Source organism: Caulobacter radicis, assembly GCF_003094615.1.
Taxonomy (GTDB): domain Bacteria; phylum Pseudomonadota; class Alphaproteobacteria; order Caulobacterales; family Caulobacteraceae; genus Caulobacter; species Caulobacter radicis.
The window spans coordinates 114169-202075 of sequence record NZ_QDKO01000023.1; the positions used below are offsets into that span (position 1 = coordinate 114169).

The following is an 87907-nucleotide window of genomic DNA, read 5'->3' on the forward strand; positions in this document are numbered from 1 at the left end:
AGGAACCAGACCATGCCGGGATTGACCATGGAGCGGGTCAGCGCGTCGTGCTGCGCCGACACCACCACCATGTCCGCCGGTGCGGCGCCGCCGGGCGTGCCGGCCGCCGCGCGCTGGGCGCGCTGGATGTCCCGGATGTTCTGGACCATCCTGACGAAGTTGTTCAGCTCGGCGGCTCCGGCGATATGCGGGGCGCCGTCGGCCACCCAGCCCGACTGCATGTGGTGGGTCATGTTCCAGGCCTGGAACCGGGCGGGATGGCCGATCTCGGCCAGCGCCCGCTCCAGGGCCGAGCGGCCGGCGCGGGTGCCGTCGAGGCTGCGCCGCAGGTCGTCCGTCCGCACGTCGGGCACGACCATCAGCCTGTTGCCGCCCGGAAGGTCGATCACGTAGTTGGTCGAGGCGGTGTCCACCACCCCGTCCGGAACGCGCTCGGTGGGGTTCGAGGCGGCGGCGGTCTGCTGCCGTTGCAGGTGTCTCCCCGTTCCGGGATCGACGAAGGACGTGTCCGACACCGCGCCAGGGCCGCCTTCGCGGCGCAGGCCCTGGACCACCGGATTGGCGTCGGCCGGACCCAGGGCCGGCAGGGCGCCGAGCGGGGCGCTGTGGGCCACCAGGCGTCCGCCGTCCGGCACCAGCAGGTCCACCTGGGTGGGGTTGGCGGCCAGGTTGCGCAGCAGCGTGGCGATCGAGGCGCTGCGGGCGGTCTGGAACGCGGCCTCCCGCGCGGCGACGTCGGCGATCCGGCTGCCCTCAGTGCTCTCCCAGGCCGAGCGCTGGGCGTCGAAGGCGGCGCCGGCGCGGCGGGTGACGCCGTCGGTCTGGGCCGTGGCGATCTGCGCCAGCAGCTGGCGGAAGCGCGGATCGGCGAACTGCAGGGCGTTGACCCGCAGCCGGCCGATCGGAAAGCGCCGGGCCAGCTCGGGCAGCAGGCTGGTGTGGTCGGCATGGAGGTGGGTGATCATCACCTCGGCGATCGGGCGACCGTTCAGGATCCCGCTGACCCGGTCGGCGATGGCGGCGCTGATGTCCGAACCGCCGTCGGTGCCCACCCCGGCGTCGATCAGGCGCACGCCCTGGGCCGTCTCCAGGATCGTGGTCGCCCCGGCTCCGACGGCCAGGTGGTGATAGTTGCTGACGATGACGAAGGTGTCGGTGACCCGCACGACCTCCAGCGCCACCCCGTCGATGGCGACTGGCATCGAGAACGGCGCGGCGTACGGCAGGCTGTGCGGTGAGGTGGATGGGCCGGAGGTCGCCCCGCTCGCCCCGGCGTCGTCGCGGTCGCGCGGCCTGCAGACCGGCGCCCCGCCCGATCCTCCGGCCCCGTCGGTCAGGGCCAGCGGGATGGCGTAGTAGGTGATCGCCGTGCTGGATAGGATCGGCTCCTCCAGCTGGATCGTCACGGGCGCGGCGCTGACGCCGGGCATCGGCGCGCTGCTGACCTCCACCTGGGAGGGCAGGGTGGATGGCGCGGTAGGGGCGGGCTCGGGACCGATGAAGCTGTAGCCGCCGGCGTCGGGCGCCTGGCAGACGCCGTCCGGAACCTGGCGGCGCAGGGGCGCGCCGGGCGCCGCGTCGGCTTGCGCCAGGTGCGCGGCCTCGTGCGCCATCAGGCGCAGGTCGCGCGGGCTCTCGCCCGGTCCCAGCCAGATCTGGTCGTTCCGGGCGAAGGCGCGGGCGCCCAGGGCCGCGGCGGCGCTCCGGGCGGGGGCGTCGTCCAGCACCTTCACATGGCTCATGTCGCGGCCCAGGGCCTGTTCGATCGGCGCGCGGACCTCCGGCTTCAGACCCCCCGCGCCGTCGGCCGGGGCGTCCGGCGGCGGCGTGGGCGCATCGAGGCGTCGCGCGCGCATCGCCGCGTCGGCGACCTGGTCCGCCGCGGCTTCCTGCGGATCGGCGACGCCGCCGACCTGGATCGCCTCGGGCGGTCCCAGCCGACGATCCAGATAGCCGGCGCGCTGGACGGCGGCCTCGGTGGTCGGCGCGGCGCCTGGACCGGGCTTCAGCCGCAGGGGCGATCCGGACACCGCCTTTCGGCCGGCCGCGCACTGGCCGCAGGGTTCGGCGGGCGCGCAGGCCCGGCACGGCTCCAGGCCCGATCCCGGCGTCTCCCGGGGCGTCTGCCGGAACGGGGAGGGCGGGCGCGTCTTCGCCGCGTGGCCGTCTTCCCGCGCCTTCGGACGCGACTCCCGGGCCGAGGTCGCCATGGCCTAACGCTTCTGTAAGCGTTCGGGCCAGCGCTCTGGCGCCCGGACAGGCTGGGTCGGGGTCCTCGGCTGTTCCAAGCTCGCGCGGCTCCCCTGCGGTCTTGTCCCTGGGGTCTTGTCGAAAGCAATCAGACTGAAGCGGCTCTCGGCTCCGGAGCTCCCATGGGGAGGCGGCCGACGTCGCGCGTCGAAGGCCCAGGCGGGGCGCTCTTCGCGACGGCCGTCAGCTTAGCATCGAACGGCGTTCGTTCAATTCTTGAGGGTGAAATTGGATAGTGCGCTTCTTGAGGGTATCCGCCCAGACGGCGGACAGAGGGATCAGGCGGGCCAGGTTTGAGGTCGACAACCGGCGGTTGGCGCACGTTGGCGTAGGTAATGGCCGGGCAGGGAGCCCAGCCAGGCCTCGACCGCGTTGACCGTTTCGGCGATCAACCGCCCGCGTCCATGGCGGTCCCTGGCCGCAGTCATCCGGCGGAATCCGCTGTACGACTTTTCAGGGAGGGGGCGGGCAAGCTGTAGCAAAAGGTGTGGATAAGGCGAAGCCAAGCACAGCCGTTGGTTGCCATCAATTACAGTTGTGCAACGATGCTTCCGACTTGGTGGGGTTGAGTATGTGGGGCGTTCGTCAGATTCGGTTCTCTTACATGGAGAGCCGTCGTGCCGCTTGATGGCGATACGGCGTTCGACGTTTTGAGCGCGCCTGCGACCCCGTTGCTCACCGCCTTCGTGGCGGTGGCGGCCTTTCTGAACATCAGCCTGGACCCCGAGCAGCTTTCCCACAGCCTGGGCGTGCCGGCCGCAGATCTTTCGCCGGGCGATCTGCTGCGACTGGCCAAGCGGCTGGAAATCCGCGCCAAGCTGGCCTCGTCCCGTGTCGATCGGATCGACCGGCTGCCGTTGCCGGCCCTGGCCCTGCGCAAGGACGGAACGTGCATGGTCCTGCTGCAGGCCCAGGGCGGCCGGCTGCTGGTCTACGACGTTGACGCCGGCCGGCCGATGGCTCTGGACGCGGTCGAGGCCGGCGCGATCCTGAGCGGCCAGTTCCTGCTGATGACCACGCGCGAGCATGTCGCGGGCGGGGCGCGCCGGTTCGACGTCAGCTGGTTCATCCCGGCCCTGGTCAAGTACCGCAATCTGCTGCGCGACGTGCTGCTGGCCTCGCTGTTCCTGCAGGTCCTGGGCCTCATCACCCCGATGTTCTTCCAGGTGGTGATCGACAAGGTCCTGGTCCACAAGAGCCTGACCACGCTGGAAGTGCTGGCCGTCGGCCTGCTGGTGGTGTCGGTCTTCGATGTCGCCATGGGCGGCTTGCGCACCTACCTGTTCTCGCACACGACCAGCCGCGTGGACGCCGAGCTCGGTTCCAAGCTCTTCTCGCACCTGACCCACCTGCCGATGGCCTATTTCCAGAGCCGGCGGGTCGGCGACTCCGTGGCGCGCGTGCGCGAACTGGAGAACATCCGCGAATTCCTGACCTCGTCGGCCCTTACGGCCGTGCTCGATCTGCTGTTCGCCTCGATCTTCCTGGCCGTGATGTGGCTCTACAGCCCCTGGCTGCTGCTGATCGTGCTGATCACCCTGCCGCTCTACGCGGCGGTGGTGCTGCTGGTCGGGCCGCCCCTGCGCCGCAAGCTCGACGAGAAGTTCGCCCGCGGGGCCGAGAACCAGTCGTTCCTGGTCGAGGCGGTGACCGGCGTCGAGACGCTGAAGGCCCTGGCGGTCGAGCCGCAGATGCAGGCCCGCTGGGAGCGGCAGCTGGCCGGCTACATCAAGTCGAGCTTCGATGCGCGGATGCTGGCCAACTGGGGCTCGCAGGCGATCCAGCTGATCAACAAGCTGGCCGGCGTGGCCTTGCTGTTCTTCGGCGCCCGGCTGGTGGTGGGCGACAACCTCACCGTCGGCGAACTGGTGGCCTTCAACATGCTGGCCGGCCAGGTCTCGGGTCCGGTGCTGCGCCTGGCGCAGCTGGCCCAGGACTTCCAGCAGGCGCGGCTGTCGGTCGAGCGGCTGGGCGACATCCTCAATTCCCCGACCGAACCGGTCGCCTCGACGTCGCGCTCGCGTCTGCCGGCCATCGAGGGCCGCATCGCGCTGGAAAAGGTGTCGTTCCGCTACAAGGCCGACGGCCCGCAGGTGCTGACCGACCTCGACCTGGAGATCGCGCCGGGCGAAGTGATAGGCGTGGTTGGGCCGTCGGGCTCGGGCAAGTCGACCCTGACCAAGCTGATCCAGCGCCTGCACACGCCCGAGCGCGGCCGTGTGCTGGTCGACGGCGTCGACCTGGCCGTGGTCGATCCGGCCTGGCTGCGCCGCCAGGTGGGCGTGGTGCTGCAGGAAAACATCCTCTTCAACCGCACGGTGCGCGAGAACATCGCCCTGGCCGATCCGGCCATGCCGATGGAGACGGTGGTGGCCGCCGCCAAGATGGCCGGCGCCCACGAGTTCGTGCTCGAACTGCCCGACGCCTACGACACGGTAATCCACGAGCGCGGGGCCAACCTGTCGGGCGGCCAGCGCCAGCGCCTGGCGATCGCCAGGGCCCTGGCCGCGCGGCCCAAGATCCTGATCTTCGACGAGGCGACTTCGGCCCTCGACGCAGAGAGCGAGGAGATCGTCCAGGCCAACCTCAAGGGCATGGCTCATGGCCGTACAGTGATCATCATCGCCCACCGCCTGTCGGCCGTGCGTCAGGCCGACCGCATCGTCACCGTCGAGCGCGGCCGCATCACCGAGATCGGCGATCACCATGAACTGCTGCGCCAGGGCGGCCGCTACGCCCAGCTCTATCGCAAGCAGATGGGCGTGACCGAGGGAGGCGCGGCGTGATCGCGACCCTGACCCGTCACTGGGACGTGCTGCAGGACAGCCTGCGCGACGCCCGCAAGGCCGAGCGGGAGAAAACCCCGCGCGACGAGACGGCCTTCCTGCCGGCCGCGCTCGAGGTGCTGGAGACCCCGCCCAATCCGATGGGCCGGGCGATCCTGTGGTTCATCATGGTCTTTCTGGCGCTGGCCCTGGCCTGGTCGATCCTGGGCAAGGTCGACGTCGTCGCCGCGGCCCAGGGCAAGACCGTGCCGCGCGGCCAGGTCAAGGTCATCCAGCCGGCCGACTACGGCGTGGTGCGGGCTCTGCACGTGGTCGAAGGGCAGAGCGTGCGCGCCGGCCAGCCGCTGATCGAGCTCGACCCCACCACCACCAGCGCCGACGTCGCCCAGGCCCGCCAGAGCCTGCTCAGCGCCGAGATCGACGCCGAACGCGCCAAGGCCCTGGTGCGCTACGCCGGCGGCGGCGGGACCGGCTTCGTCGCGCCCGGCGGGGCCGACGGCGAGACGGTCGCCACCCAGCGCGCCTTCGTCGCCGCCAAGAAGGCCGAGCAGTCGGCCATCGTCTCGGGCCTGCAGGCCGACCTTGGCCAACGCGAGGGCGAGTTGCGGATGATCGACAACGAGATCGAGAAGCTGCGCGCCCAGATCCCGCTGCTGACCGATCGCCTCGACGGCTTCAAGTCGCTGGCCCGCCAGGGCTACGCCCCGCGCATGCGTGTCTCGGAGATGGAGCAGCAGCTGGTCGGCATGCGCCAGGACCTGGCGATCCGCCACGCCGAGCGCTACAAGGCGGCCGCCGCGTTGGCCTCGGCCCGCGAGCAGCTGGCCAAGGCCCGCGGCGGCTTCTCGCGCGAGGTGCTCGACGCCCTCACCGAGGCCGAGGCCAACCGCCGCCTGCGCGGCGAAGAGCTGTCCAAGGCCAGCGAGAAGGCCCGGCTGACCGTGCTCAAGGCCCCGCAGGACGGGGTGATCCAGCAATTGCAGGTCCACACCCTGGGCGGGGTGGTCAAGCCGGCCGATCCGCTGATGGTGCTGGTGCCGCGCGGCGGCGAACTGATCGTCGAGGTCCAGCTGCTCAACCGCGACGCCGGCTTCGTCCGCGAGGGCCAGCCCGTCGAGGTCAAGCTCGAGGCCTTCCCCTTCACCCGCTACGGCGTGATCCACGGCGTGGTCGAGCACGTCAGCCGCGACGCCATCGAAGACGAGAAGCAGGGTCTCGTCTACGCGGCCATTGTCCGCCTCAGGGACCCCTGGATCTCCGTCGATGGCCGCCGCATCGCCGTCACCCCCGGCATGGCCGCGACCGCCGAAATCAAGACCGGCCGCCGGCGGATCATCAGTTACCTGCTGTCGCCACTGGCGCGAAGGGTCAAAGAGGGGGGGCGTGAACGATGACTATAAAAGCCAAACTGCGGCGCAGGTTTATCTATCTCGCCGTCTCCCTGTTCGTTGTGGGTCTGGTTTTGCTCGCCCTAGGCGCCGTCGATGGGACGTTCCGCATCAGGATGGGCGGGGGTAAGTTTAAAACCATCGCTGAAAGCAATCTTTCCGTACGGCTTGCGCCCGCGTCTTCAGTCTCATGGATGAGCGAAGGCGAGGTCGCTTTTGTGGGCGAAGATCGTAATGGAGGCGCTGGGATATATATTTGGAAAATTGACAATTCGCCGAAGATTTATCGACGCTTTGTCGATGCGGCGCATGGAAAGTACCTTTGCGCGGAAAATGGCCGCATCAGCTATTCGGAAAGCGTTGATGGAGATGGTCCGGTCATAGTGCGCTCGGGCGCGCCCGGGCGTGAAGTCGAGCAGGTATTGAGGCCATGGATCGCAGACCGAGACTTTGATTACGGCCAGCAGATCAATCAAATTGCCGTTGGAAGCACCTCGATTACGGGTAGACGGTGCAAGATATACGTAGACCCTGCGAAGCGGGGTCGTTCTTGGCTCGCAAATTACACACAGGACGCATACTTGGATCTCGGCGTTCGGTGGGCGCATGGCGCTGTGAGTTTTGAGGATATCAAAAGCGGAGATAAGAGGCCGCTGCCTATCTCCATAAGTGAAGAATCCATACTCAGTGTTGAAACTCCCTCTTGGGATGGATCCTTCTTTCTTTGGCCAAGAGGAAATTTTTCCAATCCTCAATCAGAATTTCTTGGATACCGGATTTACCGGACAGGTGCGTTCGAGAGAGTATCGGTCAAAGGTAGTTCAGCATTCTTGGATGGGAAATTTTTCCCTTACCGGGACGGATACCTTTTGGTGACCTCCGGCGGCGGAGCGCGGGGGCAGGGTGGATTGTACACCGTAGAGTCCGGAGATCTTCGAAGGAAAATAGGCGGAAACCTTGTCGCCATTTCTCTTTCGCCATCTGGTTGTCGACTTGCAGTTGCGGAATTCGCTTCGACGATACCAGAGACGTGGAACCTAAAAATCATTCAGCTTTGCGATGGTGTTCATAATGACTAATCTCAATGTGTCGTTCGCTGATCACCAAGAGATATACAAATATGTTGGCGGCGGGCCAAACGTCGTTCTTAATAATTACACGGTCGCAAGCTATTTCACAAACAAAACAAATTCAGTAGAAATATATATTCTGCGCCGAAATTCGGACGGCGCTATTGTTTTTACCGCAAAGCCGACGGTTCCGAGCGATCCGATGTCGGTTGCGAACAATCTTCAGCTGGGCTCCTACGATCTGTATGGGGAGGCGGCGGGACTTGCGGCGCAAGAGCTGGTCAGGCTCTCGGGCAACGGAGCTCGTCCGGTCTATGGTGTTGCTTGGAGTCAAGGGGGGGCAATCCTAGACAACCTCGCTCTGATGGTTAGGGAGGCCAACCCCGCGACCTTCAATGTGTTGCAGATGGAGGTGCTGAACCCTGCGCCAACGGTGCTATTTGGCGGCCGAGGCTTCACCATCGAGATGCTGGACAATCACGTCCAGAACTATCGAGGGGTCTTCGGGGATGCGCCAATTGACGGCGCGACCGGCCTCAGGCCGGGCGACCTTGTGAGCTTGTTGGGTCGACGTGCCGGCGCCATGAATGAAGTGATCATGCGCCCCATTGGGTCTGTGGTTGCTTCCCACGATCCGGGCGCGTCATTCCCGTCCAGTGAAGCCGATTGGAATGTTCGCTCGGTTCAGCAGAGCAGCACCGTCGGTGACTCGGCTCCCTTGCTCCAGGCGGTGCAGGCCGCGATGGAAGAGGTCTTCAACCCGGCCTACCCCGATAAGGCGGATGCGATCGGCCGTCTCATGCATGGCGTGGGTGAGATGGCTATGTTTTCCGCTACCGATGCGGATGCAATGAAGGCGCTACCTCGCGTGAAGCTTCTCCTGGAATCTTTGTCCAGGTTGTCCAGTGTAGATCCCGCTCTCGTCAAATACAAAGATGACATAAATAACATAGTTGCTGGGTTTAACGCTTGGGAAGCTGGAGGGTATCAGACAACTTTTTCCGGACGGCTTCAGCTTGCGGCGATGGGTTTGTCGCTCAAGGTGCTTGGCGCGAGCGAACGTGCTGTTGCTAATAATTACTCAAGAACGCGAAATCACTACAACGCATTGTTTAATGCTGCATCAAACGCTGTTGCGTCGGCGTTGGCTCTTAAAGACAAGCTGGCCGGTATAGTGGGTGACGGCATCGATTATGCCGACAAGTATGCCGACCGCTGGAGGCTGAACGCGCTGGGATATGGGAATTCGCGCGATGCTGCAGCTACCGTCCTGCTGGGATCGCTCGACGGTGTCACTGTAAACTCCAAGTCTGTGGCTCTCGGGCTTAGCTATAAAGCGGCATGGTCGCAGGGGGTTGGTCCAAACGAAGATAAAATTCTTCTGCAAATCTATGATGCGACCGGAAAAGTCGTCAATGCGGCGCTGTTCCCCTTGGAGACGCCAACGCTGCCTCTAAGCTTTCTGGGTTTCAGCGTCGAGGGGCCTGATGGCGCCTCTTTGACTGTTGGCTCGAATGGCTCTCTCTCGGGATCGTTCTACGGCAGAACTGTTTCGGCGGGGTTCAACCAGTTTTATGACTTCACGACAGATGGTGTAACGGTTGCGAGTCTGTTGGGCGATACCAGCACGACTTATTCGAACGGCATCGGCGGCGTGAATTCTACCGTCAGCAAGTTTTATGGCTTGGAGGCGAATCTATACTCGCTGGACAAGCAGTTGCGCTTGATATCGAAGGCGAAACTTAATGCAAATATAAGTATTGCTGGAGCGATTGGCGACGAAAATTGGACGTCATCGTCTGCCTATATGGGGAATAATGGATTTAGCTATACCGGTACAAATGCCGCCGGGAAAGCGGTCGTTGTTGGCTCGTTCGATATGGCGGAGGGCTACGACCCGTCGGGGTTTCAATTCTCCCGCCAATATTATGCTGAATCTGATGAATTTGTAAGAAAATATTCTAAATTGAATCTCTCCTTCATGAAGGAGGAAGATGCGACTGTTGTTAAAGTTAAAGAAAAGAGCGGATCAGAGGTATTTGAATCGTACATATCTTTCGCGCAGCTCGGGTCCATACTTGGGTCGAATATCGCGAATTTGATCGATACGGGCGATCCTTGGGGGAACCTCGCTGTCGGCACCCTGCTGTCCACCCTGGGCACCGAGATCGGTTCCGCGCTGAGCGAGCGAGAGACGCTTAAGACCGTTTCGGAACGGTTTCCGTCGGATTTGCTTGATGCGGGCGTCGGCGCGATCAGCTCATATCTATTCGCGGAGCTTGTGAATGGCCTTGGCGACAGTCTAGCGACCAAGGTAGCGACTACTGCAGCCGGCGCGGCTGTTGGTCAGATCGCCACGAACCTTCTGCATTTGGGTGAGTGGGTTGACAGCAGCGGACAGTTTCTTGCCGCGGCGAGCGCTCCTAAACCCGTCGGGGCGGTGGCGCGCGCTTGGAACACAAATGTTAAACCCACAGCTTTCAACGCTGTAGGCTCGTTCGTCGGCAGCTGGCTTGCCTCCAAAATTGTTAGTTTCGACACGGTCGGCGGGCAATTGGGGGCGGGCGTCGGTTCGGCGATTGGGTCCCTCATCGCCGTTTCCCAACTGGTTGTGGGCACCGGGGCGAGCGCCACTCTGCTTGGGGCTGAGATCGGGGTTTGGGCTGGACCGGTCGGTGCGGCCATCGGCGCCTTCGCCGGCTTCATTCTCGGCGGCCTGATCGGTTCGCTGTTTGGCGGAAAGCCCAAGTCGTGGGCCGGCCAGGGGTGGAATGCGATCTCCGGTCGGTTTGAGACGACTTGGTCCTACGCCAAAAGTGGCGGGTCTGCTGCTGGAGCGCGATCGCTCACCGACTCCGTCACGGCGGCTTTGAATGGCGTCCTTGACGCCACGGGTTCGAAGCTCACCAATCCATCATCCATCGTCCTGGCTGACTTGGGCATGCGGGGATCTTCCTTCCGCATGGGCCGCAACGGGCGCGTGGAAACCTACACACAGCTGGATGCATTGGTGGGTGACGCTGCATATTACGGCTTGCAGCAAATCGTGGGGCAACTACAGGGCGGCAATGTCTATGTGAAGCGGGCGGTCGCCGAGACGTTGTCGGGCGCAGCACCGAGCTTTGGCGAAGATTCCCGCACCGGTCTGGACGCCTCGAAGCTGGCGGGCAATCTCGAAGTCGCGACGTCCTATTCGGCTTACTTGTCGAACAGGGAAAACATTCGGGCTTTAATGCTGTCCGATCCGGATTCGCAATTCTCGGCCACGTGGACGGCCACCCTGGCGGCCGCGATCGCCCTGAACCTCGACAAGAGGAGTTACACCGATTGGGTCGGCGGCTGGAACGCCTACCTCGACGAAATTACCGACAATGCAATGGATGGCGCTGCTGTGTCGCCATCCCTCGTATACTTGACCCTTACTGGCGAAACCAAAGAGCGGACATTCGTTCTTTTCGACGAAAACATCTCTGTGCAGGCGGTGTATGGGGATACGATTGACCAGTTTGGTAAAACCCTGATCGAGGGGACCGACTCTCACGACACTATTACAATTTCAAATGACGTCCTCGCGTCGAGCGGGCTTCTCGTAGACGGGGCGGCTTCTGCCGCATCCAGTTATGTCGTTTCGATCGCCGCGAGGATCGAAGCCGGGGCCGGCGACGATATTGTTCGCGCTGGTGATCTTGGCAACGACGTGCTCGGCGGAGCCGGCAACGACAAGATTGTCGGCGGCAAGCTTGACGATTGGTTGTTTGGGGAGGACGGCGATGACGTGCTGTTCGCTGGTGACGTCCTAGCGCCAGTGACCATTGACGGCGTGGTGATGCCGGGCGCGGTGACGGCGACAGGCGAGGCGGCTAATTCGCTCACCCAGTCGGACGGCGATTTCCGGGTGGATGCTGCGATCGCTACCGCAGTCGATGGGGGAAATGGCAATCTACTCGACGGCGGGGCTGGGAACGACCGGCTCTACGGCGGCAAGGGGTCGGACTGGCTGAAGGGCGGCGATGGCGTCGACCAACTCTATGGCGGGGCCGGCGGCGACATCCTCGAGGGCGGGGCAGGGGACGACCAGGGCCCCAATGGCGTGGCCGCCATTCTCGGCGGCGCGGGCTCTGACCAGTACGTGTTCGGCTTCGGCGACGGCAAGGACGTCGTCTTCGACGAGTCCGATCCGGCCGGCGTGGCCGGCGCGACGACGGACTCGCTCTACAACCGCATCAACCAGATCAATGCTGGCGCGCTGACCCGGAACTGGGCCGGCGGCGGGTCCTATGAGGTCGACGGTTCGATCAAGGGCGGCGAGGACGCCATCGTGCTCGGCGTCGGCGTGGGTATGGAAAACCTGCGGATGCGCCGCTCGGGAACGTCCGGCGCGCCGGGCATGGACCTGATCCTCGAGCTGATGGTCAAGAACGAGGCGGGCCAGTTGACGCCTACCGGCGACGTCCTGACGATCAAGGACTGGTTCGAAAGCACCCGCAAGGTCGAGTGGTTGCGCTTCGCCAACGGCGACGAGGTGCGCATCGCCGACATCACCTCCTACATCATCGGCTCGGCAGGCCAGTCGGTGATCATCGGCACCAGCGGCGCCGACTGGATGGTCGGCACCGACGGGGCCGACAAGATGTTCGGCCTGAACGGCGACGATTTCGGGTTTGGCGGTCTGGGCAACGACCTGGTGTCGGGCGACGAAGACAACGACCTGTTGTCGGGCGGCGCGGGCGACGACATCGTCATCGGCGGCGCTGGCAACGACACCGTGCTGGGCGACGGCGGCGACGACCGCCTGTTCGGCGGCTGGGGCAGCGACCTGCTGTCCGGCGGCAAGGGCAAGGACGTGGTGATCGCCGGCCAGGGCGACGACGTGATCCGCTACGCGCGCGGCGACGGCCACGACATCCTGATGGACGGCCTGGTCGATAACTGGGAGGTGGTCTGGCAGAACGGCGCCTATCTGAACGGCTATGCGCTCGACGCCGACGCCAGGGTCGTCAAGAACGGCGAGATCTACTTCGACGGCGCCAAGTGGATCGACGGCTTCAACTACGACTACGACGACACGACCAAGACCCTGCGCAGGCACCTGGGCTCGCTGGACGGCGTGGCCAGCATCAACAGCGGCGTCGACTCCCTGGAGTTCGCCGTCGGTGTCGACATTCAGGATCTGCTGCTGCAGCGGATCGGCAACGACCTGAAGGTCGTGGTTTCGAGCGTGGACTCCAGCGTCGGCTTCAACGGCGCGGCCGACAGCATCCTCGTCAAGGACTGGTGGCTGAACAACGGAACCGAGCAGCGTCTGATCGAGAAGTTCAGCTTCGCGGCGACCGGCGTCAGCTACCTGAACGCCTACAGCATCGTGGGCGGGGCGACCGACCAGGCCGATACGCTGACCGGCGGCGACACCGGCGACTGGATCACCGGCGGCGGCGGTGACGACGTCATCGACGGCGGGGCCGGCAACGACCTGATCACCGGCGGCGACGGCAACGACTTCATCAAGGGCGGCAATGGCGTCGACGTCATTTACGGCGGCGCCGGCGACGATGTCCTCGAGGGAGGCGGCGACAGCGACTACCTGTTCGGGGGCACGGGCGAGGACCTGGCGTCCTACGCCTCGGCCATCAATGGCGTGCGGGCCTATCTCGACGCCAACTGGGCCAACACCAGCGGGGCGAAGGGCGACGTCTACTCTGAGATTGAGGGCATCGAAGGCACGGCCCACGCCGACCGCCTGGCGGGCTCGGACGACGACAACCGCATGATCGCGGGCAAGGGCACCGACCGGATCTGGGGCGGGGCCGGCGACGACATCTACGAGTTCAACCGCGACGACGGCGCGGACACGATCTACGAGGGCGTGCTGGTCGTCGAGGAAGTGCTCGACGTGAACGGCGTGCTGAACAGCGCCTTCGTGGCCGAGTGGACGTTCCTGCAGTACGGTCCGGCGACCGACGTGGCCGGCAGCTTCTACCAGTATCAACTGGTCGTCCGCCGGGTTTCCGACAGCGCCGTGGTCTATGAGAGCCGAGCGGGGGTGGATTTCCTTTATTCCGGTCCCCAGGGCGCTGCGCCCGCGGGGGCGGCGTGGCCCTACAACAACCAGCAATGGAAGGGGACGGCCTCGCGCACCGGCAACGGGTTGCAGGTCGCCAACGAATGGATCGACGCCGGCGACGGCGGTTCCGACACCCTGGCCATGGGCGACGGCATCAGCTTCTCGAGCCTGACGATCACCCGCGGCAGCGCGGGCCTGAAGGTGGCGCTGGACAGCAACAACCATGTCACCATCAACACCCAGGCCAGGGCCGGCGGCGAGATCGAGACCCTGCTGCTGGCCGACGGCCAGTCGGCCGATCTGACCAAGCTGCGGCTGGTGGGAGAGGCGGCGACCGAAGAGGGCGACTTGGTCTTCGGCACGGGCAACGCCGACACCCTTTTCGGCCAGGGCGGCAATGACGTCATCTCGGGCGGCGCCAACAACGACAAGCTCTACGGCGGCGCCGGCGACGATGTCCTTGAGGGCGGCCTCGGGGCCGACCTCCTCGACGGCGGGTCCGACAGCCAGACCGAGGGCCAGGCGGCGACGGCTGGCGCTGGCTGGGGCGACACCATCCGCTATGTCACCAGCGACGCGGCGGTGACGATCGACCTGGCGGCCGGCACGGTCGCCGGCGGTCACGCTCAGGGCGACACCATCGTCATGACGGGCGGGGTCAGCACCATCGAGCACGTGGTTGGCTCGAGCGGTTTCGGCGACGTGCTGTCGGGCGACGCTCGCGGCAACCGGCTGTTCGGCCTTGGCGGCAACGACACCCTGGATGGCCGTGACGGCGACGACGTTCTCGTGGGCGGCGACGGCGACGACACCCTGCTCGGCGGCGCCGGGGTGGACGCCTTGTCTGGCGATGCGGGCAACGACTACATGCTCGGCGGCGCGGGCAACGACATCGTGGCCGGGGGCGCGGGCAACGACATCATCGACGGCGGCGAGGGTGACGACCAACTCACCGGCGACGACGGTGACGACGAAATCTACGGCCACACTGGCAACGACAAGCTCTCCGGCGGGGCTGGCAATGACCAGTTGAATGGTGACGACGGCGACGACGAACTGGTCGGCGGCGATGGTGACGACGCGCTCGGCGGGGGCGCTGGCAACGACACGCTCATTGGCGGCGCAGGCGACGACTTTCTGGACGGCGGCACAGGCAAGGATACCTATGTATTCGACGCCAATTCCGGCGACGATGTTGTAGCCGGACATACTGGAACCAGCGCGCAGATCGTCCTTAAGGGCGTCTCGGCCGATCAGGTCTGGCTCAGCCTGTCCGGCTCCAACCTGATCATTACTGTCTTGGGCGGCGACACGCGAATTACGGTGAGCGGCGGCCCAAGCGGCTGGCTCAGTTCAAATGTGCAATCGATCGTGCTCGACGACCGCACGCTCTACATCAATGGCTACACGCCTTATCTGAACGCGATGCAGGCGGCCTCGGCCGTCGTGCCGACGACCATGCCTCAGTCGGTCAAGGATCTCATCCCGACCTATTGGCGCATAAACGGCGAGGGGCCGCCGGTGGTGGTGAGCGAGCAGAGCTACACCCTCGTGGAAGATACGCCCTTCTGGGGCAACGCGACGAAGTACGACCACTACGGAAACACCCCGAGCTATGCCGTCGTCGAGCAGGGGGAGAAGGGCGCCGCGACCATCAATGCGTACGGGAATTGGAGCTACAGTCCCGGTTTCAACGCCAATGGTTCGGATAGCTTCATCATCGAGAGCGTCGACGCCAGCGGGTTCAAATCTCGCCAGACGGTCCACGTCAACATCACCCCGGTGAACGACGCGCCCATCTGGATGAACCTGACGGAGCCTGGCGTCGCCGAGGGGCCGCTCGCGAACCGAACGTTCGCGCAGGTGCAGTCCAGCGACCCCGATGACCCGGTCGAAAGCCTTGTGTTCAGCCTGCTCGACGACGCCGGCGGTCGGTTCGAGATCTCGCCGACCGGCGCGCTCAGCGTCCGCGAAGGCGTCGTCCTCGACCGTGAGGCCCAGTCCCAACACCGGATCAAGGTGCGAGTTTCGGACCCGCACGGCGCGGTGATGGAGGTCTACTGGACCATCTACGTCTACGACGTGAACGAGGCGCCTTCGATCACTACGGCCTGGTCCGGCGTTGACGAGAACAAGGCGGCGGGAACCGCGGCGGCCTTGCTGACCGTCACCGATCCAGACGCTCTGGATACAGTCACGCTGACGCTCCTGGATGGTGCTGGCGGCCGCTTCACGCTGGTGGGCAACGAACTGCGCACCACGAGGGCCTTCAACTACGAGGCTGGCGAGACGGGCTATGACGTCACTGTAAAGGCGACCGACCGTCAGGGGCTGTCTCAGACCCTGACGCTGCGCATCGACGTGCGCAACGTCAACGAAGCCCCGGCGGGGCTGACTTCGGCGGCGCCGTTGCGCGTGGCCGAGAACGCCCTGGGCGCCACGGTCGGCCAGTTCTTGGCGGCAGACCCGGACGGCGACCCGCTCATCTACACGCTGGATGAGACCTCGCCGTACTTCGAGCTGACGTCGAACGGGGTGCTGAAGACCTCGACCTCGGCCGTTCTCGACTACGAGGCGGCGGCAACGCGCCAGGTTAAGGTCCGGGTCACCGACACAAACGGGCTGTCGATGGTGCAGACCTTCACTGTGACCATCGACAACGTCAACGAGGCGCCGAACCGCCCCGTCGTGGCGTCGGGCCCGGGCTTGCTCGCGGGCGAGGGCGCGCTGGCCGGTGGGGCGACGATCGCCACCTTCACGCTCAGCGACCCGGATGGGACGACGCCGAGCCTGGCGATCGTGGGTGGCGGCGCCGCCGCCAACTTCTTCGAGGTGAATGGCGCTTCGATCCGCCTCAAGGCCGGCATGAGCCTGGATTTCGAGGCCCTGGTCGCCGCCGGTTGGCAACTCACCGACAGCGATCAGGACGGTTTGCGTGAGGCGACGCTGAACTTGACGGTCGAGGCGCGTGATGGAGCGCTCAACTCGGCCACCACGACGGTCGCCGTGCGCGTGGAAGACGTCAACGAACGCCCGACCGACCTCAGTCTTGCGTTTGCGGGCCTGGGCATCGTCGAGGGCGATCGCATCGGGGCGGAAACGCCCGAAGCGGTCAAGGTCGGGGTGCTCAGCGGCGTGGATCCTGACCTCGAGTCCAGCGGCGCCTTGGCCAGCCTGTCATTCAGCACCTCCGACGCCCGTTTCGAAATCCGCAACGGCAACGAACTCTGGATGAAGGCCTCGGCCAGGGCCTCGCTCGATTTCGAAACCGCCGCCACGACGACGGTGGCGGTGACGGTCACCGACAAGGCGGGGGCCAGCGACGGCCTCAGCCTGAGCAAGAGCTTCACCATCAACGTGCTCGATCGCGACGACGTGCTGATCGGCACCGTCGCGGGAGAGACGCTGAACGGTCAGTCCGGCCGCGACATCATCTACGGCCTTGGCGGCGCCGACGTGCTGCAGGGGCTGGCGGGCAACGACGACCTGTACGGCGGCGACGGCGCCGACGACATCCGCGGCGGGGTGGGCGCCGACAAGCTCTACGGCGAACTCGGCGACGACAACCTGCGCGGCGAGGACGGCGACGACCTGCTGGACGGCGGAGTGGGCGCCGACAAGCTCTACGGCGGAGCCGGCCGCGACCAGCTCTGGGGCGGCGACGGCGACGACGTGATCGAGGCCGGCGACGGCGACGACCGCATCACCGACTGGACCGGCGACATCTGGAACAAGCCCGTCAACGGCTTCGTCCGGGCCGGGGAGGGCAACGACGTCATCATTGACGGGGCCGGTCAAGATGCATCCTGGGGCGAGGGCGGCGACGACATCTACGTCGTCCACCAGGATGGCGGCGCGACCATCGACACCTTCGATGGCGGCGCGGGCTCCAACACGGTTTCGTACTCGACCTTCACCGCAGGCTTCAGCCTCGATCTCAGCAACCGCCTGGCCTCCGACGCGAACGTCGTCGTCGGCTATGGCGACCATTTCCTGAACGTCCAGCACGTCATCGGCTCTGGCTTCGACGACAACATCGGCGGCGATGCCAACGCCAACGTGCTGACCGGCGGTAGCGGCAACGACACCGTCGCGGGGCGTGCCGGCAACGACGTGCTCGAAGGGGGCGCCGGCAACGATACGCTGTACGGCGGCACTGGCGACGATCGCCTCTATGGCGGCGACGGCGACGACTATCTGGCGGCGGAATCCGGCAACGACGTCCTCGACGGGGGCGCTGGCAACGACACCCTGATCGGCGGCGACGACAGCGACACCTACCTGCTGGATGTCAATTCCGGCGCCGACACGATCTACAACTACGACCCAAGCGGCGACGACATCGACGTGCTGGGCTACAAGGACATCAACCGCGAAAGCCTGTGGTTCCAGCGCAGCGGCAACGATCTGGTCGTGTCGGTGATCGGAACCACCGTCGTCACGACGATCAAGGACTGGTACTTGGTTGCTTCGGCGAACGATCGCGCCAACTACAAGATCGACTTCATCATCAGCGGCGAACACTACGCCAAGGAGATCAACGCCGAAGGCCTGGTCGACCTGATGAGCGGTCATGCCAAGCCGACGACCCAGGCGGCCTACGACGCCCTGCGCCAGGACGCGATCTTCAACGCGCGCTGGATCGGCTACTGGGACGGCAACAGCGCGCCGACGATCAGCACGATCGCCAACCAGAGCATCGCCGAGGACGGCTCGGTGGTGATCAGCATCGTCGTCACCGACGATCTGGCCCCGCCGCAGGGGGTGACGGTCACGGCCAAGGCGGTCGATCCCAACAACGCCAACACCGAAGACACGCGCATCATCGGCACGCCGACGATCAGCGCGCCGGACAATCAGGGCAACCGCACGATCACCATCGTCGCCAAGCCCAACGCTTCGGGCTTGGCGGCGGTGAAGCTGATCGCCGAGGATCCGGGCGGGGTGAAGAGCGAGCGGGTGTTCCAGGTGATGGTCAACGCCGTCGCCGACGCGCCCTCGATCGGGCAGGCGCGCCCGCTCGGCAATACCCTCGACGCCGGCTCGCTGGCGCTCGACATTCAGGCGGGCCTGACCGACCTCGACGGTTCCGAGACGCTGGAGATCCGCATCTCCAACATTCCGGCCAGCCTGGGTCTCAACAAGGGAACCAACCTGGGCGGCGGCGTCTGGTCGCTGAGCCCCGCGCAGCTGTCGGGTCTGGCCCTGGTCGGTCCGGCGAACTGGGCGGCCGACCTGGTCGGCGCCGCGGCGCTGACCGTGACGGCGATCTCAAAGGAGACATCCAACGGCTCGACCGCCAGCGTCACGCGTACGCTGGAAGTGCCCATCAACGCCCGGCCCACGGGCGTTTCGGTGAGCAGCGGCGCGCTCACCATCGCCGAGCACACGGCCGAAGCGCCGCTGGCGGCCAATCAGTCGGTGGCGACGCTTCTCGGCGTCGACCCGGACGGCGATACGCTGACCTATCGACTGATCGATCGTGGCGACGGCTGGGGCGTGGGGGGCAATGGCCGCTTTGTCATCGGCACGAGCGACGGCGTGCTGCGGGTCAACGATCGCGCCGGCGTCGACTACGAGTCCAACCCCACCGTAAAGATCTGGGTCGAGGTCTCCGACGCCTCGGGCCTGACTTACGTCAAGGACTTCACGGTCAACGTCACCAACGTCAACGAGCGTCCGACAAACCCGGACGTCAGCCAGGTCGCGAACATCCGCAATGAGGGCGTCACCAGCGACACGCTGATCGCGACGTTCTCGGCCACAGACCCGGACGGCACGACGCCGGGCTATGTCGATGTCTTCGATCGGTTCGACTGGTTCTACATCTCCGGCAACCAGCTGCGCCTGAGGGCGGGCGTCAACGTCGACTTTGAAGCTTTGAAGGGTCTGGCCGACAGCCAGCTGATCATCAGCGACAGCGACAGCGACGGCCGTTACGAGGCGGCGCTGGCGATCACCGTGCGCTCGACGGACGGGACGCTGCAGTCCGATGCGGCCGCTCAGATCTGGTATCGTTTCGAGGACGCCAACGACGCGCCGACCGACATCACCGTCGGCGGCAGCCTCTCGGTGGCCGAGAACACCGGCGCCGGCACGGTTGTGGGCGTCTTCTCCCGCACCGATCCCGACACGACGGACGGCGCGACCTACAGCATCGTCAGCGGCGCCAGCCCGTTCGTCTTCAATGGCGCGACCTTGGTGGTCAACGGCGGTCTGGATTATGAGGCGGTGGATTCCTACGATCTGACCATCCGCGTTACCGACAGTCACGGCGCCTATTACGACAAGGTGTTCACGGTCGGGCTTACCAACGTCAACGAGGCGCCGACGGATATCTGGTCCGATCGTCCGCTGACTTTCAGCGAAGGCATCGGCCCTGAAACCGGTATCGCCTGGTTCGGCGGAGCCGACCCCGAAAACGCCATAGCCCGCTATGAGCTGCTCGACAGCGCCGGGGGGCGTTTCTCCCTCGACGCCATCGGGCTGCTGCGGGTTGCAGGCGGCGCGCTCGACTACGAGGCGTGGTCTACGGGCAACATCTTGGTGCGAGCCGTGGACGCGGGCGGTCTGACCTACGACAAGTGGTTCAAGGTCAACGTCACCAACGTCAACGAAGCTCCGACGAACATCTGGAGCGACCGTCCGCTCGTCTTCAATGAGGGGATCGGCGCGGAGACGGGGATCGCCTGGTTTGGCGGGGCCGATCCCGAAAACGCCATTGCCCGATACGAGTTGCTCGACAGCGCCGGTGGGCGTTTCACCCTCGACGCCAGCGGGTTGCTGCGGGTCGGCGCCAGCGCGCTCAACTACGAGTCCTGGTCGACGGCCAACATTCTGGTGCGGGCTGTCGACGCTGGCGGCCTGACTTACGACAAGTGGTTCACGGTCAATGTCGCCGACGTCAACGAGGCGCCTACCGACATCTGGGCAGACCGCCCGCTGGTCTTCAGCGAAGGCATCGGCGTGGAGACGGGCATTGCCTGGTTCGGCGCGGCCGATCCTGAGAACGCCATCGCCCGGTATGAGCTGCTCGACAGCGCCGGGGGGCGTTTCTCCCTCGACGCCAACGGGTTCCTGCGGGTCGCGGGCAGCGCGCTCAACTACGAATCCTGGACGTCAGCCAACATTCTGGTGCGGGCGGTGGACGCCGGCGGCGCGGTCTTGGACAAGTGGTTCACGGTCAACGTCGCCGACGTCAACGAAGCGCCGACCATCTCGGGCGGAACCTTCTCGATCGCCGAGAACGCGAGCCCAGGCTCTTTCGGCGTGCTTTCGATCAGTGATCCCGACAAGGCCGACACGGACAACGCCAAGCTGCGCTTCACCCTGTCGGGGGCGGGGGCCGAGAAGTTCGCGATCGATGCGAACGGCGTCATCAGCTTCCACACCGGATCGATCGACTACGAGCACGAGCCGCACACCTACAATCTGCAGGTGGTCGCCACCGACCAGAGCGGCGCGGGCCTGTCCTCGCAGCCTGTCGACGTGACGATCAACGTCACGAACGTCAACGAGGCGCCGATCATCACGATCGGCGAGCGGCACCTGGAGCTTGGCAAGGTCTACAGCGTCTATGCCGTGCTCGACGGCAAGTCCCGGTCCGGCGGCGAAAACCTCAACTGGACGGTCACGTCGTTGTTCGGGAATGTCTGGGATCGCTCCAAACCCGCTGTTGGCGTCAAGATCGCCAACAAGGACGTCTTCGAGGTCCTGGCCGCGCAGTACGTCAATAACTGGCCCGAACCGGTGGAGTACCATGCCGAATACGGCTTCACGCTCCGCGCCGAGGACCAGTATGGCGACTACGGGGATTACCGGCTCCAGTTCAGCTACGGCTGGCTGACCTTCGCCGCGCCGATCGTTCTCGATCTCGACGGCGACGGCGTTAATCTGCCCAGCGCCAGGCAGAGCTTCGTGATGATGGACCAGACCGGCCAGGGCGACGTCCGGGCGATGGGCTGGGTGTCGTCGGGCGACGGCCTGCTGGCGCTCGACCGCAACGGCGACGGCCGGATCGGCGACGTTACCGAGATCTCGTTCACCTCCGACGCCCCCGAGGCGGTTTCCGACCTGGAGGGACTGCGCGCTTACGACAGCAACGGCAACGGCCTCCTCGACGCCGGGGACGAGCGTTTCGGCGAATTCAAGGTCTGGCGTGACCTCAACAGCGACGGGGTCAGCGACGAGGGCGAGCTGATGAGCCTGGCCGAGGCCGGGGTGACCGCCATCAACCTGACCCTCGAGACCGTCTCGCCGCAGGCCGATCCGCGGGACAGCTACCTCTACGGCACGACGGGCTACCTGCGCGCCGACGGCACGTGGGGTGCGGTGGGCGACGCCGCGTTGGCCGTGCTTGAGCCTCCCAAGCTGACGTTGACGCAGATCGAGCCGGAAGAGGTTGCGGCCTCGACCGGTGAAGGCGGCGAGCAGGACGCCGGGCTGCTGCCGCCCATCGTCATCGATCTTGACGGCGACGGCGTCGAGCTTGTCTCGCGCTCGGCCTCGACAGTGCGCTTCGACGTGCAGGGCGACGGTCGGACGGTCCGGACCGGCTGGGTCGGCAAGGATGATGCGTTCCTCGCCCTCGACCGCAACGGCGACGGCGTCATCGGATCCGGGGCGGAGATCTCGTTCGTCCAGGATCTGGCCGGCGCGACCAGCGACCTGGAGGGCCTGGCGGCTTACGACACCGACGGCAGCGGTCAGTTGGACGTGGGCGATGCGCGTTTCGGCGACTTCCTGGTCTGGCAGGACGCCAATCAGGACGGCGTCAGCCAGGCCGGCGAGCTTCGGCGGTTGAGCGAGGTCGGCATCGTCGCGCTCGACCTGACCGGAACCAAGACGGGCGCCGGCGTGGCGGGGGCTCAGGACAACGTCGTCCTGGCGCATTCGAACGTCCAGCTCGAGGACGGCTCGTACCTGGCCGTGGGCGACGTCATGCTCTCCTACGACTTGAACCAGGAGCCCTCGGCCCGACCGCTGAGCGACGAGGCTGTGCTCGAGACCTCCGAACCGGATGCTCTTCTGACGTCCCGGCGTCCGTCGAGCGCGCTCTTCGGCGATGGCCAGGCGTTGGCTCATGCCTGGCGCGAGCCGCTGGCCGAGGAGGAGGCCCTGCTGAGCCGGCGCGACGCCTCCGTCTCCGCCGAGCTGGTGTCCGAAGCCGCCGCCGACACGTCCGTCGCGTCGAAGACGGCCGAGGAGCAGAAAGGGGCGCAGGAAGAAAAGCCGCTCGATCAGATCGATCGCTCGTCGTCTTCCCCGACCAAGTCCCAGCAGGCGCGCCAGGCTTCGGGCGAGGACTTCACCCCGCCGCACGCCGACGAGCCGTGGGCCCAGGGCGCGGGCGCCGATCCTGCTCTGCTCGCCGCCCTGGCGCCGAACCGTCCGGGCAGCGCGGATCTGTCCGCGCTGCTGCAGGCGGGCGATCTGTCGGGGGCGGGCCTGTCGACCGCCGACTACGACTCGCTGATCGGGACGCAGGCTCTGTCGGCGCTGGACGGCGGCCTGTCGCTGGCCCAGAAGAACCGTCTGAAGATGGTGCAGGCCATGGCCGGCTTCACCGTCGACGAGGGCGCATTCGGTCCGGACGCATTGCGCGCCGGCCACGCCCAATCCCTGGCGCTGCTTACGGCGCTGCCTGATGTTCGAGCGTCCTGATGACCATTGCAGCTTCCATTTCTTCCGATCAGAGCCACGGTGCGCCCCGCACCGTGGCCGAGGCCCTCGGTCAGATCGTCTGGCTGCTCAGCCAGTCGCCCCTGCACCGTGAACTGAAGATCAAGGCGCTGGAGTGGTCGTTCATACCGGCCGTCGTCAGCGAGCAGTTCCGCATCTTCCGTTTCGGGCCCACCCCGGGGCTGAGCGATGCGGATCCTGCGGAGTTCGCTAAGTTCGGCGTGACCCGCGAGGGCCTGGAGAGCCTGCCCCTGGGCGTGGCGATCTGGGCCAACCTGTCGGCGGCGGCCGAGGCCAAGCTGGAGGCCGGCGAGCCTCTGGAGGCCGCCGACTGGACCTCCGGCGATCGGCTCTGGCTGGTCGAGATGATCTCGCCGTTCGCGACGGCGGAGAACAAGCTCACCGAGATCATGCTGCTGGACCTGATCAACGGCCCGTTCGCCAACCGGGTCGTCAGCCTGCACCGCACCGATTCCCAGACCGGCGAGCGCAAACGCGTCACCCTCGGCGGCGCTGCGGCCTCCTGAGTGGAGTTACGGGCGGTTCGACCGGTGGCAGCCGCCCGCCACCTTTAGAGCGACGGTTCGCTATCCACGCCCATCCAAACCCCGCGCCGTCGCGGCCTGTCCGTCAGGAGCTCAGCCCCGGGGACGTTTCGCGAGGTTTTCGTCAAGCTTCCGGCGCGCACCAAGCCGCACGCGCCAGAGCGCAAGGCGAGCCTCGACTTTGATGTCGCCCGGGGGGGCGGTGTGCATCATGCCGAGAGGGCGGCGGCCGTGGCCCATCGCCGCGCGTCCTCGCGCTTAGCGAACGTCTCGATTATATAGCGGCCCTTCCGGCGGATCTGGGCTCTCCAGGACCCGGAAGCCAGCTTGGTCAGCGTAGCCATTTTCGTGTGCGCTATATGCGCAGCCAGCGGTCGTAGAGTGGCGAAAAGGGGCGTATCGGCGTGTGCAATCGGCGGAAAAACGGATGATCCAACACGTTGAAAGTGCTGAAAAAGCGCAGAAATTTCAACCTCATAGATTCTCCGTGGCCCCCATGATGGACTGGAGCGACCGCCATTGCCGGTCGCTGCACCGGGTGCTGTCGTCGCGCGCCTTGCTGTATTCGGAGATGGTCACCACCGGCGCGGTGCTGCACGGCGATCGCGAGCGGCTGCTGGGCTATGACCGGGACCAGCATCCCGTGGCGCTGCAACTGGGCGGGTCCGAGCCGGCCGACCTGGCCGCCGCCGCCCGCATCGGCGAGGACTACGGCTACGACGAGATCAACCTCAATGTCGGCTGCCCGTCCGACCGGGTGCAGAGCGGCCGGTTCGGCGCGTGCCTGATGCGCGAGCCGGAGCTGGTGGCCGAATGCATGGCCGCCATGGCCGCCGCCGTGAAGGTTCCCGTGACGGTCAAGTGCCGCATCGGCGTCGACGACCAGGACCCGGAAGAGGCGCTGTTCACCCTGGTGGACAAGTGCGTCGCCGCCGGCGTCACCACCTTCATCGTCCATGCCCGCAAGGCCTGGCTGCAGGGCCTGTCGCCGAAGGAAAACCGCGACGTCCCGCCGCTGGACTATCCGCTGGTCTACCGGCTGAAGCGCGAGCGCCCGGACCTGACCATCTCGATCAACGGCGGCGTGCCCGGCGTCGACGCGGCGCTGGAGCATCTGCAGCACGTCGACGGCGTCATGCTGGGGCGGGCGGCCTATCACGAGGCGGGCCTGCTGGGCGCGGTCGACCGCCGGGTGTTCGGCCTGGACGTCCCCGACGTCACGCCCTTCGAGGCCGTCGAGCGCTACCGTCCCTATATCGAGGCCAGCCTGGCCGAGGGCTGGCGCCTGGCGGGGATCAGCCGCCACATGCTGGGCCTGTTCCACGGCCTGCCCGGCGCGCGCGCCTGGCGTCGGATCCTCACCGTCGAGGGCGTGGGCGAGGGGGCCGGGATCGAAGTCGTCGACAAGGCCCTGGAAGCCGTCCGCCGCGCCGTCGAGGAGCGCGAGGCCCGTGACGTCCAGAACACGGTCGAGCCCGCCGCCGGCTGAGCCTTGGGAACTGCCGGGCGGTCTTGCGGGCTCGCCGCCCGAACGGGACTGCAAGGGACTTTCTGAAACCGAGGTCCGCGACCACGCCAAGGACTCGGTCGCCCAGGTCGGCATGACGTACCGGTTCTAGGCCACCAGCGCCGCGCGGATCGCCCCCGACGCCGCCATGGCGTCGGCTGGAGCCAGGAAAACCTGCAATCCGCGTTGGCCGCCGTTGATGTAGACGCGCTCCAGCACGAAGGCCTCGTCCTCGATGGCGGTCGGGACCTTCTTGCGCTGGCCGAACGGGCTGACCCCGCCCACCTTGAAGCCGGTCAGGCGCTCGGCGTCGGCCGGCTTCATCATCGCCGCCGACTTGCCGCCGAAGGCCGCCGCCAGCTTCTTCATGCTGACCTCGCGGTCGGACGGCACGATCACGCAGACCGGCTTGCCGTCGACCTGGGCCATCAGGGTCTTGAGCACCTGGCCAGGATCCACGCCCAGCGCCTCGGCGGCCTGAAGCCCCACGCGCTCGGCGCCCGGATCATAGTCGTAGGTCGCCACCTCGAAGGCGACGCCGGCCTTGGAAAGCGCCAGGGTGGCGGGCGTGCTCTTGGACATCGGACTTCCCCTCGACTGCGCGCCGGCCCTCGACTGCGCGCCGGTTGATGGCGCAAAGCCCAGAACAGGTCTAGCAGTCGGGCCAAGTTTTCCGACGGACCGCTCCAAGATGACCCGCGCCGAGATCGAACCCTTCCACGCCATCGGCATCAGCCGCCTGGCGCACCAGCTGAAGGGGGAGGGGGCGCAGGTCATCCACATGGAGTTCGGCCAGCCCTCGACCGGCGCGCCCGCGCCCGCCATCGCCCGCGCCCACCAGGTGCTCGACAGCGACGGCATGGGCTATTGGGAGAGCCCGGCGCTGAAGGCCCGCATCGCCCGCCACTACCAGGAGACCTACGGCGTCGCCCTCGAGGCCGAGCAGGTCATCCTGACCTGCGGCGCCTCTCCGGCCCTGGTGCTGGCCCTGTCCAGCGCTTTCACGCCCGGCGACCGCATCGCCCTGGCCCGCCCGGGCTATGTCGCCTATCGCAACAGCCTCAAGGCCCTGCACCTGGCGCCGGTCGAGATCGCCTGCGGTCCCGAGAGCCGCTACCAGCTGACCGCCGACGCCTTGGCCGCCCTCGACCCGGCCCCGGCCGGCGTGATCATCGCCAGTCCGGCCAATCCCACCGGCACGATCATTCCGCCCGACGAACTGGCGGCGATCGCCAGGGTCTGCCGCGAGCGGAACATCCGCATCGTCTCCGACGAGATCTATCACGGCCTGTCCTATGTCGGCCCCACGCACTCGATGCTGGAGTTCGAGCCGACGGCCCTGATCGTCAACAGCTTCTCCAAATACTTCAGCATGGTCGGCTGGCGGCTGGGCTGGCTGGTCGCGCCGAGCGATCTCGTGACCCGCGCTCGCGCCTTCGTCGGCAACCTGTTCCTGACCGCGCCCTCGCTCAGCCAGCACGCCGGCCTTGCCGCCATGGACGCCCGCGAGGAACTGGAGGGCCATGTCGCCGTCTATCGCGCCAACCGCCAGCTGCTGCTCGACGCCCTGCCGTCGCTGGGCCTGACCGCCATCGCCCCGCCCGACGGCGCCTTCTACATCTGGGCCGATATCGGCCACCTGACGGACGACAGCCTGGCCTTCTGCGAGAAGCTGCTGCGCGAGACCGGCGTGGCCACCGCGCCCGGCCTGGATTTCGATCCGGTCGAAGGCCGCCACTTCATCCGCTTCAGTTTCGCGGTCTCGACACAAGAGGTGCGCGAAGCGCTCCAGCGCATTCAACCGTGGTTTGCAGCTCAGGCGCAAAATTCCAGATAATGCGTTGACTATCCATTATGTGAGAATAAAGCTGCGCCCGTTCCGGTGATGAAAGGGTGGCGACGGCTGCTCGCGCGGCGTCTCGACCGCCCCGGTACGGGAGGGCGCACCGCCATGGATCCTTTCAACCGCCGCGATTTCCTGCGCACCGCCGCCCTGGCCGGCGCGGTCGCCCCGATCGCCGTTCAAGCCGCCCAGGCCGCGCCCAAGTCGCCCGCCAACCTCGACGCCGAAGGCGTGCGCTGGCTGGACGGCGCGCCGCCCGCCGCCCACGAGGGCCAGACCTTCGGCCTGCCCTGGCCGCGCGGCGCCCAGAAGGCCAAGGCGACCTTCGCCATCACCGGCGCCAACGGCGAGGCCGTTCCGGTCCAGACCTGGCCGCTGGCCTACTGGCCCGACGGCTCGCTGAAGTGGACCGGCCACGCCATTCCCGCCGACGCCGGCCGCGCCGAGACCCTCAAGATCGTCGCCGGCAAGCCCGCCGCGCCCGCCGCCGCCGTCTCGGTGCGCGAGACCGCCGACGCGGTCGAGATCATCAGTGGCGAGCAGTCCTGGACCATCCCGCGCAAGGGCGCCGACATCATTGCCCGCGCCACGGTGGCCGGCCGCGAGACCGTCCGCAACGTGCGCCTCGTCGCCCTGACCCAGGACAAGCCCGACTTCGAGAGCGGCCCGGTCGCCGAGACCCGCTTCGAGGGCGAGATCGAAAGCCTCGTCGTCGAGCAGAAGGGCCCCGTGCGCGCGGTCGTGAAGCTGGAAGGCAAGCACCGCGGCGCGGGCCGTGCCTGGCTGCCCTTCACCCTGCGCCTCTACGTCTATGCCGGCGGCCGCTCGCTGCGGATCATGCACAGCTTCGTCTTCGACGGCGACGAGAACCGCGACTTCATCCGCGGCCTGGGCCTCGTCGGCCAGGCGCCGATGACCGACCCGCTGTACGACCGCCACGTCCGCTTCGCCGGCGAGAACGACGGCGTCTGGGGCGAGGGGATCCGTCCGCTCACCGGCCTGCGCCGCGACCCGGGCAAGGCCTGGCGCGACGCCCAGGTGGCCGGCCAGAAAACGCCGGGGCTGGAAGGCATGGCTCCCACCGTCTCCAAGCGCCTCGACCTGATCCCGGCCTGGGGCGACTTCACCCTCAGCCAGCCCAATTCCGACGGCTTCTCGATCAAGAAGCGCACCAAGCCGGGCCACGGCTGGATCGACGCCATCACCAGCGGCCGGGCGACGGGCCTGGGCTATATCGGCGGGGCCAGCGGCGGCGTGGCCTTCGCCATGACCGACTTCTGGAAGCGTTGCCCGACGCGCCTGGATATCCGGAACGCCCACACCGAGGCGGCCGAGTTCACGATCTGGCTGTGGTCGCCGGACGCCGCGGCCATGGACCTGCGCTTCTATCACGACGGCCTGGGCATGAACGATCACCCGGCCGAGCGCGAAGGCCTGGAGATCACCTACGAGGACTACGAAAAGAACTGGGGCCGGCCGCTGGGCATCGCCCGCACCAACGAGATCACCCTCTGGGCGCTGCCCTCGACGCCGTCGCGGACGGACTTCGCGGCCATGGCCGCGCGCCTGCGCGAGACCCCGCGTCTGGTGGCCACGCCCGCCCGGCTGAAGGCGGCCCAGGTGTTCGGCGACTGGAGCCTGGTCGATCGCTCCACCCCGACCCGCCGGGCGCTGGAAGACCAGAACGACGGCCTGCTGGCCTTCTACATGCTCGATGTCGAGCAGCACCGCTGGTACGGCTTCTGGAACCACGGCGACGTCATGCACACCTATGACAGCGACCGTCACGTCTGGCGCTACGACATCGGCGGCTTCGCCTGGGCCAATTCCGAGCTGTCGCCGGACCTGTGGCTGTGGCTGTCGTTCGTGCGCTCGGGCCGGGCCGACGTCTTCCGACTGGCCGAGGCCATGACCCGGCATACCGGCGAAGTGGATGTGTGCCACATCGGCCCGTACCGAGGCCTGGGCACGCGCCACGGCGTGCAGCACTGGGCCGACAGCTCCAAGCAGCCGCGGGTCTCCAACGCCGCCTACCGCCGCTACTACTACTACCTGACCGCCGACGAGCGGGTGGGCGACCTGATGCACGCCCTGATCGACTCCGACGAGAGCCTGACCCGCGTCGACATCGGCCGCAAGCTGCCGGGCGCCCAGCCCTCGCGTCCGCCGGGCGTGGTCGACATGGGCTTCGGCACCAGCTGGAGCGCGTTTGCCGCCGCCTGGCTCACCGAGTGGGAGCGCACCGGCGACAAGCACTGGCGCGACCGCATCGTGGCCGGCATGGACACCATCGCGGCCATGAAGCAGCAGTGGTTCGCCGGCGGCACGGACTTCGACCTCAAGACCGGCAGGTTCCTGGGCAAGGGCGAGACCGTCAGCGTCTCGCACCTCAACGCCGTGTTCGGCGCGGTCGAGGTCCATTCCGAGCTGTTCCAGCTGATCGACAACCCGCGCTACCGCGAGGCCTGGCTCGACTACTGCCAGTTCTACAACGCCTCTGACGCCGAGTTCCGGGCCAAGACCGGCGCGCCGGCCAAGGGTCGCAACCTCAAGGAAGGCCATTCGCGCCTGACCGCCTACGCCGCGTTCCACCGCAAGGATCCGGCCCTGGCCCAGCGGGCCTGGCGCGAATATTTCAGCGGCGACGCAGGGCTCGGCGTCGGCACGATCGCCAGCAAGCGCCGCGTCGAAGGCCCGGCCGTCATCGAGCCGATGGAGGAGATCCCGCGCATCTCCACCAACGCGTCCTCGCAATGGGGCCTCGCCACCATCCAGAACCTCGCCCTGATCGGCGACGTCCTGGAAGAAGCCCGCGCCAACCTTCCCGTCGCCGGCAAGCGCGGCCAGGACCTGGGCAAGGACACGTTCTAGGGGGAGCTCAAGATCCTCCCCCTCTGGGGGAGGTGGCCCAAAGGGCCGGAGGGGGGGCGTTTTCAGCTTCCGGTGCGCCGGCCATCCCCCACCAATACATCTGCCTCCCGCGCCCTCGTGGCGAGACGCTCAAGAGGAACCTCCCCCCGTGGGGGAGGCGATCGCGCAGCGATCGGTGGGGGGAGTGACTGCGAAACCGGTCACCGCCCCGAAAGCTGAAACCGTCCCCCCACCGGCCTTCGGCCGCCTCCCCCAGAGGGGGAGGTTCCTCGCCAAAGATCCTCCCCCTGAAGGGGGAGGTGGCCCGAAGGGCCGGAGGGGGAAGGTCCTGATGACTTCGACGCACCCGCCGCCTTCGCGATCAAGTACCCCTTCAGGGGGAGCGTCTTATTCAGCCGCTTCCAGCATGGCCGGCGGCTCCTGCGCGCCGCCGCGCTGCACGGCCAGCGGCAGGCGGACCTGGGCCATCAGGCCCTCGCCGGTGTTGGACAGCCTGATCTCGCCGCCGTGAGCGCGGACGGTGGTGCGCGAGGTGGCCAGGCCCAGGCCCACGCCCTGCTTGGTCGAGGTGCGGGCCGCCACGCTGCGGTAGAACGGCGTGAACACCCGGCCCAGTTCGTCCTCGCTCATGCCGGGGCCCCGGTCGCGGATCTCGGTCACGGCCTCGTCGCCGTCGACATAGAGGCGCACCCGGGCGCTGTCGCCGTACTTGACCGCGTTGTCGACCAGGTTGGTGAACACCCGCTGCAGGCCCAGCACGTCGATCTCGACCTGCGGCGCGGTTCCAGGCTCCAGCATCACGTCGCCGCCGGTGATCTCGGCGTCGTCGACCACGCACTCGATCAGCGAGCGCAGGTCGACGTGCTGGCGGGCGCCGGCCTCGGCGCTCTCGCGCATGAAGGCCAGCACCGAATTGATCATCGCCTCCATCTGGTCGATGTCCTGGCCGATCTCGCGGCGCAGGGCGGGCGAGGCCCGCTCCAGGCGGAAGCGCATGCGGGTGAGCGGCGTGCGCAGGTCGTGCGAGATGGCCCCGATCATCGCCGTGCGGTCGTTGATGAACCGGGTCAGGCGAGCCTGCATCTGGTTGAAGGCGCGGGCGGCGCGGCCGATCTCGGCCGGACCGTGGGCGGCCAGCACCGGCGAGGACGGGTCGCGGCCCAGGGCTTCGGCCGCGTCGGCGAAGCCGGCCAGCGGGGCCACCAGCCGGCGGGCGAAGAGGTAGCCGACCGGTCCGACGATGGCGAACGAGACCAGGAACCACAGCAGCACCCGGCGCTGCCAGCTGTTGGGAAAGCCCTCGGGCTTGGGTTGCAGGGTCACCCAGCGGCCGTCGGCGACGCGCACGGCCGCCACGAAGTCGCCCTCGATATAGGGCGCGGGGGCCAGGCCGAAGAGGCCGCGGGCGACGGGGGCGGGCAGGGCGCGGCCCTGCGGCTGGGGCTTGGCCTGCGCGACGACGGGCTTGGGCGCGGCGGCGGGGGCGACCAGGCGCGGGGCGGCGGCGACGGCCTCGACGACCGGCTTGGCGCGCGGCGTCAGCGGCGGCGGCGTGACGATCGCGTGGGTGACCATCGGCTCTGGCGGAGGCGGAGGCGGCGGCAGCGGCGCGGCTACCGGCTCGCGCGGCTCGGACACGGCCACGAAGGTCGAGGTGCGGAACGGGGCGGTGAACAGCGGATCCGACGACAGGCGCTGCGGCAGGCGCGGGATCATGCGCGGCGGTCCGGCCATGGCGCCGCCGCCGCCGTCGGGACGAGCGCCCTGGAAGGCCTGGCCCGGTCGCGAGGGACGCGCGTCGCCGATCATGCCGCCTGGAGGACGAAAGTCGGAACGGGTCGCGCCCGGCGGCCCTCGCCCCGGACGCCAGGTCCCGCCGGACATCGGTATGCTGGGCGTGGCGGTGATGGGAATACCCACCGAGCCGGGACCGACCGAGGGGCGCATGCCCGGCATCGGCGGACGCTGGAACCCGCCGGGGCCGGTCATCGGCTGGGCCTGAGCGTACGAGGTGAACAGGAAGGTCAGGGGCGAAGGAGCGGCGTCGGCGCGCTGGCGCGGAGCGCCGCCGCCGGCGCCGGCGAACGGCGGCGGGGCGTAGAACAGCAGCCGCACGTCGTCGGGATCGGCGTTCAGCAGCCGGGCGAGGTCGGCGCTGGACCGCTCCGAGGCGACCCAGCCGGGGCTGTTCAGGCTGGGCGGCTCGTCCTCGACCGTGCGCACCAGGGGGCGGCTGGAGCCGGTGTCTATGGCGGCGCCCTTCAGGCCGGCGGCGATGTCGGCCAGGCTGTGCTGTTCGGGCGGCTTGGGCGGCAGCAGCAGGGTCAGGGCCAGGGTGGCCAGCTGGGCGACCACCAGGCTGCCGACCAGCAGGCAGACGATGCGCAGGGCGATCGGCGCGTCCGGGCGGCGCAGCTGGGCGATCAGGCGCTTCATTCGATCACGACCTTGGCGTCCAGCACGTAGCCGACGCCGCGATAGGTCTTGATCAGTTCCTGGTCGCTCTGGGCCTCGATCTTGCGGCGCAGGCGGCTGATGTGCAGGTCGACGCCCCTGCCCACCGTTTCGGCGGCCTCGCCGCGGATGACGGTCAGCAGGTCTTCTCGCGAGACCACCGAACGGGCGTTGTCGAGCAGCAGCGAAAGGATGGCCAGCTCGCCGCGCGTCAGCAGCAGCAGCATGCCGCCCGGCGCCGTCAGCTGCCGGGCCGACAGGTCCAGGCGGAAGCCGGCGAAGGCGTAGGTGTTGCGCTTGGGATTGCGGCCCTGCGGGCCGGCGGCGGCTCGGCGGCGCATCAGGGCCTTGACCCGGGCCAGCAGCTCGCGCGGCGGGATCGGCTTGACCACGTAGTCGTCGGCGCCCAGCTCGAGGCCCAGGATCCGGTCGACGGCCTCGCCCATGGCGCTGAGCATCAGGATCGCGGGGCCGTCGGGGCGGGCCAGCTGGCGACACAGCGACAGGCCGTCCTCGCCGGGCAGGTTGACGTCCAGCACCACGACGTCGACGGCGTGGGCTTCCAGGATCTCGCGGGCGGCCTCGACGGCGCCGGCCTGGCGCACGGCATAGCCCTGGGCGCCGAGATAGGCGGCCATCTCGCGGCGCAGGACGTCGTCGTCCTCCACGAGCAGGACGGTCGCGGTCTCGGTGATCGAGGCGTCGGGGGTCATCGGCTCCCGGTTATGGCATGGCGAGGGCGTCCGCGTCCCGAGCGCGGGCTGGGCTAGCGGGCGGCGGCGCGCGTCATGACGTCGCGGCGGCGCCTGGGGGGCGCCTGGTGGGGCGACTGGCGCGGGAGGCGGGCTCAAGGTTCCGCTCCATGGTTGCGGCGCGGACATGCCTCTTCGATTCGAACACCCGGCGTTGATCGCCGAAAAGTACGGAATCGTTGCGGATCCTGGCCCATGGACCAGCTTTGCCGGTGTAACGCGTCTGCAATTTGTCGCTATGTATCCGCCTTGTATCGTTCGGCGCGGCGGCCGATACGCAGTACCAGACTTGCGGGGAACTTGGGCTGGCCGCTACCACAGGACGTCGCGCGGACTGCCGGGCGCGGAGGGCCGAGCGGAGCGCATGAGCGACATCACCATCGTCGATATCGCCAAGCAGGCGGGCGTCTCGATCAAGACGGTGTCGCGCGTCATCAACCGCGAGGAGGGCGTGGGTCCGGCTACCCGCGCGCGGGTCGAGGACCTGATCGAGAAGCTCGGCTACCGGCCCAACGTCTCGGCCCGCTCGCTGTCCAGCCGCCGCAGCTACCTGATCGGCGTCGTGTTCATGCGGGTCGGCGCCTATCACTATGTCGGCGAGGTCCAGGTGGGGGCCATGCGCGCCTGCCGCCGGGCCGGCTATCACATGGTCATCGAGCAGGTCGACGATCCGGGGCAGGCGAGGGGGCCGGGCCTGGAGCAGGCCCTGAAGGCCGGTCGCTTCGACGGCCTCGTCCTGACCCCGCCGGTCTGCGACGACCCGGAGATCCTGGCCATCATCGAGGCCCAGGGCCTGTCCTACGTGCGCGTCGCCCCCGACCGCGACTTCGGCCGCTCGCCCTACGTCTTCATGGACGACCAGCAGGCGGCCCACGACATGACGGCCCGCCTCTGGGATCTGGGTCATCGCCGCATCGGCTTCATCGACGGGCCCGCCGACCATGGTTCGGCCCGCCGTCGTCGCGAGGGCTACATGACCGCCATGGCCGAGCGCGGCCAGCGGGTGAAGCCCGAATGGATCTCGCCCGGCGACTTCATGCCGCTGTCGGGCCTTGAGGCGGGGGACCGGCTGCTTGGCCTGCCGGAGCCCCCGACCGCGATCTTCGCGGCCAACGACTCCATGGCCATGGGCGTGCTGTCGGCGGCCTCGAAGCGAGGGCTCTCCGTGCCGACCGACCTGTCGGTGGTCGGCTTCGACGATGGTCCGCTGGCGGAGTCGTCCTGGCCGGGCCTGACCACGGTCCACCAGCCGATCGCCGAGATGGCCGAGGCGGCGACCGAAATGCTGATCGAAGGATTCGGCGACCCCCGCTTCCGCAGCCGCACGGCCGCTCGGCAGCTCGACTACCACATCGTCGAGCGGGGATCCTCGACCTCGCGCTAGCGGTAACTCGCGGGCGGGTTGAGGTTGATTATGCGCGAAATGTCGCGCCTTTCGATAATCATGATCTCCTATAGTCTGCATTTTTCGGCATAAAAATCTAGACAGCGGTGTCTTTTGAAAACGGCATAGACAACGTTGTCGTATCGTGGTGTCAATTTACGACAACGTTGTCGTCATCGGGACATTCCGAGACGAAACGGAGCTCAAACCCCGGGACAAGGGGTGGAGGAAACATCGCCCGACGTCCGCCGCGGCGCCGGGATCCTGGCTGGAACGACGCGTCAGCGCCGCCCTCCGGTCCGCGCAGGAAAGGGGAAACACATGCGCACCATGCTACTTTCGTCGGCCGCCCTGGCGGTCGTGTGCTTCAACGCGCCCGTCGCCTTCGCCCAGGACGCTCCGGTGGCGTTGGACGAGGTGGTCATCACCGCCCAGCGGCGCAGCGAGAACCTGCAGAAGACGCCGCTGACCGTCTCGGCCGTCACCGGCGACAAGCTGGAATCCCAAGGGGTCAAGACCGTCGTCGACCTGGCCAGCCAGGTTCCGGCCCTGCAGATCACCTCCAGCGGCTCGGGCGCGGCCCAGGTCTTCCTGCGCGGCATCGGCAGCACCAACACCACCGAGGTCGGCGACCCCGCCGTCGCCTATCACATCGACGGCATCTACCAGGCCCGTTCCACTTCGGTCGGCGCGCTGTTCTACGACATCGATCGGGTCGAAGTGCTGCGCGGCCCGCAAGGCACGCTGTACGGCCGCAACGCCACGGCCGGCGCGATCAACGTCATCACCAAGAAGCCGGTGCTGGGCGAGTACGAGGGCGCGGGCTCGATCGAGGTCGGCAACTACAGCGCCGTCACCACCTCTGGCCTGATCAACGTGCCGATCGGCGACACCCTGGCCGTGCGCGCCTCGTTCCAGCAGAGCCGCCACGACGGCTACGTCAACGCCATCAACCAGGGCCCCGGCACGGGCGGCAACGACCGCTACGACCAGGACGACAAGTCGGCCCGCGTGCGGGTGCTGTGGAAGCCCAGCGACAACTTCTCGCTGGTCCTCAACGCCGACTACCTGCACCAGGGCGGCGCGGGCGGCGGCGACGGCACCTACGGCACTACTCGCGTCACCGGCGATCCGTGGTCCTGCTACTGCTCGACCAACCTCTATCGCAACAACCGCTTCTTCAGCACCGGCGCCGAGGCCAACTGGGACCTGGGCTTCGCCAACCTGACCTATCTGGTCGGCTACAACTTCTCCAAGCTCGACCGCACCGGCGAGAACGCCAGCACCGGCGCGCCGAACTACTTCCTGGGCAAGGACTACACCTGGTCGCACGAACTGCGCCTGGGCGGCGACGCCGGCAAGCTGAAATGGGTGGTCGGCCTCTATCGCTTCACCGAGGACAACAACGTCGACTTCCGCGTCTTCCTGGCGAACAACTCGTACCTGTCTTTCATCCAGCCGGAGATCACGGCCGAGAGCATCGCCGTCTTCGGCCAGACCACCTACGAGGTCACCGACCGGTTCCGGGTCACCGGCGGCCTGCGCTACACCGAGGACAAGAAGGGACGGGTGGGCGGCACCTACCTGACCAACTCCGCCGGTGCGATCGTCTCGACGGTGGTGGCCAACGTCGCCGACGCCAAGTGGGACGCCACCAACTGGAAGATCGGCGCCGACTTCGACCTGACCTCGACCTCGATGCTCTATGCCAACGTCGCCACGGGCTACAAGGCGGGCGGTTACTACGACGGCATCGCCGACAACGTCTACGCGCCGGAGAAGATCACCTCCTACGAGGCCGGGGTGAAGAACCGCTTCCTCGACAACCGCCTGCAGGTGAACGCCACGGCGTTCCTCTACGACTACCGCGACTTCCAGGTCAGCGCCCTGGGCACCATCGGCGGCCAGGACGCCACGGTCACCCTCAACGCCGACAAGGCCAAGATCTACGGCCTGGAGTTCGAGACCAACCTGGCGCTGACCGAGCATGATCGGATCGACGCCACCCTGGGCTGGCTGCACGCCGAATACACCGACTTCGTGCTGCCGCGCGGGGACTCGTTCTCGAACAACAACGCCAACGCCGCGGTGGCGGCCTGCTACACGGCCAACTACGCGGCGGCGGCTCCGCGCTCGACGGACTTCTCGGGCTGCCGCATGGCCCGCACCCCCGAGTGGACCTTCAATCTCGGCTACCAGCACATCTGGGAGCCCAGCTTCGGCGGCGCCCTGACCGGCCGGATCCAGACCCACTACGAGACCAGCAAGAACCTCGAGTACCACGGCTTCGCCGAGAACAAGGAAGGCGCCTTCACCAAGACGGACGTCAGCCTGACCTACGCCAGCCCCGACGATCGCTGGACCCTGCAAGGCTATGTCCGCAACCTCGAGGACGACGACGTGCGCACCGCCTCGGCGCCGAACTCGACCACGGGCCTGGCCACCAACGGCGCCGGCGAATTCTACGCCCCGCCGCGCACCTACGGCCTGCGCCTCGGCGTGACCTTCTAACCACCTCACTCCCCCTCGCGCCCGACGGATCCTGCCCGTCGGGCGCATCTTTGTTTTTCGTGTAGCCAAGCGAGTTTAGCCGATGATCCTCACACGACGCCTTCTGCTCCTGGCTGCCTCCGCGACAGTGCTCGGCGGCGGCGCCCACGCCGCGCCCAAGCAGCCCGAGCTGGGCGTGCGCGAGGGCAAGACCATTACCGTCGACGGGCTGAAGTTCCGCGACCTCGACCGCGACGGAAAGCTGTCGCCATACGAGGACTGGCGGCTTTCACCCGAAGTCCGCGCCGCCGACCTGACCGCGCGCATGACGCTGGACGAGAAGGCCGGCCAGATGATGCATGGCACCCTGCCGGCGACCGGCCCGATGGGCGTGGCCGGGATCGGCTCGGGCTACGACATGGCCAAGGCCGCGCCCTTGGTCGTGGACCGTCACGTCACCACCTTCATCACCCGCCTGGCCGGGGCTCCCAGCTTCCTGGCGCAGCAGAACAACGCCATCCAGGCGATCGCCGAGAAGGGCCGCCTGGGCGTGCCGGCGACGATCAGCACCGACCCGCGTCACCACTTCCAGTTCACGGCCGGCGCCAGCGTCGCGCCCGGCGGCTTCTCGCAGTGGCCCGAGGCCCCGGGCCTGGCCGCGATCGGCGACGCCGCCCTGACCAGGCGCTTCGGCGACATCGCCCGCCAGGAGTACCGCGCCGTCGGCATCCATCAGGCCCTGTCGCCGATGGCCGACCTGTCGACCGAACCGCGCTGGTCGCGCACGAACGGCACCTTCGGCGAGGACGCCGATCTGGTCGGCAAGATGACCAAGGCCTATGTCCAGGGCTTCCAGGGCGGCGACAAAGGCCTCGCGACCGGCGGCGTGTCGGCCGTGGTCAAGCACTGGGTCGGCTACGGCGCCTCGGCCAAGGGCTTCGACGGCCACAACAGCTACGGCCGCTATGCCGTTTTCCCCAAAGGACAATTCGACCTGCACGTGAAGCCGTTCGACGAGGCCTTCGCGGCCGGCGTCGTCGGCGTCATGCCGACCTACGCCATCCTTCAGGACGTGGCGCTTGAGGGGCAGCCGCTGGAGCCGGTGGCCGCCGGCTTCTCCAAGCAGCTGCTGACCGACCTGCTGCGGGGCAAGCACGGCTTCAAGGGGATCGTGCTGTCGGACTGGGCCATCACCAACGACTGCGGCGAGACCTGCCGCGACGGCTTCCCGGCCGGCGTGACGCCCAGCTTCGAGGGGTTCTCCACCGCCTGGGGCGTCGAGGACCTGGCCAAGGTCGACCGCTACGCCAAGGGCGTGAACGCGGGCCTCGACCAGTTCGGCGGCGTCGAGGACACGGCCGAGTTGGTCGCCGCCGTGAAGGCCGGCAAGATCACGGAAGGCCGCATCGACGAGTCCGTGAAGCGCATCCTGCTGGTCAAGTTCGAGCAGGGCCTGTTCGAGAACCCCTATGTCGACCCCAAGGCCGCCGACGCCATCGCCGGCGCCAAGGCCTTCGTCGCCGAGGGCAGGGCGGCCCAGAGCGCGGCCCTGACGCTGCTGGAGAACAAGAACGGCCTGCTGCCGCTGAAGGCCGCCGGCCGCAAGGTCTGGCTCAAGGGCGTCTCGCCCGACGTCGCCAAGGCCTACGGCCTGACGCCGGTGACGGATCTGGCCCAGGCGGATCTCGCCATCATCCGCGTCGAGACGCCGTTCGAGACCCTGCACCCCAACTACACCTTCGGGGTGCGCCAGCACGAGGGCGACCTGTCGTTCAAGGACGGCGCGGCCGACTACGAGGCCATCAAGGCCGCCTCGGCCAAGGTCCCGACCATCGTCAGCGTCTATCTCGACCGTCCCGCCATCCTGACCAATGTCCGCGACAAGGCCGCCGCCCTGGTCGGCGACTTCGGCTCCAGCGACGAAGCGCTGCTCGATGCGTTGACCGGAAAGGCCAAGGCGCGCGGCAGGCTGCCGTTCGAGCTGCCCTCGTCGATGGCCGCCGTCGAAGCCCAGGCCGAAGACGCGCCGCACGACAGCGAAAAGCCGCTCTACCCGATCCACTACGGCCTGACCTACTAGGGGGACCGCCACCATGATCCGCATGACGACCGCCGCCAGCATCGCGGCCCTGAGCTTGGCCGCCGGCGCGGCCCACGCCCAAACGGCCCAGCCGTGGATGAACACCAAGCTCTCGCCCGACGAGCGCGCGGCGTTGCTGGAAAAGGAGATGACCCTCGACGAGCGCATCGGCCTGGTCCACGGCCCGATGTCGATGCCGATCTTCGGCATCAAGAAGCCCGAGGGCGCCATCGGCTCGGCCGGCTACATCCCCGGCATTCCGCGCCTGGGCGTGCCGGCCCTGGAAGAGAGCGACGCCAGTCTCGGCGTCACCAACCCACTGGGCGTGCGACCGGGCGACGGGGCCACGGCCCTGGCTTCCGGCCTGTCGCTGGCGGCGACCTTCAACACCAAGCTGGCCTATGACGGCGGCGCGGTGGTCGGCCGCGAAGCTCGTGCGAAAGGCTTCAACGTCCAGCTGGCCGGCGGCGTCAACCTGGCCCGAGACCCGCGCAACGGCCGCAATTTCGAGTATCTGGGCGAGGATCCCTGGCTGGCCGGCAACCTCGTCGCCGCCCAGATCAACGGCATCCAGGCCCAGGGCATCGTCTCGACGATCAAGCACTTCTCGCTGAACGGCCAGGAGACGAGCCGCCACTTCGCCAACTCGGTGATCGACGAGTCCGCGCACCGGGAAAGCGACCTGCTGGCCTTCCAGATCGCCATCGAAAAGAGCCAGCCGGGCTCTGTGATGTGCGCCTACAACCTCGTCAACGGCGACTACAGCTGCGGCAACCCGCACCTGCTGAACGACGTGCTGAAGGGCGACTGGGGCTACAAGGGCTGGGTGATGTCGGACTGGGGCGCGGTCCATGCCACCGACTACATCGTCAAGGGGCTGGACCAGCAGTCGGGCGAGCAGCTGGACGCCAAGATCTGGTTCGGCGAGCCGCTGAAGGCCGCCGTCGAGAAGGGCGAGATCCCGGCCGCGCGCCTGTCGGACGCCACGCGCCGCATCCTGCGCTCGATGTTCGCCGCCGGCCTGTTCGACAAGCCGGTGACCCCGGGCGGCGCCATCGACTATGACGCCAACGCCGAGATCTCGCGCGCGGCGTCGGCCGAAGGCATCGTGCTGCTGAAGAACCGCGAAGGCCTGCTGCCGCTGGCCAAGGCCGCCAAGACTATCGCCGTGATCGGCGGCCACGCCGACGCCGGCGTGCTGTCGGGCGGCGGCTCTTCGCAGGTCGTGCCTCCCGGGGGCGCCAAGCGCGTCGTGCCGCTGGGCGGCGAGGGCATGATGGGCGCCTTCCGCAGCCAGTACTTCAACGGCTCCTCGCCGCTGGCCGCCATCCGCAAGGCCGCGCCGGACGCCAAGGTCACCTTCGACGACGGCCGCTACGTCGCCTCGGCCGTCGCTGCGGCTAAAGCCGCCGACGTGGTGGTGGTGATGGGCAACCAGTGGATGGGCGAGGGCGAGGACGCCTTCGATCTCTCCCTGCCCAACGGCCAGGACGAGCTGATCGCCGCCGTGGTCGCCGCCAACCCCAACGCCATCGTCGTGCTGCAAACGGGCGGCCCGGTCTCGATGCCCTGGCTGAATGAGGCCGGCGCCGTGGTCGAGGCCTGGTACGGCGGCGCCAAGGGCGGCGAGGCCATCGCCGACGTGCTGTTCGGCGCGGTCAATCCGTCGGGCCGCCTGCCGGTGACCTTCCCGGCCTCGCTCGGCCAATACCCGCGCGAGGCCCTGCCGGGTCGCGGCGTGCCCGAGAAGACCCGGTTCGACGTCAACTACACCGAGGGCGCCGACGTCGGTTACCGCCGCTTCGCCGCCACCGGCGACAAGCCGCTGTTCCCGTTCGGCTATGGCCTGTCCTACACCTCGTTCGCCTATTCGAACCTGAAGGTCGAGGGCGGCCAGTCGGTCACCGTCAGCTTCGACGTCGCCAACACCGGCAAGGTCGAGGGCAAGGACGCCCCGCAGGTCTATCTGACCGGCGCGGCCGGCAAGCCGTTGCAGCGCCTGATCGGCTTCGACAAGGTGTCGCTGAAGCCGGGCGAGACCCGCCGCGTGACCCTGACCGCTGACCCGCGCCTGCTGGCCAGCTTCGACGCCAAGGGCCGTCGCTGGGTCGTCACGGGCGGCGACTATCAGGTGGCCGTCGGCGCTTCGGCCACGGACCTGGCCCTCAAGGGCGGGGCCAAGGTCAAGGCCCGGACGCTGAAGCCGTAAGGGAAGGGCATGGTGATGAGATCTCTGGTTTCGGGCCTGGCCCTGTCGCTGGCCATCGGCCTGCCGGCCCTGGCCGCCGGTCCGGTGGTCAAGACCACCGCCGGACCCGTCGAGGGCGTCGAGAGCGGGACGGTGGCGGCGTTCAAGGGCGTGCCCTTCGCCGCGCCGCCCGTCGGTCCGCTGCGCTGGCGCGCGCCCCAGGCCCCCGCGGCCTGGACCGCCGTCCGTTCGGCCGCCGAATACGGTCCCGACTGCGCGCAGAACCCGTTCCCGGGCGACGCAGCCCCCCTGGGCGTCCAGCCGGCCGAGGACTGCCTCTATGTGAACGTCTGGACGCCGAAGGACGCGATCAAGGCCAAGGCCAGGAAGCCGGTCATGGTCTGGATCTATGGCGGCGGCTTCGTCAACGGCGGCTCTTCGCCGTCGGTCTATGCCGGCGACCGCTTCGCCCGCGACGGCGTGGTGCTGGTCAGCTTCAACTATCGGGTCGGGCGCTTCGGCTTCTTCGCCCACCCGGCGTTGTCGGCCGAGAACGCCGATGGCGGCCTGCTGGGCAACTACGCCTTCATGGACCAGATCGCGGCCCTCAAATGGGTGCAGGCCAATATCGAGGCCTTCGGCGGCGATCCGGGTAACGTGACCATCTTCGGGGAGTCGGCCGGCGGCATGTCGGTCAACGCCCTGCTGACCACTCCCCTGGCGCAGGGCCTGTTTCATAAGGCGATCATTCAGTCGGGCGGCGGCCGGCCGCGCCTTCTGCCTTCGCTGCCGATCAAGGCCGCGCCGGGCGAGCGTTCGGCCGAGAGCGTCGGCGTCGCCTTCGCCGCCAAGGCCGGCGTGACGGGGGAGGGGCCCGAGGCCCTGGCCGCTCTGCGCGCCCTGCCGGCCGACGCGGTGGTCGACGGCCTGAACATGGCCACGTCCGGCGTGCCCACCTGGAACGGCGGGCCGATGGTCGACGGCAGGATCGTCACCAAGCCGGTGCTCGACGCCTTCGCCGCCGGCGAATGGACCAAGATGCCGGTGATGGTCGGGGCCACCGGCGCCGACGGCTTCTTCTTCGGCGGCACGCGCGACCAGGTCTTCGCCCCGTTCGGCGAGCGGCGGGCCGAGGCCGAGACGCTCTACGACCCGACCGGCGACGGCGACATCAAGGTCTATGGCTGGAAAGCCGCCGGCGACCGGATGTTCATCGAACCGGCTCGCGAGGTGGCCCGCACCCTGTCGGCGCAGGGCGCGCCGGTGTGGTCGTTCCGCTTCTCCTACGTGGCCGAAAGCCAGCGTCACGAATGGTGGAGCGCCCCGCACGCCACCGAGATCCCGTTCGTGTTCGACACCGTCGACGCCCGCTACGGCGCGGCCCTGACACCGGCCGATGCAGCCGCCGCCAAGGCCGCCCACGCCTACTGGATCGCCTTCGCCGTCAAGGGCGCGCCGGAGCCTGCGGGCTTGCCGGCTTGGCCCAGGTACGACGCGGCCGGCGATGCGATCATCGACTTCACCAACGACGGGGTGACGGCGGGCGCCGATCCGCTGAAAGCGCGGTTGGATCTCGTTAGAGCCACCACCCCCAAGCCGGCGGGCCAGTGACATGGCCGCCCGTCTCGCCGATGCGGTGATCGACCGCGACACCTTCCAGGCGCTGCGTCGCGCCCTGCCAGCGGCCACCAAGGCCTGCCTGCAGGAGACCTTCGGCATCAGCGAGACCACCTGGGTCAAGCTGCGCGACGGCCGTCCGGTCAAGCAGGCGACCCTGGAGCGGCTGCTGGAGCGCTATCGGCGGATGTGCGGGGAGATGGGAAGGCGGGCGGCGTGAGTGCTTGGCCCCCGTCCTTCGGCAAGCTCAGGATGAGGGCCATTGATGCGGCGGGTCACTAGAAAACCTCACCCTGAGCTTGTCGAAGGGCGAGGTTTTCGCTCGGCGTGTCAGCCGCTGATCTTCGGCAGCCCGTCCATGATCGCCGTCAGCGCCAGCACGGTCTGGCCCTCCATGGCGCTGTGGCCGGCGTCGGTCTTCACGTAGCTGGCCGGCGGCGCGCTGATCTCGTCCAGGGCCGCGACCAGGCGCGAGGCCTGTGACAGCGGGCAGACCTGGTCGAAGCGGCCGTGGACGATGTGGATGTCCAGGCCTTTCAGCTTGTCCACGTTCTTCACGATGTAGTCCGGCTCGAGGAACAGGCCGTTGGCGAAGAAGTGGGCCTCGATCTGAGCGAAGCAGAGGGCGAAGTCGGCCTCGCCGAACTTACCCGCGTCGGCGTTGTCGGGGATCATGTTCGAGATCGTGCCTTCCCAGACCGACCAGGCCACGGCCGCCTCGAGCTGGCGCTGACGCTCGGCCTCGCTGGTCGGGACCATGTCGAAGATCTGCTTGTAGGCGCCCATGATGTTGCCGCGCTCTTCGACCGCGATCACTTCGACGAAGGCCTTCCACTCGTCGGGGTAGGCGATGTAGGCGCCCGGCTCGGTGAGGGCGTAGGGCGTGTTGGTGAAGGCCGCCGCATTGCCTTGGTACATGTAGAGCAGGTCTTCGGTCGCGCCGAGGAAGATGCCGCGCAGGATCAGCGAGGCGACCTTGTCGGCGTGGCGGATGGCGTAGGTCAGCGCCAGGGTGCTGCCCCAGCTGCCGCCGAACACGTGCATGCGGCCGGTGATCCCCAGCGCGTCGCGCAGCCTGTTGATGTCGTCGACCAGGTGGTCGGTGGTGTTGTTGGTCAGCGCCACCTGCGGGCCGGCCGAGGCGACCGTGGGCTCGCTCTTTCCGCAGCCGCGCTGGTCGAACAGGATCACGCGATAGCGCTTGGGATCGAAGAACCGGGCCATCGGCGGGGCGCAGGCGCCGCCGGGGCCGCCGTGCAGGAACATCACCGGTTCGCCGTCCGGATTGCCGTATTCTTCCCAATAGAGCTTGTGGTCGGGCGCGGTGTCGACCTGCAACAGGCCGCTCTTGTTGGCGATGGGCTGATCGTACTTCCACTCACCAGTCACCTTGCTGGTGGTCCGCAACCGCGAGAAATTCATAACTCGACCTTTCGTGAGGCTGTTCGCCCGTGCCGTTTAGATGCGCTCGTCACCGGCGACCGCAAGTCAAAATCGGCGGCCCTCGACAGGATCGGAGCGTGCGCGTACCCCACCGGTTCGCCCCAACCCCAGAGGAGGGACCATGCCCAATCCCTTCTCGCTGCTGCTTCCGGCGCTGGTCCCGTCGTGGAACTTCTTCGACGTCATCTCCGCCTCGCCGCGCGTCGAGTACGCCCTGGCCGAGACGCGCGACGCCGCCCTGGACGCCTGGACCGAATTCCGCCCGCGCCCGCAACGCCTGTCGCCGGTCGCCATGCTGGGCCGCCTGTTCTGGAACCCGCGCTGGAACGAGAGTCTCTATCTGGTCAGCTGCGCCGAGCGCCTGGTCGAGGAGCCGACGGCCCACGGCGAGGACGAGATTTTCCGCCGGGTCGCCGCTGATCTCGCCGCGCGGTCGGACGCGCCGCCGTGGCTGTCGTTCCGGCTGCTGTTCATCGACCCGACGGGCGAGCGCGAGGTGCTCTACCAGGCCGCGCCGCGCCTGCGGGCGGACATCGACGTGCGATGAGTTTCGACCACGCCCTTCGCCTGACAGAGGTGCTGCTGGCCCTGGCGCTGGCCCAGCAGAGCCTGGAGCACCTGCGGGCCTTCCGCCGCGAGCGTATCCTGTTTGGCGCGCGCATCGTCCTGTGCGGGCTGGTCGTCGCGGGCGTCGCCTCGCCCTGGTCGCTGGTTGCCTTGGCGGGCCTGTCGCTGCTGATCCTCCAGCGCTTCCGGGGACCCTATAACGGCGGCAGCGATCGGCTGGGGCTGCTGGCCCTCTGGTGCGTGATGCTGGCGCGCGTTCTGCCCGTCGATCAGTGGCGCGAGTTGGCCTTCGGCTATCTCGGCGTGCAGCTGATGCTGTCCTATTTCATCTCGGGCTGGGTGAAGATCGTGAACCCCGACTGGCGCAAGGGCGTGGCCTTGCGCCAGGTGTTCGCCTTCTCGGCCTATCCCGTCGCCGAGAACCTGCGCGGCTGGTCAGGTCGGCCGGGCCTGCTTCTGGCCATGTCATGGGCGGTGATGCTGTTCGAGCTGGTCTTTCCGCTGACCATGATCTCACAGGCGTCTTTGATGGTGGGCCTCGCTATCGCTGCGACCTTCCATCTGGCCAATGCCTGCCTGTTCGGCCTCAACCGCTTTTTCTGGACCTGGCTGGCGGCCTATCCGGCCATCCTCTGGCTTCAGCAGCGGCTGTTCTAGCCCCAGGCGGGGAAGGCGAGGCAGGTCGGACGATCGACGGCGACCGACTGGTCGGTGGCGGCAAGACGTCCCGATGACGGATCACGCGCCAGGACCGTCACCGTGTTGGAGCCCTGATTAGCCGCCAGCAGCCAGCGGCCGGACGGATCTATGGCGAAGCTCCATGGCGTTTTGCCGCCCGATGGGATGCGCTCGCCCTGCAGCAGGGCGCCGGTCGTCTCGTTGACCGCATAGGCGCCGATGACGTCCTCGACCCGGATCGAGACGTAGACGAAGCGACCGTCGGTGCTGACGGCGACCTCCGCGCCGTTGACGGGCGGCATGCCGCCGGCTGGCAAGGCCTGGACGAGCACGAGCCGGCCAGCCTCCCAGCGATAGGTTCGGATCTCCGGCTCGATCTCGCTGAGCAGATAGACGAAGCGGCCGTTGGGATGGATGGCCAGGTGACGCGGCCCGGTCATGGGCGGCACGTCGGTCGAGGCGTCGCCTGCCGGTCCCAGGCGCCGGGTGGCGGCGTCATAGGGGTGAACGAAGATCCGGTCGGCCCCGAGGTCGGCGACCAAAGCAAGACGCCTCGAGGGATCGACCAGCACCGCGTGGGCGTGGGGCCCCTGCTGCTGGGGACCCGGACCCGAGCCCGTATTGGCCTGCACCGATGCCGGCGCCTCCAGCCCGCCGTCGGCGCGCACGGGCAGGGCGGCGACGTGGCCGTCACCGTAGTGCGCGACCAGAAGGCCGCCGGCCTCGCCGTCCAGCGACATGTGCGCGGGCCCGCCGCCGCCCGAGGCGACCGTCGAAAACACGGTCAGGGCGCCGGTCGCCGGATCGGCCTTCAGCGCATGGACCTTGCCCTGTTCCCCGGGGCCGTAACCCGTTTCGCTCAGGGCGTAGACCACCGGCAGGGCCGGATGGGCGACCAGCCAGGTCGGGCGCTGAAGGGGCGCGACGACGCCGATCGGAGTCAGCTTGCCGGTGGCGGTGTCGAGTCGTGCGGCGAAGACGCCCTGGCCGTCCTGGTCTGCTTGGGTCCCGACATAGACCAGCCGTTCGTTCCGCGAGGCCGCTCGCGCCGCCTGGGCGGCCATCAGGCCCAGCGCGCCGGCGGCGACCGCGCGGCGGGTGGGCAAGCCGTGTCTGGAATCGGTCATCGGCGTCTCCTCCACCCACGCTTGTCAGGCTTTGCAGGAGGCGTCGATAAGACCACTCGGGTTTCTTCCTCGAAGAAAATCGCGCCGGGTTTGACGGAAGTTTCGCGCCCGTGCATCGCTCCCTCCAGAACAACTCGACCAGAGTGGGTGGGACGGAAACGGTGTCGGAGGGGCGTGCGCGCGTCGTGGCTTGGATCGGGCGGGAAATCCTGCCCCATGAGGCTGACCTGCGCGCCTGGCTGCGGCGGGCCTTCGCCACGGCCGGCGACGTCGACGACATCGTGCAGGAGACCTACTGCCGCCTGGCCGGGCTCTCCCACGTCGATCACATCGGCGAGCCGAGGGCCTACCTGTTCCAGGCCGCCCGCAGCGTCGCGCTGGAGCAACTGCGGCGGGCGCGGGTGGTGCACATCGACACGGTGACGGAAATCGACGCGCTGAACATCGAACTGGACGAGCCTTCGCCCGAGCGCATCGCCGGCGGGCGGCGCGAGTTGGAGCGGGTGCGGCGGCTGATCGCCGCCTTGCCCGACCGCTGCCGCCGGATCTTCGAGATGCGCAAGATCGAGGGGCTGCCGCAACGCGAGATCGCCCGCCGCATGGGCGTGACAGAGAACGTGGTCGAGAACGAATCCGTGAGGGGGCTGCGCGCCATCCTCGCCGCCCTCGCCGAGGGTGAAACCGAAGAAACCGCGGCCGCGAGGAGGCCGAGTACGCATGACCGAACGCGAAAGCGCCGCTGACATCGAGGCGGCCGCCGCCCGATGGGTGGTGCGCGCCGATCGCGGGGATCTGGACCCGGCCGAGCTGGAGGCCTGGCTGGCGGGCGACACGCGCCGCCAGGGCGCCTTCGTGCGCGCCCAGGCGGCCTGGGGCTTGCTGGATCGCGGTCGCGCGCTCGGCGGAAACGAGGCGTCGTCGAAGGCGCGTCAGCGCATCGATCGCCGTGGGCTGCTGGCTGGCCTGGGCGTCGCGGCGGCCGCCTGCGTCGCCGTGGTCGTAGCGCCGCGCCTGCTGGCCGCCCGCTATGGCACCGCCGTTGGCGAGATCCGCCGCGTGCCGCTGGCCGACGGCTCGCTGGCCGCGATCAACACCGACACCACGCTTGAGGTGGCCATGAAGCCGCGCAGGCGCGAGGTGCGGCTCGACCGAGGCGAGGCCTGGTTCCAGGTCGCCAAGGACGCCGAGCGGCCGTTCGTGGTCGAGAGCGGTCCGGTGCGGGTGAGGGCGGTCGGCACCGCCTTCTCCGTCCGTCGCCGCGACGGCGGCTGCGAGGTGCTGGTCACCGAGGGCGTGGTCGAGGTCTGGTCGGAAGGGGCCGGCGAGGCCCCGCGCCGCGTGACCGCCGGCGAGCGGGTTTTCGCTTCGGACGCCGCCGGCGCGGCCCGGCCCGTGCCGGCGTCGCTGGAGATCACCCGCGAGCTGGCCTGGCGCGAGGGCCAGATCGTGCTGGACGGCGAAGCCTTCGGCGCGGCCGCCGAGGAGTTCAACCGCTACAACGCCCGCAAGATCGTCATCGCCGATCCGGCCCTGGCCGAGCAGAAGCTGGTCGGCTGGTTCCGCACCAACGAGCCTGAAAGCTTCGCCCGCGCCGCCGCTTCCAGCTTTGGCGCGCGGGTGACGGTGCGCGGCGACGCCATCCTCGTGCAGTCGCTCGCGCCCCTGGCCGAATAGGGATTTGGCCGTCCACGGAGGATGGCGTTCGAACAATTTTCGCGGCGCTCTGACGGAAACCGGTTTCCCGCCCATCGCTCAAGACAGGCGCTCCCAGAAGCGCCGTGCGAAACAAACAATAGGGAGGGCGCGGAATGGGTTATCCGCGAGACGTCTACGGAAAATCGGCCCTGATGCTGGCGGCGGGCGCCGCCGCGGTGCTGGCAAGCAGCCAGGCCCAGGCCCAGACGCGCAAGTTCGACGTGCCGGCCCAGGCCGCGGCCACCGGCATTCCCCAGTTCGGCAAGCAGGCCGACCTGCAGATCCTGGCCCCGCAGGCGGCCGTCCAGGGCAAGCGGGTCAACGCCGTGCGCGGGACCTATACCGTCTCCGAAGGCCTTTCGCGCCTGCTGGACGGCGCCAACCTGACCATCGTCTCGAACGACGGCCGCACCGCGGTGCTGGGCCAGAAGGGTTCGGTGCAACTGGCCTCGACCGCGCCGGTCGCCATCCCGCAGCAGTCCGAGCCCGTCGGCGACACCATCGAGGAGCCGGCGGCCGTCGAGGAGGTGGTCGTCACCGGCTTCCGCGCCAGCCTGGGCAGCGCCCTGAACATCAAGAAGCGCACCAGCGGCGTGGTCGACGTGATCAAGGCCGAGGACATCGCCGACTTCCCGGACGCCAACCTCGCCGAGTCCATCCAGCGCGTGCCGGGCGTGTCGATCGCCCGCGACGCCGGCGAAGGCCGCCAGATCACGGTCCGAGGCCTGGGCCCGCAGTTCACCCGCGTGCGCATCAACGGCGTCGAGGGGCAGAGCACGGCCAGCGGAACCGACAGCTCGGGCGGCGCCAATCGCAACCGCTCGTTCGACTTCAACGTCTTCGCCTCGGAGCTCTTCAACAGCATCACCGTGCGCAAGACCGCCTCGGCCTCGACCGAGGAAGGCTCGCTGGGCGCCACCGTCGACCTGCAGACCGGCCGGCCGTTCGACTATAAGGGGGCGACGCTCGTGGTCTCGGCCCAGCAGGGCTACAACGACCTGTCGGAAAGCTGGGACCCGCGCTTTGCGCTGCTGGCCTCCAACACCTGGGCCGACGGCAAGCTCGGCGCCCTCGTGTCGGTGGCCTACACCGAGCGCAACCTGCTGGAAGAGGGCCACGGCTCCGGCGGCTGGCTGAACGGCACGGAGGTCGGCGGCTTCAGCCCGGCCTCGACCTTCACCCAGGCCAGCTCGGCCAGCGTGTTCACCCCGCGCTTCCCGCGCTACGGCCGCCTGACCCACGATCAGAAGCGCCTGGGGATCACCAGCTCGCTGCAATTCCGGCCTGACGAGAAGACCCTGGTCACGGCCGATTTCCTCTATTCGGACTTCAAGGCCACCCGCACCGAGAACTGGCTGGAAGCCCTGTCCTTCGCCCGCAACGCCGCCCAGGGCGGCCGGCCCGAGATCATCGTCCGCGACGGCGTCGTCAACGCCAAGGGCGACATGGTCTACGGCCTGTTCGACGACGTCGACGTCGAGAGCGAGACCCGCTTCGACAAGCTCGACACCAGGTACACCCAGGGCACCTTCACGGTCGAACACCGCTTCTCGGACCGCTTCAAGGTGACGGGCCTAGTCGGCTTCTCGAAGTCGGACTTCGACAATCCGATCCAGACGACGGTGATCCTCAACCGCGAGAACGCCGACGGCTTCTCGTACGACGATCGAAACAACGCCAAGCTGCCGGCGATGAATTTCGGCTTCGATGTCACCGACCCGCTGGCCTACAATTTCGGCGCGGCGCGCTCGGAGATCCGGCTGCGGCCACAGGGCGTGACCAACACCATCCAGACCGCCCAGATCGACGGCGACTACGAGCTCAACGACACCTTCCGCCTGAAGGCGGGCGTGAACCTCAAGAAGTACGAGTTCGACTCCTGGGCTTTGGCTCGGGTCAACGAGTCCGTCGTGCCGACCCTGCCGGCCGGCGTCACCCTGGCCGGCCTGACCAACCTGGTCAGCGGTTTCGGCAAGAACCTCGGCGGCTCGGGCTATCCCACCAGCTGGGCCGCGCCGGACCTGAACGCCTTCGCCAAGCTGTTCGACATCTACAGCGGCACGGGCCTGTTCGAGCTGTCGGGCGCCAGCAACGCCAACGCCCGCGGCAACATCCGCAGCGTCGAGGAGAAGGACACCGCCGCCTATGTGCAGCTGGACTTCAACTCAGATCGCTTCGCCTGGCCGATCCGCGGCGACGTCGGCGTGCGCTACGTCAAGACCGAGCAGAGCTCGACCGGCTACCAGCTGGTGTCCGGCGCGGCCCAGCAGGCCACGGTCGATCGCGAGTACGAGGACGTGCTGCCGGCCCTGAACCTCACCGCCGAGGTCACGCCCGACCTTCTGCTGCGCTTCGGCGCGGCCAAGGTCATGACCCGTCCGAACCTGGGCAGCCTGACGCCGGGCGGCAGCCTGAGCGTCGTGGGCGTGTTCAGCGTCAGCTCGGGCAACCCGTATCTGGATCCGATCCGGGCCACGACCTACGACCTGTCGGCCGAATGGTACTTCGCCAAGGACGCCCTGCTGTCGGTCGGCCTGTTCTACAAGGACATCGACAGCTACATCCAGACGCAGCGGATCTCGCAGACCTTCGCCGCCTCCGGCCTGCCGACCAGCCTGCTCGACGGCCTAGCCGGCGTGTCGGCCAACGACACCTTCCTGTTCAGCAAACCGGTCAACACCGAGGGCGGCCCGCTGAAGGGGATCGAGATCAGCTACCAGCAGCCGTTCAGCTTCCTGCCGGGCCCGCTGCGCCACACGGGTGTGATCTTCAATGTCACGATCGTCGACTCCAAGATCGACTACATCTCGTCGCGCTCGGCCACCGGCTTCGTGCAGAACGACCTGGTGGGGCTGTCGAAGAACGCCTTCAACGCCACCCTCTACTACGAGGACAGCAGGTTCAGCGCCCGCGTCTCCGGCGCCTATCGCGACAAGTACCTGACCGCCGTGCCCAGCGGCACCTCGACCAACGACATTGACGGCGTGCGCGACACCTTCACCGTCGACGCCTCGGCCTCGTACCAGATCAACAAGCGCCTGAAGGTCACCTTCGAGGGGTTGAACCTGACCGACGCCTTCAACGAGCAGTATACCGACAGCGTGCGTGACAGCATCTACGTCTATTCGCACACCGGACGGCAGTACAACTTCGGCCTGAGGTACTCCTTCTAGGCCGGAGCGAACCTTCCTCCTCCCGGGGGAATGTTGGGCGTCGGCCGTCCCTCCCGGCCGGCGCCCGCTCTTTTTCTTTCGAGGCTTCGATGACGATGGTTTCGCGACGGGCCGTGGCGGCCGGGATTCTGCTGCTTCCTGGCGCCGCCTCGGCCGCGCCGCGCTATGACGCCGTGCTCAAGCGCCCCGACGATCCGCGCCGGTTTCCGGCCCCGACCTACGAGAAGCTGTCGGCCGCCGTGGCCGCCGCGCCGGCCAGTGGAACGCGACCCTTCCGCATCCTGGTGACCAGGGGCGCTTTCGACGAGCAGGTCGTGATCGAAAAGCCGTTCATTCACCTGGTCGGCGAAAGCCGCACGAGCTCGATCATCACCCACCTGGCCGCCTCCGGCCTGACCGCGCCCGATGGCAAGCGCTGGGGCACGTTCCGCACGCCGACCCTGTTCGTCCGTGCGCCGGACTTCGCCGCTCGCAATCTGACCATCCGCAACGCCTTCGACGGCCTGGGCGAGATGACCAGGCCTGACGGCCTGCACTCGCACGACGGCGGCGGCCCGCAGGCCGTGGCCCTGATGCTGGACAAGGGCAGCGACCGGGCGCGGCTGACGCAAGTCGACATCCTCAGCTATCAGGACACCCTGTTCCCGGACGCGGGCCGCAGCCTGTTCGAGCGCTGCCTGATCGCCGGCAGCTACGACTTCATCTTCGGGGCGGGCAGGGCGTTCTTCAGGGACTGCGAGATCCGCTCGCTGCCGCGGCCGGTCGATCCGGTCGACGGCTATGTCGTTGCGCCCAGCACGCCGATCGACCAGCCTTTCGGCTTCGTGTTCAAGGACTGTCGCCTGACCAAGGCGCCGGGTACGGCAAGCCGCTCGGTCTATCTGGGACGGCCCTGGCGGCCTTCCAGTCAGTTCCCCGACGGGCGCTACGGCGATCCGAAATTCGTCGGAGCCAGCGCCTTCATCGATTGCTGGATGGACGACCACGTGGCCCCGGAGGGCTGGACGCAGATGTGGTACACCGGCAAGGACGGCAATCCGCGCACAATGCTGCAGCCTGAGGACGTTCGCTTCTCGCAGTACGGCTCGAAAGGGCCCGGCGCGGCCGCGTTCCAGCGCGGTCGAGCCTTGAGCGCCGCCGAGGCCAGGGCGATGAGCGTCGACGCCGTGCTGGCCGGCTGGCGCGTCTGAGGTCTCAGCGCGCGAACGGGAAGGGCGTCACCGACTTGCTGGCCTCTTCCACCAGCAGGGTGCGGTTGATCGGAGCCGCGGCGCGCTGCGGACAGGCCGGCCGCTCGCAGATCCGGCACGACGGCCCGATCTCCACCGCCAGCGGCGAGGCGATGTCGAGCCCGCGCGAGGCGGCCAGCTTGCTCGCGAACTTCAGCTCGCAGCCCAGGCCGATGACCAGCTCGTCCTCCAGCCCGGCCTGCAGGCCCGAGGTCCGCCGCACGGTGCGCGACAGGGTGAAGTAGCGCTCGCTGTCGGGCGTCTCGATCACCTGGGTGACGATGCGGCCGGGGGTCTTGAAGCTGTCGTGGACGTTCCAGCGCGGGCAGGCGCCGCCGAAGCGCGAGAACGGGAAGGGGCCGGCGGCGAAACGCTTGGAGATGTTCCCCGCCGCGTCCAGTCGCATCATGAAGAACGGGATCCCCCGCGCGCCGGGACGGCTCAGGGTCGTCAGGCGCTGGGCGGCCTGCTCGTAGCTGACGCCGAAGCGCGGTCGCACCCGCTCGATGTCGTAGCCGCTGGCCTCCATGGCAGCGTGGAACGGCTCGTACGGCATCATGATCGCCGCGGCGAGGTAGTTGTCGAGGAACACCTTCAGCAGTTGGCGCGTGGCGCGGTCGGGCGCGGCGAAGCGGTCGGCCAGGCGCGTCAGCGCCTCGGGCGCCTCCATCAGGCCCAGCTGATAGCACATGGCGAAGATGCGGCTGGCCGGGGCCAGGGTCTCAGACACCATCAGGCGCTTGCGGTGGTGGTCGTAGCGGCGCAGCGAGCCGGCCATGACCTCGGCCGGCATCACTCGCGTCTGGATGCCGTGGCGGGCGACCAGGCGCTCACGCACGGCCGGCCCCAGGTCCTGCAGGTCGGCGTCCAGCGCCGCGACGATGGCCTCGGCCGCCGTCTCCAGCTCGGCGAAGTGGTTGCGCTGCGAGCCGACGAGGTCGCGCACCCAGTCGGTCGGCGACGACGAGGCCGCCGGCGTGCCGTCGGGACGCTCGAAGGCGCCCAGGTCGATCATCCGGCCGCGATCGAGATAGGCGCGGTAGAGGCGGGCCATGGCCTCGGCCAGGCCCGGCGACAGTTCGGCGACTTCCGCCACCTCGTGCCGGCCCAGGCCCAGGTCGGCGAACATCTTGTCGGCCAGAACCTCTTCCAGCCCCGCGCCGCCGCCCGGATCGTCGGCCGACAGGGTGCGCAGATCCAGGTCGTAGGCTTCGGCCAGCCGTAGCAGCATCTGGGCCGTCACCGGCCGCTGGTTGCGCTCCAGCAGGTTCAGGTAGCTGGGCGAGACGCCCAGCTCGTCGGCCATGCGGCTCTGGGTGACGCCCAGGTCGCGGCGGAGGCGCTTGAGGCGCCCGCCCAGGAACAGCTTTTTGTCGGTCGTGACCATGTCTGTCACGTTGTCACGAATTTACAAAATACACAAAGTCGATTTGTGACAAATCGTCTTCAATAGGTTCGACCGCCTTGCCGCATCGGCGTTAGCTCCCTGTCACAGCTTACAGCCCGCCTCCCAACAAGCGGGCCCCGATGGGGAAGAAGAGACGACCATGCGCAAGACCTACGCCGAGCACCGCCAGGACCTTATCGCCCGCTATCCGCAAGGCGTGACGCCCGGCGGCGTCGCCATCGACGACATCATCCAGCTGAAGCTGCAGAACACCTTCAACACCCACCTGGACATCGCTCGCGAGATGGCCGTCGTCATGCGCGCCGACATGGCCGCCTATGACGCCGATAGCAGCAAGTTCACCCAGTCGCTGGGCTGCTGGTCGGGCTTCCACGCCCAGCAGATGATCAAGTCGGTCAAGCGCCTGCGCGGCACGACCAAGGGCGCCTACGTCTACCTGTCGGGCTGGATGGTCGCAGGCCTGCGTAACCGCTTCGGCCACCTGCCGGACCAGTCGATGCACGAGAAGACGTCCGTCGTTGATCTCATCGAAGAGATCTACGTCTCGCTGCGCCAGGCCGACGAAGTGGCGATCAACGACCTCTTCAAGGCTCTGAGCACGGCCCGCAAGGCCGGAGACCAGGTCGCCGAGCAGGCCGCGATCAAGGCCATCGACGGGTTCGAGACCCACGTCGTTCCGATCATCGCCGACATCGACGCCGGCTTCGGCAACGAGCACGCCACCTATCTGCTGGCCAAGGAGATGATCAAGGCCGGCGCCTGCTGCCTGCAGATCGAGAACCAGGTCAGCGACGCCAAGCAGTGCGGCCACCAGGACGGCAAGGTCACCGTGCCGCGCGAGGACTTCATCGAGAAGCTGCGCGCCTGCCGCCTGGCCTTCGAGGAGCTGGGCGTCGACGAGGGCGTCATCGTCGCCCGCACCGACAGCCTGGGCGCGGGTCTGACCCAGAAGGTCCCGGTCAGCCAGGGCGAGGGCGATCTGGCCGCCGAATACATCAAGTGGCTGAAGACCGAGGCCATCACGCCCGAGAACCCGCTGCGCGACGGCGAGATCGCGATCATGAAGGACGGCGCCTTCGTCAAGCCGGTGCGCATGGCCAACGGCCTGTTCGCCTTCCAGGACGGCACGGGCCGCGCCCGGGTCATCGAGGACTGCATCGCCAACCTGACGCAAGGCGGCGCCGACCTTCTGTGGATCGAGACCGATACGCCCAATGTCGACGAGATCGCCTCGATGGTGGCCGAGGTCCGCAAGGCCGTGCCGAACGCCAAGCTGACCTACAACAACTCGCCGTCGTTCAACTGGACCCTGAACCTGCGCAAGCAGGTCCGCGCCCAGTGGATCGCCGAGGGCAAGATCCACGAGGACTCCTATCCCGACGGCAACGTCCTGATGTCGGCCGAGTACGACGCGACGGATCTGGGCCGCGAGGCCGACGATCGCCTGGCCCGCTTCCAGGTCGACATCTCGGCCCGCGCCGGGGTGTTCCACAACCTGATCACCCTGCCGACCTTCCACCTGACCGCCAAGAGCGTCGACGAGCTGTCGCGCGGCTACTTCGGCGACCAGCGGATGCAGGCCTACGTCAATTCGGTGCAGCGCGAGGAGATCCGTCGCGGGGTCTCGGCCGTGAAGCACCAGCACGAGGTCGGCTCCGACCTCGGCGACACCTTCAAGGAAATGGTCGGCGGCGAGCGGGCCCTGAAGGCCGGCGGCCACGCCAACACCATGAACCAGTTCGCCGCCGAATAGCTCGGCGTCCGAAACCGATAACCCCCACTTCACCCCCACTGGCGAAAACCTACAGGAGAGAACGCCATGACCAACGTCACGCAATTCGCTCCGGCCGCGATGCCGGATTCGACGGCCCAGGATCGCGCCGTGGACCGCCTCGCCGAGGCCTCGCACCGCCTCAACGAAGCCGTCCGCCGCGCCATCGAGGCCGGTTACTCGGTGGAACTGGTGCGCACCTCGCGCCACCATGACGGCTCGGGCAATTGGGGCGACCAGATCGTCCCGACCATCCGCGCCAACGAAGCCCCCAAGAGCGCGTAAGACGCTCGGGCGCCCGCGGGCGAGGGGAGGCGCCTGCTTCCTCCTCTCGCCCGCCACACTGCAATCGTCATCCCGGAGGGCGCGCAAGCCCCATCCGGGACCCAGGGATCGCCGCGCGGCGTCGAGGCTTCTTCGCGGTGGCCGGCTCCGCGCGGCGGTCCCTGGGCTCCGGCTTCGACTTGGGTGCGCAGACCGCATCCGATAGACCTCTTCCCAAGTCCGCGTCCAAACACCACGGAACACGCCATGCCTCTCGACATCGCCGCCAACGTCCAGATCCTCGGCCCGATCGAGGGTCGTGCGGTAGAGATCCTCACGCCTGAGGCCGTGGCCTTCGTGGCCGACCTGCACCGCCGCTTCGACGGCCGCCGGCGCGAGCTGCTGGCCGCTCGCCAGGCGCGTCAGGCCCGCTTCGACGCCGGCGAACTGCCCGATTTTCTGGCGCAGACCTCGCACGTCCGCGCCGCCGACTGGCGCGTCGCCCCGATCCCGGCCGACCTGCTCGATCGTCGCGTCGAGATCACCGGGCCGGTCGACCGCAAGATGATCATCAACGCCCTCAACTGCGGGGCGAAGGTGTTCATGGCCGACTTCGAGGACGCCACGGCCCCCACCTGGGCCAATGTCGTCGAAGGCCAGGTCAACCTGAAGGACCGCTGGAACGGCGTCTTGGACCACGTCGATCCGAAGTCCGGAAAGGCTTACGCGCTGGGAGCCAACCCGGCCGTCCTGAAGGTCCGGCCGCGCGGCTGGCACCTTCCCGAACGCCACCTCGAAGTCGACGGCGCGCCTGTCGCCGGCGCTCTGTTCGACTTCGGCCTCTATGTCTTCCACAACGTCCGCGCGGCGATCGAGCAAGGCTCGGGCCCGTACTTCTACCTGCCCAAGCTGGAGAGCCACCTGGAGGCGCGTCTCTGGAACGAGGTCTTCGTCCGCGCCCAGGAGGCGCTGGGCCTGCCCGTCGGCACGTTCAAGGCCACGGTCCTGATCGAGACGATCCCGGCCGCCTTCGAGATGGACGAGATCCTGTTCGAGCTGAAGGACCACATCGTCGGCCTCAACTGCGGCCGCTGGGACTACATCTTCTCGTTCATCAAGCGCCTGGGCCGCACACCCGCTTTCCTGACGCCGGACCGCTCGGCCATGGTCATGGGCAAGGCCTTCCTCGGCGCCTATTCGCTGAAGCTGATCCAGACCTGCCACCGCCGGGGCGCGTTCGCGATGGGCGGCATGGCGGCCCAGATCCCGATCAAGGGCGACGAGGCCGCCAACCTGGCCGCCTTCGCCAAGGTCCGCGCCGACAAGGAACGCGAGGCCGGCGCCGGCCACGACGGCACCTGGGTCGCCCACCCCGACCTCGTGCCGGTGGCCATGGAGGTCTTCAACCGCCTGATGCCGACGCCCAACCAGCTCGACAAGACCCTGGAGGGCCTGGAGATCACGCAAGCCCAGATGCTGGAGCTGCACGACGGCGCCCGCACCGAGACGGGCGCGCGCGAGGCGATCCGGGTGGGCGTGCGATACACCCAGGCCTGGCTGGAGGGCCGCGGCGCGGCGCCGCTCTACAACCTGATGGAGGACGCCGCGACCGCCGAAATCTGCCGCACGCAGCTTTGGCAGTGGGTGCGCCTGGCCGCCGAGCTCGACGATGGCCGGGTGCTGACCTCGGAGCTGTTCATCAGCCTGTTCACCCAGGAGATGGGCGACCTGCGCCGCGAGTTCGGCTCGCCGCGCCTGGAGGAGGCCGCTCACCTCTTCACCCGCATGGTGCTGTCCGACACGCTGGAGGAGTTCCTGACCCTTCCGGCCTATGAGTTGATCGGCTGACACCGGCGCGGCGGCGGCGCTCCATCCCCCGGAGCGCCGTCGCGTTGCGTCGCCCTACCGACACGTAAGACCCCGAAAAGCCGGAGCCATGCGAGCCCCGGCGCGTTTGACGCTCGACCAGTAACAAGGCGGGCGTCTCGTCATGACCATCTCCTCCCTGCGCCGGGATCTCCTCACCCGACCGATCTTCCAGTGGGCCCAAGGCGTGCTGCCGGCCCTGTCCCAGACCGAGCGCGACGCCATCGACGCCGGCGACGTCTGGTGGGACGCGGCGCTGTTCACCGGCGACCCCGACTGGAACGAGCTCCTGTCGTTCCCCAGGCCCCAGCTACGCCCCGACGAGCAGGCCTTCATCGACGGCCCGGTCGAGAAGCTCTGCGCCATGGTCGACGAATGGACCATGACCTGGGAGACCCGCGACCTGTCGCCGGAGGTCTGGACCTTCCTGAAGGAAAACAAGTTCTTCGGGATGATCATCCCCAAGCAGTACGGCGGCCTGGGTTTCTCGGCCTACGGCCACGCCGAGGTGGTGCGTCGCATCGCCACCCGTTCGGTCTCGGCGGCGGTGACGACGATGGTGCCCAACTCGCTGGGTCCGGGCGAACTGATCATGCGGTTCGGGACCAGGGCCCAGCAGGATCACTGGCTGCCGCGGCTGGCCGACGGGCGCGAGATCCCCGCCTTTGGCCTGACCAGCCCCGAAGCCGGCTCGGACGCCTCGGCCATGGTCGACGAGGGCGTGGTCTGCCGCGGAACCTGGGAGGGACTTGAAGTCCTGGGCATCCGCCTCAACTGGCACAAGCGCTACATCACCCTAGGCCCCGTCTGCACGGTGCTGGGCCTGGCCTTCAAGCTGCGCGACCCCGATCATCTGCTGGGCGATGACGAAGACATCGGCATCACCTGCGCCCTGGTGCCTACGACCACGCCCGGCGTCGAGATCGGCCGCCGCCACCTGCCGGCCTTCCAGACGTTCCAGAACGGTCCCAACTGGGGCAAGGACGTCTTCATTCCCATGGACCTCGTCATCGGCGGCGCCGAGCGGGTGGGGCAGGGGTGGAAGATGCTGATGACGGCCCTGGCGGCCGGGCGCGGCATTTCGCTGCCGGCGCTGTCGGGCGCCGCGGCGGCCTTCAGCGCCCTGACGACGGGCTCTTACGCCCGCGTGCGCCAGCAGTTCGGCGTCGCGATCGGCAAGTTCGAGGGCGTGCAGGAGCGCCTGGCCCGCATCGCCGGCAACGCCTATCTCGTCGACGGCGCCCGCCGCCTGACCTGCGCGGGCCTCGACCTGGGCAAGCATCCGTCGGTGATCTCGGCCCTCCTGAAGTCCGGCGCCACCGAGCGCATGCGGGTGGTGGTCAACGACGCCATGGACGTCCACGGCGGCAAGGCGATCATCGAAGGGCCGCGCAACTACATGGGCGCGCAGTACCGGGCGATCCCGGTCGGCATCACCGTCGAGGGCGCCAATATCCTGACCCGCAGCCTGATGGTCTTCGGCCAGGGTGCGATCCGCGCGCATCCCTACATGCTCCGCGAGATCCTGGCCCTGGGCGAGGCCGATCCCGAGAAGGGCCTGGAGGACTTCGACGAGGCGTTCTGGAGCCACGTGGCCCACGCCCTGCGCAACGGCATCCGCACCTTCGCCCGCAGCTGGACCAATGGCGCACTGTCGCCGGCCCCGGACGCCGGCCGCGCCAGGCGCTTCTACCGCCAGGCCGGCCGCTACAGCGCCGGCTTCGCACTGGCGTCTGACATCGCCCTTTTGACCCTGGGCGGCGACCTCAAGCGCAAGGAGATGCTGTCGGCCCGCCTGGGCGACATTCTCTCCGAGCTCTACTTCCTGTCGGGCGCGCTGAAGCGCTGGGAGGACGAGGGGCGCCACGACGCCGACTTCCCGCTACTGCAATGGTGCGCCGACACCGCCTTCGCCACCATCGAGCAGCGCTTCGACGAGGTGTTCGCCAACCTGCCCAACCGCCCGGCCGCCTGGCTGCTGCGGGCGGCGATCCTGCCGTTCGGCGTCCATCGTCGCGGGCCGTCGGACAAGGTCACCCAGGCCTGCGCCGAGCTGCTGCTGCATCCGTCCGACACCCGCGATCGCCTCGTGGAGAACGTCTATGTCGGCGGCAAGGACCAGGCGGTCGGCCAACTGATCGACGCCTTCGAGCGCGTGGTGGCGACCCAGCCGATCCACGATCGCCTCAAGGCCCAGAAGATCCGCGACTGGAAGATCGCCGCCGAGCGGGGGCTGGTCTCCCCCGCCGAGATCGCGGAGCTGCAAGCCGCCGACAAGGCCGTGGCCGAGGTGATCGCCGTCGACGACTTCGCCCATGACGGCCTGGCCACCTGGGCTCGGGCGGAGGCCCGGCCCGACGCGGTCAGCGACAGGCGCGCCCGCGTCCAGGGCGACGGCGAGGGTCCCGAGCGACCGGGTCAGGGCGAGGCGCGCAGTTTCGAAGTCCGCTTGTGAGCCGGTGGCGAGCTTGAGCGCTTCAACCCGGTGAACGGATGGTTCAAGCTGCCGGCATGACGCCGCGCTTCACCGACCCGGACGCGCTGGCCGATGCGATCATCGATCGTGTCGGCCGCCGCATCGTTCTTGGCCTGCCGCTGGGGCTGGGCAAGGCCAACCATGTGGTCAACGCCCTGGTGGCGCGCGCCTTGCGCGATCCTTCGGTCCACCTGCACGTCTTCACGGCCCTGACCCTGGAGCCGCCGCGCCCGAAGTCCGACCTGGAGAAGCGCTTCCTCGGGCCGATCATCGAGCGCACGCTGGGCGGCTATCCGCTGCTGGCCTATGCCGAACTACAGCGGCGCGACGCCCTGCCGTCCAACATCGAGGTCGACGAGTTCTTCTTCCAGGCCGGCACGCGCCTGAACGTCCCCAGCGCCCAGCGCAGCTACATCTCGGCCAACTACACCCATGCGGCCGGCTATCTGCGAGAGCGGGGCGTCAATGTCGTCGCCCAGCTGGTGGCCGGGCGCGGCGAGCGCTTCAGCCTGTCGTGCAACACCGACATCACGCTCGACCTGCTGGCGGCGCGCAAAGCGGGCAAGGCCGACTTCCTGCTGGTGGGCCAGGTCAATGACGAGCTGCCGTTCATGCCGGGCGACGGCGACCTGGCGGCCGAGATGTTCAGCCATCTGCTGGACGGGCCGGACGTGCAGTTTCCGCTGTTCGCGCCGCCCAAGGAGCCGATCCCCGACGCCTCCTATGCGATCGGCTTTCACGCCGCCTCGCTGGTGCGCGACGGCGGTACGATCCAGATGGGCATCGGTGCGATCAGCGACGCCGTCGCCCAGGGGCTGATCGTCCGACACCGTCAACCCCAGGCGTTCGCCGAGACGGTGACGCGCCTGTCGCCCATCGGCGCGGCGCCGCTCTGCGGCGGGCCCTTCGAGACCGGCCTCTACGCCGCCACCGAGATGTTCGTCGACTGTCTGCTCGACTTGAGAAGGGCCGGCGTGCTCAAGCGCGAGGTCGACGGCGCGGTGCTGCACGGCGGCTTCTTCCTGGGGCCGCGCGCCTTTTATCGGGCCCTGCGCGAGATGCCGCAGGACGAGCGGGCCAGGTTCCAGATGCAGGCCATCTCGGGCATCAACGAGATCTATGGCGACGAGGCGGCTTTCCGCGCGGCCCGGGTCGACGCCCGCTTCGTCAACACCGCCATGATGGCCACGCTGCTCGGGACGGTGATCTCGGACGGCCTGGACGAAGGCCGTGTCGTCAGCGGAGTGGGCGGGCAATACAACTTCGTGGCGCAGGCCTTCGCGCTGGAGGGCGCGCGCTCGATCATCACCCTGCCGGCCGTGCGCGGAAGCGGCCGCAAGGCGGCGTCGAACATCCTGTGGACCTACGCCCACGGCACGATCCCGCGCCATCTGAAGGACGTTGTGATCACCGAGTACGGCGTCGCGGACCTGCGGGGGAGGACCGACCGCGACACGGTCGTCCGTATGCTGAATGTCTCGGACTCCCGCTTTCAGCCGGCGTTGCTCGACGCCGCCAAGAGCGCCGGCAAGCTCGAGGCGGACTACGTGATCCCCGAGGCTTTCCGTCGGAACACGCCCGAGCGCATCGCCGAGGCGCTGAGGCCCGCCAAGGCGGCTGGGCTGGCGCCCTTGCTGCCTTTCGGTTCGGACTTCGACGAGGTGGAGGAGGGGCTGTTGCCGGTGCTCGGGCGCCTGAAGGCCGCCCAGGAAGATCCCCGCGCTCTGCTGGCCTATATCTTCAAGGGCATGAGCGCGCCCTCGCCAGGGCAGGGGCTGCGCCGCCTGGGTCTTGATCGGCCCAGGACGCTCAGCGAGCGGCTGCTCGCCTGGGCCGTGCGCGGCGCGGCGGCTGGCTAAGTCTTCAAGCGAAGATCTTGATCACGGTCGCCAGGATCTCTTCCTTCGAGCGCACGCCCATCTTGCCGTGGATGTGCTTGATGTGGGTGCGCACGGTCAGGACCGAGACGCCCTTCAGTTCCGCGATCCTATCCGCGCTGTGCCCAGCGATGATCTCGGCCAGGATCCTGGCCTCCATGATGCTCAGGCCGAACAGGGCGCCCAGGCGGGGTAGGTTGGCCGGGGCGTCGAAGTCCTTGAGCACGATCACCAGCGCCAGCTGGTCGCCGTCGTGCACGGCGCGCATGCGCAGCAGGAAGCGGCGATCCAGGTCTTCGCTGCCGATGAACTGGCAGACCTCGTGGCCGGCCAGGGCCTCGGCCATCCGTTCCATCAGGAAGTGATGCGTGCGGCGGTCGACGCCGCCGATCTTGCCGCCCCGGTCGACCAGCGGGCTGTGGCCCGCCAGAAGGACGGCCGCGGCGCGCGAGCGCCAGAGGACGGTGGCGGTCTGGTCAATGACGATGCGAGCGATGGCGTCTTCGTCGAGACAAAAGCGCACCGCGCTCGTGTCGAAGACTGCCACTGCGGCGTGCGAGCCGTTCATCTTTCCCTCCCTCGCCAACCTTGGTCGGCGGTGGACCCAACTGCTTTGGCTGGGCCGACTTTGTTATGCAGTTAAAGCCAACTAGGGATAACTTATCCACAACCTGGGATTACTAGATGTTGCATAGCGTCGGTTTGTCGCATGATTTTTGAGAACGTTTATCACTGAGCTATGGCTATATACATTTGTATTACTAAGGGCAGTTTAGCCGTACGTATTTTATTCAAATTCTCCTGACGGGTGAAACTGTACTAGCTACCCAAGGTGGGGGATTTCAGGTCCCCGGTTCTCTGCAATCGTTCATTAAGAACTTGTTAAGAGAAGCGGGGTCTGGGACATGGCTGGCAAGCAACTGACGCTTCCTCGCGCCGTGCGCACCCAGCGCAAGCCGTCATATAGGGACTGGATACTTGGCGGGAGCTTGCTGGCGGGAGTGATCCTCGCCGCCAGCGTGACCGAAAGCCGGGCGCAGGTTACGGCCTATGCCGGCGGGTCGCCTCCCAACATCGTGCTGTCCATTCCTGTTACGGCTTCCGTGGGCGGTCGTTGCGGCTTCGCGCCGGGCATGGCCCCGAGCGGTTCGACCAATGTCGGCGAGGTCAACAACGCCTTCACGGCGGACTTCCCCTTTACGCTTCAATGCACGGTGCCGTTCCGGGCCGCGGTGGTGTCGAGCAACGGCGGCCTGCTGGCCTCCAGCGTCACGCCCGCCACCGGCTACACCAATCTGGCGCCCTATCTCGTCGACCTGAACCTGGTCGGCGACGTCGGCGTCGGGACGGCCAGCGCAACCTGCGACACCGGCGACCTGAAGAGCACCTCGGGCGCGACCTGCGGCTTCAAGGGGCCGTCGAGCGCCAGCCAGGGCCTGCGCCTGAACGGCTCTTCCTACGATGTCTCCGGCTCGTACCTGCGGGTTCATCGCGCCGCCTATGCCGGCGCCCAGATCCTCGCGGCGGCCAACACCTATTCGGACTCGCTCACGGTGACGCTCAGCGTCTCGCCGTGACCCGCCTTCCGGGCCCGCTCCCCCGGCGGATCCGGCGTCCTTTGAAGGGGGAGGGGGTGCAAGCCCCGGAACAAGCAGAAGTCGGCCCCGCCGACGCAAGACTTTGGGAGTGAAGAGATGAAGAAGACGATCCTTCTCGGCGCCGCCGCCCTTCTGGGCCTGGCGATCGCCCCGGCCGCCATGGCCCAGACGGTCACCGGCACGGTCAACGTCACCGGCAGCGTCGCGGCCAAGTGCGTCGTCATCACCGGCGGCAGCGGCGGCACCTTCTCGGGCTCGATCCCGCTGGGCGAGCTGTCGCAGGCGGACGGCACTCTGTCGACCACCCTGTCGGGCTCGACCAACGCCAGCCCCGGCGGCTCCACCCAGTTCCGCGTGAACTGCAACACCGCCGCCCCGAAGGTGACGCTGAGCTCGACCCGCCTGTCGCTGACCCCCAGCGCCACCGCGCCGACCGGCTACACCGGCAACATCGACTACACCGCCGCGCTCGACGCCGCTCTCTCCAACAGCACGACCCAGACGGTCAGCTACGTGACCGCCGCCGCCCTGCCGGCCGCCACCGTGCAGAGCCTGTCGAGCAGCCTGGCCAACAGCGCCGGCAACCTGACGGTCAAGGCCTACGCCCTGAACACCGCCTCGGGCGCGCTGCTGATGGCCGGCAACTACCAAAGCACGATCTCGATCACCATCGAGCCCTCGTGATCGGGTGGGAAAGGGAGGAAGCGCCATGCGTAGCAGCCTTCTCCTGACCGTCGCCGCGGCGAGCCTCGCGCTCGTCGCCGCCTCGGGCCAGGCCCAGGCCCAGAGCGTGACCGGCACGGTGCAGGTCAATGGCACGGTGTCCAACCGCTGCCTGTTCGTGACCGACAACGTGGTCCTGGATCTGGGCGAACTGTCGCTGCAGACCGGCGACGTCTCGGCCATCGGCCGGCTCGACGGCGTCAAGCTGACCAGTCGGACGGCCACGCTCAACGGCTGGTGCAACGGGGTTTCGGCGACCATGGCCGTCGAGGCCCAGCCGATCTTCAACACCAGCTTCACCAGCACGGCCCCGACGGGCTTCGAGCGCCGCATCGACTACACCGCCACCGCCACGGCGTCGCCCTCGGGCGGCTCGGTGTCGGCGTCGGACAGCACGCTGGCCTCCGGCGGCGGCGCGGCCAGCACCACGGGCATCTTCGCCAGCGACATCGTCGTCAGCTTCGCCGACGCGGCCACGCCCGCCGGCGGGCGGCTGGTCTCCGGGTCCTATTCGGGCTCGGTGGCCGTGACGCTGGCTCCGGCCACTTGAGGGGAGAAAGGTCGTCATGATCCTGCACCGAACCTGCCTTGTCGGACTCGCGGCGACCGCTCTTCTCGCCCCGCTGGCCGGGGCGACCGGCGCCTGGGCCCAGGACCCCGTCCAGGGAACCGTCGGGCTCGACGCCCAGGTCGCCCAGGTCTGCGTGCTGGGCGCGCCGAGCCCCGGCGCCCTGGCGCTGGGCCAGATCTCGGAGAGTTCGGGCGCCCGGGTGGGCCGGCTGGCGACCATCGCCAACCAGTCCATCCAGCTGCCCGGCACCTTCTGCAACTACGCCGGCGCGGCCCTGGCCATCTCGGCCTCGCCCCTGGCGGTGACCGGAACCACGACCCAGGCCGGTTTCGTCGGCTCGGTGGACTACACCTGCACGATCAGCGCCTGGGGCGCGACGTCGGCCACGGTCCGCACCAGCGCCGGCAGCACGTCGGGCGTCGGCTCGCCCTCGACCAGCAGCGCGCCGAAGGAGACCGACCTGACCCTTGTGGTCTCGGACTTCGCCACCGCCAGCGACAGCCAGCTGCAGCCGGGCTCCTACCTGGCGCTCGTCACCATCACGCTCGGGCCCGACGCGGGCCTGGCCGCCTCGGGGAGCTGAACCATGCGGCGCGCTCTTCTTCTCATCGCCCTGACGCCCCTGGCGTTCGCCGGTGCGGCCTCTGCCCAGACCTACGGGCCCTCCGACAGCGTCGGGCCGATCCAGATCACCGCCACCGTGCCCAACAACATCTGCACGATCGGCGACCTCAGCGACGGCGACAACCTGTTCGACGTCGGGGTGATGATCGACACCACCACGGGCCTCTTGCTGCCGAACCTGGCCGCACCGCCCAAGGTGCTGACCGGCACGCAATGCGGCGCGCCGAGCCAGCTGACCATCGCCGCCACCCAGATGACGGCCCAGGCCTTCCTGACCGCGCCGCCCACGGGCTTCTCGCGCGCGGTCGACTACACGGCCACGGCCTCGGGCTGGACCCCGATCGACGCCAGCTTCACGACGAGCGCGGCCGCCAACGCCGGCGCGTCCCAGACCCGCGACAGCGGCGGCTCGGGCCAGATCACCATCAGCCTGTCGAACTTCGCCACGTCCGGCGGACCCAGCCTGCGGCCGGTCGCCGACGACACCTACCAGGGGGCGATCGTCGTCACCCTGGCGGCGGCGAGCTGAGGGGAGGGCGTCATGACCAGGACCAACCGTTTCAAGGCCGCCGTCCTCGCCGGGGCCTCGGCCGTCACCCTGCTGCTGCTGGGCCAGATGGCCCGGGCGCAGGAAGACGACAACACCCGCGATTTCGTCGTGCGCGGCCAGGTGCCCAAGGTCTGCACCATCGCCTCGCCGACCATCGGCGCGGGCCAGGTGGTCAACTTCCTCAGCCTGACCGGCGGCACGCTGCAGGTCGACCAGCTGACGGATCCGGTCACCCTGTCGACCCGCGCGGCCTCGGCCCAGGTGAACTTCGCGGCGGTGTGCAACTACGCCCACCAGATCGTGCTCGAGAGCCAGAACAACGGCCTGTGGCGCTCGGAGCTGGGCCTGACCCCGGCGCCGACCGGCTTCAGCGACGCGGTGCCCTACACCGCGACCCTGGCCTGGGGACCGGTCAACAACCGCTTCGAGGCCGACGCCAGCGCCCGCCGCATCCGCGACAGCGCCCAGCTGGTCGACCAGCCCGTCGTCGGCGACGTGACCCTGCGGCTGGATATCCAGCCCGGCGCCACGAACCTGCAGACCAATGCTCCGCTGGTGTCCGGCGTCTACCGCGACACCCTGCGACTGACGGTGGAACCCCAATGAAGACCGTCCTTCTCCTTGCCGCCGCCGCGACGCTGGGCGTCGCCGCCGCCGCTTCGGCTCAGACGCTCCCCACGGGCGACGAGGCCTCGAGCCAGCTTCAGCTGATCGGCCAGGCGCCCAGCGCCTGCGTGCTGTCGCCGCCCTCAGCGGCCGCCGGCGCCAACACCAGCTTCGCCGCCCAGGGCGGCCAGGCCGGGGTGGTGCGCTTCACCCAGTTCGTCGACCCCCAGACCGCGCAGCCGCGCGACGCCTCGATCAGCCTGGCCTTCCCGGTGGTCTGCAACTCGGCCCACCGCCTGGTGGTGCGCACCGATGGCGCGGGCATGTCCCGCGTCGGCGGGGGCGCGGCCGCTCCGGGCTTCCGCGACCGCCTCGACTTCCAGCTGACGGCCGACTGGGCCGGAGCCAGCGCGTCGGGGACCAGCGCGACGACCACCCCGATCAACCTGGTCACCGCCAACGGCGCGGCCGGGCAGATGAACCTCGTCCTCGCCGTCACCGGCGGCGGGACGCCGATGGTCGCCGGCGACTACGCCGGAACCCTCGTCGTCGAGCTCGAGGCCCAGAACTGAAGCTGAACAGAACGAACTGAATCCATGAGGAGCGGACACCGAATGACTCGTTCGAAAACCTTCCGAGGGCGCTTGCTGGGGGCGGCATGCGCCGGTCTCCTGGCGCTCGCGGGACTGGCGGCGCAGGGGGCGCCGGGCCTGGGCGGGGGCGCCCTGGCCATGACCGTCCAGCCGGTCGTCATCGATCTGAAACCCACCGGTCGGGGCATGTCCCAGATCGTCACGGTGCAGAACACCTTCGCCAACCCGCTGCCGGTCGAGCTGCGCGCCGAGGAGCTGTCCTTCGACGAGAAGGGCGCCCACCCCAGCGACACCCCGACCAACGACCTGCTGATCTTTCCGCCCCAGGCGGTGATCCAGCCGGGCGAGACCCAGTCGTTCCGGATCCAGTGGGTGGGCGATCCGGCCCTGACGCAGAGCAAGCACTACTACGTCACCGTCGCTCAGATGCCGGTGAAGCTGCCGGAGGGCCAGTCGGCCATCCAGATCCTCTACAACTTCCAGGTCCTGGCCAGCGTCGCGCCCTCGGGCGGCAAGCCGGCCCTGGCCCTGTCGAAGAGCGAGATCGGCGCGGACGCCGACGGCAAGCCCGTCCCGGTCGTCTACGTCGCCAACACGTCCAACACGCACGGATACCTGTCCCGCGGAAAGCTGAAGATCATCGAGAAGGACGCCTCGGGCAAGGCGGTCTTCCAACGGACCATTCCCGGCCCGGAGATCCAACAGACGATCGGCTTCGGCCTGATCGCCCCCGGCCAGACGCGGCGCATCGCCGTTCCCATCGAACTGCCCTTGACGGCGGCAGCAGGAGGCTCCCTTGAGGCCCAATTCTCGTCCGACGAAGGGCGCTAGGTCGCGCGCCTACCGCCGCTGGCTGATGGCGGGATGCCTGGCCGGCGCGGTCCCCTTCGCCGCCCCCTTGGCCGCCATGGCCGAGCCCATTCCCTACGCCATGCTGGCCTCCACCCAGGAGCCGACCAGCGCGCCCTCGGCTGGCGCGGCCACCGCGGCCGACGCCCGCCGCCAGCTCAACCCCACGGGTCGCGACGTGACCCTGACGGTGCCGCTGAAGGACGGCGAGTTCTATGTCGGCGACATGCCGCTGGCGATCTCGGCCGACGGCCAGCTGTCGATGCCGTCCGACCGGCTGCTCAGCCTGGTCGCGCCGCTGCTCGACGCTCCAGCGGTCGGCGCCCTGCGCACGGCCCTGGCCGGACGCGGCGTCGTCTCGCCCGAGGTGGTCAGCTCCGCCGGCATGACCATGACCTACGATCCCCGGGCGCTCGAGCTGCGGATGAACATCCCGCCAGAGCTCAAGGTGGTGCGCAGCCTGCAGGTCACGCCGATGGACCGCATTGGCCTGGGCTCCTACGTCGCGCCGGCCGGCTTCAGCGGCTATCTCAACATCCGCGGCTCGGTCGACTACGTCGAGCAGGGCTTCGACGAAGGTCTCGGCGACCCGACCTTCCTGCTCGACAGCGCCGTGCGCCTGAACGGCGTGGTGTTCGAGAACGAGGCCGTCTGGCAGCCGGGCGGGAACGAGGACTTCCAGCGGCTGGGCACGCGCTTCGTCTATGACGACGTCAAGAACGTGCTGCGCTGGACCGCCGGCGACCTGCAGGCCGTCGGCCGCGGCTTCCAGTCCGCGCCCGACATGGCGGGGCTGTCGATCTTCCGCTCCTACAGCGTGCTGCAACCGCAGACGATCGCCCGCCCGCGCGGCCGTGAAAGCTTCACCCTGGCCCGGACCTCCGACGTCAGCGTGATCCTCAACAACCAGCTGACCCGGCGCATCCGCCTGGATCCAGGCCGCTACAACGTGCGCGACTTCCCGTTCGCGCAGGGCGCCAACGACGTCCGCCTGGTCATCGAGGACGACACCGGCCGGCGCGAGACGTTGCAGTTCAACGTCTTCTTCGACCGCTCGCAGCTGGATCCCGGACTGTCGGAGTTTGGCCTGTTCGCCGGCGTGAAGGCGCCGTTGCTGCTCGACGGCCCCGACTATACCGAGGAGTGGACGGTCAGCGGCTTCTACCGCCGCGGCATCACCGACCGGGTGACCCTGGGCGTCAACGGCCAGGCCGACGACACCACCGTCATGATGGGCGCCGAGGGCCTGTTCGGCACCAAGGTCGGCACGCTCGGCGTCGACTTCGCCCTGTCGCACATCGACACCTATGGCTCGGGCTATGCGGCGATCGTCAGCTTCCAGCGGCTGTTCCAGTTCGCCGGCGGCCGCGCCGACGCCCTGAACCTGTCGTTCGAGACCCGCAGCCGCGAGTTCGGACCCGTCGGGACCTTCATCCCCGACAACCGCTACAACTACGAGATCGGGGTCGGCTACTCGCACGCCTTCAGCGACGCGATCTACGCCAGCTTCGACGGCCGCTATTCCAGCGGCCGGGACGAGTTCCCCGACGCCAGCGCCTATCGCCTGGGCATGGGCTACCGCCTGACCTCGAACCTCGCGGTCACGGCCAACCTCATGTACGACGACGTGCCCGGGCGCCGAGAGACTTCGGCCCTGATCTCGCTTTCATGGCAGTTCTCGAACAATTCGAGCCTGCGGGCCGAGTACGACGGCCGCGAGGACCGGGCGCGGATCGCCTACCAGACGATCCACGGCCAGGGCGTGGGCTCCTACAACGCCTTCGCCGAGGTCTCGCGCTCGCCCGACGACTCCGCCTTCAACGGCAGCTTCAACTACATCGCCAATCGGGCGGAGCTGGGCCTGTCGCACTTCCAGGCCTTCGATGGACCCGACAACGGGCGCACCTCGCTGCGGCTGGGCACCTCGATCGGCTTCGCCGACGGCGCGGTCTCTGTCGGGCGGCCGGTCTACGACAGCTTCGCCATCATCAAGGGCCACAAGAGCCTGAAGGGCGCAGACGTCGTCGTGAACCCGACCCCGTTCGGCTACACCTCGAACACGGGCGAGCTGGGCACGGCGCTGGAAACCAACCTGGCGGCCTATGCCGAGCGGACCATCACCGTCGACGCGCCCAACGCGCCAGCCGGCTATGACCTCGGCTCCGGCTCGTTCCGGGTCTTCCCGCCGTATCGCTCGGGTTATCGCCTGGAGGTCGGCTCGGACTACTCGATCACCGCCATCGGCCGCATGGTCGACGCCGACGGCCAGCCGCTGGCGCTGGTCTCGGGCCGCGCGGTCGAGGTCGCCCAGGGCGGCCCGGGCGCCGAGCCGATCACCATCTTCACCAACCGCGTTGGCCGGTTCGGCGCCTCGGGCCTGCGGCCCGGTCGCTGGCGGCTCGAAATGGGGACGACGCCCCCCACGGTCTACTATCTCGACGTCCCGGCCAGCGCCGAGGGCTTCGTCAAGACCGGCGACCTCAAGCCCAACGCGTCCGGAGGCTGACATGAAACGCCGATCGCATACCCTGCTCATCGGACTGGCCGCGGGCGTCGGCGGGGTCCTGCTGGTCTCGGGCGCGGCCCAGGCCCAGTGCGTGACCTTCGATCCCGTCGTGCTGTCGGGCACCTTCGACCCGTTCAACCCGAGCGGCACGACGGTGCAGACCCTCAGCATCACAGCCCGGCGTCCGCCGGCGGTGGGCGGCAAGAAGACGCAGGAGGTGAATTTCATCTACCTGCGCCGGCCGGACACGCCGTCGAGCCTGACGATCATCCAGACCTCGACCGGCGGCCAGATCCTCGAGAACCCGCCGGGTCACGTGCTCGACCCCAACAACGTCAATCCCAACGAGGTCGAGCTGAACTTCGGCGGCGTCGGCCAGCCCGACGTGAAGACGTTCATGGTGACGATCACCGTGCCCAGCGGCGCCGACCTGCCGGCCGGCACCACCGACCTGTTCCTGGATCAGAAATACTACTGCAAGCGGACTGGCGGCGCGGCCGACGAACAGGGCGTGATCTCGAACTCGCTCGACATCCGCATCAACGTGCTCAGCGCCCTGCAGGCCAGTTTCGTCGGGCCGGCGCTGGATTTCGGCGAGATCGGCACGCTGACGACGGCCGCGCTGCCGTCGACGCCCAACTCGGTCAAGCAGCGCACCGGCAATGTGCGGGTGGCCAGCTCGGGGCCGTATTCGGTGGCCCTGACCTCGGCCAACCAGTTCCGGATGACCTATGCCGGCGGCAACCTGGGTACGACCAACCAGCGGATTCCCTACCAGCTGGACTTCCTGGGTCAGAGCAAGACCACGGCCTCGCCGACCTTCAACACCGTCACCTGCGCCCGCGCCGGACTGTCGGGCCAGTACCTGGCGGTGACGCCGACCTTGCTGGAAGGGGGCGCGGGCAAGGTCCCGTCGCCCAACTACCAGGACATCCTGACGGTGACCGTGACGCCCCTGGCCGTGCCGACGGCCACCACCCCCGTCGCCTGCATGTAACCTCGGCCCAGCCTGAAAAAGCCCCGCCGGCGCGAGCCGACGGGGCTTTCTTTTTGCCGACCGCCCGGGGGGAAGGGCGGAGCAAAACGGGGTCAGAGCGCGGTGATGTTCACCGACAGGTCGCCGACCTGGCCGGCGTCGGCGCCGGGATCCAGGCGCAGGCTGTGGCTCTGCGAGGCCGCGGTGCTCGAGCGGCTGATCAGGGTGACGCCGGTCGAGGACAGCTGGATCTTCTGGCCGTCGACATAGACGGCCGCGTCGTTCAGGCCCTGGGCGTGCGTCAGGCGCACTTCGTAGCCCGAGGCGCTGTTGCAGAACTCGGTCATCCGGCCGAGGTCGGTCGGCTCGGCGCTCGAGGCGGTGGTGGCGTCCAGGCTGACGCGGCAGATGACCGGCACATGCCCTTCGAGACGAAGCTCGTAGCTGGCCGGCGCGGCGGAGGCGGTAGTGGCGGCCAGAGCGGTGAAGGCGGCGGCCAGGATCATCGGAAAGCGCATTGCAAACCCCAGGAGTGAGGATGATGGGAGGATCATCGCGAGGGAGGGTTAAGCAGAGCGCCCTAAAGCATGGTAAATGATTTGCATAGTAAGAATGACAGCGTGTCGCACTTAAATATTGTCTACATGAAATGTTTAGCGAGATTTGAATAGTGCATTCTTACTATGCGCGATCGCGCCCCTCGTGAGGACGCTGCAAGGGCCAAGAATGCTGGGTTGTGTTCTGTGGCGGGCCGCGCGAGCGCGCGATCGACCGGCGCCGGGTCAGGACGAGGGGGTGCTGATGTCCTGACCCGGCGCTCGGCGGGCGGGGCGCGCCGCCGAGGATCGTCGATGGCGTTGCGGACAGCCTCGGCGAGCCGGTCATTCGTCGCGGCGGTGACAAAACGGGGGGGATTTGCCCTCGCGACCTGTAAATATTAACATATACAGATCGCGTCACAATAACTCACACTTACTAATGTCAAGAATAGTGGTCTTGCGATATCTCATTCAAGAATATCGGCGGAAGAAATCACCGAGACCAGTTCGGCCTGGCGGTGAACGCCGACCTTGACCATGGCGGACGCCATCTGCACGCGCAGGGTGTTGATGCTGACCTTGCGCTCGGCGGCGATATCGGCCGGCTCGCGGCCCTGGGCCACGCGGGCGACGATCTCGGCCTCGGCCGGCGAGAAGTTGAACATCATCCGCGCGCGTTCGGCGATGTGCGGCGAGGCGCGGCCGACTTCGCGGACGGTGACCAGGGCGCAGCGGAAGCCGCTGTCGTCGGTGCTGAACGGCTCGATCAGGACCACCAGCGGCTTCTGGCTGCGCGAGCGGTGGATCAGCATGGCGCCCGAGCGGCCCTGGCGCACGGCCGCGGCGATGCGGTTGTGCAGGGCCTCGGACTCGAAGCCGTTCTCGGCCGTCAGCAGGCCGCCTTTCTCCGAGAGCCCGTCGCCGTGGGCGACATAGCTCCAGGCCAGGTCATTGGCGGCATAGACGCAGCCCTCGCTGTCGGCGACGATGACGCCGAAGTTCACCAGGTTGAGGATCGCGTTGGCGACGTGCGACTCGAACACGCCGCGCTCGACTTCCGAATCCACGACCTCGATCATCTTGATCAGTCCCATGTGCGACGCCCCGTATGGATCGCCGCCGGTGCAGGATGAAAGTTCTGGCCTGGTCTCGCGATAAACTCTCGATTGCAATGCTGTCGCGATTGAAAACCATATTGCTTTATTCTGCCCACCGACGGCTGGTTTACTGATTGGATATTATTTCCGGCGGGCTCGCATACCCTCCATTGGGTAGTCGAAATGACTAAGAGCGGAAGACAACGCTATCAAATTTGCACTAATGACGCAGTTTTCTCCTGTCAGGAGATAATCGCGCAAATACAGGATATCGCCTTTTCTTGCTTTCAAAGTTGTAAGTGGGTGAGGCGCTGGCTGATGGCCAGCATTCCCGTAGTCGTGCCGACATGCAGCGCGCCGGCCGCGATGGCCACGCCGTACGGAATGCCGGCGCGCGTGCGGATCCAGCCGCCGAAGACGCCCGCGTAGGGGCGCGCGGCCAGGGCGACCAGGGCCAGGGCGCCGCCGGCGATCGCCGTCGCCACCAGCAGCAGCAGCAGGTTCTCCATGCCGGCGAAGAGGGCCGCGACGGCCAGCAGCTTGACGTCGCCCGCGCCGATCAGCCGCCGGGCGAACATCGGCACGCCGGCCAGCATGACCAGGCCAAAGGCGCTGAAGCTCGACAGCCAGTTGGGCGTCGACCAGGTCAGCAGCTGGGCGAACAGGAACAGCACGGCCAGGGCCGCGACGGTCCAGTTGGGGATCTTGCGGGTCCAGGCGTCCCAGCCGGCCGCGACGATGAACAGCGTGGCGTAGGCGATCGAGCCGGTCAGGCGAACGAAGTCGATTTCCATCGGATAGGTCTCCAGGCGGCCCTACGAGCCGCCGCCAGGCATGGGAACGACCTCGGCGGGCGGTCCGCCGGCCAGGGTGGTCTGCGGCTCGGCCAGCGCCTGCAGCACGCCGGCGGCCGGCTCGCGGCCTTGCAAGCGGGCCGAATAGGCCATGTTGCCAAGCACGATCCGCGAGTGCGGGTCGGCCTCCAGCGCCCGGGCGTAGTAGCGTTCGCTGAGGTCGAAGCGGCCCAGCTTGTCGTAGACCACGCCTTGGGCGTTCAGCACCCGAACGTCGGTCGGGGCGCGGGTCGCGGCCAGTTGCAGAAGCTCCAGCGCCAGGGCGTAGTCGCGGGCCTTGATGGCCTGCGCCGCGCGGCCGTAGAGGCGGTCCACCGCCGCGGCCGGGTCCGGCGGGGGCAGGGCGGCCAGGGCGCGAATCTCGGTCTGCGCCGGCTTGGGTCCCATCAGGGCGCTGGCCAACTGCTTGAGGCTGGCGCAGCCCGACAGCGGGAGGAGCAGGGCGCAGGCGGCGGAAGCGGCGATGAGCTTGCGCATCTCTAGTGCCTCTTCATGGCTGGCATGAGGTTGTGGACGACGTCGAGGCCGGCCGGCAGCAGCAGGGCGGTGATGATCACCGGCAGGATGCAGGCCACCAGCGGGATGGTCAGCAGCACCGGGATGCGCATGGCCTTCTCCTCGCCCTTCAGGAACCGCCGCTCGCGCAGCTCTCCGGAATAGGAGCGCAGGGTCTGGGTGATGCTGGCGCCCAGGCTGTCGGTCTGGATCATCAGGGCGGCGAAGGCGCGCAGGGCGTCGACATTGACGCGGTCGGCCATCCGCCGCAGGGCGTCGGCGCGGCTGCGCCCGGCCCGCAGCTCCTGCGAGACCTGGCTGAACTCGCGCGAGATCTCCGGATGCGAGGGCTTGATCTCCTGGCTGACGCGGATGAAGGCGGCGTCGACGCCAAGGCCGGCCTCGACGCAGACCACCATCAGGTCAAGCGCGTCGGGGAACTGGTGCTCAAGGCGCTCGCGCCGGCCGGAGGCCTTCAGGTCGACGAAGATCGCCGGGATCACCAGGCCCAGGCCGCACAGGAGCAGGGCCCCGGCGATCAGCGGCAGGCCGACCACCGGCTTGGCCGACAGCTTCTGGGCCAGCAGAAGGATGGCCGGCAGGCCGACGGCGCTGATCACCCGCACCAGGAAGTAGCCGGGCACGGCGGCCGGCCCCTCGAAGCCGGCCTCGGCCAGGGTCCTGGCCAGGCCCGTGCGCTTCTCGGACTTCTCCGCCCCCGGGGCGCGGGCCTGCAGCCAGCTCAGCAGCGGGGTCTTGGGCTTGGAGTCCTTGAGCAGGCCTCCGGTGGGGCCGCTGGCCAGCGCCGCGCCGCCCGCCGCCCGCTCGCGCATGCGGCGCTTGAGGGCCGCGCCGGCGTCGACCTGGCGGAACACCAGCAGGGCCATGGCGCCCACCGCCAGGAAGACGGCGGCCTGCAGTCCGACGGAAACGAAAAGGTCCATGGCGAGGCCTCAATACTTGAAGGTGACGATCCGGCGGATCATCAGCTGGCCGATGAGGTAGAGGACCACGACGCCGCCCACGACGGGCCAGAACGCCGGATCCGAGAACTTGGTGGTGTAGAATTCGGGGCGGAACACGCTGACCACGCCCACGCAGAACAGCGGCAGCAGGCTGAGGATCAGGGCCGACATCCGCCCCTCGCTCGACAGGGCGCGGATGCGCTTGGCCAGCGAGGCGCGGCCGCGGATGACGCTGGCCAGGCCGTGCAGGATCTCGGCCAGGTTGCCGCCGGTCTCGCTCTGGATGGCGATGCTGACGGCGAAGAAGGCCACGTCCGGCGAGCCGGTGCGCCGGGCCAGGTTCGACAGGGCGTCGCGGAACTCCACGCCATAGGTCGTCTCGTCCAGCACCAGGCCGAACTCGGTGCCGATCGGATCGGGCATCTCCTGGGTGACCAGGCCCACGGCCGAGATCACGGGATGGCCGGCGCGCAGGGCCCGGATCATCACGTCCAGGGCCAGCGGCAGCTGTTCCTCCAGCTTGGCCAGGCGCGCGGCGTGGCGCTGGACGATCCACATCGCCGCCACCGCGCTGCTGATGGCCGCCGCGCCCACGGCGGTGACCAGCACCTGCGAGACCGGGGTCTCGACCGGCTGGCCGCGCAGGAACACCAGCGCCAGCAGCCACAGGCCGGCCGCGATCGCCGCCACCACGCCCAGCACCTGCAGCGGGCCGGCGGTGAGGCCCGCCTGGCGCAGGTAGAGCGTGGCGCGGCCGTGCAGGGCGCCGTAGGGCGTGCGGTCGATCCAGGTGCCGCGCGGGTCGCGCACAAGCGACTCGTAGACCTTCTCCTGGCTCATGCCGCCGGCCATCAGGGTCAGTCGGCGATTGACCCGCTGGGTCTGCTCGCGAGCCGAGAGCAGCAGGCCGAAGATGGTCTGGCCGGCCAGCACCGCGGCCACGAAGGCCAGCACCAGGGCCATGGGAAAGAGCAGTCCCTGCATGGCGTCACCCCGAAATCCGGCCAGGTGAGAACAGGTTGGAGGGCAGGTCGACGCCGCGGGCGTGCAGCACCTCCATGAACCGCGGGCGAACCCCCGTGGCTTCGTAGTTGCCCGCCACCCGGCCGTCGGTCGTGCGACCCGCGCGGCGGAAGCGGAAGATCTCCTGCATGCAGATGACGTCCTCCTCCATGCCGGTGATCTCCGACACCGACACGATGCGGCGGTGGCCGTCCTCCATCCGCTCGGCCTGCACCACCACGTGGATGGCCGAGGCGATCTGGCCCCGCACCGAGCGGGCGGGGATGTCCAGGCCGGCCATGCCGACCATCTGCTCCACCCGCGAGAGGGCGTCGCGCGGGGTGTTGGCGTGCACCGTGGTCATCGAGCCGTCGTGGCCGGTGTTCATGGCCTGCAGCATGTCGAAGGCCTCGCCCGAGCGGACTTCGCCGACGATGATGCGGTCGGGCCGCATGCGCAGGGCGTTGCGAACCAGTTCGCGCTGCTGCACCTCGCCCTGGCCCTCGATGTTGGCGGGGCGGGTCTCCAGGCGGCCGACGTGCGGCTGCTGGAGTTGAAGCTCGGCGGAGTCCTCGATGGTGATGATCCGCTCGCGCTCGTCGATATAGGCCGACATGGCGTTGAGCAGGGTGGTCTTGCCCGAGCCGGTGCCGCCCGAGATCAGCACGTTGCGGCGGGCCTGCACGATCGCCTCGAGCACCAGCGCCATTTCCTGGGTGATGCTGCCCAGCTCGACCAGCCGGCTCATGGCCAGCGGCACGCGCGAGAACTTGCGGATCGAGACCAGGGGGCCGTCCACGGCCAGCGGCGGGATGATGGCGTTGACGCGGCTGCCGTCGGCCAGGCGCGCGTCGACCATCGGCTGGCTCTCGTCGATGCGGCGACCGACGGCGGCGACGATCTTGTTGATGATCCGCACCAGGTGGCGGGTGTCCTGGAACCGCACGTTGGTGCGATGCAGGCGGCCCTGCCGCTCCACATAGACCGTCTCGTGGGTGTTGATCAGGATGTCGGTGACGCTGTCGTCCTTGAGCAGCGGCTCGAGCGGGCCAAGGCCCAGCAGTTCGTCCAGGATCTCGTCGACCAGCTGGTCGGTCTGGGCGGGGGTCAGCAGGCGCTTCTCGTCGGCCAGCAGGCCGCTGACCGCGCCACGGATCTCCTGGCGCAGGGTCTCGCGCGGGGTGCGGTCCAGCAGGCTGAGGTTCAAAAGGTCGATCAGCCGCTGGTGCAGGCGCACCTTCAGGCCCAGGGCGTCGTCGATCGGCGCGGCCTGGGCGAACTCGGCCGCGGCGGCCTGGCTTTCGATCCGGCGGGTCTCTTCGCTCCAGAGCATGATCTACCTCCCGACCTGGGCGAGGGCGACGGGCTGGGCGGGGACCAGCGTGTCGGCCAGGCGGCCGATCGCCGCCTCCAGCTTGCTGCCCCGGCGCACGGCGCTCAGCGCCACGCCCTGGTTGATCGCCTGCTGCATCAGCTTGCGGTCCTCGGGCGCCACCAGATCGAAGGGGCGGCCGATGGCCTGCTCGGCGGCCTTCAGCGACAGGCCGCTGGCGCTGTCGGGCTCGACCTGGTTGCACACCAGCGTCAGCGGCACGTCGTCCAGGCGCTGGGCCGCCAGCATGTGCAGCTGACGGCGCACCAGATGCACGTGCGGCACCGAAAGGTGGGTCACCAGCACGATCCGTTGCGACTGGCGGAGCAGGCGGTTGGTCCAGGCGGTCCACACCGTGGGCAGGTCGACCAGGGTGGTCTCGAAGTCACGGCGCAGGGCCGCCATCAGGCCGTCGACCAGGGTGGGGCTGAGGGCCTCGACCGGCATCATTTCCTGCGGCGCGCCCAGCACGGACACGCCGCTGCGGTGGGTGGGCAGGGAGGTGGCGAACGGCATCTCCTCCACCGCGCCGCCGGCCGTCAGCACCTGGCCCACGGTCACCGCGTCGCCGACGTCGAGATAGAGGGCGGCCGCGCCCATCTGCACGTCCAGATCGGCCAGGCAGACGCCGGCCGAGCCGGTGCGTCCGGCCAGCATCACCGCCGTCTGCGCGGCCAGCGAGGTGGCGCCGACGCCGCCGCCGGCCTTCAGCACGCTGATGATCTCGCCGCTGCGCTTGTGCGCCCGGCCGGTGTCAAGCCGGCAGAAGATCCGTTCCAGCGCGATGGCCAGGGTGGTGTCGCTGACCGGCGCCGGCAGCACGTCGGCCGCCCCCTGGTGCAGCAGCCGGCGCGTGGCTTCGATATCGGCGCCGCGCATGGCCACCAGCACCTCGATGCGGCCGGCGCAGGCGGCGATCCGCGCGCTCATCCGCTCCACCTCGGCCGGGTCGGCGCCGTCCAGGCCGACGATCAGCAGGTCGAAGGCGTGGGCGGCGCGCTCGGGCCAGGCGCAGTCCAGCAACCGGAAGGTCACCGCCGGGAACATCGCCGACAGCATCGCCACCGGCGGATCAGCGCCCAGGCCCACCCCGCAGAGGCCGACGCGCCAGGCGGTCGGACGGTGGTTGGGCGGTGGCGGCGGCGCGACGCTCTTGGGGCGGCCGAAATGGAGCAGGCTCATGACAGGCTCTCTCCGCTGAGTGTCGACGTCATGGTTGGGAGGTTGAAGGGCGCGACCCCGAAGATCTGCAGGGCGACGCTCGTGAAGGTGAGGTTGGCGACGCTGACGCTGACCAGCGGCTCCATGTCGGGGGCGTAGGGGTTGCCCACCTTGCCGATGCCGACGTGGCGATAGGTGATGGTCACGTCGGCGGCCGTGATGTCGGGCTGGTAGGCCTGCATCTTGTTCAGCACGGCCGTGAAGGTGGTGTTGTTGAAGCCCGGCGAGCCGCCGCTGCCCTGCGTCTGGGTGCAGGTCGTGTTCGAGCCGGTGCAGCTGAAGGCCATGTCCGGCACGGTGCCGCCGCCGCCATAGGTGGCGGTGCCGTCGTAGTTGGCCATGTAGGTCGAGACCATCGGGCTGACGACGGCCAGGCGCGCGCCCTCGCGGGTGGCGGTCTTGGCGGTGTTGATGGTCCAGCCCAGCCGGCCCATGTCGATCACCGCCAGCAGCATGACGATGAAGGCGAAGCACACCAGGCCGAACTCGGTCGCCGTGGCGGCGCTTTCCTCGCGGGCGAACCGCGACGCTGTGACTCGGAGACGGGTCATTCTGTCCACGCCTGCTGTGAGCTGACCGTGAACGAAGTCAGGGTGATGCCGGTCAGCGGGCCGAAGGATTCGATGTAGGGCGGGGTCGCGGCGACCTGCACGCGGGGCACGTCGGTCATGCCGTCGTAGCGTCCCGAATAGGTCCCGCCGGCGTTGCTGACGCAGGTGACGGTGACCGTGACCGTGGCGTTGCTGGTCCAGGTCGCGATCAGCGGCGCGCCAGAGCCGTCCTTGGTGCCGGTGCGGGTCAGGTTCTGGATGTTGGCGACGTCGCCGGCGTTGGTCAGGCCCGCGCAGGTCATCGGCAGGCGGGCGGCGTAGCGGGCGGCGTCTCGCACCGACGAGACGGCGATGTGGTAGTTCCAGAACAGCCGGCCCGCGCCCACGAAGGCGAAGCACAGCAGCACCATGAACGGCAGCACCAGGGCGAACTCCACCGCCGCCGAGCCTTCGCGCCCGGCCAGCAGGCGTGGGGTGAGGGAAGGGCGCTTAGTCATAGAGCCGCACCGAGTAGAGCATGGTCTCGGTGCCGACCGCCGAGGTGTCGGTGGTCGAGCCGATGACCTCGCCGTAGATCGAGTTGCTGACGGCCGGGCCGATCAGGAACAGGTCGACATAGGCGATGACATGGACCGTGGAGCTGCCGTGGACGTTGTCGGCCTGGCAGTTGACGACGACGGCCGAGATCGTGCGGCGGTCGGGCGTGGCTTGAGCGCCGGTCGTGTTGCACTGGGGCCGGGCGTAGTCGTGCGAGCCGCTGTTGGCGGTCTGGCCGTCGGAGAAGGCGCCGGCCGGGGTCGAGATCGTCCCGCTCAGCATGGCCAGCTCCCACTTGTAGACCTGGTAGCGGGTGGGGCTGGTGGCGCCGGCCGCCGGGGCGGGGCCATAGGCGTTCCAGCCCGTGCCGGTGGAGCCTGCCGGGACCTGCGGGATGTAGGTGGTCGGGTTGATGCCCGAATGGTTGGTGGCGAAATATTGGGCCTTGTTCCAGACGCCGCTGCCGACCACGCTCGACTGGTTGCAGTCGCGCGGCAGGCCCATGCCCCCGGCGACCGCCGCGCTGCTCGAGCAGCTGTTGCTGGGCACGGCGACGCTCGGGGTGCAGGCGCTGTTGCCGGCGTTGGTCTTGGCGCCGACCAGGGTGTTCATCGCCGGTCGGAACAACGGGTCGTTCTTCAACCCGCTGGCCGAGGACTTGTAGATGTCGAAGCGGACGTTGAAGTAGTCGTCGGCCGAGGCGATGTTGCCGGTCTGGGTCTGCACCGTCGTGCCGAAGCACTCGGTCAGCGGCGGATAGCGGCCCATGGCGTTCTTGACGTCGGCCGCGCCCGAGCCCACCGACAGGAAGCCGAAGTTCCCCGGGCCCCAGGCGCCGTTGCCGCCCGGCGGCGGGGTCAGGACGAAGTTCTTGCCGATGTAGGTGTCGCCGTCGAACACCAGGCTGGTGGCCTCGTTCGGATTGCAGATCATCAGCGGCGGCACCTTGCAGATCGCCGTGCCGTAGCCGGCCACCGCCCGGGCGGTGGCGTTGAAGCCCGCGACGCCCGTCAGCGCGCCGAACACCAGCCCGCGAGGGCGTGGGGCCAGGTTGATGCGAATGAACTTGGCCGTCGCGTCGGTGGTCGCGGTGACGTCCGGGTCGCGGCTGGACAGGAAGGTGATGTCGCTGGCGGCGACGGCCACGTTGCTCTCGTAGGTGTCGCCCAGGGCCTGGCGGTTGCTGACCAGGCTGCCCATGGCGGCGGTCTGGGCCCGCCCCATGGCGCCGCTCGTGCCGTCCAGCTGGCTGGCGCCGGCCAGGGCCGCGGCGTCGACCGCGTTCTCCAGCTCGGCCCGCAGGGCCAGGGCCCGGCTGACGTCGAAGGCCAGGCCCCCGATGGCCACCAGCCCGATCAGGGCCACCCCGGTGAGGGTGGCCACCGTGCCGGAACGATCGTGGACGAAGCGATGAAGAAGGCGGGGCGCGCGCGACATGATCAGTTGGCCGGAGACTTGGCCGCTCCCTTGTTGTCGATGCTGGAGGTGCTGGCCTGGACGGGCTGGATCACCTGGTTCTTGCCGTAGCGGGTCGCCGCCAGGGCGGCCCGGACCCCGTCGCCGCCGGGCTGGAGCACGCCTTCGTAGCGGGCTTCCGGATCGGCGATCTGGGCGGCGAGGTTGCTGCGCAGGGCCACGCCGAAGTCGGGCGACAGGTCCTTGCGGGCGTCGGTGCAGCCGGCGAGCGCGGCCCCAGACATGGTAAAGGCCGCGGCGGCCAGCAGGATCCTATTGAAGGACATGGCCTTGAGGCGCATCGGCCCCTCCCTTGACGGTTGACGGCTGCGCGCTGGACTGGGTCTTGCCCAGCAGGAACAGCTCGGTGTCGGACGGCGGCACGAAGTTGTCGGCCGGCGTCGCCTGGCGGGCCCGGGTCGGGCGCACGAGGTGCGGCGTGACCAGGATCACCAGTTCGGTCTGGTTGCGCTGGTAGCTGGTCGAGCGGAACAGCGAGCCCAGGATCGGCAGGTCGCCCAGCATCGGGAACTGGCGGATCTGGTCCTGGTAGTCGTCGCGGATCAGGCCCGCGATGGTGAAGGACTCGCCGTCGCGCAGCTCGACCGTGGTCTTGGCCCGCCGCACCTTGATGCCGGGGATCCTCAGGCCGTTGCTGACGAACGAGGCGTTGGGGTCGATGCTCGAGACCTCGGGATTGACCACCAGGTTGACCATGCCGTCCTGCAGGACGGTGGGGGTGAAGGCCAGGCCGATGCCGAACTGCTTGAATTCGACCGTGATCGTGGTCTGGCCGCCGCTCTGGTTCTGGGCCACGGGGACGGGGAATTCGCCGCCGGCCAGGAAGTTGGCGGTGTCGCCCGACATGGCCGTCAGGTTCGGCTCGGCCAGGGTCTTGACCAGGCCCTTGGTCTCCAGCGCGTCGAACAGCACGTCCAGGTCGACGTCGCCGGCCCGCAGCGGGAACTTCAGCAGGCCGAAGGTGTCGGTCAGCGTCGTGGCCACGCCGGTGTCGCCGGTGCCGATGACGAAGTTGTGGTAGTTCGGCGAGGCCGGGTTGGCCGTGTTCATGTTCAGTCGCAGGGCCTTGGCCGTGGCGCGCTCCATCTCGACGATGCGCACCGACAGGGTGACCTGCTGGCTGCCCTGGACCGACAGCATGTTGACCACCTGGCCCGGCGCGTAGCTCTCGGCCAGGGCCGCGGCCCGGCCGGCCACGGCGCCGCTGCTGGCGGTGCCGGTCAGCACGATCGACTGGTTGCCCGAGGCGACCTTCAGGTTCTCCTCGTTGGGCAGGGCGTCGCGCATCCGCTGGCGCAGGGTCTCGACGTCGGCGCCGACCACCACGTTGGCGGCCGCCACCAGCTTGCGGCCGGGGCCGTAGGCGGTCAGCGTCGTGCCGCCCAGCTTCTTGCCGACGACATAGACCGACCGCGAGGTCAGGGGCAGCACGTCGGCGGTTTCGGAGTTGCCGATCATGATTTCGGTGTAGGGAGCCGGCAGCTCCAGCACCTGGGCCTTGCCGACGGCGACATTGACCTCGACCTTGCGGACGGCCGCGTCGGAGAGGGCGGCGGCGGGTTGGGCTGGCGCGGTGGTCGGAACCGCCGCCAGCAGGGGCAGCAGGCCGGCGGCCGCGGCCAGCAGCGAGTGTTTCAGGGTCATGTGAGCGGGTCCTGCGCCGCGCGCGTCAGCGGCGCGCCGGCGGGAGGGAGGGGGAGCGGGCGAGGCCATGGTCACAGCCCCACCCGATAGCCGGTCGTCTCGACGCCGCGGGTCACGCGGACCTCGGTCGACGACGGCGGCATGGACGAGGAGGCCGGTCGCGGCGCCGCGGGGCGGCGGGGGGCGACGGCCCGGACGGGCGTCGGAGCCGGCGCGTTGACCTGGGTGGGGCCCATGCCTCGCGACAGGTCCGCCAGCGTCATGGTCCGGCGGCCCAGCGGCGCCTGGTCGGAGATCTGGCGCAGGGCCAGCGACACCGCGCCCACGGCCTGGGCCAGGGTGATGGCCTGGGCCTGGTCGGGCGTGACCTCGACGGTGATCGCCTTGACCACCACCGGCTTGTCGGCGCCCTGGTCGTCGGACTGGTCGACGCCGACGACGCGGACGTTCTCGGCCAGCACCTGGGTCAGGCTGGTCTCGGGCTGGTTGTTGTCCTTGCTGCGGGTCAGCAGCACGTCCACCCGGTCGCCCGGCAGCACGAACCCGCCGACGCCGGCGACGTCGTTGGCCCGCAGCGACACCGCCCGCATGCCTTCGCCCAGCGAACTGGCGAGGTTGGAGCGGCCGCCCGAGCCCGACACGCGGTCGGCCAGGATCGGCTCGTTGGCGGCGATGTCCTTCAGCGCGATGCGCGCGCCGCCCGGGCCTGAAGCGGCCTCCGGAATGGAGCGGAAGGCGCCGGCCGGCACGGCGTCGGTCGGATAGTGCGCGACCTTCAGCACGGCGGACTGGAGCTTGAAGCCCCGCGCCAGGGGTTGGGCGGCGACGACGACGGGCGTCGAGCCGGTTTCCTTGATCACCGGGGCGTCTACGCGCCCGGCGCTCATATAGACCCGTGCGGCGAGCACGGCGCCCAGGCCCAGCACAGCGGCCGCGCCAAGGGATATGACGGTCTTCGTCTGCATTGTTGCAACCCCCTCCCCACGTCAGCAGGGAGCCTGTCCTGGCTCACCGCCATGGGTCGGCGACGCGGCTTGCCGCCCCGCGCCGCCGACGACTTGGCTCAGCAGTTGGCGGCCGACGGATTGGCCACGCATTCGGCGGCGTCCGTGATGGCGACCCCGATGTTGGTGCCCAGCAGCACCGCCGCGACGGCGATCGCGCTGCCGATGATGGCCAGGATCAGGGCGTATTCGGCCGCGGCCGCGCCGTCTTCTTCGAAGATCAGTTCGCGCAGAGTATTCATGTCGTATCCTCCTCTAAGTTTTCTCAACCGCGCATCTTTGTTCGCGGACAAAGAAGAGGTTTCCCCCTTCGCTGTGGATTAACGGCTTAACGGTTTGGTAAGTAAATACATCGGCCGCTTTAATACGAAATCGGTACGGCGGGCGGCGCGCCGTATGTCAAACGCACTATTTTTCAGTATTTGGGGCGCAAACGTCGCGTGTTTGGCGAATATTCTCTTGGGTGCATAGCGGCTTTGCCCGCCAGCAGGTTGTCAATGCGAGCGTTTCGCTTGGCGAGCAGCGCCTCTGTGTCGGCTAAAGGTTGTATTACTCAATTTGGGGGTGTCGAGTTGCCGGCTTCGAGCGCCACGAAGCGCGCCTCGCTGGAGGGCGGAAAGGCGCGCCATCCGCACGCTTCCATCTGAATTTATTGATATTTCTTATGTCGCGTCGCGGGGTGGTGCGACAGGATGACGCCCCGGGGCGTGGACCGCCCCTCTGGCGGGACGTGCCGATTGTCACCGCCATGCCCGTCAACCGCGGAGAGAAACTGCTGGTTTGCGAACTCGAATATCACCATCCAGTCACGGTTTGACGTCTGGGGGATCGGAACGTGGCGAAAAAACAAAGCATTTCCCGGCTGGTCCAGGCCGCCACGCTCGTCGATCAGCTGATCCACGCCATCGAGACCGAAGGCCTGTCGCGAAGCGAAGCCGCCTCGGCCGCCGCTCAGGTTCTCGGCCTCGTCCAGAGCCTGTCGCTGCGCGGCGATCCCGACGCCGCCGCGCTCAAGGCCGCCCTCGGCCGGCTGGCCGAGCGCCTCGCCCTGGCCAAGGACGATCCGGCCGCGCCCGAGGCGCCCGTCGCCGAGGCCGCGATCGCCGGCTCGCGCTTCGCCAAGCGGCTGAAGCGCCTTGCCATGATCGTCACCGCCGGCGCGGTGCTGACCGCCCCGATGGCCGCCGCCGCCCGCGATACGGGCGCGGGCCTGGGTCCGGCGCTGATGGGGTCCTCGGCCGCCTCGATCGCCCTGATGGGCGCTCTGCCGGTCTATAGTGTCGGCGACATGATCGTGAACCCGGTGTCGGGCGCCAGCGAGAAGGTGGTCGAGAAGCTGACCACGGTCGCGGTCCGCACAGAGGCGGGCAACATCATCCTCTTGGCGACCACCGTCGGCGACACCTTCACCGATCCGCAGACCAGCAAGGCCTACGAGGTGACGGCGGTCTCCAAGAACGCCGACAACCGTGTGATCGGCGTCACCGTCAAGGAAGCCGTCTCGGGGGCCAGTTCAAGCCTGGCCGTGGTCACCAACAAGTCGACCGACATCGGCAACGTCACGACCCCGCCGGGAACGGGCGGGACCGGCGCGGGCAGCTTTGCGTTCACGCCGGCCACGGGCGACGTCAACACCTTCGCCGACTCCAAGTTCGGGGCCAACGGCGGCAACGGTCACGACGGCGGCGGCGTGCGGATCTGCATTCCGTTCATCGGCTGCGCGACGATCGGCTATCCGCCCAGCAGCGGCGGCGCCGGCCAGGCCGGACCCGCCGTCAGCCACGACCTGACGCTGGCCAATAACGGCAACATCCAGGTCGTCTCCGACAACCTGCCGGGCGTCGTGGTCTCCAGCGTGGGCGGCGACGGCGGCCAGGGCGGCGACGCCTTCGGCAACCTCAAGGGCGCGGCCGGCGGCGCGGCCGGGGTCGGCGGAACCGTCACCCTCGGCAGCGCGGTGACGATCGTCACCGACGGCGTCAATTCCCACGGCGTCTTCGCCCAGAGCCGCAGCGGCAAGGGCGGCCAGGGCGGCACGGGCTACATCGCCGGCGACGGCGGCACGGGCGGCTCGGCCGGGCAAGGCGGCGCGGTCACCGTCACCAACACCGGCGCCATCTACACCGGCAAGGCCGGGGCGATCGGCATCCTGGCCCAGAGCCTGGGCGGCGCGGCCGGGGGCGGCGGCGACAGCTACGGCATCATCGGCGACGCCGGTTCCGGCACGGTCGGCGGCAACGGCGGCGCGGTGCTGGTCCAGCAGGCGGGCCTGATCCAGACCAAGGGCAAGGACGCTCACGGCGTGCTGGCCCAGTCGATCGGCGGTTCGGGCGGCAACGCCGGGGACGCGGGCGGCATCGTCACCTTCGGCGACACCGGCAAGGCCGGCGGCGTCGGCGGCAAGGCCGAGATCATCGCCAAGACCGGTTCGTCCACGACGACCGAGGGCCAGGGCGCGCACGCCCTGTTCGCCCAGTCGGTGGGCGGCGGCGGCGGCAACGGCGGGGTCTCCATCGGCCTCGTGGCGCTAGGCTCGGGCGGCGGGGCCGGCGGCGCGGGCGGCCTGGCCAAGGTCACCGTCGAGAGCGGCGCGGCCGTCTCCACCAAGGGCGCCGACGCCCATGCGATCTTCGCCCAGTCGGTCGGCGGCGGCGGCGGCAGCGCCGGCGTCAGCGGCGGCCTCGTGGCCCTGGGCGCCAAGGGCGACGCCGGCGGCGTGGCCGGAACGGTCGAGGTCTCCAGCGGCGGCGTGGTCTCGACCGACGGTGTCGACTCCCGCGGGATCTTCGCCCAGAGCGTGGGCGGCGGCGGCGGCGCGGCCTCCGGCACGGGCGGTCTCGTCTCGCTGGGCGGCTCCGGCGCGGCCGGCGGCGCCGGCGGCGCGGTCACCGTCACGACGGGCGCCGGCGGCTCGGTGAAGACCACCAAGCAGGGCGCCGACGCCATCTTCGCCCAGAGCGTGGGCGGCGGCGGCGGCAGCGGCGCGAGCTCCGGCGGCGTCGTGGCCCTGGGC

General features: G+C 68.5%; 58 protein-coding genes and 1 pseudogene (1 of these 59 cut by a window edge). 36 read left to right on the forward strand and 23 right to left on the reverse strand.

The features are described 5' to 3' along the window. Positions 1 to 2030, reverse strand: partial view of an eCIS core domain-containing protein gene (locus DDF62_RS14785; RefSeq protein WP_208866875.1) — the 5' portion only. Its footprint begins 2956 nt before the window's first position; only the first 2030 of its 4986 coding nucleotides appear in the window; it begins with the start codon at positions 2028 to 2030; its stop codon lies beyond the left edge, outside the window. Positions 2031 to 2867: 837 nt separating this feature from the next. Here DDF62_RS14785 and DDF62_RS14790 point away from each other — a divergent pair. The 6 genes from DDF62_RS14790 (at position 2868) to dusA (ending at position 25270) form a co-directional block, all read left to right on the forward strand. Then, the gene (locus DDF62_RS14790; protein ID WP_279629667.1) at positions 2868 to 5036 is read left to right on the forward strand and encodes a type I secretion system permease/ATPase; all 2169 of its coding nucleotides are present in this window, start codon (positions 2868 to 2870) and stop codon (positions 5034 to 5036) included. Further along, the gene (locus DDF62_RS14795) at positions 5033 to 6430 is read left to right on the forward strand and encodes an HlyD family type I secretion periplasmic adaptor subunit (protein ID WP_116489802.1); all 1398 of its coding nucleotides are present in this window, start codon (positions 5033 to 5035) and stop codon (positions 6428 to 6430) included. Before DDF62_RS14790 ends, DDF62_RS14795 begins: the two co-directional genes overlap by 4 nt. Beyond that, positions 6427 to 7503 carry a hypothetical protein gene (locus DDF62_RS25390; RefSeq protein ID WP_133244931.1) on the forward strand — a complete coding sequence of 359 codons (1077 nt, stop codon included), beginning with the start codon at positions 6427 to 6429 and terminating at the stop codon, positions 7501 to 7503. Before DDF62_RS14795 ends, DDF62_RS25390 begins: the two co-directional genes overlap by 4 nt. Positions 7504 to 7696: 193 nt before the next feature. Then, positions 7697 to 23218 (forward strand): cadherin domain-containing protein, encoded by a 15522-nt coding sequence (locus tag DDF62_RS26220; RefSeq protein ID WP_244286826.1) that lies wholly within the window; start codon positions 7697 to 7699, stop codon positions 23216 to 23218. Continuing rightward, on the forward strand, positions 23218 to 23763 hold the full coding sequence (locus DDF62_RS14805; protein WP_116489804.1) for a toxin-activating lysine-acyltransferase: 546 nt from the start codon (positions 23218 to 23220) through the stop codon (positions 23761 to 23763). The genes DDF62_RS26220 and DDF62_RS14805 overlap by 1 nt, the downstream gene beginning before the upstream one ends. Before the next feature lie 445 nt (positions 23764 to 24208). Then, a complete protein-coding gene (dusA, locus tag DDF62_RS14815) occupies positions 24209 to 25270 on the forward strand; it encodes a tRNA dihydrouridine(20/20a) synthase DusA (RefSeq protein ID WP_116489805.1) in 1062 nt (353 codons plus the stop codon). 126 nt (positions 25271 to 25396) lie between these two features. Here the strand turns inward: dusA and ybaK are convergent, their stop codons facing one another. Further along, the gene (ybaK, locus tag DDF62_RS14820; RefSeq protein ID WP_116489806.1) at positions 25397 to 25870 is read right to left on the reverse strand and encodes a Cys-tRNA(Pro) deacylase; all 474 of its coding nucleotides are present in this window, start codon (positions 25868 to 25870) and stop codon (positions 25397 to 25399) included. Positions 25871 to 25979: 109 nt separating this feature from the next. Between ybaK and DDF62_RS14825 the strand changes: the two genes are divergently transcribed. Further along, positions 25980 to 27125 (forward strand): pyridoxal phosphate-dependent aminotransferase, encoded by a 1146-nt coding sequence (locus tag DDF62_RS14825; protein ID WP_116489807.1) that lies wholly within the window; start codon positions 25980 to 25982, stop codon positions 27123 to 27125. Between the two features lie 114 nt (positions 27126 to 27239). Beyond that, entirely contained in the window at positions 27240 to 30002 is a 2763-nt protein-coding gene (locus DDF62_RS14830) for an exo-rhamnogalacturonan lyase family protein (RefSeq protein WP_116489808.1), read from the forward strand. A gap of 387 nt (positions 30003 to 30389) precedes the next feature. Here the strand turns inward: DDF62_RS14830 and DDF62_RS26490 are convergent, their stop codons facing one another. After that, positions 30390 to 32438: an ATP-binding protein gene (locus tag DDF62_RS26490; RefSeq protein WP_116489809.1), complete on the reverse strand. Its 2049-nt coding sequence runs from the start codon at positions 32436 to 32438 to the stop codon at positions 30390 to 30392. Then, positions 32435 to 33169 (reverse strand): response regulator, encoded by a 735-nt coding sequence (locus tag DDF62_RS14840; RefSeq protein ID WP_116489810.1) that lies wholly within the window; start codon positions 33167 to 33169, stop codon positions 32435 to 32437. Before DDF62_RS14840 ends, DDF62_RS26490 begins: the two co-directional genes overlap by 4 nt. 403 nt (positions 33170 to 33572) lie before the next feature. Between DDF62_RS14840 and DDF62_RS14845 the strand changes: the two genes are divergently transcribed. The 6 genes from DDF62_RS14845 to DDF62_RS14870 all read left to right on the forward strand — a co-directional run bounded on the left by DDF62_RS14845 (position 33573) and on the right by DDF62_RS14870 (position 43187). Beyond that, positions 33573 to 34592: a LacI family DNA-binding transcriptional regulator gene (locus DDF62_RS14845; protein ID WP_116489811.1), complete on the forward strand. Its 1020-nt coding sequence runs from the start codon at positions 33573 to 33575 to the stop codon at positions 34590 to 34592. 321 nt (positions 34593 to 34913) lie between these two features. Beyond that, positions 34914 to 37103, forward strand: coding sequence for a TonB-dependent receptor (locus DDF62_RS14850; protein ID WP_116489812.1), 2190 nt, complete (start codon positions 34914 to 34916; stop codon positions 37101 to 37103). 82 nt (positions 37104 to 37185) lie between these two features. After that, complete coding sequence (locus tag DDF62_RS14855) at positions 37186 to 39162, forward strand: glycoside hydrolase family 3 protein (protein ID WP_116489813.1); 1977 nt, start codon at positions 37186 to 37188, stop codon at positions 39160 to 39162. Positions 39163 to 39175: 13 nt separating this feature from the next. Then, a complete protein-coding gene (locus tag DDF62_RS14860) occupies positions 39176 to 41371 on the forward strand; it encodes a beta-glucosidase family protein (protein ID WP_116489814.1) in 2196 nt (731 codons plus the stop codon). A 9-nt stretch (positions 41372 to 41380) separates the two neighbouring features. After that, complete coding sequence (locus DDF62_RS14865; RefSeq protein WP_244286829.1) at positions 41381 to 42961, forward strand: carboxylesterase/lipase family protein; 1581 nt, start codon at positions 41381 to 41383, stop codon at positions 42959 to 42961. A 1-nt stretch (position 42962) separates the two neighbouring features. Continuing rightward, complete coding sequence (locus tag DDF62_RS14870; RefSeq protein WP_116489815.1) at positions 42963 to 43187, forward strand: hypothetical protein; 225 nt, start codon at positions 42963 to 42965, stop codon at positions 43185 to 43187. A 110-nt stretch (positions 43188 to 43297) separates the two neighbouring features. Here the strand turns inward: DDF62_RS14870 and pip are convergent, their stop codons facing one another. Then, positions 43298 to 44389, reverse strand: coding sequence for a prolyl aminopeptidase (pip, locus tag DDF62_RS14875; RefSeq protein WP_116489816.1), 1092 nt, complete (start codon positions 44387 to 44389; stop codon positions 43298 to 43300). Positions 44390 to 44531: 142 nt separating this feature from the next. Between pip and DDF62_RS14880 the strand changes: the two genes are divergently transcribed. Together DDF62_RS14880 and DDF62_RS14885 are read left to right on the forward strand one after the other, a co-directional pair. Continuing rightward, positions 44532 to 44957, forward strand: coding sequence for a hypothetical protein (locus DDF62_RS14880; protein ID WP_116489817.1), 426 nt, complete (start codon positions 44532 to 44534; stop codon positions 44955 to 44957). Next, positions 44954 to 45634 (forward strand): HTTM domain-containing protein, encoded by a 681-nt coding sequence (locus DDF62_RS14885; RefSeq protein WP_116489818.1) that lies wholly within the window; start codon positions 44954 to 44956, stop codon positions 45632 to 45634. Before DDF62_RS14880 ends, DDF62_RS14885 begins: the two co-directional genes overlap by 4 nt. Here DDF62_RS14885 and DDF62_RS14890 read toward each other — a convergent pair. Continuing rightward, positions 45631 to 46782, reverse strand: a complete 1152-nt coding sequence (locus DDF62_RS14890; protein ID WP_116489819.1) for a lactonase family protein — start codon at positions 46780 to 46782, stop codon at positions 45631 to 45633. The genes DDF62_RS14885 and DDF62_RS14890 overlap by 4 nt on opposite strands. A gap of 161 nt (positions 46783 to 46943) precedes the next feature. Here DDF62_RS14890 and DDF62_RS14895 point away from each other — a divergent pair, with 161 nt between their 5' ends. The 4 genes from DDF62_RS14895 to DDF62_RS14910 all read left to right on the forward strand — a co-directional run bounded on the left by DDF62_RS14895 (position 46944) and on the right by DDF62_RS14910 (position 52840). After that, entirely contained in the window at positions 46944 to 47525 is a 582-nt protein-coding gene (locus DDF62_RS14895) for an RNA polymerase sigma factor (protein ID WP_116489858.1), read from the forward strand. After that, on the forward strand, positions 47500 to 48456 hold the full coding sequence (locus DDF62_RS14900; protein WP_116489820.1) for a FecR family protein: 957 nt from the start codon (positions 47500 to 47502) through the stop codon (positions 48454 to 48456). The genes DDF62_RS14895 and DDF62_RS14900 overlap by 26 nt, the downstream gene beginning before the upstream one ends. A gap of 134 nt (positions 48457 to 48590) precedes the next feature. Next, entirely contained in the window at positions 48591 to 51650 is a 3060-nt protein-coding gene (locus DDF62_RS14905) for a TonB-dependent receptor (RefSeq protein WP_116489821.1), read from the forward strand. Positions 51651 to 51739: 89 nt separating this feature from the next. Further along, a complete protein-coding gene (locus DDF62_RS14910) occupies positions 51740 to 52840 on the forward strand; it encodes a pectinesterase family protein (protein ID WP_116489822.1) in 1101 nt (366 codons plus the stop codon). A gap of 4 nt (positions 52841 to 52844) precedes the next feature. Here DDF62_RS14910 and DDF62_RS14915 read toward each other — a convergent pair whose 3' ends face one another. Continuing rightward, a complete protein-coding gene (locus tag DDF62_RS14915) occupies positions 52845 to 54266 on the reverse strand; it encodes a helix-turn-helix domain-containing protein (protein WP_116489823.1) in 1422 nt (473 codons plus the stop codon). 160 nt (positions 54267 to 54426) lie between these two features. Between DDF62_RS14915 and DDF62_RS14920 the strand changes: the two genes are divergently transcribed. The 5 genes from DDF62_RS14920 to DDF62_RS14940 all read left to right on the forward strand — a co-directional run bounded on the left by DDF62_RS14920 (position 54427) and on the right by DDF62_RS14940 (position 62523). Then, entirely contained in the window at positions 54427 to 56040 is a 1614-nt protein-coding gene (locus tag DDF62_RS14920; RefSeq protein ID WP_116489824.1) for an isocitrate lyase, read from the forward strand. 66 nt (positions 56041 to 56106) lie between these two features. Beyond that, positions 56107 to 56343 carry a hypothetical protein gene (locus DDF62_RS14925; RefSeq protein WP_425267054.1) on the forward strand — a complete coding sequence of 79 codons (237 nt, stop codon included), beginning with the start codon at positions 56107 to 56109 and terminating at the stop codon, positions 56341 to 56343. A gap of 246 nt (positions 56344 to 56589) precedes the next feature. Then, a complete protein-coding gene (aceB, locus tag DDF62_RS14930; protein WP_116489825.1) occupies positions 56590 to 58170 on the forward strand; it encodes a malate synthase A in 1581 nt (526 codons plus the stop codon). A 142-nt stretch (positions 58171 to 58312) separates the two neighbouring features. Further along, entirely contained in the window at positions 58313 to 60643 is a 2331-nt protein-coding gene (locus tag DDF62_RS14935) for an acyl-CoA dehydrogenase (protein WP_116489826.1), read from the forward strand. A gap of 38 nt (positions 60644 to 60681) precedes the next feature. Then, positions 60682 to 62523, forward strand: a complete 1842-nt coding sequence (locus DDF62_RS14940) for an acetyl-CoA hydrolase/transferase C-terminal domain-containing protein (RefSeq protein ID WP_208866876.1) — start codon at positions 60682 to 60684, stop codon at positions 62521 to 62523. A 4-nt stretch (positions 62524 to 62527) separates the two neighbouring features. On the opposite strand, the gene DDF62_RS14945 is transcribed toward DDF62_RS14940, so the two are convergent. Further along, complete coding sequence (locus DDF62_RS14945; RefSeq protein ID WP_116489828.1) at positions 62528 to 63109, reverse strand: helix-turn-helix transcriptional regulator; 582 nt, start codon at positions 63107 to 63109, stop codon at positions 62528 to 62530. Between the two features lie 337 nt (positions 63110 to 63446). On the opposite strand from DDF62_RS14945, the gene DDF62_RS14950 reads away from it, so the two are divergent. The 10 genes from DDF62_RS14950 to DDF62_RS14995 all read left to right on the forward strand — a co-directional run bounded on the left by DDF62_RS14950 (position 63447) and on the right by DDF62_RS14995 (position 72158). After that, positions 63447 to 64118, forward strand: a complete 672-nt coding sequence (locus tag DDF62_RS14950; RefSeq protein ID WP_133244702.1) for a hypothetical protein — start codon at positions 63447 to 63449, stop codon at positions 64116 to 64118. 117 nt (positions 64119 to 64235) lie between these two features. Continuing rightward, a complete protein-coding gene (locus DDF62_RS14955; RefSeq protein WP_101719101.1) occupies positions 64236 to 64823 on the forward strand; it encodes a hypothetical protein in 588 nt (195 codons plus the stop codon). 25 nt (positions 64824 to 64848) lie between these two features. After that, the gene (locus tag DDF62_RS14960; protein ID WP_116489830.1) at positions 64849 to 65412 is read left to right on the forward strand and encodes a hypothetical protein; all 564 of its coding nucleotides are present in this window, start codon (positions 64849 to 64851) and stop codon (positions 65410 to 65412) included. Positions 65413 to 65428: 16 nt separating this feature from the next. After that, complete coding sequence (locus tag DDF62_RS14965; RefSeq protein WP_116489831.1) at positions 65429 to 66016, forward strand: hypothetical protein; 588 nt, start codon at positions 65429 to 65431, stop codon at positions 66014 to 66016. A gap of 3 nt (positions 66017 to 66019) precedes the next feature. Then, complete coding sequence (locus DDF62_RS14970) at positions 66020 to 66586, forward strand: hypothetical protein (protein ID WP_116489832.1); 567 nt, start codon at positions 66020 to 66022, stop codon at positions 66584 to 66586. 12 nt (positions 66587 to 66598) lie between these two features. Beyond that, the gene (locus DDF62_RS14975; protein WP_116489833.1) at positions 66599 to 67213 is read left to right on the forward strand and encodes a hypothetical protein; all 615 of its coding nucleotides are present in this window, start codon (positions 66599 to 66601) and stop codon (positions 67211 to 67213) included. Then, positions 67210 to 67785, forward strand: a complete 576-nt coding sequence (locus tag DDF62_RS14980) for a hypothetical protein (RefSeq protein WP_116489834.1) — start codon at positions 67210 to 67212, stop codon at positions 67783 to 67785. The genes DDF62_RS14975 and DDF62_RS14980 overlap by 4 nt, the downstream gene beginning before the upstream one ends. A 42-nt stretch (positions 67786 to 67827) precedes the next feature. After that, complete coding sequence (locus DDF62_RS14985) at positions 67828 to 68637, forward strand: fimbrial biogenesis chaperone (RefSeq protein WP_116489835.1); 810 nt, start codon at positions 67828 to 67830, stop codon at positions 68635 to 68637. Further along, positions 68603 to 71161 (forward strand): fimbria/pilus outer membrane usher protein, encoded by a 2559-nt coding sequence (locus tag DDF62_RS14990; protein WP_116489836.1) that lies wholly within the window; start codon positions 68603 to 68605, stop codon positions 71159 to 71161. Before DDF62_RS14985 ends, DDF62_RS14990 begins: the two co-directional genes overlap by 35 nt. A 1-nt stretch (position 71162) precedes the next feature. After that, the gene (locus tag DDF62_RS14995) at positions 71163 to 72158 is read left to right on the forward strand and encodes a hypothetical protein (RefSeq protein ID WP_116489837.1); all 996 of its coding nucleotides are present in this window, start codon (positions 71163 to 71165) and stop codon (positions 72156 to 72158) included. A 92-nt stretch (positions 72159 to 72250) separates the two neighbouring features. Here DDF62_RS14995 and DDF62_RS15000 read toward each other — a convergent pair whose 3' ends face one another. The 15 genes from DDF62_RS15000 to DDF62_RS15070 all read right to left on the reverse strand — a co-directional run bounded on the left by DDF62_RS15000 (position 72251) and on the right by DDF62_RS15070 (position 85136). Then, positions 72251 to 72655: a hypothetical protein gene (locus DDF62_RS15000; RefSeq protein WP_101719092.1), complete on the reverse strand. Its 405-nt coding sequence runs from the start codon at positions 72653 to 72655 to the stop codon at positions 72251 to 72253. Positions 72656 to 73143: 488 nt separating this feature from the next. After that, positions 73144 to 73770, reverse strand: coding sequence for a helix-turn-helix transcriptional regulator (locus DDF62_RS15005; RefSeq protein ID WP_116489838.1), 627 nt, complete (start codon positions 73768 to 73770; stop codon positions 73144 to 73146). Between the two features lie 290 nt (positions 73771 to 74060). Next, the gene (locus DDF62_RS15010; protein ID WP_116489839.1) at positions 74061 to 74567 is read right to left on the reverse strand and encodes an A24 family peptidase; all 507 of its coding nucleotides are present in this window, start codon (positions 74565 to 74567) and stop codon (positions 74061 to 74063) included. 21 nt (positions 74568 to 74588) lie between these two features. Next, entirely contained in the window at positions 74589 to 75104 is a 516-nt protein-coding gene (locus DDF62_RS15015) for a tetratricopeptide repeat protein (protein ID WP_116489840.1), read from the reverse strand. Positions 75105 to 75106: 2 nt separating this feature from the next. Further along, positions 75107 to 76066, reverse strand: a complete 960-nt coding sequence (locus DDF62_RS15020) for a type II secretion system F family protein (RefSeq protein ID WP_116489841.1) — start codon at positions 76064 to 76066, stop codon at positions 75107 to 75109. Positions 76067 to 76075: 9 nt separating this feature from the next. Next, a complete protein-coding gene (locus tag DDF62_RS15025) occupies positions 76076 to 77071 on the reverse strand; it encodes a type II secretion system F family protein (protein WP_133244932.1) in 996 nt (331 codons plus the stop codon). A gap of 4 nt (positions 77072 to 77075) precedes the next feature. Further along, positions 77076 to 78422: a TadA family conjugal transfer-associated ATPase gene (locus DDF62_RS15030; RefSeq protein WP_116489843.1), complete on the reverse strand. Its 1347-nt coding sequence runs from the start codon at positions 78420 to 78422 to the stop codon at positions 77076 to 77078. A gap of 3 nt (positions 78423 to 78425) precedes the next feature. Further along, the gene (locus DDF62_RS15035; protein ID WP_116489844.1) at positions 78426 to 79643 is read right to left on the reverse strand and encodes a CpaE/TadZ family protein; all 1218 of its coding nucleotides are present in this window, start codon (positions 79641 to 79643) and stop codon (positions 78426 to 78428) included. Then, the gene (locus DDF62_RS15040; protein WP_116489845.1) at positions 79640 to 80233 is read right to left on the reverse strand and encodes a TadE/TadG family type IV pilus assembly protein; all 594 of its coding nucleotides are present in this window, start codon (positions 80231 to 80233) and stop codon (positions 79640 to 79642) included. The genes DDF62_RS15035 and DDF62_RS15040 overlap by 4 nt, the downstream gene beginning before the upstream one ends. Beyond that, positions 80230 to 80730 (reverse strand): TadE/TadG family type IV pilus assembly protein, encoded by a 501-nt coding sequence (locus tag DDF62_RS15045; RefSeq protein WP_116489846.1) that lies wholly within the window; start codon positions 80728 to 80730, stop codon positions 80230 to 80232. The genes DDF62_RS15040 and DDF62_RS15045 overlap by 4 nt, the downstream gene beginning before the upstream one ends. Then, entirely contained in the window at positions 80723 to 82207 is a 1485-nt protein-coding gene (locus DDF62_RS15050) for a TadE/TadG family type IV pilus assembly protein (protein WP_116489847.1), read from the reverse strand. Before DDF62_RS15050 ends, DDF62_RS15045 begins: the two co-directional genes overlap by 8 nt. A 2-nt stretch (positions 82208 to 82209) precedes the next feature. After that, positions 82210 to 82527 (reverse strand): hypothetical protein, encoded by a 318-nt coding sequence (locus DDF62_RS15055; RefSeq protein WP_116489848.1) that lies wholly within the window; start codon positions 82525 to 82527, stop codon positions 82210 to 82212. Beyond that, on the reverse strand, positions 82499 to 83890 hold the full coding sequence (locus DDF62_RS15060; protein WP_165832256.1) for a type II and III secretion system protein family protein: 1392 nt from the start codon (positions 83888 to 83890) through the stop codon (positions 82499 to 82501). The genes DDF62_RS15055 and DDF62_RS15060 overlap by 29 nt, the downstream gene beginning before the upstream one ends. A gap of 71 nt (positions 83891 to 83961) precedes the next feature. Beyond that, positions 83962 to 84855 (reverse strand): Flp pilus assembly protein CpaB, encoded by an 894-nt coding sequence (cpaB, locus tag DDF62_RS15065; RefSeq protein ID WP_116489850.1) that lies wholly within the window; start codon positions 84853 to 84855, stop codon positions 83962 to 83964. Between the two features lie 98 nt (positions 84856 to 84953). Further along, a complete protein-coding gene (locus DDF62_RS15070; RefSeq protein WP_116489851.1) occupies positions 84954 to 85136 on the reverse strand; it encodes a Flp family type IVb pilin in 183 nt (60 codons plus the stop codon). A 593-nt stretch (positions 85137 to 85729) separates the two neighbouring features. On the opposite strand from DDF62_RS15070, the pseudogene DDF62_RS15075 reads away from it, so the two are divergent. Further along, positions 85730 to 87907, forward strand: a pseudogene (locus tag DDF62_RS15075) (hypothetical protein); the annotation flags it as partial.

What these genes read in the sequence shown, in the direction of transcription:
- DDF62_RS14950 (WP_133244702.1), top strand. Translation starts at nt 63,447, where the DNA reads ATGGCTGGCAAGCAACTGACGCTTCCTCGCGCCGTGCGCACCCAGCGC.
- DDF62_RS15030 (WP_116489843.1), bottom strand. Translation starts at nt 78,422, where the DNA reads ATGCTCTGGAGCGAAGAGACCCGCCGGATCGAAAGCCAGGCCGCCGCG.
- DDF62_RS15010 (WP_116489839.1), bottom strand. Translation starts at nt 74,567, where the DNA reads ATGGAAATCGACTTCGTTCGCCTGACCGGCTCGATCGCCTACGCCACG.
- DDF62_RS14855 (WP_116489813.1), top strand. Translation starts at nt 37,186, where the DNA reads ATGATCCTCACACGACGCCTTCTGCTCCTGGCTGCCTCCGCGACAGTG.
- DDF62_RS15005 (WP_116489838.1), bottom strand. Translation starts at nt 73,770, where the DNA reads ATGGGACTGATCAAGATGATCGAGGTCGTGGATTCGGAAGTCGAGCGC.
- DDF62_RS14850 (WP_116489812.1), top strand. Translation starts at nt 34,914, where the DNA reads ATGCGCACCATGCTACTTTCGTCGGCCGCCCTGGCGGTCGTGTGCTTC.
- DDF62_RS14845 (WP_116489811.1), top strand. Translation starts at nt 33,573, where the DNA reads ATGAGCGACATCACCATCGTCGATATCGCCAAGCAGGCGGGCGTCTCG.
- DDF62_RS14830 (WP_116489808.1), top strand. Translation starts at nt 27,240, where the DNA reads ATGGATCCTTTCAACCGCCGCGATTTCCTGCGCACCGCCGCCCTGGCC.
- pip (WP_116489816.1), bottom strand. Translation starts at nt 44,389, where the DNA reads ATGAATTTCTCGCGGTTGCGGACCACCAGCAAGGTGACTGGTGAGTGG.
- DDF62_RS14965 (WP_116489831.1), top strand. Translation starts at nt 65,429, where the DNA reads ATGATCCTGCACCGAACCTGCCTTGTCGGACTCGCGGCGACCGCTCTT.
- DDF62_RS15000 (WP_101719092.1), bottom strand. Translation starts at nt 72,655, where the DNA reads ATGCGCTTTCCGATGATCCTGGCCGCCGCCTTCACCGCTCTGGCCGCC.
- DDF62_RS14960 (WP_116489830.1), top strand. Translation starts at nt 64,849, where the DNA reads ATGCGTAGCAGCCTTCTCCTGACCGTCGCCGCGGCGAGCCTCGCGCTC.
- DDF62_RS15025 (WP_133244932.1), bottom strand. Translation starts at nt 77,071, where the DNA reads ATGCAGGGACTGCTCTTTCCCATGGCCCTGGTGCTGGCCTTCGTGGCC.
- DDF62_RS14865 (WP_244286829.1), top strand. Translation starts at nt 41,381, where the DNA reads ATGGTGATGAGATCTCTGGTTTCGGGCCTGGCCCTGTCGCTGGCCATC.
- DDF62_RS14980 (WP_116489834.1), top strand. Translation starts at nt 67,210, where the DNA reads ATGAAGACCGTCCTTCTCCTTGCCGCCGCCGCGACGCTGGGCGTCGCC.
- DDF62_RS14995 (WP_116489837.1), top strand. Translation starts at nt 71,163, where the DNA reads ATGAAACGCCGATCGCATACCCTGCTCATCGGACTGGCCGCGGGCGTC.
- DDF62_RS15060 (WP_165832256.1), bottom strand. Translation starts at nt 83,890, where the DNA reads ATGACCCTGAAACACTCGCTGCTGGCCGCGGCCGCCGGCCTGCTGCCC.
- DDF62_RS26490 (WP_116489809.1), bottom strand. Translation starts at nt 32,438, where the DNA reads ATGAAGCGCCTGATCGCCCAGCTGCGCCGCCCGGACGCGCCGATCGCC.
- DDF62_RS15055 (WP_116489848.1), bottom strand. Translation starts at nt 82,527, where the DNA reads ATGCGCCTCAAGGCCATGTCCTTCAATAGGATCCTGCTGGCCGCCGCG.
- DDF62_RS14805 (WP_116489804.1), top strand. Translation starts at nt 23,218, where the DNA reads ATGACCATTGCAGCTTCCATTTCTTCCGATCAGAGCCACGGTGCGCCC.
- DDF62_RS14975 (WP_116489833.1), top strand. Translation starts at nt 66,599, where the DNA reads ATGACCAGGACCAACCGTTTCAAGGCCGCCGTCCTCGCCGGGGCCTCG.
- DDF62_RS14955 (WP_101719101.1), top strand. Translation starts at nt 64,236, where the DNA reads ATGAAGAAGACGATCCTTCTCGGCGCCGCCGCCCTTCTGGGCCTGGCG.
- DDF62_RS14825 (WP_116489807.1), top strand. Translation starts at nt 25,980, where the DNA reads ATGACCCGCGCCGAGATCGAACCCTTCCACGCCATCGGCATCAGCCGC.
- DDF62_RS14970 (WP_116489832.1), top strand. Translation starts at nt 66,020, where the DNA reads ATGCGGCGCGCTCTTCTTCTCATCGCCCTGACGCCCCTGGCGTTCGCC.
- DDF62_RS26220 (WP_244286826.1), top strand. Translation starts at nt 7,697, where the DNA reads ATGTCGGTTGCGAACAATCTTCAGCTGGGCTCCTACGATCTGTATGGG.
- DDF62_RS15045 (WP_116489846.1), bottom strand. Translation starts at nt 80,730, where the DNA reads ATGACTAAGCGCCCTTCCCTCACCCCACGCCTGCTGGCCGGGCGCGAA.
- DDF62_RS14905 (WP_116489821.1), top strand. Translation starts at nt 48,591, where the DNA reads ATGGGTTATCCGCGAGACGTCTACGGAAAATCGGCCCTGATGCTGGCG.
- DDF62_RS14915 (WP_116489823.1), bottom strand. Translation starts at nt 54,266, where the DNA reads ATGGTCACGACCGACAAAAAGCTGTTCCTGGGCGGGCGCCTCAAGCGC.
- DDF62_RS14890 (WP_116489819.1), bottom strand. Translation starts at nt 46,782, where the DNA reads ATGACCGATTCCAGACACGGCTTGCCCACCCGCCGCGCGGTCGCCGCC.
- DDF62_RS14920 (WP_116489824.1), top strand. Translation starts at nt 54,427, where the DNA reads ATGCGCAAGACCTACGCCGAGCACCGCCAGGACCTTATCGCCCGCTAT.
- DDF62_RS15035 (WP_116489844.1), bottom strand. Translation starts at nt 79,643, where the DNA reads ATGAGCCTGCTCCATTTCGGCCGCCCCAAGAGCGTCGCGCCGCCGCCA.
- DDF62_RS25390 (WP_133244931.1), top strand. Translation starts at nt 6,427, where the DNA reads ATGACTATAAAAGCCAAACTGCGGCGCAGGTTTATCTATCTCGCCGTC.
- ybaK (WP_116489806.1), bottom strand. Translation starts at nt 25,870, where the DNA reads ATGTCCAAGAGCACGCCCGCCACCCTGGCGCTTTCCAAGGCCGGCGTC.
- DDF62_RS14935 (WP_116489826.1), top strand. Translation starts at nt 58,313, where the DNA reads ATGACCATCTCCTCCCTGCGCCGGGATCTCCTCACCCGACCGATCTTC.
- DDF62_RS14860 (WP_116489814.1), top strand. Translation starts at nt 39,176, where the DNA reads ATGATCCGCATGACGACCGCCGCCAGCATCGCGGCCCTGAGCTTGGCC.
- DDF62_RS14880 (WP_116489817.1), top strand. Translation starts at nt 44,532, where the DNA reads ATGCCCAATCCCTTCTCGCTGCTGCTTCCGGCGCTGGTCCCGTCGTGG.
- DDF62_RS14840 (WP_116489810.1), bottom strand. Translation starts at nt 33,169, where the DNA reads ATGACCCCCGACGCCTCGATCACCGAGACCGCGACCGTCCTGCTCGTG.
- DDF62_RS14940 (WP_208866876.1), top strand. Translation starts at nt 60,682, where the DNA reads ATGGTTCAAGCTGCCGGCATGACGCCGCGCTTCACCGACCCGGACGCG.
- dusA (WP_116489805.1), top strand. Translation starts at nt 24,209, where the DNA reads ATGATCCAACACGTTGAAAGTGCTGAAAAAGCGCAGAAATTTCAACCT.
- DDF62_RS15070 (WP_116489851.1), bottom strand. Translation starts at nt 85,136, where the DNA reads ATGAATACTCTGCGCGAACTGATCTTCGAAGAAGACGGCGCGGCCGCG.
- DDF62_RS14945 (WP_116489828.1), bottom strand. Translation starts at nt 63,109, where the DNA reads ATGAACGGCTCGCACGCCGCAGTGGCAGTCTTCGACACGAGCGCGGTG.
- DDF62_RS14985 (WP_116489835.1), top strand. Translation starts at nt 67,828, where the DNA reads ATGACTCGTTCGAAAACCTTCCGAGGGCGCTTGCTGGGGGCGGCATGC.
- cpaB (WP_116489850.1), bottom strand. Translation starts at nt 84,855, where the DNA reads ATGCAGACGAAGACCGTCATATCCCTTGGCGCGGCCGCTGTGCTGGGC.
- DDF62_RS14925 (WP_425267054.1), top strand. Translation starts at nt 56,107, where the DNA reads ATGACCAACGTCACGCAATTCGCTCCGGCCGCGATGCCGGATTCGACG.
- DDF62_RS15050 (WP_116489847.1), bottom strand. Translation starts at nt 82,207, where the DNA reads ATGTCGCGCGCGCCCCGCCTTCTTCATCGCTTCGTCCACGATCGTTCC.
- DDF62_RS14885 (WP_116489818.1), top strand. Translation starts at nt 44,954, where the DNA reads ATGAGTTTCGACCACGCCCTTCGCCTGACAGAGGTGCTGCTGGCCCTG.
- DDF62_RS15020 (WP_116489841.1), bottom strand. Translation starts at nt 76,066, where the DNA reads ATGGACCTTTTCGTTTCCGTCGGACTGCAGGCCGCCGTCTTCCTGGCG.
- DDF62_RS15040 (WP_116489845.1), bottom strand. Translation starts at nt 80,233, where the DNA reads ATGACCCGTCTCCGAGTCACAGCGTCGCGGTTCGCCCGCGAGGAAAGC.
- DDF62_RS14900 (WP_116489820.1), top strand. Translation starts at nt 47,500, where the DNA reads ATGACCGAACGCGAAAGCGCCGCTGACATCGAGGCGGCCGCCGCCCGA.
- DDF62_RS15015 (WP_116489840.1), bottom strand. Translation starts at nt 75,104, where the DNA reads ATGCGCAAGCTCATCGCCGCTTCCGCCGCCTGCGCCCTGCTCCTCCCG.
- DDF62_RS14910 (WP_116489822.1), top strand. Translation starts at nt 51,740, where the DNA reads ATGACGATGGTTTCGCGACGGGCCGTGGCGGCCGGGATTCTGCTGCTT.
- aceB (WP_116489825.1), top strand. Translation starts at nt 56,590, where the DNA reads ATGCCTCTCGACATCGCCGCCAACGTCCAGATCCTCGGCCCGATCGAG.
- DDF62_RS14870 (WP_116489815.1), top strand. Translation starts at nt 42,963, where the DNA reads ATGGCCGCCCGTCTCGCCGATGCGGTGATCGACCGCGACACCTTCCAG.